This window comes from Paenibacillus sp. FSL P4-0127, from assembly GCF_038007325.1.
In the GTDB taxonomy this organism is placed as follows: domain Bacteria; phylum Bacillota; class Bacilli; order Paenibacillales; family Paenibacillaceae; genus Fontibacillus; species Fontibacillus macerans.
On sequence record NZ_JBBOWY010000001.1, the window covers coordinates 2371886 to 2485286 of the forward strand.

Consider the following 113401-nt stretch of genomic DNA (forward strand, 5'->3'; position numbering starts at 1 on the left):
GAGCCAGCGCACGCTTTACCGGTATTCACAAGCTTACCTTGAAGCAAGCGCTTGGGCGCTCAAACTCGGGAAGCAGGACGGCAAAAACTACGATTATTTAAAGGTCCTGGCGCTATGCCGAAAGCCGAAGGAGACTTTCACGTTTCCGTCGCTCTCCGATGCGATGAAAGCCTGGATCGAAAACCTATGGTTTGACAAACGCTTTGCGGAGAACCAGGGCACAATTGACATGCTATACACCAAGCTGAAGCAAGTAGCCTCGGCCAATGGGTGGGACTATCCTAGTTACCCAACGGTAGCGCGTTACATCGGTTATTTGATGGAAGTCAAACGCTATAAAAACGCGCATTTCCTGGCCGAAAAAGGCGAACGAATGTATCGGAATAAAAAGCTGCGCAAGGCGCTGCAAGATATGCAATCCGTGCCTGTTATGGGCTTGGTGCAAGGCGATGGTCACACGTTTGACGTTTGGGTCGAGTATACGCACCCTAACGGCAAGAAAACCGCGATTAAGCCGATCCTGGTCGCCTGGATTGACACGCGAAGCCGCTGCATCGTCGGCGATATCATTTGTCACACGCCGAGCGCCCAGGCCATTAAGCAGTCCTTGCTCAACATGATTTATAACGAAGTCGGCGGCGTTCCGCAATGGATCAAGATCGACAACGGCAAGGATTTCACTGCCGAGACCCTGACAGGCCGCAAGCGGACCGAGCGGATTAGCCTAGACAGTGAAGCCATCGGCTTCTACCGCAGCATCGGTATCCAGGACGATTTTCGTTCCTTGCCCTATCAACCTTGGGGCAAGGCGGCTATCGAGCGTTTCTTCCTGACACTGGTCAACCGGTTCGAGAAGTGGCTGCTTAGTTACACCGGCACCCTGACCGGATCGCGCACATCCAGCAAGATCAAGAAGGACATTCCGGGAATGCTGGAGCGCGGCGAACTGATCACGATGGATGAACTTTGCACCCTCTGGCGTAAATGGCGCGACGAGGAATATCACACCCGGCAGCACCGGGGCCTGAAGGATCAGGGCGAACAATGGCATACGCCGCTGGAAGTGTTCCAGAACGCCGAGCGGTACTTCACAGCGGTTCCGCCAAGATCGGTCGCCGCCACATGGCTGATGCAGGCTGAAGAAAGGGTCCGCGTCTATCAAGTTGGTATTCGCCGGTTCGGATACGAATATCGCGCGCCTGAACTTGACGCCTATATCGACGATTACGTGAATATCAAATGGGACGCTAACGATGTTACCCGGCTGTATGTGTACGACCGGATCACCGGTGACAAAATTTGCGAGGCCGAAAGCCAAGAGTTGCTCCAGATCGCCCCGCGCGCACCGCAAAAGGCGCTGGAAGAACACAAGCGGGCGCAAAGTCAGCAACTCAAGGCGGACAAACAACGCCTGAAGGAGCTGACCACCCCACTGGAAGAGCGGATCGGGCAGCATATCGACGCCCAGGGAAACCTTGCAGGCATGTTTATTGGTCAACCTACAGGGAAATCGTCCAAAGTGGTGGCACTGCCGCAGGATAAACAATATAAGGAAGAAATTCGCAGCAAAAAGGCTCGTCCCGCTGCTGTAGAGAACGATTTTTACCAAAAACGTGCCGAGAAAGCCTTGGCGAAGCTGAAGGAACTCGGCTGACGGAGGGATTTTAAAATGGCAATGGAAGCCACGAAGCTGTACACGATCAAGACGGACCTTGTTGTCCGCATGAATGAATACATGAGCCAGACCCAAAACACCATCACGGAATTGGCAAAGGCTATGGGCGTATCCAGACCGGCCCTATCCCGCTTTTTATCGGGTAAGTACGATGCCGAAAACACAAAGCTGGAACCGGCGGTTGCCAAGTTTTTGAACGAACATAGTCAGGTAACTGCAAGGTCTGCAATTCCGATGGTCGCCCCTAGGTTTTTTGCTGGTCACGATGCCCGCGATATCCTCGGTTTATGCACCGAATGCCAGGAGTACAGCAAGCTTGGCGTCGTTACGGGTAAAACCGGCTTCGGCAAAAGCCACGTGCTCAAGCATTACGCAAAAATGCAACGTGTCGCTTACATCGAATGCGACGATTCCATGGGTTGCAAGGACCTGATCGATTCCATCGAAGCCGCTCTCGGCATCCCGCCCACCCCCGGCAGCATTTACCGCAAGAAACAGGGAATCATTCAATTTTTTGAAGTCAATAAGGGGTATCTGCTGATTGTGGATGAGGCCGACAAGTTGATCAATAAGTACACGCAGAAAAAAATGGAAATTCTCCGCTCCATTTACGGCGACGCCCGCGTCGGCCTGGTTATCGCCGGGGAGCCAAAGCTGGAGTCGCTGATTAAAGGCTATCTGGAGCGCTTCGCGAACCGGGTGGATGCCCGGACGGCGCTTGTCGGCCTCACAGAAAAAGAAGTCCGCGACTACCTGGAGGGCTTCCCGTTCGAAGCGGACGCCCTGGAAGAAATGGTCGTTCGCGGCACCAACAGCAAAACCGGCTGCTTCCGGCTGCTCGCCCGAACACTCGACAACGTGCTGCGTGTCCATCGAGAGGACGGCGGAGGCACCATTTCGCTGGACACGATTATTAAAGCCAGCAGCATGATGATGCTGTGACCAAGGAGGAATTTCAATGAATAACGCATTACCGATTAGCAGGGTTGCCCGCTTGTATGAAGTCCTCGCACACATCAAGAGCTTCCCGACTCCAATCAAGCCGGTCGCTATCATGGCTGGTATCGACGAGGACGACATACGCGACTTAATCGCCCCCAGTCTATACACCGTGATTGACGACCACATTCAGCACATCAATGCCATGAAACATCTGGAGAGCGTAACCATCGTCGACGCGGACTTCCTCTATCGCACTAATGGCGTAGCGTCATATGTAAAGGACGGGCGACCGGCTTGGTTGTTTGTGGATGGTTACGAGGACAGGAGCAATTTGCGCCTGGACATGTTGGCCTGGTGGCTCGGTGCAGCGCTGGACGGATCGAGTGATCCTTATAAACCGTGGACGAAAGATGATGCTTTAAGGCGCTTTGACAATCAATAAGGTTTCGCGGCATCTAATTCCCGCCGCTTACTATATAGCCCCGGATTGCTCCGGGGCGAGATCACACCAAGGGAGGGGAATGAATGAGCGATCAACTCGAATCCAGTCATCATAAGGTTTTCGGCAACCTGAATGACATGCCAAGTTTTGAGTGGTCCGATCTTGACGGAAAGACGCTGGATATGGCCGTTTCGCGTGATGAATGTGGCATAACTGTTGCTGGGATCGACAAAGGAACGGGCGTGATCTATGTCCTGCATCAGCAGATTTTCCCAGAAGAGCGTTTGAGGCGGTCGGTTGATAAATTGGCCGGGGAACTAGCTGACGCCCTTGAGCGATCCATGAAGTAAAAAGCCGCCGTTCTGCCAAACGACGGCTTCGGGAGCACGGTTATTCTTGTTCCTGCTTCTTCAGCTCTTCGTGGTACTTGATTAGCATGAGCTTCGTTACCTTGGATGACAGGTTCATCATCGAGTTTGCAAGCTTGGCAATACCGGGTTCGACATCCTTCAAGGCGCTGGAAACCTCTTGAAGCGATTCAAGCCTGATTTTCTCAAAATCCAAAGCGTTTCCCCTCCTTTCTCTTCATCAGTCTAACAGGTGCGGAAGCATTTGTTTACCTAGGGAATATCGACGGGGTTTCGCATAATGACAAAAGGAGGAATTTCTGAATGAAAGAATTCAACAAGAAAATCAGCAAAGGCGGCTCCGTCACCCTTCCGGCGGCACTCCGCAGGGAGTACGGCCTGGCAGGCGGCGAGCGGTTCAAGATCATCGTCGATAGCGAGGACGGCTCGATCCTGCTGCAACGCACGGAAGGAAGTTGCCTCTTCTGCCAATCCGACAAGGAACTGGTCGTCTATTACGGTCGCTTCGTCTGTGCGACATGCGCGGAAAACATGGTCGCCCAAGTCTTCGATGCCCGGCTGGCTGGGGCGCTGCAAGGAGGCGCGGCGGAATGACGAATGAACGCCTAGCCGGACTGGCCGAACTGGTGGACGAAGGCATCCAGCTTGATAGGAAAATCAAGGAAGACGAAAAGCGGCTGGACGCGATCAAAGCCGAATTACAGGCGGCAGCGGTCGAAGTCATGGACAACAAAAATTTGAAGTGGCTGCAAATCTTCGGCAACGACGGACATTTCAACGTGGCGCAAAAGGAGAAATTCGAGATCGATGATTATACCACGCTGATCGAAGTCATGGGCGAAAAGGCTAAGTCGAAGATCGTTCGCGAAGAGAAAATCAAATACACAACGGAAACGAGGTTTAAGGCGGCACTGATTGCCCTATTCAAAGATGATTTTTCTACCGACGGCCAAACCCTGGATGATGTGCTGGCAGGATTGGGATTGGATGCGACGACGATTAAGTCCGTGAAAAAGAAGCTTAAAGGCGATTACCTCAAGGACAAAAGAGTTTTGGAGAGTGTGGGCATCACCGGCGAATGCGAGGAAGAGCTTGACGTGATCCGTCAGATCAAAAATACGCAGTTGATTGACCGTTTCTTCTCCAAATTGACACCGGAGCAGCTCGCACGGGTTCGAAAATCCGTGTTTGTTGAAGATCAGATCGGCGTCGGACTGGAGTATGAGCAATGAGCCGGGCGGGCTTGGAGAAGCGGACTCCCGAGCAAAACCGCAAAATATGGGCGCTGGCGGGCGAGTTGGGTTTTGATGAAGGGTTGCTACGCGATGTGGTGGAGCGCCTGACAGGCCAGCGCAGCACGTCTGCCCTGACCGTTGTCCAGGCTAACCGGCTGATCGACGAGCTAAACCGGATCGCCGGAAAGCCGCAGCCACCAACCACTTCCACCCGTCGTCCTGGTATGGCGACACCGGAGCAGCTCCACAAAATTCGAACCCTGGAGCGTGATTTAGGCTGGGCGGACAATCCGAAACGCCTTCAGGCATTCATGAAAAAGTACTGCGGCGTCGCCCGCCTGGAATGGCTGCAATTCGGCCAGGCGACGACGCTGATCGAATCCTTGAAAGGCGTTCTGCGCACGGAGCAGAACCGTCATCATGGATAAAGCGAAATCCAACATCATTGATTACCAGGTTTTATATGAGCGCCTGAAAGACGGATCAGCAGCCACATGGACGCGGGAAATGGAGTTGTTTTCCCGCCTCTATTTTTGGAAAATCAACGACACACGAAAGGAGGAACGCCCAAGTGTCGAACCTACTTGATAGATACACGCCAGCGCAGAAGTTAGTTATTGAAGTGTATTGGGAAACGATACGCTTCACCCGTCGCTCGGGGAAAATCTCCGAGAACATTAAGCAACGCGAATATGAATATTGGGACAAATTCGATGCTGATGTCGTAATCCAATCCCTGTCAACACATATCGAGAAATATCCAACCCACCGGGAGGATTACACTCGGGGTATCATGCGGAACAAGCGGAACCAAAAAGGAGGCGTAGCTCATGGAAGCAATCGGCCAATACCTCCCCGACCTGCTGCAAAGAATCGAGGCGCTGCGAGCCCAGGGCGCGACGCAGACGCCCAAGAAGCCTTCCGTCGAAGACTCTCCGGTCTTTGATTGCCCGAAGTGCCGGGACGAAGGGATCGTCTTCAACGCCGAACGAAACGTCTGGTATCAGTGCGAATGCATGGAACGCAAGAAGCTGCAACGGCTCATGAAGTCAACGAATATGAGTGAGGACGCGCTGTACAAGACATTTGACAACTTTGTCCTGGACGGCGCGGACCCCCGCGTCTTGAATGCCTACGAGTTGGCCCGCGAATATTCGGACGGCCTAGTCGCCCGGATCAAGAAGGGACAGGGCTTGAAAGGTGTCCCTTGGTTTGGGCTGCTGGGAACCTCCGGTAGCGGGAAAACGCACCTGGTAACGGCGATGGTCGCCCCGCTTATTGAACTGGGCGTTCATCCCCTCTTTTTCAATTGGGTGCAAAGCTTCACGGAATGGTTCGCTTATTACAGCAAAGAGGACGAGGCATACATGGTGGAGGACATCCGCCAGAAAATATACAACTGCGATTTGCTCGTCGTGGACGACGTTTGCAAGGAGAGCCAAAAGGACAATTGGATCAGGGAATTTTATGGCATTGTTGATTACCGTTATCGCAAGCAGCTTCCCATCGTGTACACCAGCGAATACTTCCATGAATTGATTGGCTTCCTTTCTGAAGCGACGGCAGGCCGGTTGTTCGAGAAGACGAAAAGCCCGAAGGGCAAGAAGTATCTGGGCAAAATGCTGCTAGCCGAAGGCGAAGACCCGCTGGCGCTGAATTATCGTTTCAAGGAGCTGCTGTCATGATGACCCCCTCGGTGTTGACGGATACGACTGGAGCAGCCCATATCATAGCCGTTAGGCGTCATCATTTATTCAATATTTGCGACCAGTTGAAATTGGAACGTCGGTTGATCCGCTGGAGCTATGACCTGCGATGTTACGTGCTAGTCGTTCGCACTGAAAACAAACGGGCCGTTCTTCGGTTTCTCAAAATAAATGGCAAAGGAGGCGATTTACTTGCGCATGCAACTGGGGATGTATGAAAAATACGAATGTGTAGACTGTGAGGAAACGTTTTATGTAAAGCGTTTTTCTGAACCTCATTATTGCCCTTTCTGTGGAGACCCGAAGATCGAGCATGATGGCGTATTCTTTGCATCAATGGAAGAAACATCCGATTAAAAGGAGGTCTCACTATGCCTTGGGGGAAACAAGAAACGCGCCAACAGAAAAGTGATCCGATTTTATTCGCGCAGCAAAGGGACCCGGACTTATGTTTCGTCCTATTCCCTTCGGCCAACCTTACGGCCTTAAGCGCTGCGGTTAGCCTGGAAAGCCTGCTGCTACAGGTGCGGCAGCAGCCCGCTGCTCGTCAGATCGAGACGATCAGTTATGATCCCCAGGCGCGACGAATCGATATTCACTTCGTGCCAAGTTCTCAAAATAAATGACAAGGGAGTGTTGCAAATAATGGAAGAAACAACTCAAGGGGAGCGGATAAATCGCCCCATCACTCCGCAAGACTGGAAGGACATTGAAAAAAAGCTACATGATTTTTACGACCGGGTTGAGTTGATTTGTGACGGCTATTATGTATCACTCGTTTTGCGAAGGTACGGCCAGTTCCGAAATGTGATTGCCGTTTACGTGAACGGTGTCATAGAAGGCAAATGGTGGATTGAGGATTGCGAGGAACGTCGCCGATTCTTCTGCCCGCGAACCAAGGACATGATGACCAAAAAGGACAAAGCGGATTTGAAGAAAATCTCCAAAAAGATGCTGAAGGAAATGGAGGCTAAGAGCAAATACACCCATTATGAACCCTACTGGTCTTCATTCCGCTTGTTGAAAAGCCATCTTATCAAGAATAACAAGGTGATCGAGATGGTGGTCACCAATGCCAACGAATAAAGGACGGTGAGAAGCATGAACAAAATCTATATCGCATCTTCTTGGAAGAATGCCGAGCAGGTCCAGACACTTGCCGCTCAATTGCGGGAAGTCGGATTTCAAGTAGATGATTTTACCGACGATTCACGCGGGCGATTTGTGTTTCATTATTCCGAGTTTGCAGGCTTGGAAGAACTGGACGCGATTAGTTTCTTGCAGCACGACCAGGCACGTAGGGCGTTTAACGAGGATAAAAAGTGGCTGGATTGGGCGGATGCGGTGGTCCTGCTGCTGCCTGCCGGAAGATCGGCGCACCTTGAAGCGGGATATGCTAAAGGTTGCGGAAAGCGCCTGGTAATCTATCAGCCGGGCCGGTTCCCTACTGGTGAATTTGACGTGATGTATGGTTTTGCAGACCTGATCACGGCATCCTTTGCGGATATGGTCGCCTTTCTCGCCGAACCACGCAAGCCAGAAGGTTCGCCTGTAATCATCGACATGGGCAAGTTGGAAGACTGGCCGATCACACATTTACGCCGGGCTTGCCAGAAAAATAAGGTCAAAGGGTACTCCACCATGAGCCGGTCCGAGCTGGTGCAGGAAGTACGAAACATATTGAATTCAAAAGGCGGTGTTAGCAATGGAACCGATCATCAAGACGAAGTTGGAAGTGGTGCTTAAGCTAAAGGACATTGAAGCGACCTTAAAGGCGCGCGGGATCGCTGTTACCCAGGCCAATATCAAGCGCCTGGTCGGCCTGATCCGGGACACGCCAATCTCCGCAAATTCGGAATTTTTCGAGAGCGTTCCGACAGACCGGCAAATTTTGCTCATGTATGGCTTTACATTCACCAAGGAGGGATCGGAAAGTGGCAAAATTAACGCGAGCTGAATTTATACGTAAACTTGCACCTTTCGCTATTGCGGATATGCATATCAGTGGGGTTCCCGCCTCCCTGACCATTGCCCAAGGGATACTCGAATCCGCCGATGGCAATAGCAGCTTGACTGTCCAAGCGAATAACCTGTTCGGTATCAAGGGTAAAGGAACGGCAGGTAGCGTCACCATGCCGACGAAGGAATTTTCCGGTGGAAAGTGGATTACTGTCAACGCCCCATTTCGTAAATACAACAATTGGGGCGAATCGGTCGCCGACCACTCGGCCCTGATCGTGAACGGCGTGAGCTGGGACAGGAACAAATATCGGAAGGTATTGGGCGCCGATGGACGGACGGCGGCGTGTGAGATCGCCGAAGCCGGTTACGCCACTGATCCGACTTATGCCGATAAGCTGATCCGTCTCATGAACGACTGGAATTTATATCAATACGATATTAAGGAGGAAGATCAACCCATGACAGCAACTGAAAAGAAAGCATTTACGGAACTGCAAGCCACTGTCAAAAAGCAAGCCGAACGCATCGAGGAACTGGAGAAACAACGAGATATTCCCGCCCCGGAATGGGCTAAAGAGGCAGCGAAATATTACGCTGACCACATGGACACCAAGACCGGTAGCATGGATTTTTGGCGCACGTTAGTGATCCAATACCGCAAGGAAAAAGGGATCACCGTTTGAGTTGACATTTTTTCAAATCTGCTATAATGGGGAGGTGAGTACCCTTTGGAGGATTGGGTTAAAGAGCTTACGCCGGACTTGATCCCAGAACGATACCGGCCTATTGCCGATTTAATTGGCCTCGAAAACCTCATTAAGCTAGCGAATTATTCCAAGGGGGACATCCTCTATATTCCATCATCCGACTTCTTTCTAAGACCGATTCGGGATCGGCGGATCAGAGAGGAATATAAGGTCAGCAACTCCCATCATCTCGCCAAAAAGTATAATTTGAGCGAGAAACGTGTTCGGGAAATTTGCGAAGGGTTAACCCCCGAGCCGGAAAGAGATGAAAATCAGTTAGACCTTTTTGAATTACTGTAATGCGGCGGTGAAACTAAGGGGTTCCCCGTCTAAAATGATCATAAGCGTTGTTATAAGCTACCAGTAGGTGAAAACCACTCGGTAGCTTTTTTTATTTCATTCAAGGAGAGGATCGCATGCAAGAAATGGCGCAAGACATATTGTTAAATCTGGCTTTGGCGGTTTTGACGTTGTTGTCGTCCTATGCTCTGTATTACCTCCGTAAGGCGAAGGCCAAGGTTTCTGCCGAAGCGGCGAAAATCGCGAACGACGATCAGCGGGCGCTCGCCCAGGCGGCAATAGCCCGACTTGATGACGTGGCGACGAAAACGGTCAAGACCATCGAGCAGACGACAGCCAAGGAGCTGCGGCGCGCCGTGAAAAACGGCCAGGCAACGAAGGAAGACCTTACCGCTCTCGCCAAGCAAGCCTACGGCGAAATCGTACGCACGATGGAGCCGGACTATCTCAACGCGCTTAAGTCCACGCTCGGCGATTTCGAAAAATACATCAAAACGACAATTGAGGCGAAGGTTTTGGAGCTAAAGCAAAACGCTGTCATATCCGAAGCGCTGGAGATGCGGGAGGTATAAAAGCGTGGAGTTCAATTGGTTGTTGCAATTGGCTACGACACTAGGGATCGGCGTCATAGGTTATTTTTTGAAAACGTCGATGACCGAGATCAAAGGGCAAATCAAAGAAAATGCCCAGCGCGTGGATAACCTTGAAAAAGAGCTGGACGACCTCCGCTCTGATCTTCCCTTTATCTATACAACTAGGGAAGATTTCATCAGGACCATGAACAACGTGGACAAAAAGCTCGACAAAATACACGACAGCATGATCGGAGGTGGCCGCAATGGATGAACAGACTTATCGCGGCGTTCAGCACAACAAAGCGGTTCGCGGATACATCATGCGGAGCCTGGCAAAAGGGCACAACAATTCTTTGTTGTGCCGCCAGCTTGTAAATGTGATGGTGAACGATGGCGTCATTATCAGCCCGGACATATCCAAGCACTTGGATTATCTGGTCGGCAAGGGATACATCGAATTTACAAACGACCGTATCAACAGCTACAACGCCTATGCCAATGATGCTGTGATCCGCTTGACGGTAGAAGGCATTGACCTCCTGGAAGGCTCCGTTCCCGACGATCCGGGAGTGGCGATCTGAGATGGGCGACCAACATAAAAAGCGGCGTGTGCGCTCTAAGGTGGACGAATTACCGATCCATTTAAAGGACCAGGTGGACGCCATGCTGCTGGACACCAAATACACGTATTACGAAATCGCTGAATTCCTGTATGATCAGGGCTTTGAAGTCTCGAAAAGCTCTGTCGGTCGCTATGCCCTCCGTGTGGGCCGGGCGACCCAGCGGCTTCAGGAAGCCCAGGAACAGACCAAGGCGCTGATCGAGCTGATCAAGAAAAACCCGGACGCGGATTACACCGAGGGCGGCTTGCAGATCATGGCCGGAGAGTTGACGAAGAAATTCGCCCAGGCCCAAGAAGAATGGGACGACATGCCACTGGACAAAGCGGCCCGCGTCATGGTTGCCCTGTCTCGCACTAAAATATACAAGGACAAGATCAAGGCCGACTTGGCCGAGAAAACGAAAATAGCGCTGGATGAATTTAAGAAAGAGGTTTACGCAGAGCTGGAGGGCGTCGAGCCAGAGCTGTGCGAACGATTGATCCAGGTTGCCAATCGGGTGGCCGAACGTTTGGAGGCGGATGAAGAATGAACTGGTACGTCCTCCACGTCCTGACCGGCGAAGAGCTGAACGTCCAGAAGAGGCTCGCCCGTACCGCGCCGCATATCCGAACGCTGGTCCCTCGGCGGAAGCTGATGGAACGACGACAAGGCAGTATGAAGGAAGTGTCTCGTCTTTTGTTTCCGGGGTACGTGTTCGCTTACACATTGCTAGACAATGAAAGCTATTACAAAATGATCGGCCCGGACGGCGTGATCGAAGTCCTGGGCAGACCGGACCCCGCCGCTGTGCCGTTCAAGGAAATGGCCCACGTCCTCAAATGGTGCGAGGATAGCCAGCTGATCGGGGTGTCCAAGGTACACGACGGCGACCGGATCACTGTCATCGACGGACCGCTGAAGAGTATGGAAGGACAGATCGTGCGTGTGGATCGGCGCAAGGGCCGGGCGCGGGTGCGGCTGACGTTGTTCGGGGAACCGAAGGAAATTGATTTTGGTATCGAAATGATTGAACAGGCACCGGAATGAAGCGGCACCTTGTTACGGCAGGGCCGGACTGATCGCCGGGAACACATGCAAGCCACAACCAGCGCCCAATAAGGCAGCCGGGTGGCGAAGCATGCCCGCCGGAGGTGACGCATGAGTATTCTAAAGGATTTTGCCAAAAAAACGGATAACGCCGCCCTCCAGGAGACGAAAGCCATTCGGCAGCTCTTGGAGGTGTATTTATATCGGGACGAGTCGCCCGAGCGCCTGGAACTGCGCAAGCAGTTCCGGGACGGCAAGCCGCTGACCGGGAAGCAGGGTTTGCGCCGGAAGCTCGGAGCGCTCGACCTGGAGTATTTCGGCAAGGCGTATTTTGGTCACTACTTTAACCGGGAAACGCCGGAGTTTCACCGCGAGTTAGACGAGCTATGGACGAAAGGCGTCCTGAAGGGCGTTGTCCCTATTGACAGCGAAGCGGCCAAGAAGGTCAACCAGCAACCGGGCAGCAAACAAGCCATCGCCGCCCCGCGTGGTCACGCCAAGTCAACGAACGTCACATTCAAAGACGCTGCCCATGCAACGCTCTATGAATACAAGCGGTATGTGCTGATCCTCTCCGACAGCTCCGATCAGGCCGAGGGATTCTTGGAACTGATCCGCGATGAATTCGAGGAAAACGCCGCGATCCGGGAGGACTTCGGCGACCTCAAGGGCAAAGTTTGGCGGAACGATGTCATCCTGACCAGCACCGGAATCAAGATCGAAGCCATCGGCAGCGGCAAAAAAGTCCGGGGCCGGAAGCATAAGAATTGGCGTCCTGACTTAATTCTGCTCGACGACATTGAGAACGACGAAAACGTCCTGACGCCACAGCAACGGAAAAAGCTGTCAAACTGGTTTTTCAAGGCGGTTAGCAAGTCCGGGGATACATATACGGACGTGTTTTATATCGGCACTATCTTGCACTATGACAGCTTGCTGGCGAACATCCTGCGCAATCCAGGCTATAAGACGCGAAAATATAAGGCTGTCCTCTCCTTCTCGCCTCGCAAAGACTTGTGGGACGCGTGGGAATTGATCCTGACCGACCTGGATAACGAAAGCCGGGAGCAAGACGCTCTTGCCTACTTCCAGGATCACCGGGAGGATATGCTGGCTGGAACACAAGTCCTTTGGGAAGCGAAGCTCTCCTATTACGACCTCATGGTGATGAAGGTCGTCGAGGGCGAAGCGTCGTTCAACTCCGAGGAACAGAACGAACCGATCAACCCGGAGGATTGCCTGTTCAACGAAGAATGGCTCGACTTTTACAACCCGCTGGCCCTGGACTTTACGGTCGGCTTCGAGTTTTTCGGGTTTGTCGATCCGTCCCTGGGCAAGACCAAAAAAAGCGACTTCTCGACGATCCTGACGCTTGCCAAACATACACGGACCGGCTACATGTACGTGCTGGACGCCGACATCGAACGGCGGCACCCCGACGCTATCATAACCGATGTCATGGAAAAGGAGCGCTGGCTGCGCATGAGTTTCGGGCGCGGCTACACCAAGCTGGGTTGTGAGACGAACCAGTTCCAATGGTTTTTGAAAGAGAAGATCGCGGAGAAGTCCGCCGAGCTGGGGCTGTATCTCCCTATCGAGGAAGTGAATCAGAACACCGATAAAACGATGCGCATTCAAACACTCCAGCCGGATGTGAAGAACAAGTACATCAAATTTGATGCACGTCATAAGCGGCTGCTGGAGCAGCTTAAACAATTCCCGATGGGCGCACACGACGACGGGCCGGACGCTTTGGAAGCTTGCCGGACGATTGCGAAAAGCACGGGCGTCCTGGATAACAAGCTGCTTGGCGTGTTTAGGAGGTTGAGAATATGGGGTTAGGCGCATGGTGGCGGCACGCTGTTGGCGAAATCTCCAAGCTGCGCAGCCGGGTTAGCGCAATGGTTGGCCTGGGTTTCTCCAGCTACAAGCTGGATAGTCGCCGGGTCGATTACGCCCTAGCTCGCAGCCTTTACGACAATGATGCCGAGCAGTACAAACTTGGTGCGGGTTTTTGTAGGCCGATCATCAACGTCAAGGCTGGTTTTATGGGGGTCCCCTCTTTCCACTCGGAAGATGGGGAGGCGAAAGAGGTTGTGAACAAATTTTTCTCCGAGCAAACCTCTAAAATGAACCGGACGCACAAAAAGGCGCTGCTTGAAGGTGACTGTTTTGTCTGGATCAGGCGTGAAACGACGGATGCAGCTCTGTATCCCGAAACCGGGTCGCGTCTTGTATATACGATCATTCCGAACGAGGAAGTGAATTCGATTAACCGTAACCCGATGACGGGCCAGATCGAGGAATACGTCCTGGTGTCCAACATGGAATGGACAGACGAAAACGGGAACCGCAGGAACACAAAGGTCACGCAATGGATCAGCGCCGAACGGCGGAGGATTCGCCTGGAAGGCGATACGATCCCTGGCTTTCCTTCAGAACACGAAGAGCCAAATTTACTCGGCTTCATCCCAATCGAACACTTTGCCAATGAAAAGGACGAAACGCGCCTGTTTGGGCAAAGTGAGCTGGAAGCCATCGAGCCATTTTTAAAGGCGTATCACGATGTTATGCTGCATGCGCTGCAAGGAAGCAAGATGCATTCCACGCCGCGCTTGAAATTCAACCTCAAGGACGTGGCCGCGTTCCTTCGAAATAACTTTGGGATCGAAGACCCGGCCAAGTACGCCCAGGAGGGAGGCACCATCTCCCTGGATGGTAAAGAATTTTTGATTATGACCGAGGGCGAGGACGCGGGCTTCATCGAAGTTCGCAGCTCCACCGGCGATGCGGCAAGCCTGCTGAAGCTGATTTATTATTGCATCGTGGCTGTGTCGGAGACACCGGAATTCGTCCTGGGCGTACACACGCCCAGCAGCTTGTCCAGCGTCCAGGAGCAAATGCCGGTATTCGTCCGCAATATCAGCCGCAAGCGAGCTGACTTTGCGAGCAACTGGCAGCGGCTTGCCCGCGTGGTGCTAGCGATGACCAAAGCAGACACCGGCCAGGAATTCGAAACGTTCGCCACGTCGCTTGAATGGGAAGAGATTGACCCACGCGACGAGAAGGAGCTGGCCGACACGATCAACGCCCTGACGCAAGGGCTGAACACGGCCATTCAAGGCCGGTTCTTGAGCGCCGATTCTGCCGCCGAATTCCTGCGGGCCTACATCCCGACCATGCAGGAGTATGATTCCGACGATCCCAAAGCGGATACCGAGCGTCAGCGGATCATCAAGAACCTTGTGGAACGTGAACGCCTGGCCGACGGTGCGCTGGGACTCGGCGAAATCAATGCGATCAAAAAGGAGCTTAAGAAAGGCGGTGCCGCATGAAATACCATCTGATGCAGCCGGTTATGATTATTTCGGACACGCTCAATTACGGTCTGCCTGTCGGATCGCTGGCCTACGTGGTCATGATCGAGCCACGCGGCTTCTTCGGGACGCCCTACTTTATCCGGGTGCCGTCTGAGCAAAAGGAATACTGGTCGCCGGAATGCGACCTTGAGCCTGCCGCTGACTGGATCGCCAAGGAAAGTGACAACGTGATCCGCGACGCCTTGATTGACTTCGCGCTGGTGACCGGCAATAAGGCACTGTTTGAGGCACAGGCCAGGCAGGGAGCGAAACGGGAATGAATCGCAACGAGATCAATCAAATCAAACGAATTACAGGTGAATATGCGCCCGAAGCGCTCAAGGCCCGGCAAGCGTGGCTAGAGCTGCGGCTGCGCCAAGACCCGGAAATTCGCAAGTTGTTCACCCGGCTGGCCGACGCGATTGCCGACACGCTGCGGCAAGGAGGTTCTGGCCCGGCGGACGACTGGCTGCTTGGTGCCATCGAAGGCCAACTCCGTTATCTGATTACCGAACTGCGAGAAAACCTTACGAAGACGCTGCACGGCCATATCGCGGCTGCGGTGGAGATCGGAAGCCGATTCAACAGAGCCGTTACCATCGATTTGATGACGCAAAAAATTTCCATCCCCCGTATCACCAAAAGCGGCCTGGAACAAATGTTTGTACGGGTAAATGAAGCAGCGGTCCGCGCCCACATCGAGCGAACCAGCTACGGCATGAAGCTGTCAGATCGCATATGGGACACGTCAAACGGCGCAGGCGAAGTGATCCGCAACATCATCCAGGACGGCATCGCCAGCGGGCGCGACGCCATCGAAACGGCCCGCGCTCTGGAGGGATATGTTCGGAGTGACGCAAACGTGATGTCCAAATATTACGAAGGCATGCAAGAACGCATGAAAGGCCGGGTGCCGGATGATTTAAGTTACCAGGCGCTTCGAACGGCGCGGACGGAAACAACCGCAGCCTTGGGGCAAGGCAGCATCCGGTCGGCGAGGGCATCACCGAGCTGTACGGGGATCAAATTTTGTTTATCCACCGCTCACCGGATAAGGGATAAATGCGACGAACTGGCGAGGCAGGATTTCGGAATGGGCCCAGGTGTCTACCCACTGGACGATCCCCCTCCCTACCCTGCGCACCCGAATACGCTGTCCTATCTCGTCGAGATACATCAGCAGGTGGACAACTTCGTCCGTCAGCTCCGGTCATGGATCGACGATCCGGCCAGTCAACCGGGGTTAAACGACTGGTACGCTACCGAATATCTGGGGGCGTCCTAAATCACCGTCTGTGCGATTTGTCGGTGTGCCCCGTCCGAATCTATACCGAACAGCTTATACCCCCGTTATAACGCGTTATAACGCCGTTTCCGGGGCTATTGAACAGGTTGACCCTGACAAGGAGGTGAGAAAAGGATGGGAAAAGCGAAAAATAAACTGGTTTTGCTCCCGGCGCTGATTGCTGGCGAGATGCAGCCCCAGGACATTCCGCTCGCCCCTGGCGTTAACCTGGAAGCGATCAAGTCCGGCGACGAGGACCCGCTCGAAGTTGTGGTCGAAGTCCCCGCAGGCAAATCAACCCGAGGCTGGAATTACAAGCCCGAGTCCTTGCAGGCGATTGTCGATCACGTTAACCGATACACCCTTTCAGGCTTTTTGGGACATCAAAAGCCGGAAGAAGTCGCGAACAAATTTGACCCACCCGTCACGCATTGGGTCGGGGCGCGCATGGAAGGAACGCGGGCTTTATTCCGGGGCGTGGTGGATGCCGCAGCCAAGGACCTGAAGCGCTGGATTCGTTCCGGCAGGATTAAACAAGTCAGCATTTACGGATTGCCCAAGCTTCAAACAGTTGCCGGGGAAACCGAGGTAATCGACTACAAACCGCTGTCCATTGACTGGACGCCGCTTGACCGCTCCGGCATGCCGACGCGGATCGTGGCCCTGGGTGAAATGGACGAATTTGACGAAGGAGGAACCGACATGGGTTGGAAAGAATTGCTTGCACAGCTCAAGGTGAAACTGGCCGCTGGCGAGGTGACCCTACAAGACATCATCGCCGCGTTGGATGCGGACACCGCCGCCAAACTGGAGCTGCTCGACAAAGTGAAGCAAGCGCTTGGCGTGACCGAGGACGGGCAATTGCTGGCAAGCGTGGAGCAAGCCGTGAAGGCGCTCAAGGACAACCAGCAGGCCGCGTTGGGTCAAGAAGTGAAAGACGCGGTCCGGGAAAAAGTTTCCGGTGAAATGGCGCAAACCTTGATTGCAAGAATGATCACGCCGAAGCAAGGACAAACGAAAGAAACGATTGTCGGCGAGATCGACAGCCTGCTGGCAGACGATTCTATCAAGGCGATGGTCAGCCAGATGCAAGTCGGGACGCCGTCGTTTATCGGTGGTTCCGCCAAGGATAACCGCCAACAACCTGGCAGCTCGTCCGTGCAAACGGATAGCGTGCCGATCTAAGGAGGGAAAACGCGATGGATACAAGATACCAAGGCAATCCGGCTCCGGTCACGGCTCACGCGCTGGCCCGCTCGAAGGTTAGCGACGGCAAGTCCGTTACAGTGACAGTGCCGCAGAACACGACCGTCACCGCCGGGGAATGGGTTTTGTTGGATGGCTTTTTCGGCCTGGCGATGCAAAATGTCGTAACTGGTGCAGGCGAAACCAAAGAGTTGGTGCTGACGATTGAGCAAGCGGAATTTGAAACCGATCAGATCAGCACCAGTCAGACGTTTGCGAAGGGAGCGGCCCTCTACTGGAACGCCACGACTAAAAAAATCACCGAAACCGCGACGGATAATCGGCTTGTTGGCCGCGTGACCAATGGCAAAGATGCGAACAATGTCATTTGGTTCCTACTCGGTCCGCAGGCATAAGGAGGGTAATCAATCATGTTCAAAGTCATATCGTTTGAGAGTGAAAAGGCGAAGCGTCGGCAGGGAACCATTGAAAGCCGAGTTCCTTTCGTACTGGACGGCCAGCGGTTCGAAGCGATCAAGAAGATCGTCAACGGGGAAATGTCAATCCCCCGCTGGGCCAAGCCGGTGGGCGAAATGCTGTCCTTGGGCAGCGCCGAAAGCTTCAAGGAGCTGCTGGGCAAAGTGGCCCTTGATGTGGAGCTGGGCCGCGAAAAGGTTCCTTTGCTGTACAAGGAAATCTATGAACTGATTTCCGATGCTAACTTGCCGGAGTTGCTGGATGCCAAATGGGCATTGTCCGGCGCGGTCATCTTTGCCGAACATATGGAGGGCCAGGAAGTGAAATTCGGCTCGGTGCGCGCGGAACAAGGTCCGACCGCTCGGATCGTGACGTATAGCGCGGCCTTTGAATACACCAAGCAAATGATCGACTTCAACCGTACATTTGAAATTGACATCATGAACCGGGCGATGGGCGAAGGTTACAATGCCCTGCTAAATCATATCCACCTTTCTCCTATCGTTTCGTTCACGTACAAACCGGCGAACAAAACGGCGTTTCAGGGTAAGGAGGGCGAAGAGCGCTGGGTGTCCATCTGGCGGACGTTGGATGCTGCCACCAGTTCGGCAGGAACCGCAAAGCGTCAAGGCAGCATCCTGCTTGCCAATAGTGCAGACCGGAACGCCATCGAAACGGCGCTGAAGGGCTTCACTTATAACGGGACAACCTACGCAGCAATCAGCGGTATCACGACGGTCATTTACTATGACGGCTATTCGGTCACGGTCGGCAAGAAGGAACATACCTATGCGGGCGTAGCGCCTGGAAAGGCGTACCTGATTCGCGGCAAGCGTGGTTTCAAAGAGCTTTTAAAACGGGATTTACAGATCGAAACGACGCAAGGCGATTTATCCCGCCTGGTGCAAGCTCAAATGATCGGCTACGCTTATCGCGGCGTGTATGCAGCCATCGAAGAAAATGTTCAGGAGATCGCGCTGCAATAGCGCCATTATCAAAAATTATCAAAATAATTGACAAAGGAGCCGGGTTTGCTCGGCTCTCTTTGGCGTGGGGGGTTGCATGTGACACCGTCCAAAGAGGTTCGCGAGGAACTCCGTGAGTTGCTCGATGAGGAAATACCTAAGGGCGGTACCGATAAGGATACCGCCTTTACCGACGCCCGGTTGGACCGGCTGATCCAGTCGGCGTCAAACCTTTATGCCGCAGCCGCTGAAGGATGGCGGCGCAAAGCAGCTAAGATTCAAAAACGGCTTGGTGACATTGCTTCCTATACGACAGGTGCAGAACAATACGAACGGGTCGATCTTTCTAAGGCACTTGCTGCGGCCCTCAAGATGGCCGAGACATTCGATGGTATGGCGCAAGCTCCCCCGTCTAATGCGGCAGGAAGTTTTATGCTATCCGTCAAGCGCCCGGAGGTGTTTTAAATGATCGACGCGGCAGTCAGAAAGGCCCATATCGGCTGGAATATCCGTCAAAACCCAACGGAAGTCACCATTGGCGTTACCCAAAAGGTGAAGTCGGGCGGCGGGTTCGAGGAAATCAAATCACAGATCGGTCCACTAACCGCGCGCATTTTCGTAGAATCGCGGGAACGGGCGGAAATCGTCTCTGAAAAGGCGGGCCGAAAAGAGGTAAGTGATAGCTACTCCCTGCTTGCCGACTACACGGCCAACCTACCGAGCGGGCCAGATGTTACCCAGGAATTCGAAGCCTATCCGCACGGGAAATTTCGGATCACATCTGTTCATCCGCAGATTGTGCAAAACGAAATATGCGGCTATGTATGTGACCTAGAAAGGACGAAGTGATGTCGATCCTGGATGAAGTTCGGGCTAAAATCGAACGCCGTAAGGTGGCGACGCTGCTTGTTGCCAAGCATGTCGGTAAGATCATGGAAGGCGACGCGAAGCAAAAAGCGTCCTGGGAGGATCGCACCGGCCACACCCGGCAAGGAATCCAAGGTGGTGCAGATGTGCGTCAGGTCGGCCAAAAAGACCGAATGGTGGTTGTTTATTTGGCACATACGATGCGTTCCGGCGGGTATCTCGAAACCGGAACCGGCTTATACGGCCCGAAGAAACGTGTGATCAAGCCGAAGAACAAAAAGGCTCTCCGCTTCCCAGTTGGCGGCGGTCAATACGTGATCGCCAGGTCGGTCAAAGGGATGAAACCAAGGCCGATCATTAAACCGACCGTGCAGCGTCATATCGGTACGCTGCGCAAAGCGGTGCGTGATGTCTGGAGGGATACATGATGCGCGGATTGATTCGTCAACAGCTCATTGATCAAATCCCCGTAATCGGTGGCCGCATTTTTGAGACGGATGCGGCAGCGGCGGACGAGGAAAAGCCATATCTGGTCATGACCAAAGGGTCTGAATCGGATGAAAACGACTGGGCGGGAAACAGTACGCTAATCGAGGTTTGGCCGTATGTGGCACACACGCAATTCAAGCATGTGGATAGCCTCGTCTCTGCTGTGATTGACGCCCTCGATCACCGGCTACTAACGGACAGCATCACCGGCGAAGTGATCTTGTGCCGGTTTACCGGCTCGACCAGCGCGGACATGCTGGACGAAAAGTTCGACGCCATAACACGGGGTGTCCAGTTTGAGGTGTTTTCCCTCGGCTGGCTGCTGCATGTTCCGGTGGAGCCAGATCCCGCATCAGCATTATCGGCCTGGACGGCGCAACGGTTTCCGAGCATGCAGACGGACCCGCGAAGTTGGAATCCGTCGGACGAGACGCCCGCCCTGTATTGGAGACTTGATGCAACCCGCAGCGTTCAAACGATGCCCTGGGGGGCGTGGATCGACGCGACCATGCGTGGGCATATGCTCGTGCCCAACGCTCCCGCCCGCAATGGATGGCTGGATCGGACCGTGCGGCAACTCGCGCTTGACGGCCAGGTCACCATGCAGGATCAGTCCCGCATGATGATCCAGCGCGTCAATGCGGACAGTTCCCTGGACCCGTTTCGCGCCGGACAAATCGCGCTCGACGTGCGGTTTGGCATCCTCCGCCCCGCCATGCACGCTGAACGCCTCAACCATATCCATATTGGAGGTGCATAGCATGTCAGATTCCACAAAGGAAAAACAGGATAACAAAGTGCTAAAGAAGAAAGCTGAACCGGCGTACACCAAAACAGAAATTTTAGCCGCGGCCCATGTATTTGGGGTAACCGTGGATGTGATGGCCGGTGCGCTTCGGCGGGTGGACAAAGAACAGCTCACCCGCGCCGAAATCGAAAAGGCTATACAGAACTTTAAAGGGAAGCAGGTGTAACCCATGCCAGGAGCTACTTTTGTATTAGGCGAGCAAAAGGTTCGCCCGGACGTTTACATCCGTTGGCACAACGCTGGCGGTGCCCGTATCGTGACCGGTACAGTCGGCGTAGCCGCTGCGGTGGTCAAGTCAAATTGGGGACCGCTGGGCGAAGTGATCACCATCGAGGCCGGGAATGTCGCGGAAAAACTCGGTAGCGGCTACGGGCCAGATACGGTTAATGAGATGTTTATAGGTGGAGCCAGCACCGTACTGGCGGTACGTGTTGGTACGGGTGGTTCGCAGGCCAAGCTTGAGCTGGAAAACACCGCCGATCCGGGAGTCAAAGTCGTCCGGTTGCTCACCAAGTACCCGACGACAAGGCGGCTTACCGCGACGATTCGCGATACGCTGGAAGACCCGGCATCCCGCGAGTTGCTGCTGCACGAGGAAACCCGACAGCTTGAACGGCTGCTGTTTGCCAAAGGAGCAAACGAGGCGGCTCACCTTGTCGAGGCGGTTAATTCCGGCAGTAAGTTTTTGACGGCCATCAAGCTGGCCGACGGCAGCGAGCTGGACGAACTGCTGGACGTGCCGCTTAAGGACGGCGCTGATCCAACCGTCACCGGCATTGACTATGCGGATGCATTTGTATTACTGGAGCGCAAGTTTTTTGATACGATCACCGTCGATTCAGAGGACGTGGGTGTACATGCCTCCCTCCATTCGTTCGTTAAACGAATGCTTTCCGAGGGCGGAGGGCGTTTAATCGGCGTGGTTGGCGAGCCGACCAGCGTTGCCTTTGAGACGCGGAAGCAGAACGCTAAGGCATTTAACGACTTTGCCATGGTTTATGTTGGAAATGGATTTTCGACCGCAAGCGGCAAATTGGAAGGCGCAAAAGCGGCGGCTCGCGTCGCTGGGGTGATTGCCTCCAGCGCATACAATGCCAGCTTGACCCATGTTCCAATGACCGGTTCGATTGGCGTCATCGGCGAGCTGACAAATGCGCAGTACAAAGAAGCGATTCTATCCGGCATGCTGACCTTCTCGCTCAACCCCGACGGCTTGGCGCAAATTGACTATGGCATTAATACCAAAGTCACGCTGCTGGCCGACGAGGACGAAGGTTGGAAGAAAATCCGCCGGACCCGGACCCGGTACGAACTGATTGACCGGATCATTTTGACGCTCCACCCGTACCTTGGCAATTGGACAAACAATGATGATGGCCGCGCTTTTGTGATCACCATAGCAAACGGGATTATCCAAATGATGATCCGTGAGGGTGGGCTGGAAAGCGGGCAATTGATCGTGGACCCGGACACCCCCCCGCAAGGTGATTCGGCTTGGTTCCGGTTTACGGACCTCGTGGACTTGGACAGCATCGAAAAGCTGTACATGGATTTCGGGTTCCAATTCTCGCCGCAATCGGCATAAGGAGGCTTAAACAGCGATGGCAACTGATGCAAGATATATTTTCCGGGATTGTGTCCCGGACGGGAGTATTGACTTAGCAAATGTACAACCTGGCGAGATCATTCAGCGGTCGTGGTCCTTCCGCGTCAATACACCGCCGGAACTTCAACAGACGCTCGATAACGGCATGTTGGATTTTCGCAACATCCTTCGTGGCTACAGCGGCGAGTTGTATGACGGCGACGGAAACTTTTTGGCGGAGATTAACACCTGGCAGGCGCAGTTTAACATCACCAACAGCGATTATCAGCCCGCCGGGCAAAAGCATACCTGGGCGCTCATGCAAAGCTATACCATGACTCTTACCTTTACAGAGACGGTTATCCGAGATGCTATCTTATTGCAAAAGCTGGTTGATAGCTTGCGGTCGCAAGCACCGGACGCGGTATTCAACTTTACCGGCGTTCTGCGGATTCCCAAATAATAAACCCCGATATTCAACATTAAAAAACGGAGGTAATAACAATGGATAAAGAAAAGCAATTGCAGCCAGAAGAACTGTTGGAGAACGAAACCGACATCTTGCGTGGGCTGCTGGAGGCCGCAAGCGACACGGTCGAAGATCGGAAAACTATTGAAGTTTCCCGCAAAGGCAAGGTCCTTTTCCGCTTTCGTATTCGTCCGTTATCCGAAGAAGAATACAATGCTTGCCGGGACAAGGCCACGAAGTACAAAAAGAATCGTCGCCTGGGCGGAATCAAAATGCCGGAAGACACAGATGCCGCTCGTTATCGGTCTAACCTGATCTATGAAGCAACCGATTCCGAAGACCGCAAAAAGGTCTGGGACAATAAAAAAGCTTGGGAGCAGCTCAATGTCCTTAGCGGGGTGCAACTGATCGACAAAGTTTTGCTACCTGGCGAAAAGGAAGCGATCATCGAACAGATCGACCGGCTCTCCGGGTATGACCTTGATGATGAAGAGGACAACGAGGCTGAAGAAGTTGTAAAAAACTGATTCGGGCAGGAGGAAAAGCAACCCTCCTGCACCACATCTTTCAGCGCCAGGGAAAGCTCCCGAGCGAAATCATGAAGCTGCCCGAAGGTGAGCGGCTTTTTTGTTTTGCCTCCATGTCGATGACCTTGGAAGCCGAAGCCGAAGAACGGCGAGCTATACTGGCGAAACAAAAGGGGTGATCGCATGGCTGAAGAAGTATATCGCATAGAAATACCGGTAACGGTCGAAGATCATTCCGAACCCGGTTTATCTAATGCGGAGAAAAAAGTCAGTCGTTTTGACAAAATTGTTGAGAAAACAAAAAAGCGGCTTGATGGTATGAACCGAAGCCGCTGGCAGCTCGCGATCTATGCCTTGGATCGGGCTTCTAATGTGATCCGGCAAGTTGGATCATATGCCCGGCGCATGGTCGGCGGGACATACCGCATTACTGTACGAGTACTTGACCTTGCCACGCGCCCCTTGCGCGCGATTGTCCGAGGAATGACCTCGACACTTGGTTTACTCGGCCTTGGCGCTAGCGGCGTTGGTGGGATCGTTATACCCATTAGCCTTGCCGATGATTTTTCCCAGGCACAGATTGGCTTTGAAACCATGCTAAAGAGCGTGGGTAAAGCTCAGAAGCTGATGGCGGAAGTGCAGCAATTTGCGAAGGATACGCCATTCGGCCAAAAGGAAGTCATTGAGCAGGCTAAAGGGCTGCTTGTACGCGGATTCGGTGCAGATGAAATTATCCCGATGCTGACGCAGATCGGTAACGTTTCTGCGGCAATGGGTGGGGGTACAGAATCGATAGAGCGGATCGTTTATGCGCTCGGTCAAATGCGTGCCCTTGGTCGGGTTTCTGCCGAGGATATGAATCAACTTACCGACGCGGGCGTGCAAGCGTGGAAGTATATCGCCGAAGGTATGGGGATGTCCATTGCTCAGGTTCGCAAGCTCTCCGAACAAGGCTTACTACCCGCTGATAAGGCTATTCAGCTCATTCTCAAAGGTATGGGCGAATTTGACGGCATGATGAGCAAAACCGCTAATCTGACCGCCCGAGGCTTGGCGGGTCAAATTATGGATGCTTTCAGTATTCAAATCTTGATGCGCTGGGGTAAGGGATTGCAAAGTGCAGTTATCCCCCGACTTCAAAAGGTCAATGAATGGCTGGGTAACAACCAGGACAAGCTCGAACGCTGGGGCGATACTTTGGAGAAAACCGCCAAGGAAGGCGCGGACTGGGTTTTGCGGCGCTTGGAAAATGCCTTCGGCTACATCCAGCGGCGATACTTGGATAACCCGGAATTCAACCGACTGGACTTTGCCGGTAAAATCCGATTCATTTTCAATGACTTGAACAGTCTTTTCATGGAATGGTGGCAAAGCAAGGGCCAGGCTCAAGTTGAAAAGATTTCGGGGAAAATCGGAGCTGCGATTGGCGGCGGGCTTGGCGGGTTTATTATGGCTGCTTTGGGAGTCGCTGATCCTGATAAATTGAATGAATCACCGTTTATCCAAGCGGGCGCGACGGCAGGACACTCTTTTCTTGAAGCGTTCCTCGAAGCGTTTGACGCCGGGAAGATTGCGGAAAAAGCCAAAGAAGCATTCTTGAATATACAACCGACATGGCTAGGCGGCGAAACAAGCAGTCCAATGGGCCAAGCGTTAGCCTTGCTATTTGACGCTTGGATGATATCGAAAATCGGAAAGATACTCAAAGGACCGGCGACAGCTGTTAAAGGGATGTCAAAAGGAGCCCAAACAATTACGCGGTGGTTTAAAGGAGGCTCTTCCGTTGCCGAGACAGCTACCACAGCAGCAGCCACAACCGCAGCGGCCACCCGGACGACCGCCACCGCTGCCGAGACTGCCACGCGCTCACCGTGGTATAAACGTTGGTTCGGTGGCTCTAAAGGCACGACCTCGACACCTTCGACTGTTCCGGCAGGACCGGCGGCAAACCTACCGGAGAACTACCGTCCGGCAGGCAAACAGTTTTGGAATAACATCCCGCTGGATCGCACGTATAGCCGCGACGAAGTTGTAAGCATGGCGAACAGCGGCCAACTTCAACGCTTCAATGAATTGGAAAAGGCGTTCGGTTCTGTCCCAACCCCCAAAACGAGCTGGTGGAAAAGCTTGTTTAAAGGTGGTGGCAAGGGGCTTGGTCTCTTATCCCGAACAGCGGGCAAGCTGGCGCTTCCGTTATCTATCGGCCTGGACGTGGCGAGTATCGCGACCGCTGCCCCTGGGACCGAACGGAATCGTGCCATTGGCGGAGCGGTTGGCGGCTGGGGCGGTTTTGCGGCTGGAGCTGCGGGAGGTGCTGCTGTTGGTTCGGTGGTGCCTGGCCTTGGAACTGCGGTCGGCGGCTTGATCGGCGGCATCATCGGTGGCTTGGGCGGCGGTGCGATTGGCGACTGGATCGGCAGCAAGGGCGAAGAGATTTCAAATTGGTTCAGCTCTACGCTGTGGCCGTCACTGAAAGATGGTGCGAGTGCGACTTGGACTTGGATTTCAGATACTGGTCCGAAATCCATCGCCAAAGGCGTCGGCTTTGCTGTTGGCTATATCGGTGAGACCTTGTTCAATGGTGAATGGTGGAATGAGAAATGGAGCGCGGTGGAAGCCTGGTCCGATGCATCGTGGGAAGGGGCAAAACAAACCTGGAACAATGCTATTTCAGCTATTGAAGCGACAATCTTTTCCGGCGAATGGTGGTCCGAAAAATGGCAAGGCGTGCAGACCTGGGCAGCAAACTCCTGGGAGGGCGCTCAAGAGATTTGGAACAGCGCCCTCAATGCCATAAATAACACGCTGTTCAATGGCGAATGGTGGCAATCGAAATGGGACAACGTCAAAGGCTGGGCCTCCAGCGCCTGGGAGAGTATCAAAGGCGGCTGGGGCAAGTTTTGGGACAAGATCGGCGGTGCCTTTGAGGAAGGTAAGGAAGCCGGTCAGCAAGCCGCCGGAGGCGGTGCGAAAGCCTATGCCCGTGGCGGGTTCGTTACCCGGCCCCATATCGGCCTTGTCGGTGAAGCTGGCCCGGAAGCGATCATTCCCCTTTCGGCAGGCAAGCGCGACCGGGGGCTTGATCTTTGGGAACGTGCCGGGCAAATGCTCGGCGTTCGTCCGTATGCCAACGGTGGGATTGTAGGATCAAGTCTTTCTGGGGCTAAAAACTTCATTGATAAAAATAATGACACCATCGGTTATGGTGCCGGATACGCCGAAGGCATTCATTCATCTTTTAAATCCGTGAGCAATCAACGACAAAAAAGGTACGAAAAGCGGATGACTTCGGCCACATCCGAAGCCGAAAAGATTGCAAGACGTAGCGAAGGCCATGAACTGCGTCGTGCCATTAAGCAAGCTAAGAAATTTACCCGAGTTACCAAGTTGGTGGGCAAATTCGTTCGACCTGTTGGATACGCGATGGATGCCTGGGATATTGTTACCGCCGCGCCAAAGGATCGCGGTCGTCAGATTGCAAAAGTAGCCGGTGGAATTGGTGGTGGTATCGCAGGTGGAGCCGCTGCTGGTGCTTTGCTCGGCACATTCTTAATGCCGGGTGTCGGAACGGCCATCGGCGGCGCGATCGGCGGCCTGATTGGTGCAATGGCAGGCGAAAAACTCGCGACAGGGCTTTATGACAGCATTTTTGGCCGTCGAAACAAGCATAAAAAATATGCGCGTGGCGGCTTTATCACCCAGCCGCATTTCGGACTGGTCGGCGAAGCCGGGCCGGAAGCCATCATCCCCCTTTCGTCTGGAAAGCGGGATCGAGGTCTTGACCTTTGGGAGCGCGCTGGGCGCATGTTGGGCGTTCGTCCATACGCTTTCGGAGGGATCGTTGGCCCTGTAACTGCGCCTGGTGCGCCTGTCTTCGCCCCGGTTGCTCCGATGGCCCCGGGTGGGGCTACGTCGGGGCAGACCATTAACCTGGGTGGCATCCAGTTCTCAATTACAGTGGAGAATGGAAACGGTCAGGGTATTATTGAAGCCATTCGCGAACACGGTGATGAGATCGCCGACGAGATTGCGGAGAAGATCGGCGCACGTCTGGACGAATCGACGAATAACAGCGTGTAGGTGGTGATATCATGGACTTCTATTTGAAAGATGAAACTGGCAAGCGGCTGCATTTCCCAATGAACCCGGAACGCATAACCGCCGCCACCACTGCCCGTATTCAAACGTTTGAAGCCATTGAGCTAGGCGAGTATGCTTTGCCGCGCGGCTCCATGTTGGTGCGTATAACATTTGAGGGTCTTCTGCCCGGTGCGACTCGGAAGGATACGTCACTGGTTAAGTCGTGGCGCGATCCTCGGATCATTGCCGGGGAGTTGTCCGGTTGGCGAAACGCGGGAACGAAGCTGCGGCTGCTAGTGACGGAAACCCCGTTCAATCATGATGTGTACATCCAGACGTTTGAACACACCTGGGCGGGCGGTCATGGGGATATGCGTTATTCGCTGGAGCTGGTGCAGGCAAGGGATATCTTGATCCGTACCGAAGGACAAACCAAATCAAAGTCCATGGCGAAAGCTCTCTCGCCCTCTCGCTCCCTACCTGCATCGGCCAAAACGCATACCGTTGTGGCCGGTGACACACTTTGGGGGATCGCTAAGAAGCATCTCCGTGACGGTGCGCGGTACACGGAAATTTATAATTTGAACAAGGCGTTGATCGGTCCTGATCCTAACAAGATCAAGCCCGGTCAAGTGTTGCGCCTGCCTGGTTAGGGTGGTGCTACATGATCAATATTTCGAAAATCAAGTACGATATTGCCGTTCTTCTACCCCAGGGAGAGCGGCTTTCTTTAACCAACGTCGCTAATGGATTAAGTTGGTCAGAGCAGCCCGGTGAACTGGCAGTAAGCCTGCAATTCCGAATATTAAACCAAAAGCTAGGTGATGGCTGGCTTCACAAAAAGCTCCCCCTTGGAGCTAGGACGCTACTGCGGGCCGATTGGGGCGAGGGCTGGCAAGAGATTAACCAGGGGATCATTTTCGACTGGGAATATGAAAACGATTCAGTCGGCTCTCTTAACGTCAAGTCATACGACATACTGATCTATCTCCTGCGCAGCAAGGATGACCGATACTATCCAAACGGTACGAAGGCCCGTGTTATCGTCGAGGACATCGCCAAAGCCTGGAACATCCCCATCGGGCAGAACGATTTGCCGGACACGGCACTATCGAAACAGGTATTCCGAGGGGATACCCTCGGAGCGATGCTTGATAAGGTGCTGGAGCAAGTAAAGAAGCGCGGCGGACAAAAATACGTCGTTCGCGCAAGCGGCGGTAAAATTAATATCTTGCGTCAGGGACAAAACAAGACGGTATACCGATTTGAGGCAGACATCGTCCGCCGGATGACAGACAAACAGGACATTGAGGACCTCGTTACCCGTGTCAAAATAATTGGCAAAGAAAACAAGGCCGGACGCGCTCCGGTCGTTGCCACCTTGGACGGCAAGACAGAATTCGGCATCCTGCAAGATGTGATCTATCGTGAGCAGTACGATACCGCAGCCGCAGCTAAAGCAGCCGCCCAAGAGGTTATAAAGGAGCGCGGCAATCCGCGAAAACGGCGGACGATTGTCTCCCCTGACCTTCCGTTCCTGCGCCGAGGGGATAAAATCTTTGCCTCGGTCGGGACTATCGAAGGTCATTTTGTTATTGTGGGTATCCAGCACGATGCAGATACCCGCACCATGACCATGGAGGTTGAAGCGATATGAAAGGAAAAGGAGTGAACCGGTTGGCACAAGCGATTGACAACCGGACAGACAAACGGACCGCCGCCCCGCCGTCTATGGATTTAGGCACCATCACAGACGATGGGTTGAAGCTGGACCAGTTCGGGCCAGTCATTCCGCGCAGCGGCTACTTGATTGCAGAATGGATGGTGAACGCTCACTTCCCGACCAAATCCCGAATCTATCGGACGGCCTCGCCTATTGGACCGACCGGCGAGGATACACCGGATACAACCTATTCACAAGAAGCTCGCCTGGACTTTCTTGGAGGCGAAGATGGCGGGCATGTTCCTTCCATGGAGTTGCGGTTTTCCCCTTCTCTTCAGACAGGGGATCGCGTCCTGGTGTTGTGGGTGCGGGACGATCCGGTCGTGGTCAGTAAGGTGGTGCCAGCGGATGACTAACTTGTTTCCGACGTTTGACATGCCTGACCTTGTTGTGGACAACAGCCCCAATACGGTTCAGTATCCAGAAAGTCCGCTATATGACTTTGATGCCGGGGATTATGTCACCGACGGCGCAGGACGGTATGTGATGGCGGACGGCCATACTGCCTGGGCGCAATGGTGTCAAAAGGCAGTGCTAACAGATCGTTTCGCCTGTTTGGCCTACTCAACCGATTACGGTTCAGAGGCGCGTGCTGCCCGACGGCAACCAACGCGGGCAGCGGTGCAATCGGAAATGGAACGATCAATAACAGAAACGCTCCTGGTCGATCCTCGCACCCAAGCGGTGCAGGATTTTGAATTTCGTTTCGAAGGTGATTCCGTATGGGTTGCCTTTACGGTGGTTCCCGTGATCGGGCAGGAGCAACGTTTAGAGGTGAAGATATGACGGAACTCCCTCTTTTTTTACAGGACGAAACCGAAGAGGTTATCCGGGATAGGATGCTTTCGCGGCTTCCAGAAAACTTGGATACATCCGAAGGGTCTTTCTCCTGGGACATACTTGAGCCTGCGGCTATCGAGCTTACATTGGCCGCAGATTGGGCGAAAGAAGTTTTGCGTCGTGTGTTCGTGTCCACCACGTTCGGGGAATATCTGGATGAGAAAGGCGCGGAACGCGGCATCTCTCGCCGTCCCGCCGTTGCCTCACGGTCGTCAGGTGGTGCTGTACAATTTATTGGCGATCCCGGCGCATCTGTCCCAGCGGGATACATTGTAACAACGGAGGCAACGGATTCGAGCCCGGCCATTTTGTACCGGGTGCTAACGGCTATCACCTTGTCCGACAAACGAGAGGGGATTACCGATGTTGAGGCTGTGGAGCCAGGTCGGTCCGGGAACATCCCGGCGGGAGCGATCCGTCACCTGTCTGACCCGCTTCCCGGTATCAAGTCAGTGACCAATTTAAAACCCATCGAAGGCGGCGCAGACATTGAAAGCGACGATTCGTTGCGCGAGCGTTACTTTCTGGATGCACGAACGCCACCAGGCAGCGGTAACCGAACGGATTACGTGCGTTGGGCCTTATCGGTGCCGGGGGTCGGTAACGCGCTATGTATCCCATTATGGGATGGTCCCGGCACCGTCAAGGTGGTGCTGCTTGGTCAGGATGGACAGGCGGCTCCTGCTGTAGTTGTGGAGGCGGTTGCCGAGCATCTGACCACTGTTGCGCCGGACGTAGCCTTGGTTACGGTTATTCCGGCAAAAGAAATACTGATCGATATTTCCGTGACCGTTTTGCTTGCCTCAGACTCCACTGTCGATCAGGTAAGACGGATGATCGAAGACGGTGTACGCAATTATTTAAAGGGGCTAGCGTTTCGCGATCCGATTGTACGGTATGCCCGGATCGCAAACATTATCCTGGACATTCCACTAATCCTAGACTACCAAAATTTTCTTGTATCTGGCGGCCAGGAAAATATTGAGGTTGTCCAGGGCGATGTGGCTGTACTAGGGACGGTGAACGTGCGTGAGGCTTGACGAGATGATAAGCCGACGTGGTCCGATCATGCTCGGGTATTTACAGCGACATTTTTATAGGGACTCAAGACGCATGTTAGAGATTCTGGACACTGTCGGGATCGAACTAGATGGTGTTTGGTTTACCTTCGATGACATCCTAGATCAATGTTTCATTGATCGAGCTACCTGGGGGCTTGATATATGGGAGGAAGAGCTTGCCCTTAAAACTAACCTTACCGATAGCTACGAAGTACGTCGCTCACGGATCAAAGCAAAACTTATTGGCACAGGCACATTTACAAAACAAAATATTCTGAATCTCGCGAACGCATTCAGTAGAAAAAAGAACGCTAAGTATCTGCCATTATATGAGCAATACGCTTTTCAATTAATCTACGAAATCGGCGACCTGATTAGCTACGGTGATCTAAAGGCTGCTTTTGAACTGGTAAAACCAGCCCATCTTGCTTTACTGGTGTATATAGTTGCACACTTCGAAATTCATAATTCCATCCGGCAAGTATCCCGCCTACGCCTCCATTGTCGAGTTCCCTTTTTTGGGGGACGGCCATGGTACTTGGATGGCCTGCAACAACTCGACGGAAGCGTGAGCTTGATAGGCTGGACTGGAGAACGACAGCGGAACCGCCAACGGCTGGAAATCAGGACATCACGACACATTGAGAACAGACAGACTGGAATAGTGAAGGTCCGGCAAAATTACTGGACGCTGGACGGTAGCGTTACGCTGGATGGTAGCCGCCTGTTGAGCTCCCAGGAAAATATACTTGAGGTATAGGAGGTAGAACATGGCAGATCAAGTATGGACCGTCACCACGGCATATGCACGGGAACAAATGGCCCGTGCAAGGGCAGAAGGGACAGCCCTGACGAAGGTGGTTAAAATGGCTTTTGGGAGCGGCGGAGTAGATCAGGCCGGTAATCCCCTGCCAGTGGATGGGACGGAACAAACACTGAAGCACGAACTCCTTGTGAAGGACATCTCCAGCTATGAATTCATTGCTCCCGCAACAATTCGGTACATCTGTTCTCTAGCCGAGAATGAGTTGGCCGGGGCAAAAATTAATGAGCTTGCGCTTGTCGATACTGCTGGCAAATTTACCGCAGTTCGTACGATGACCAACAAGGAAAAGGATGCAGATATGGAGTTCATTTTTGAGATTGACGATATCTATTAAGGAGGGAGAACATGGATATCAAAGAACCACGAAAATTTGTTCCTACGGACCAGGGACATGCGGACGTGCTGAACATCCCGATAACGACATTATATGAGAATGATCAAGAGCTGGCCGCCCAAGTAGAAAGCATCCGTTCAGACCCGGCAGGCAATGGGGTAGTTCCGAAAGAGGCTTTCGATCAGTACAAGCAAGAGACACAGACGCAGATTAACACGGCTTTGCAAACGGCAAAGGATTATACGAAGGACTATGCAGCTCCCAAATCGCACACTCACCCCACATCTGACCTGCCAAGTGCCAGCACGCAAACTCGCGGTATCGTGCAGCTTAATACATCTACGAGCAGCACGGCCACGGACCAAGCTGCTACACCGAGCGCGGTCAAGGCGGCTTATGACGCAGCAAATGCGGCGGCTGCAGCAGCTGCGTCGGCCCAGAGCAAATCGGATGCTGCCAGCAACGCCGTAGGCCCGCTGACATCTTTGCTCACATCACAAAAAGGCAGTGCGGTGGCCGCAATAAATGAGATTTTTCAATCTGGGGTTGACGCAAAAAATCAAATTGTGGGCGCCGTCAACTCCAAGCTGGGTGTGGGAGCGTCCACAAGTGACCCGTGGGCTACAATAGCCCAAAAGATCACAGGCTCGAAAGCGGTACGATCTATCTTCGGTTTTGGATCGTCTGTGGAGTGGGGTATGCAAAGAAATGCTGGATACGCAAGTGCAAATTACCCTCCAAGTTATGATAGGGTTGAGCTAGATTTAGGCTCCGGGGCCGACACTAAAGATTGTTATCTATATACCCTAACACCTATAGACCTTACTGGCGTGACACAAATCTATTGCCTCGGCGTACAGCAAATCAACAGATTGGGTAGCGACATCGCTAGGGTGGTTGTTGACCCGGTGCAGCACGGAAGTTACAGCGGAGGGACTGTCGTCGCTTCAAGTGATATAGAGTTTCATGGTAGTGGATATCAGCTAGATGCTAGTATATATACAAGATTAACTGGTCGGTACTATCTAAGAATACATGCCAGAGGGACGTCGGGAAAATTGTGGCTATATAAGATGTTGCTTGTATAGTTGCTTGATGCTGACGACGAATAGGCGTATTTATCCTTATAACCGTTTGACCTTGACAAAGCAATGGAGCGTTGAAATAATGGTGTAAAGAACCATTAAAGGGTGGTAAATATGAAGAAAAGCCGCTATCTCGATTATGTAAAATTCGACAACTTAATCGTACCAATTCTGTTTATGGATTCCGACGATTATATCAAGTTAGTCGGAGAGTCGGCAGCGGGCCGAGTGGAAATTATCCATAAGCAGAAGCAGCGCCGAGCATAAGAAAAGAGGGACCGCCCCCACGGCCCCCCTCTCTTGCCTAGCTTTTCTTGCGTTGCATCTTGCTGTACGACTCGTAGGCTCGTTGCTCTTCGGTAGTCAATTTAAAAGCTTCGATGATTGCGGCTTCTTCTTTTCGGAACATCTCCCGCGTGATACGCCCCGTTGCCATTCGATCCCGGGCAACTCGTAGGAGATGCTCTTTTTTTTGAAGCTTTCTAAAAGCTTCATACACCAGTTTATCCATCTTGTTCTCACCTCCTTTCGATACTTTAATTATATACGAATATCGTTATATTATCAACGAATATCGTAAATAATGTACGATATTCGTTGATATATTTATGATTAACGGATATAATATGATCAAAGGAGATGATGACATTGCTTCGTTTGAAATTGGATAAACTGTTGTTTGATCGACGATTGAATGCGAACCAACTGTCAAAGTTGACAGGGATTCGTTATCCGACAATTTTGGATATGGAGGCAAATAAGTCAAAAGCCTGGTCGCCTGAAAACTTGAATAGAATTATGATCGCACTGGATTTAGACAGCGTTGAAGAGCTAATCGAATATGTAAAAGAAGAAAGCACAAATAGCCCCGGAAATTAAGTCCGTGGCTATTCTTGTTTTATCCGCTTCGGATACCTAAAAACAATCGTAATTTTTGCCAAAAATCTTGAGAAGTTTTGTCAAAAATTTTGCGCGGCTACAGAAGAGGGCAGTTTAATGGAAGTAAAGAGAATATGGAATTGAGGAACCGGGTGGAGTTGTTCTTATATCATTATTTTGAATCAAGTCACGGACCGTTCAGGAATTTGTCAGGGTTAAGTATGGAAGATGCTGAAGATGTCATGCGAAACCTTAAAGAGAAGGGCGTATTCGCGAGCCAAAGGTCGGAGGATTATTTAACAGTTAGGAGAGATTTAGAGAATAGGGCTCGCAAGATGTTTATTCAGAAAGGCGGAAAACCCAGGAGCCGTTTTCCCCATTATTTGACGTTAGGTCCATGTGAATGGCTTAAAAGTTGGTATAACGAGGCCAAAGAAGTAATAATCCCATTGGATGATATCGATGAGGATACTATTAGTTTCACCTATGGTGATTTGTTTCCAACCATGAGGTTTCTGGATGGGAAGCCATACCGGGAACAAGTATATACGAAACGTGAGATATTTTTGATTATTGAACAGTACGGGTATCCCCAGCAATGGAATAAGGATGGCAGTAAGGGACCGGAAAGGTATATCGAGGTTCAGCTTTGGGATGAAGAAATAATACAAAAGTACATTAAGAAAAACGGTATGTGAAAAGGAGAAATCTATGCCAAATACATTAGAGCAAGACATAATATCAACATCAGAAAGCTTCACCAAAAATTTTGAAGATAAAGGAAATTTCAATTTTAGCATTGAAAGCCTACATGATGTAGATGATCTTCTTGATGAACTATGCGATTTTGAATTGGATGAAGAACATTTGGATTCAGTCTCTTCTATGGTAGGATGTTATATTTTCGAAGTTGCTAGAAGGAACTGCGGCGGGAAGTACTATTGGGTGCAAGATCGAAAACAACCGATTCTAATTACGGGTGAACCGGATTTTTCAATTTCATTATTAGCTTTTGATAAAGTGAGGGGAAGAATTCTAAATGGAACAGAAGATAATATCCCTTTTTACTTTAATGGTTATGTCGAGGCGGTTAAAAAGGGCAAAGAAACAGGATACTGTGCAACGATTGTTTGAACTTGCCGGACTAAAGGGGAAAATAATCGTAGAGGATGAACATTAATGAACGAGTTGGAAAAAGCCATAGAACTCAGGCAAAGCGGAAAATTGGAAGAAGCCAAGTCATTGCTGCTTGATTTGATAGCGCAAGATCCTAAGAATCCGTCCGTTTGGTACCAGTGTGCTTGGGTACATGATGCTGCGGGACAAGAAAGGGAAGCGGTCCCGTTTTACCAGAAAGCCTTGGAGTTGGGACTCCAAGGAGAGGAAAGACAAGGAGCATTATTGGGTTTGGGAAGTACGTATCGAACACTTGGAATGTACCAACAGTCCGAGAAAATATTTGAAGAAGCGATAAAAGAATATCCGGAATCAAAAGAGTATCAAGTCTTCCTGGCAATGGTTAAATACAATCTTAAGGAACACAATGCTGCAATGGAAATTTTATTAAGTTTATTGGCTGAAACAAGCAGCGATAAAGGGATTCAAACCTATAGGAGAGCCATTCAATTTTATTCAAACAAGTTAGATCAGGTGTGGGAATAGGATCATGGCAGCCATTAGGGAATACTTGCAGGACAATGCACCGGAAAAATCATTTGTAGGCTTATTTGCATCCCAAGGTAAAGAGCCATTCTACAATAAATATGGTTTCCATAAACATGACGGAATGACGGGAATGTTCGGCGTTATTCATGAAATTGAAATAAGATGACGTTATTGCATAAATCTAAAAAGAAATAGGGGGACGTTATATATGATAACGGAACATCCTCGGATCATTTTAATTACGGGGATTATGGCGAGCGGAAAATCGACGGTGGCTCAACTGCTTGCTGAACGGTTTGGAAAGTCGGTCCATTTACGCGGGGATATGTTTCGAAAAATGATTGTCAATAACCGCAGTGAGGTAACGCCGAACCCGGAAGAAGGTGAAATAGAACAATTGCTGCTCCGGCATAGGCTAACGGCCCAAGCTGCCGATCTTTATTTTGAAGCAGGGTTTACCGTGATTGTTCAAGATGTTATCATTGGCCCCATGCTGCAAGAGTTTATATCATTTGTCCGTAACCGTCCTTTGGATGTGGTTGTTCTTTGCCCCAATAAATCAGTTGTGGCACAAAGAGAAGCTGCGCGAACGAAGAAAGGATATGGAATTTGGACCGTAGAAGCATTAGATAACGTACTGCGGAAGGAAACTCTGCGAACCGGAATGTGGTTAGATTCCTCTAACTTAACACCCGAAGAAACCGTTGATGAAATTTTGGGAAACCTCATTTGGAAAGAATAAATTGAAAAATAAGTGATTTTGCGAGCATTCTTTAGGAGATGACGAAGTTGTCCAAAGTTGAAATGACAAATATGTGCATGATTTACGATAAAGACAAAGGCAAGGTTTTAGTACAGAATAGAGTTAAGTCATGGAAGGGGATAGCTTTTCCGGGTGGACATATCGAAGACGGCGAAAGTATTATAGATTCTACAATCAGAGAAGTTAAAGAAGAGACAGGGTTATCGATCAGTGATTTGGAGCTATGCGGAATCATTCATTGGTTTAATGATGAAACCGGCGATAAGTATCTGGTTTTTTGTTATCGAACGGAGAAATATAGCGGTGATTTATTGGCTGAAACGGAAGAAGGCCGATTAAGTTGGGTAGATGTTAAGGAGTTACCCTCGCTTCCCCTTGCGGAAGGGTTTAGAGAAAGGCTGCCCATGTTTAATGACAAGAAATATTCCGAGGGATTCGGACTATGGAATAAGGCTGCAAGTGAGATGAAATGGCAATAGAAGGAGGATATTATGGAAGTATCCATTGAAAAACTATCAGATAAATTATCCGCGCCCTATGATTTATTGTTGCTCGCAGATCCCTCTAAAGCTATAGTTGATGATTATTTATCGAGAGGTATTTGCTATACGGCTTCGTTAGAGGATGAGGTAGTTGGTGTATTCGTTATTTTGAGGACTCGGCCGGATACGATTGAAATTGTAAATATAGCAGTGAAAGAGAACTATCAAGGTCAGGGACTAGGTAAAAAAATGTTGTCGCACGCCATACAAATCGCCAAAGAGATGAACATCAAAACGGTTGAGATCGGCACGGGCAATTCAAGTGTTTCACAGCTGGCCTTGTATCAGAAGTACGGTTTTCGAATCGTTGGGGTGGATCGCGATTTTTTTGTAAGACATTATGATGAAGAGATTTATGAAAACGGGATCCAGTGCAGGGATATGATCCGTTTGCGGATGGAGATTTGATACTGGCGCTAAAATGATGTCAATAAACCTTAATGAGGAGACTTAAGATTTGAAGCCAAATGATAAATATCTGATCAAGCTTTGGATACCGGCAATTATTATCGGCTTGTTAGCCATATATAGTATTTTCGCAAGCGGAAATTTTGGTATTATCCTGATCCCCGTTGTTGTCGCGATTGTATTTATGGTACTTAAAATTAGGAGTAAAAATGGTGTGGCCAAAGCGCTTCAACATGAAGATCCATCCAGGTTAATAGACACGATCGTAAAACCATTGAAATCTTCCAATTCTCAAAAGAAAACAGCGGAATGTTTGATGGCTTACAATACGGCTATCTCATATGTATTATACGGAGAATACAAGCAGGCCGAAGACGTGATGAGCAGGGTGGATTGGGCCTCCAAAGAGCCGATGTTTCAATCATTGGACCGGAGTATTAAGAGTTTAATTCACTTGTTTAGCGGCAACATTCATTTAGGGCTGTCCGAAGCCCGTCAAGCGAGAGCTTTAGCCACGACATCAGCGTTTCCGGGGGCTCAAAAAAGTATCGATACCTATGAGGCGTACATACAAATCGGGCAAATCCTTGCCGGGATATGTCATGACGAAATGTTACATAGTTTGGAGGCAAAGCAGCAGAAGCTGCCGCTTATTCCCGCTTTGATTGTCGCATGGGGGTTAGTGAATGGATATCACGAGAGAAATGAACTGGAGCAATACCGCCGTATGGTTGAATTTTGCGAAAATAACGCGCCCCATTGTCATCCATTAAGACGTTTGGTTTCTGTAAATGGGGATTAGGGAGACACTAGTGTGCAGGTGCAACCGTAAAGCGAATCCTAACGGACTCCAGCGCCGCTATTTCGATGAAATCAACAGTTTTCAAAGTGTAACGGACACCACAGACCTTATTCGGCATTTTTGAGCACGTATCCGGCCATTTTCGAGCAAATAGCGCCTCCCCAGTCCGTTAGAAATCAGAGCGGCGATTTTTCAGGCAAATAAGGTCGCTCCTGTCCGTTAGCCTCGCCCATGCGGCCGGATCTGCCGTTTAGAGTAGCCTGTCATCCGCTCCATGGTCCACCGGGGCTAAAATGCCAAAAAACCGGACGAAGGTGTCCGGTTTTTGCATGTTAGGCGATCAAGCAACATCCGCCGCAGTCCAACTGGAGTCCAACCGCAGCCAACCGCGGCCCCACTCTCCCCGAGCCGAAATCCATTAAGCGGATTGCGCAGCAGTACCAGTACCGCTTTTTCTTAGGAGCAGGTAGCACAACGTAAATGACAAGACAATCGCAATGATCATGCCGGAGATGGCATATACGAAATATGGCCCGATGTAAGCCGGAATGCTAAAGATGCTCGAAAGTACGTATCCATACAATCTGACGCCAAAGAAACTGATAAATGCCGAAGCGACGGAACTGGCGATGATTGCTGATAGAAACGCTTTTTTATATTTTGCCAAAACCCCGAACAGGGCGGGCTCCGTGATGCCCAGCAGTCCGGAAATCGCGGCCGAGACGATAATTGACTTCTCTTTTGGCGTATTGACTTTGAAGTACACGGCGAAGGTAGCGCCTACAATGGAGAAGTTGGCCATACACATCATGGGCATCAGCATATCGTAGCCCTGGGTGGCGAAATTTTGCAGAGCGATGGGAGTCATGGCATGGTGCATCCCCGTAAATACGGCCAGCGGACGAATCGCCCCCACAACAACCCCGGCCACAATAGGCGAGATATCAAACAATCCTTGAACGACCCAAGCTAACCCGTTCCCCAAATAGATTCCGATGGGACCGATTACCGACAAGGCCAGAAAACCGGAAATAAACAGCGTCAAAGTAGGCGTAACAACCGTTTTGAGCACTTCCGGGATAAATTTGTTTACGATTTTATGAACATAACTCATCAACCATACCGCAAAAATAATCGGAATGACCGTACCTGTGTAATTAAAAACAGGGATCGGGATGAAGCCCATAAAAAGAAATTGCGATATTTCGCCGGCTTTGGCCGCGTCCACCATCGTTGGGAACATGATGGTGGCGGCGATGGCGATCGCCAAATATTCATTGGTTTTAAAAATTTTAGCTGCCGATGCCGCCAGGAAGAACGGTAAAAAGGTAAACACGCCGCTGGCCATCATGTTGATAATTTGCACGGTTTGGCTTTGATCCGATATGATCCCCAGCGCCGACAATCCGGCAAGCAGCCCTTTGATCATACCGGCCCCGGCGATCGCAGGCACGATCGGACCAAACACTCCCGATACGATATTCATAAATACCGTAACGAAATCTTGTTTCTTTCCGGCTTGTCCGGCTTCGGCGGGGTCCTTGTCGGAAATCTTTAAATCACCGGCCAGAACATTAAAATATTCGCTGACTTTGGGACCCAGCACGATCTGGAATTGATCGTTGTTAAATTGCGCGCCCAAGACGGGATCCAGCTCTTTGATTTTCTCGATGTCCACTTTGCTTTTATCTTTTAAAGTAAACCGGAGCCTGGTCATGCAATGCCAAGCGTTGTCAATATTGCCCTCCCCGCCGACCCTGGAAATGATATCCTGTACGACTTGTTCTTTACTCATGCAAAATTCTCCTGTCTGGAATAAGTTTTGGTTCCGTTTACAACCTGAATAGTAACACAAACATTCTTTGGATAAAAGCAGTCCAAAATTCAATAATTTTTCTAATAAACGTTGATTTGACAAGGTTTTTGTGATGTAAATATTAAAATTGGACTGGTTTATTTTATTTTTGAACGCTTTTTGCCGACCAAATTGATTCCCCGCTTTAAACATGTTTCAATGGACTAAGAAATTACAGAAAAGAGGAATAGCATGATCCCTTCCCTAATTACCGATGTTGAATGTTTTGTGGTTAAACCCGACCGGCATAATCTCGTAGTTGTTAAGGTAACCACGGATAGAAACATAACCGGATATGGCTGCGCGACTTTTCAACAGCGTCCCAAAGCCGTTCAAGTGATGGTAGAAGAGTACCTCAAACCCATACTAGTGGGGAAAGACGCTAATCATATTGAGGATTTATGGCATATGATGATGGTTAACGGGTATTGGCGCAATGGACCGGTCACCAATAATGCCATTTCCGGCGTGGATATGGCCTTGTGGGATATCAAGGGGAAGCTTGCCGGCATGCCTTTATACCAGCTGTTTGGCGGAAAATCCAGGGACGCGATTCCCGCTTATACGCATGCGGTTGCCGATAACATCGAAGACTTGTATATAGAGATCGACGGCCTCTTGGAACAAGGGTATAAACATATCCGCTGCCAGCTTGGCTTCTACGGAGGGAATCCGACACGTCTGCACGTCCCGGAAAATTGCACGGAAGGGTCTTATTTTGATCAAGACGAGTATATGGAAACAACGATAAAGATGTTTTCATTGCTAAGGCAAAAATACGGCAATCAGTTCCACATTTTGCATGATGTGCATGAGCGCCTTTTTCCTAACCAAGCGGTGCAATTTGCCAAAGAAGTTGAGCGGTACAAGCCTTACTTTATCGAGGACCTGTTGCCGCCCGATCAGAACGAATGGCTGAGCCAGATTCGGACGCAAACTTCAACGCCGATTGCCACCGGGGAATTGTTTAACAATCCTTTGGAATGGAAAAGCCTGATTGTCAACCGGCAGATCGATTTTCTTCGCTGCCATGTCTCGCAAATCGGCGGAATTACGCCCGCGCTGAAGCTCGGAGCCTTATGTGAGGCTTTCGGCGTCCGGATCGCTTGGCACACTCCGTCGGATATATCTCCGATTGGCGCCGCTGTCAATACGCATCTTAATATACACCTGCACAGCGCGGCCATCCAGGAAAATATTCCGATCAAGGAGCGTACGCGCAGCCTTTTTTCGCCGATTTTTGATGCCAGAGACGGTTATATCTATCCGATCGATTTGCCGGGTATCGGAGTGGATTTCAATGAACCGATGGTCGGAAAATATCCCGTCGAGTATAGAATGCATGAATGGACGCAGGCGAGAATACCGGACGGGACGATCGTGACACCTTGATGAGCGCCCGTTCTTATTGCGTTCTTCTTTTATGATGCTCATTGTTAAACGCCGTAAAATAGGTGCATCTATAATCGATGGCGACAATTTCGCTGGTTTCAAAAATTTTGCCGTTGCTTAAGATGCCGCGGCTTGAGATTTTCATGGCCGGGCTTTTTCTTTTTTGCTGCAAGAGCATGGCTTGTTCTTTATTTAGCGCGATGGCCTCGTAAGTGTTGAGATAGTGGGAGATGGTATATTTGTGCTTTAACACATACGATTGGATCGATTGTTCGGCATCCTGAGGCGTAAGGGTGGGGAACAGCGCGACCGGCAATCTGGATCTCTCAATTTGCATGGCGCGATAATTCACGATTCTTAACCTGCAGTACACCCATACTTCATCATTGCCGGTAATTCCGAAAATTTGCTGGTCTTCGGGACTGGCCGGTTGTTTTTGCAATTCGATGACTTTGGATTTTATACTAGAGTAGGGGTTTTCGGTCAAAGAATTGTAAATTAACGGACTGGTTTGCAGATTTTTATTCAAAAAAATACCCGAGCCTTGAATGACATTCACCATGCCCATGTCTTTAAGCTTTTTAATCGATTCTTGGATCGTATATCTGGAAACCTTGTATTGTGCCGCCAGTTCCCGCTCGGTTGGCAGTTTCCAATCGGGATAATAGTTCTGGTAGATTTTGCTCAGCAAATCGTTAATGACAAATTCTTTCTTGTTCATGAAGGGCTCCTCCTAAACGCATGAATCAAGGCTGTTGATTTCCCCTCAAGTATAACTCAGATTCATAGATTAGATCAGGAGGTAAAACAGATGTTTTTTAAACGCAAGAAAAAAGAGGAAAACCTGCCGTACCTGGATATTCCATCCCCTCTGCCGGGGAAAATCATACCTTTGGATCAAGTGGAGGATGAAGCTTTTTCCAGCAAAGCGATGGGCGAAGGGTTCGCCATTCTTCCCGATTCGGGCAAGGTTGCCGCTCCATTTGCGGGCAAAATCGCCCATATCATGGAGAAAAGCAAACACGCCGTTTTGCTTGAGCATGAATCCGGAGTTCAACTGTTAATTCATGTCGGCATGAATACCGTGGCGCTGAAAGGAGAGGGATTTAAAGCCCATGTAAAGAGCGGCGATCGGGTGAAAAAAGGACAGCTCCTGCTTGAGTTCGATATCGATTTGATCCGCCGGGAGGGATACTCCGTCATTACGCCCGTTGTCGTTCCCGCGGGACAAGAGGCCGTCAAGAGCATCGAACAGATTGATATCGCTCAAGGTTCGCTGGAGGAAACGGTTCTGCGGATTCATTTCTAAATTAACCCTGGAAGGGATGGGGCGGGATGAACATGGGTGAGGCTGAAAAATACCATGTGTTAGCGAGAGGAATTATCTTATCCCATAATTATTTGCTGGTTGCTCATTGTATCGGGATGGATAATAATTCTTGCCGGGAGGGCATGTTGAATTTAATTTTATTGGATTCCTATCGATGATATGGAATTACATCATCTTTTGCCCGCTCCCATCCGGAAAGTGATTAAAAACTACGCAAATCAAGTCAGAGGCCCCTACTTTGAAAGCACATTTGAAGTATAGCAAGTCAAAACCCACTCCAAGGTTTTCGAACCGAGGGTGGGTTTTTGTATTTATGAGTACAAGGAATCTGCGTAAAATATGCATTTACTTATCCGGATATGTAGCCAAACACTTGCTTAAGTGCAAATCAGTGCATTTCATTTTCTCTAAATTTTCATTCTATAGCGTTCGTGTCTTGGTATCCCTGCATGCTGCTTTGCACGATTATCCCTCTTGTTCAGGGGGGAGAGGGGGCTAATCACGGCCCAATCATTTTTCCCGGTGTCTCGCCCCATTTCTCCCGTCAGGTCTGCTTCACTTCTCCAAACCTCCTTCTCACAAACCTGTCTAACGATCTGGAACTAATGATCTCGAACATGTCTGCTGCTCCCAAACCTATTTTCTTCTCCTGAATTTACCTTCCTATCTGCTTCCGGATCAAACGGGATAATCGTGCAAAGCGTCCGGACAGCAGATATTGATCTGCCGATATTTCTTGCCACGATCGGTTACCGGCCCTCCCTGTCAAGCGGCCTTGCCCGGCTTCCTTGAAAGTACGCCGGTAGACGTTTCTTGCGCGCACATCACCCCCGCTCCGCCGCCGCTTGCAGCTCCGAACCCCGGGGCTTCTTCTTGTACTCATTTGGCGTAACCCCCACTTCTTGCTTAAACAGCTTGGAAAAATACGAGTAGTTGGCGTAGCCCACCTTGTTCGCCACCGCATAAACGGACAGATTGGTCGTTTTGAGCAGCTGCTTGGCTGCCGAAATGCGGACCTGGATGACATAGCTTCCCAGCGAAACGCCCGTTTCTTTCTTGAACAGCCGGGCCAGGTAATCCGGGTTAAGGTAGACGACTTCCGCCAGGTCGCTCCGGGTCAGCTCATCCCCGTAATGGGCGTGAATATACTGCTTGATTTCCTCGGCCACGGTTTTCGGCTCGGCGGCGAAATTGCGGTAGGCCATGGCGGTGTTGACCAAATACTTCACATATTCCTCCATGTCCTCAAGCGAGTGCAGGGATTGCGCCAGCAATTGATCATTGGCCCGCCCGGCGTACAATTTATGCGCTTCGATGCCTTTCATCTTAAGAAAAGCATACACCAGCTGCACGATATCGAGCCGGAACAAACTCAGGCTGGCGGTGTCCAGCTTCCTGTGATTCAGCCGGTCCCGGAGATACCGGGACGTTTCCTCCAGAAACGCGGCGGGATCATTTTGGTCAAGCAGCTGCTCCAAACGCGCTAAATCCGGCGGAGCATATTCCGGCCTGCTTGGCGCATAATCGCGTTCGGCCAGGTAGATTTGATTGCGGGTTTTGGCCAGATTTTCGTTCATCGCCACAAGTTGATGCAGGACCGGGCCGATACCCTCCAACTTCCCGGACAACCCAAGGCAGCAGCAAGCGTCGCATTTCAGATATTGGCCGGCCCGTTGAATCAAGCAAGCGCACAACCGCTCCAGCGCCGCCGTTTCCGGCGGCCGGTTCCATTTCAGGATGGCGATCCAGTTGTAGTCTTTGTATTCCAAAATAGTTTCGACGGAAAAACGCGGATCATCCTGCAGCAGCTCATACAGCACATTAAGCAGGGCGAAATCGAACAGCCCTTTCTCCTCCCGGCCCATGCTGCCGCTAAAGGGAAACAGCTGGATCAACACCGGCTGAAAGAGATCGGTCATACGGTAGGAGAGAGGCTGCTCCTCCATCGCCTGGGCCACGGCCGCCGGCTTGACGGGTGCGGGTACGCTTAAGCTTACCAGCTTGCGCCAGAAATACTCGACGATTTTGGCCTGGTTTTTCTGCCAGAAGTATCCCTCCTGAATCGCTTTTTCCTGGTTCTGCTGCTCCTTCGCCCGGGCCGCCGCCTTCTGAATGATCAGCATCAGCTTGTCGAACTCGATCGGCTTGAGAAAATATTCGAAGCTCTGCAGTTCGATCGCTTTTTGCGCATAGTTGAAATCGGCGTAATTGGTCAGAAAAATGGCCTGAACGGCGTATTGCTCCTCCCGGATCCACGCCAGCAGTTCCAGCCCGCTGCCCTGCGGCATTTCGATGTCGGAAATGAGAATTTGCACCGGGTGCTCTTGCAAAATTTCCCGCGCCTGGGCCACGTTGTTCGCCGTATATACGGTTTCGATGCCCAGCGCCCCCCAGTCGATTTTCTTCTCCAAGGCAGTAACGACATAATAGTCGTCGTCCACAACCAACGCGTTCATAAGGCCACACTCCTGTTCGTTCCCGCCGCCACGTTGGCCGGGAGGGATAAAATTACGCAGGCGCCGCCGTCCTCCTTGTTGAAGAACGATACTGCCGCTTGTTTATCGTAAAGGGAGTCCAGTCTCTGCAGCGTGTTCATGATCCCGATACGGGTGCCCGCCGTTTGTTCCAAGGAAACCCCGCTTTGCAATTTCTCCAGAATATCCGGCGGGAACCCGGGCCCGGTATCGGAGATGCGAATCACGAGGCGCTCTTCCCCGGCGTCCAGCTGCAGGCCGGCCGCAAGCTCGATCCGCGCTTCCGCAACCCGGGACACCGCATATTTGACCGCGTTCTCCACGAATGTCTGCAGAACGAGCGGCGGGATTTCGGTTTCCGCCAAATTTTCCTCCTGTTCGATCCGGTAGGCCAGGGCATTTTGATAACGGTGCTGCTGGATCTCGAGATAAATCCGCACATGCTCGATTTCGTCCCCCAGCTTGACGAAGTCCCCGTCGTTTTGGAAGATGTAGCGGAAATATTTCGCGGTCGACAGCGCCATCCGTTCGATTTCCTCGTGCATTTGCATTTGCGCCATGCTGTAGATGGACGTCAGGCAATTCAAGAAAAAATGCGGCTTGATCTGCAGCTTCATATAATCGAGCTGAATCCGCTGCTTTTCCAGCTCCCGTTCGTACAGGTCGATTTTGAATTTTTTGATCTGCCCGATCAGGTTTAAAAACTGCTTGTTCGCTTTCTCCAGCTCAATGATTTTGCTGCCCTGAAACTCCAGCGGTTCGCCTTCTTCTGTCCAAAACGCCAGGTTATAGGAAAAGTTTTTGATCGGCCGCAGCACCTTGTTCCGGAAATACAGCAAAATGAACCCCAGGCTGCAGGTAATGATCACGGCCAAAAGCAGGATCAACAGCTGGGCGATCATGATTTTTTCAAAGGTTCCGAACTGGATGACCAGCTTGACGTGAAAAGTAGCGTTCGTGAACTGCCCATTCACTGTCGTTCCGGCCTGGAACAGGCCCGGGGAGGAAGAGGCCTGCGGAACATCGTTCAGCACCTGGCCCCTGTTGGAAACCGGACTGGTGATGCTCTGTCCGTTCTCGGCGATCAGGGACACGAAGCCGTTCTCCCCGAGATTTATCTCGCGCAGGGGGCGGATCAGGTTATCCGCGGAAACCAGGCTGATCATGTAGCTGTCGTAATAAGGCACAATGTTCGTAATGTAAAACTTACCGTTGACCCGAACCGGCGTCCATTTGGAATAGAGCTTTTCGTAAACGTTCCGATCCTGCCTGGCGTTGGCGATAATCTGTTCCTTCAGCGCCTGGTAATCCGAATAGGAGATGCTGATCGGAGCGCAATTGAGAAAAAACGACTGCTTCTTTAAATACACGAAAAAATTGTATTCCTGTCCGTAATTTTTTTGCAGCTCGGTAAACCGTTTATGCAGATTTTCGTTCGCCTCGAAAAACTCCCGGCTGTTCATCGGGCTCGTAGTCATCGCCTTCAGGCTTTCGTCGTTGGCCAGCGTCCACCCGGTGTAGTGATTGATGTAGGCAAAGTCATGGTTGATGCGGTCCAGGTACAAGCCGGCCGTATCCTGCAAATACCGCGTGGCCTGCTGTTTGACGATCGAGATCGCGGAAATGCTGATGGCAAAGTCCAGGATAAGAACGATGAAGGAAATCAGAAACATGATGTTCACGTAATGCCGGAGCGGATACTGTTTGTTTTCCGTTGGTTTGGCCATGGCTTCCTAGTCGCCGCATCCTTTCCCGCGCTTAGCTTTTCTATGAATGCGCTTTTACGGAGGTTTAACCCTATTATAAAACCTTTGGCCGAAAAAAGAATACGTGAGTCCATGCGGTTTGCGGGAAAAGTCCGGAAAGTGCAAACGAAGGTCTGAATTGCATTATGATTTTTCCGGCCGTAACCATTTATACTGAAGGTGTCCAAAACTACTTACAACATTTGGATTCACAGGCTAAAATACACTTTCGAGGATGGGAGCAGGCGGCTTTCATTCTGAAACGGGGGATGATGCATGAAAAAGCTGAACGACATGGGGCTGGAAATTGCTGAAGATCCGTACCGAAGCGTACAACCGGTATATAGGTGCGGAATAAAAGGAGATGGTCAAAATGGCAAGACGTTTTAAGGCGTTTACGGCATCCGTAGTGGCGGTGCTTATGGCAGCGGTATTTATGGCGGGCAATTTCGCGTATATTCAGCCCGTCCGCGCGGCGAGCCTAGAGGGCGTAACGCAGGCCGCCGGCCCGGTCCCGGACGGCTCGCTGCGGGTCCACTATCAGCGCGCCGATCAGCAATACGGCCATATGGGCCTGTGGTTGTGGGGCGACGTAAAGACGCCGTCCGAGCAGGCCGGCAACTGGCCGGGCGGGGCGGCCGCTTTTGACGGCAACCAAACCACAAGCTACGGGGCTTATCTCGACATCCCGCTCAAGGATAATGCCGCTCATCTTAATTTCATCGTGGTCGACAAGACGAACGGGGTCAAGGAGGGCGGCGATAAGTACGTCGCGTTGACGGCGTCGGGGCCGAAGGAAGTATGGATCAAGGAAGGTTCGGATGAGGTGTATCTCCAGGAGCCGTCCGGGCCGCCTACCGGCGGGCCGGAAGACAGTCAGGCTAATTTTCCCGCATGGTCGCAGGATTCCGTGATTTACGAAGTCAATGTCCGGCAGTTTACGAAATAAGGCACTTTCGCGGCGTTCGAAGCGCATTTGCCGCGGCTTAAGGAGCTTGGCGCGGAGATTTTGTGGTTGATGCCGATCCACCCGATCTCGCAGGAGAAGCGGGTCGGCACGTTAGGATCGTATTATTCGGTCGCGGACTATAAGGCAGTGAATCCGGAGTTCGGGACGATGGACGATTTCCAGCACCTGGTGGACAAAGCGCACGACATGGGCTTTAAGGTGATGCTGGATTGGGTGGCCAACCACACCGGCTGGGATCACCCGTGGATACAAAATAAATCGTGGTACGTGACCGACGCCGGCGGCAACATCGTCGCTCCGGAAGGCTGGTCGGACGCCGCCGAGCTGAATTACGACAATCGCGACATGCGCGCGGCGATGATCGACGCCATGGTTTATTGGGTAAGGGAAGCGGACATCGACGGCTTCCGGGCCGATTTCGCCTCCGGCGCGCCGCAGGATTTCTGGGAGACGGCGCGGCGGGAACTGGATCGAATCAAGCCGGTTTACATGTTGGCCGAGGACGATACCCAAATTGGATTGCTGCGGCAAGCCTTCAACTCGAACTATAATATGGGGCTGTTCTACAATATCATGAAGCAGATTCCGGGCGGGGGAGTCAGCGCCGCGGATGTCAAAGCTTTTTTGGAGGCCCAGGCGAAAAAATACCCTAGAGGCGCTTACCCGATGAATTACATTACCAACCATGATGCGAACTCGTGGGAAGGCACCGCCTCCGAAATGTTCGGCGGAGCGGAGAACCTGATGGCCGCGCTTAGCTTTACCGTGCCCGGCATGCCGTTGATCTACTCAGGCCAGGAAGCGGGCCTGAACAAACGGCTGCAGTTTTTCGAAAAGGATGAGATCGACTGGAGCGATCTGTCCAAGCAGGATTTTTATAAGCGGCTGATTCAAACCAAACGGGAAAATCCGGCGCTGTGGAACGGCAATGCAGGCGGGCCGATCAAATATTTGGCGGCGGACGACGGGCAGGTGCTGGCGTTTGAGCGGGAGAAAGACGGGAACAAGGTGTTCGTGCTCCTCAACCTGTCGGGGACGGCGCGCACGGCGGCCGTTCGGGCCGGAGCTTCCGCCGGCCGCTATTATGATGTTTTCGGGCAATCTTACACGGATATCGGGGCTGAGCAGAGCTTTACGCTGGCGCCGTGGGGATATCGCATTTTCGCAAAGTCCGAATAGTGACAATAATAGTCCAGTTTACGTTATCGCCCTCTTCCGGCCGGGAGAGGGCGATTTTGTGCGAGCGCATGATCAGGCGAAAAAAAGTCCGGTTAGCGCCTGTTTCCGGTCCGGTAAACGCGCCAGGCGGGGCTTTATACTTAGGTTGTTGGAAGAGTAAGGAGGGGATGTCATGAAATCCGGTTCTCCCGGCCTGGGGCGGACGCTCGGCCGGGTCAAACGCAACGGAGGACTTTATTTGCTGCTGTTGCCCGCGTTTGTGCTTACGCTGCTGTTTGCGTACAAACCGATGTACGGGGTGCTTATCGCCTTCAAGGACTACAGTCCGGCTTTGGGGATCGGGGACAGTCCGTGGGCGGGATTCAAGCATTTCGAGAAATTTTTCAACTCGTATCAATTTTTCACGACGATTAAAAACACAATTGTGATCAGCCTGTACAGCATCGCCACGTTTCCGATTCCGATCGTGCTGGCCTTGATGGTTAACCAGATGCGCCCAAACCGGTTCCGGCGTTTTTTCCAGACGGTCTCGTACATGCCGCATTTCATCTCGACGGTCGTTATGGTCGGGCTGATGCTTATATTGCTCTCCCCAAGCACCGGGCTCGTCGGCAATCTGTACAAATTGTTCGGCGCCGAAGCGCCCGATCTGATAGGCTCGGCCGCCTGGTTCAGCAGCTTGTACGTCTGGTCGGACGTGTGGCAGCATGTCGGGTGGGACAGCATCATTTTTATCGCTGCGCTGTCCACGGTCGATCCGAGCTTGTACGAGGCGGCCACGGTCGACGGGGCCAGCCGCTGGCACAAAATCCGTTACATCGATCTTCCGATGCTGATGCCGACGGCGATTACGCTGCTGATTTTGCGGGTCGGCGGACTGCTTGGGGTCGGGTTTGAAAAGGTGTACCTGATGCAAAACGACCTGAACATTACCGCCAGCGAAATTTTGTCCACGTACATTTACAAAATCGGGCTGCTGAGCAGCCAGTACAGCTTTTCCTCGGCCGTTAACCTGTTCAACACCGTGATCAATTTCTTGCTGCTCATTCTGGTGAACCAGATCTCCAAAAAATACAGCGAGAACAGTCTTTGGTAAAGGAGGGAAAAGAACATGGAATCAGGGCATCCGGAAGCAAGTCCGGCCGCGCAGCCGGTCAACAACCGATCCTCCGACAAGGTGATGGAGGTGGCGCTGTATGTATTCGCGGTCTTGTTTCTGATCATTTTGATGTATCCGCTTTATTTTATCGTCGTCGCCTCCTTCAGCGATCCGTCCGCGGTGGCGAACGGGCAGGTGTGGTTTTATCCCAAGGGCTTCACGCTGGACGGGTACAAGGAGCTGCTGAAGCACGAAAATATTTGGATCGGCTACCGGAACACGATTTTGTATACTGTAGTTGGCACGGCCATCGGCCTGATCGTCAACGTTTCGGCGGCTTATGCGCTGTCGCGCAAAGACCTCGTTGGACGGAAATTTCTCTCTTTGTTTTTTATCTTTACGATGTTTTTCAGCGGCGGGCTGATTCCTACCTTTCTAACGGTCCGCGATTTCCACCTGTACGATACGTTTCTGGTCATGGTTCTGCCGTTTTCCGTCATCGTGTACGACATCATCGTCGCCAGGACCTTTTTTCAGTCGAGCATTCCCGAGGATTTGTGGGAGGCGGCGCAAATCGACGGCTGCGGCAACCTCCGTTATTTCGTCCAAATCGTGCTGCCGCTGTCCAAGGCGATCATCGCGGTGCTGGGACTTTGGATCGCCGTCGGCTACTGGAACTCTTATTTCAATGCCTTGATTTATTTGAAAAATCCCGACCTGCATCCGCTGCAGTTGATCCTGCGGAACATTCTGATCACGAACCAGATGCAGTCCGGCATGGGCACCGGCGAAGCCGCGCAAATCGCGCTCCGGCTGGCCAACCTGATGCGCTATTCCGTCATCATCGTCGCCACCGTGCCGATCATGTGCGTATACCCCTTCCTGCAAAAATACTTCAACCAGGGAGTCATGATCGGCGCGGTAAAAAGTTAGTACAAACCAATGATTAAGGGGGATGCTCTATGAACAAACAAGCCGGTAAATTTGCGGCGAAAAAATGGGTGCCGCTGCTGCTCGCGGCTGCGCTGGCCTTCGGACTCGCCGGCTGCGGCGGCGGCAATGCCGGGAACGCTGGCAGCTCCAAGCCGGACGCGGCGGGCAATTTCAACAAGGAAGGCCTGCCGATCGTAAACGAACCCGTAACACTTAAGGTGCTAACCATGCGCTGGGGCAATATGGGGGATACGTTCACCCAAAACCAGTGGCTCAAGGACCTGGAGACGAACACAAACGTTAAAATCGAATGGCAGGTCGTGTCCTCCAACGACTGGGGCGAACAGAAATCGATCATGCTGGCTAGCGGCTCGCTGCCGGACATCATCCTGGGCGATCAGACCTTTTCCGATTCCGATATCGTCAACAACTTAAGTTACTTCCGCCCGCTCGACGATTACATCGACCAGTACATGCCGAACCTCAAGGCGGCGATGGAGGAGACCCCGGAGCTGAAAAAAATCAGCACATTCCCGGACGGCAAAATCTACTCCCTGCCAACCCGGCTGCCTTCGCGCCCGAAAACGAAAAACCAGCCGGTGATCAACAAAGTCTGGCTCGACAAATTGGGGCTGCAGGTTCCCGATACGGTCGACGATCTTTACAACGTGCTGAAAGCGTTTAAGGAGCGGGACCCGAACGGCAACGGGAAGCAGGATGAGATTCCCTATACCGAAACCGGGCTGGCCCCGGATTTCCTGAATCCGTTCGGCATCACCGACATCAACGCCAACAGCATGCTGGTGAAGGACGGCAAACCCGTCTTTTACCCGGTCAGCGAGGAATACAAGGAAGGCCTCAAATACGCGCATAAACTGTACGCGGAGGGCTTGATCGACAAAGAGCTGTTCACCCAGGACGCCACGATGACATCGGCCAAGCAGCAAAACGCCGATGTTCCGATCGTCGGGTTTACGAACCAGTGGACGCCGGACGCGGTATTCGGCAAATGGAACGGTCAATACGCGGCCATTCCGCCGCTCGCCGGGCCGGACGGGAAACGTTACAATCCGGGCAATCCGAACGGGATGAGCTTTAACCGCAACGAACTGCTGATCACGACGTCGTGCAAATATCCGGAGGTGGCCGCCCGCTGGGCCGACCAGTTCTACACTAACGAAGCGAGCATTCAAAATTTCTGGGGCGCGATCGGCACGGTCATCCGGAAAAACGACGACGGAACCTACACGCTGATGGACCCGCCCGAAGGCACCAGCGCCGATGCCTGGTACTGGGAGCAGTCTTTGCGCGATTTCGGCCCGAAATACGTCAGCCCGTCCTTCGAGAAAAACATCGTCCTGAACCCCGAAGCCGGCGACGGTCTGAAGCTGGAGATCGACAAAATGGGCAGCGAATACGTCACTACGCCGTTCCCGAACGTCATGTATACGGCCGAGGAATTCCAGGAGCTGCCGACCCTGACGACCGATATCGACAGTTATGTGGCGGCGATGCGCGCCCAGTGGGTTACGAAAGGCGGCATCGATGAAGAATGGGAGGCTTACGTGAAGAAGCTGAACGACATGGGCCTGGACAAACTGATGAAAATCCGCACCGCCGCGTACGACCGCTATATGAACGTGAAATAAACGGCGGCGCGGCTGTAAGATTATAACGCCTTGACCTTAGAAGAGAATGATCTAAGGTCAGGGCGTTTTTCCGTGTGATGGTATCGGGAGTACCTCGAATGCTATACTGTTAAATGAAGCCGGATCTGCGGCAGTGACCGGGCGGCAGAATCCCCACGGCTTCAATATTGCGGTCGATGCCGCCAATCTATTGGATTTTTCCAAGCGGGATGGTGCATGAAAGGCTGAAGCTAGGACGGTGGTTTGTTTGCTATCCAGACTCGTTAACCTCATCCCTCGGGATTGGCTCGTTTATATGTATAAATACATGCCGTCAAAAAAATTCAAAAACTGGGTCGTTTACCGGACCCAGCATAAATTTATGGTTGCCGTCGTGGGCGTGATCACCAATGAGAAAGGGCAGGTGCTGCTGCTGAAGCACGCATACCGCGAAGATGAGCCGTGGGGCATACCGGGAGGCTGGATGGAGCTGGAGCAGCCGGAAGCCGCGCTGGTCAGGGAAATTTATGAGGAAACCCGATTCAAGCTGCAAATAACGGGACTAGCCAAGGCTATTTATGACAAGAAGCCGGCAAAAGTCGATCTCGTCTTTAGAGGAAACATCGTTGGCGGAACGTTTACTCCCAGCGTTGAAATCTCGGACTATATGTTCTGTGACCCGGGACGCTGGCCACAAGGTCTGCCGGCGCAACAAAAGAAACTGATTCTGGACATCCTCGCCCGCGATTAAATTCCCCCAAAAACAAGAAACCCCCGCCCTGAGATCAGAGCTCGCGGACGGGGGCCGCTATTGCCTTTTTTTCACTACCTGTGTCAATTGTCTTTCACATTGGCGTCCAATTCCCGCAGCGCCTGTTCCAGCACCTGGATGGTAACCGGGTCCGGAAGCCGGTAATCGCTTGGCACTGAGGATACGACTTGGTCCCAAACCTGACCGTCCACGATCACAAGTTTCTCGGTATCGCCGACCGGGCGTGCAAACCACCGGCTGTATTTGTCGCCGCTGACAAAAGAATGTTTTTTCATCCGCGTGCGCCTCCTCTGCGTTTTTGGATGGCGTATTCGTAAACCGCCAAATAATGATCGACCATCTGATTCAGGTCCCAGTGTCTGGCGGCCCATTGCTTGGCGTTCGCCCCCATGCGGAGTCGAAGCTCGTCGTTTTCCAGCAGCATTTTTAAATGATTGCCTAGAGAGTCTATGTCTCCTACCGGATATGTCAACCCCGTCTGCCCGTGGGACACCATCTCCGGCAAGCCGCCGGAATCGCTGACGATCACCGGCAACCCGGCAAGCTGCGCCTCGATGACCGATAAAGGCTGGTTGTCGAGCAGGCTCGGCTGCACGAAAATATCGGCCTGCTGCAGCATTTGCGGCACGTCCTGGCGTTTTCCCCAGAATACGACGTCGTCCTCCAGGCCCAACGCTTTGATCTGGGCGCGCAGCTTCACCTGCATATCCCCTTCGCCGACGATCCAGCACACCCAGTCGCTCCGCTGCTTCTTCAGTCCGGCGAGCGCACCGGTCAGATGATGCGGCGCCTTCAGCTCGATCAGCCGTCCCGCGAACATAATCACTTTCTTGCCTGCCGGCTTGCGAACGTCGGAGGCTTGCTTCATCCGGTGTGTAAAAGCGGCTTGATCGTAACCGTACGGATACAATCTTAGCTTTTGGGCGGGGACGTTGAAGTCCTGGATCAGCATGTTTTTGAGCCAATTGTTGGCGACGATGGTCGCTTCCGGCGAAGACGCGCCGAAATGTTCAAGCGCATGAAAATACGCTTTGGCGACGGGGGTGGTGGAGGATTTGTGAATGGTGCCGAATTGGCGCTCCACTTCTCGGGCCACGCTGCCGTGCAGCGAAGCGACCAGCGCCGCGCCGCCGGACCGGACCCGCTGGATGCAGCCGGAGGCGATGACGTCCTGGGCGTGAATGACGTCGTAACGCTCTACGTTTAAATATGCGGCAGCTAACTCGAACATGTACCGTTCTAGCTCCGTATATAAAACGAGCTGGTTCCGGTGAATGAAGGGATAAGTTTCTTTGCTCAATTTTTCCGCAAGCAGCGGACGAACTTTGCTTTTATGGAACTTGGCTTTGCCGATGATCGAGACGTTAGGGTCCCCCGGATCGCCGCCATTCCCAAGGAGATCGACTTCGTGGCCGCGGGCCTGCAGTTGTTTCTGCAGCTGCTGCATAAAAGGCCAAACGCCGCCGACGTGAGGAACGGCCCAGTAAGTGGCTAACAGGATTTTCATATTCGCAGCCTCCTCAGTTTAAAAATCCGCCGTTTCTCAGCATCTGTTCGATTTCATCCTTGGTCATCAAGCCGGAAGAGTTCGAAGAATAGGACTTCTCCTGAGCCCGGGGGTGTGCGGCATAATGCCGGGACAACTCCTTGTTGTCCGGGGAGGGGAGGACCACGAAATACCGTTTGCCGTCTTTTTCGTACAAAACCGTGTACTTCACCTCATGATCGGAAATCAAGTGCTCGTGCAGCTTCTCGCCGGGGCGGATGCCGACAACCCTAAGCTCCGTGTCCCGTTTGCCGTATTTCTCCACGATGACTTCCGCCAGGTCGGTAATTTTGCAGGCCGGCATATCCGGAAGGAAGATTTCCCCGCCGAGCCCGTCGGTTAAAGCGTCCAGCATCAGCTCCGAGGTGACGTCGCCGGTGACGAAATAACGGGTCATCGCTTTGTCGGTAATGCCGATCCAGTTGTTCTGGCGGATTTGGTCTTTGAACAGCAGCACCACACTTTCGCTCGTTCCGATCACATTGCCGCTGCGGACGGAGATAAATCTCGTATGAGTGCTGACCGAGTCGGCGTACAGCACCAGCTTTTCCCCGATCGATTTGGTGAGCCCGTAAAAATTGGACGGATTCGCGGCTTTGTCCGACGAGACGTTGATCACTTTTTTGACGTTGCCGCGGATCGCCGCCTCGATCAGGTTTTGGACGCCCAGTACGTTGGTTTTCAGCGCTTCAAGCGGCTGGTTCTGGCAAATGTCGACATGCTTCAGGGCCGCCAGGTGAAACACATAGTCGATCCCGTCGCACGCTTCGATAAGCGCGTCCTTATCGCGAATATCCCCCACTTTGAAGGTTAATGCCGGATGAGCCAATTCGCGGTGCATTTTAACCTGATGGGATTCGTTGCGGGAGTATACGATGATTTGGTCCGGTTCGTACGTCAGAAGCTTTTTCACCAGCCCGTATCCCCATGAACCGGTTCCTCCGGTCACCAAAATTTTGCTGTTTTTAATGATGTCTCTCACTGTTCTCCCCCCTCGTTCAAATTGGATACGTAACGAATTCCGTGTAAAATCTGTTTCCATTGCTGGTCATTGCCGCTCCATTTATCGAGATCGGACAGCTGAATGGCGCAGACTTTCTCGAGCGGCCAGTTGAGTTCTACGATGCCCCTTACCTGTGTGTGATTGACGAGCAGCACCCGGAAATCGTGTTTGACGGCGCGGCGCAGCGTCTTCTCCAGCAGCTTGGCTTCCTCCAAAGTGCCTTCGGTGCGCACGAACAAAATCCGCCGGCTCGTAGAGAGTTTGTGCAAAAACCGCTGGATGCGCCGGTCATATTTGGCCTTCACCTCAGGATAAGCGGCAAGGTCGGCGACCGTATTTTTGCCTGCTTCGAAATCGTGGCTGGAAATGATGGAATTCGCGTCATCCGTCACCCAGATCATCCCGGTTTCCGTTACCCCGCCTACCCGTAAATTTTCCAGCTCCATAAATCCTTTGAACCTGGTGTCGATCAGCCGGCAGACATCGTCAAGATTCGGCGAAGCCACCCAGTCGAATACGCCGGCGTAGGGACGGAGATTGTTTTTCTCGAGCTGCAGCGAAGACAAACATAGGTCTCCCAAGCTGAAAACCGCATCGTAGCCGCCTTTTAAATCTGCCAGTTTCATCTCTTCATCTCCTTTCCTTGTTTCGTGAATTCTGCTCCTGCCAACCTGCTTTTCTATGAATCTGTTTCCCGCTCTATCACGCTCACCTCGCTCTATCGTTTTCTGATACTATGAAATGCAAGATTCTCTGCATCTGCTTGGGTGCTCATATGAACTTTTAAAAAAATTACTAGTTTTTGATTTTCAGAGATAAGCGTACAAGCACGGCAGTTCGATAGAAACATAGATTAATAGAGAACACGGAAAAGAAAGGAGTTGGCGATAGGGATGCCGGTAAAATTACTTGTGATCGGGGTTCCGGAGTCCGGTCTTGGAGAGATGAATTACCTGCTGGCGCAGCTGCTGCCCCTGCGCAAGGGAGAATGGGTGAACCAGTGGGAGGGGGACGTTCAAGAAGAGCTGTTGAAATTGAAATCCGGGGAAATCCGCTCGGGGCACCTCTACCACAGTGAGACGATAAAGCGGTTTTTGGATGCGCAGCGAGTTCGCCGGATATTTATGGTGAGGGATCCGCGCGACATGATCTTGAGCATGCTTCTCTCCATTTTGAGGAACCCCGAACATCCGCATCAATCATATTTCCGCCAGCATTTTAAATCGATGGATGAGCGTCTGCTCCGGATGATTAACGGTTTTATGGAAAGCCGGGCCGTCTCCAAGCAGTACGGAGAGGTGCAGATTGGCTATGGGGACATCAATGAGCATTACAACCGGTATTTGCGGTGGATGGACGATCCCGGTACCTTGACGATTCGTTATGAACAGGCCGCCGGCGATCCCAAGCTGCTGCACGGCGAGCTTGCGCGGGTCGTGGATTATGTGTGGCCCGATCTTCAGGAGGGGGGGCGGAAGTTCACGAAGGAGCAGTATCTCCAGCGGATCAGCCGCTTGAAACTGGTGAAGCCTAAACATCATTTGCCGCCAGGGAGATGGAAAAAGGCGTACACCCCAGAGACGATAGCCGCATTCAAAAAGGTTGCGGGCGAGCTGCTTATTTACTTGGGGTATGAACAGGATTTTGATTGGTGAAAAAAGAAGCGGACCATGAGGTGGCCTTCCTGCAGGCGAGGGGAAGGCCTGTTTTTTAGGACTATATCGATAATTACGGTTATTTAACCGGAAGTGCAGTCGGGCATTTGTTTAAATTGCAAACTGAAATATGCCGTCAAAACCGTAAGACTCTTGTATGGATCCAATGGCCGGCGAGTAGTCTATAAACTTAAGTAAGTATAAAGATGGCTCAAAACCGAGATCAGTGCTTGACAAAATAAATTATGATAGCGTTCGTGTCTTGGTATCCCTGCATGCTGCTTTGCACGATTATCCCTTTTGCTCATGGGGGAGAGTTGGGGCTAGTCACGTCCTTTCATTTTTCCCGGTGTCTTGCCCCCATGCCTCCCGTCAGGTCTGCATCAACTTTCCTAAACCTCCTTCTCACAAACCTGTCTAACGATCTCGAACATATCTGCTTCTCCCAAACCTATTTTCTTCTCTGCTTCCGGATCAAACGGGATAATCGTGCAAAATGTTTAAAAAGAACTAAGAAATGATCCTTTAGCCAATGCTATTTGACAGAGTTGCCGAAAAAATAGGTGGGGAATATAACGCTCATAGAAAGTAGGGTGAATATATGAATAAAGATTTTCTTTACAGTAAGCCATATGTTCCAGGAATAATAGACGATACACCAGTGGATTTGGATATTGAATTGAAGAGATATAACGCTTTTCCTTTTCTTTGAACAGGCCGATTATGATATGGGAATATTTTAAATTGGATTGAACAAAATCCCAAAAATATTCCTAATGCAACAGGCCTGTCGTAGACTACGAGTTTCGGAGAGTCAATTGACCGTATCCAAAAAAAAGCATATAATTGTAATATACATAAAATTCCAATACGAACAATATTGTGGATTTTATCCTCCATTACAAATAGGAAGGAGTGGTTAAATTGAACTCATCTACGATACTTGCAGAAGTTTTGTTATATATGAAACAAAATTATTTAAACACAAGACAGTTTGCTTTGAAACTGGATATTAACGTAGGAACGTGCAGTTATTTGTTAAATGGTGCTCGAACGCTAACCGCCGATCATTTGGATCGGATTACGGAAGTATTGGGATTCCCCAAAGGACACTTTTATGAAAACTATATTCATGAATATCTCCAAGATCTCGATCCCAACTGGCGCAGGATTGGTCCCTTCCTTCGTAAATGTGCGGAAATAGGCAAGTTGGACTGTATCCGGGAAACAGTAAGTTTATTATTAGATGATTTGACGTATACCACCCCGTTATTTGATATGGCGGAAGAGTTGTTCGAAAACGGCAACTATGCGGCAGCGGAAATACTGTATGAAAATGTGGCCATGAGCGAAAAAAGGCAGTATTCAGAACGCTTGGCCTTATGTGAATATCGGCTGTTCAAAATCCGGATCGGGGAAGACCAAGTGCGGAATCTCAAATTTGCCTACCAATTTGAACCCTTCGTTGACCGGCTGGATGAAGTCCGGCAGCTGGATGCCCTGAAGGATTTGGCCAACTTGTATCGTTCCGTTCGCCAATGGGATCGAGTTGAAGCATTAGCCCATGAGATGGAGCATAAAGCAAAAATATTATACTTTAACGAAAAACGATCCGCGGCAAAATTTCAGGAAATGCAGCGCAAATTAAGCAGGCCGCTGTTTGTATACATTGCCTATGCCAAACTGTTATGTGCTGATGTTTGTGAAGGTAGGAATGATTTTGAAAAAGCGCTGCAATATACTTATGAATACGCGGATTTAAGCTGGGTAAGAGAAACGGATGCGGATACCAAGCACTGGTTGGATTTATTTCAAAAGTGGTCGCAGGCCAATACCTATGCCAATAAACTTATGGGAGGCGATATCGGAGTTTTGCCGGAATATGTAGAGTATCTCCGTCAACACCCGGTAGAGATTCTACAGGGATTATTTAATATTTTGTATGCAGCTAACCGACATCAAATGGATGTGGATCATATCCTCCAACAATTTAGTTCGGAAATAGAAGCTTATGAACGTCAGCAAACAAATGATTTTTATATGAGTCAGGTGATACCTGATTACTTTAACAAGTTTTTGTACGATCTTACTTATTATTATGTGCGTAAAGGTGATTACGAAAACGGATTCAAATATATGATGCCGGGTCTGGAAAATTCAGTTATGATTAATAAAGAAGATAGTATTATTAAGTTTATGGTTTTATTTGAACAAGTTAGACACATAGCGTCTGAAGAATTATGTTTAAAGTACAAGAACATAGTTAGTGAGGTGCGTCAGGTCGTATGAAGAATAAAATAGCTATCGCAGCGGCTATGCTTGTATTTTTAGTTTTTGCTATTTCCGACGCAAGTTTTATTCATCAACCTACTGTCATAACCTATGGTCAACACGGTGGTGCGTAGATTTCATTAATCTCGATATATCCGGTTATGAGTTATAAGGCCGTCCCTAAAGTACTTGCTTGAAAAATAAAGAAAAGGCGATGCAGATGATTTTCTGCATCGCCTTTTCCCGTTAATCTATTGCCGCTTACCTGGCCGGAATCCGGTTGTTAATCGGACAAGCCCGCCTTGCTGAGCAGCAGATACAGCGCCGAGGCGGCAGTTTCGCGCGTGGCGGTGACGTTCGGGCGGAAGTAGGTTCCGCCGTCAGCGTCCACACCGCCGATGATACCGGCGGCCGTTAACGCCCCAACGCTGTCTTTGGCGTAATCGGCAATTTCCGCCGCATCGGTGTAAGCGGCGGCCGGCGAATCGGCCTGCGGCAGCTTGGCTCCCGTAAACGTCAAAGCTCTTGCCAGAATCGCCGCCATTTCCTGACGCGTTACGCTTGCGCCGGGAGCAAACACGTTTTGGCTTTTGCCGTGGATGATGCCGGCTTCATTAGCGGCGGCGATATCTTCGGCGAACCAGTCGGTCGTCTTCACGTCGCCGAACCGGGCGGCAGTGCCATGCGCTTTAAGGCCCAGCGCCCGTACAAGCAGGGATGTGAATTCCGCGCGGGTCAAGTTGCCGTTTGGCAAAAACTTGCCGGCGGAAGTTCCTTCAATGATGAACTTGCTTGCCAACGCCTGAATATGCTCCGCTGCAGGCGAACCGCCAATATCATCGAATTGAATCGTACGTGTGACGGCGGCGTACATGGAAAATCCAGGGCGGTTTACCGTGACCAGCGTCGTCTTGTCTTCCCGGGCCGTGAATACTGAAGCGACCGGTCTGACTTCACCGTTCTCTTCATAAAGGACTCCGGCCGTGCCCGGCTCAATTTGCCCCGGTACGGTGAACGCCCGCTTGATGAAGGTGCCGGCCGGCACCTTGAGCGGCGTGCTTCCGGCCTCGGCAACCCAGTTCGCTGCAAAAAGAACCGGCGTTCCGAGGACCGTTGCTCCGGGAGCATGCTCCGTAAAGGCGGCTTTGCCGGCTTCGGACGGTTCGATGATCAGATCGAGCCCGGCGGAAGCCGGAGCTTGCCCCAGCAGGCTAACCGGCAAAGCCAAAGCGGAGCCCTCTGCGCTAAACACGATCACGCTTTGCGGATGCAGGGCGGCCAGCTGCTTGACTTGCCCGGCTGTGAACGACGCCTTGGCGTTTGTCACGTTTGTACCCGGCAAGCTAAGCACGATCGCGGCCGGCGAGCCGGATCCGGCCGAAGCCAGCGCGGCGCTCAGTTCGCTGTCCCCCACCGTGGCTGTCGTGACGCCGCCGTCCGCAGTCGTCTTGGCGGTGAGATTTACCTGCTTATGGCCCGGGGCAATGACAGCTTCCGCTACGGCGCTCAAGCTTGCCGAAGGTGCGGCGGGAGCAGCCGGATTCGTCACGGAACTATTGCCTTTGTCGCGGCCACCGCCGCCACCGCCGCCGCCGTTTCCACCACCGCCACCGCCGTTGCTTCCCGTGGAGTTGTCCACCCGGAAGGAGTTGACGTTGTTGTACATAATTGCCGTGCCATCCTTTCTCACGGCTATTTGATAGTTGCTGTCCAACTGAAGAGCGTAAATCCAAATTTTATAAATGCCGTCCTTCAGGTGCCGGGTGACCGGCTGGCCTTGACCATCGAGGATCAAATTGCCGTTCGCGTCGACGGGGTAATACGCGCTGCCGATTCCTTCGAAGGTATAAACCCCTGGCACAAAACGGTCGTTAATGTCCTCGGTAACCTGATCCCCGATCAGCCCGAGCAGTTCGTCATTCACATTGTACACGCGAATTTGTAAAAAATTCGTATCCGCGGCCGTCAGTTTAAAGCTCAAATCGGTCGATTTTTGCGTGCTGCGGTTCGGGTAAACGATGGAGTTCGTAACCTTGGCCTCCTGAATGCCGAATCCGTTCGCCGGCGGCTGCTTATCGACGTAAACCACAAATGGCAGATGCAGCTCCGGCAAGCCCGGATTTGCCAGGTTGACCTGTCCTTCATAAAATCCGCTTGCGGCATCGGAAGCCGCCGTTAAGGTCAACTGGAACGTAGCGTTCTCCCCGGCGGCGGCGGTCAACGCAGTTAGGTCAAGCGCGGCCTCCACGCCGTCATGACCGCCGTGCCACACAACAGATGCTTCATAACTGACTTCTTGGTTCGACGTATTTTTCAGCTGCAGGACATCGGTTTGGCTCGAGCCGGGAGCAACGACGCCGAGGCTTGCGGATGAGTTATAGTTCACGACATTTTTGCGGTTGAAATTCGGATCAAGGATCGTGATCGGCTCAACGGCCTGCAGCAAAGCGGGCGTCTCGACCGCGTTTGCCACATTGGCGCGCCCGGCCCCTTGCTGATATACCTTATACAAGCCGCCGTCGCCGTTTTCCAATACATCGGCGGTATTAGCTAATGCCGCGCGAACGTCAAAAGGCGTCCAATCCGGATGCTCCTGCAGGAGCAGCAGCGTCAAACCGGCCACATGCGGAGCCGCCATGCTGGTGCCGCTGCTGCGCATATAAGCCTGGTCGTACGCGGCGCCCTCCACGAGTTTGCCGTAGGCCGGATAACTGGACCTAATGTTGACGGCAGGGGCGAGGATGTCCGGTTTGATGCTCAGGTCGCCGTCGGCGTTTGGCCCCCAAGAGCTATAGGCGTACAAGGAGTCTCCCGGAACGATTTCCGACGGATACTCTCCGCTGAAGGTAAAATTCAGGGCGAGTCCGTCATTTTCCGTCAAGGCCCGGGCCATCGCGCGTCCGTCCTGTCCCCTGAGGTCAAAGGTCGGAATATAGCCAAAAGAATCGCCTTGAGGCAGGTTGATATGCCCGTCGTACTCATCCGGGATTGCATCGCTTAACTCGGCATTTTTGCCGCTGGCGTCAGCCGTGCCGTTAAAAATGGCGATAGCGACCGCTCCGTGCTCCTTGGCGTTGGCGATTTTGTAGGCAAAAGGTTGGGCGCCGCGGGAAACCAAAACCACTTTGCCTTTGACATCCAAGTCCGCGTAGTCTTCATCGCTGCCCAGGTTGGCATAGACGACCTCCAGTGGCTTCGTACCCAAAATGTTGCGAAAATCATCCTGCATCGTTTCCCATGCCATGACGTTAAAATTATAGGTTGCATAAGTTGCCGAAGTGGCCGTGGACGAAGCGGAGCCCGGCGAATCAGGCGATTCGGATAAATCGGCAAATTTGGAAGTCAGGGTACCCGAATAATGCAGACTGTCGGTGTCTACGCCGCCGACCGCAATCGCCAGCTGAGCCGTAGCCGGCGAGCCCATGCTGTAATACCCCGGCCCGGCGTTGCCGTTGGCGACGACCGCCACGACGCCCGACAATACGGCGTTGTTGATGGCGACGGCATCCGGCGAATTGACGTCTTTTTCGGAGTCGGAGCCTAACGACAGGTTGATCACATCCATCCCGTCCTTGACCGCCCGTTCAATGCCGTCGATCACCTGCGCGGAGGAGCCGCTGGTTTGGGAAGGATTTTCCTGGCTTCTTCCCAGCACTTTATAGGCGTATAGCTCAGCCTCGTAAGCAACGCCTTTTTGCACGACGTCGCTCTCTGTATTGGCGGCCCGCCCTACGATCGTTCCGGCCACATGGGTGCCGTGCGAGGTCCCTTCAAACCCTGTGCCCAGCGGATCATCTTCTATGGGGATCGGCGGTTCCTCATAAGGGTCGTTGTCGTTGTAAAACGAGTCATAGCCGCCTTTATAAGCGCCTGCGATATCGGGATGCAGGTAGTCGACGCCGGTATCGATCACCCCGACCTTCAGGCCTTTTCCTGTAAGCCCTTTTTCCCATGCAAGGTCGGCTCCGATTTGCTTGATCGGATTGATTTCGAACGGAGCGCCTTCTTCTATTGCAGCCGTTTCCAGCGGAACCGGATACCATGTGCTGTTCTCATGGATCGATTTGATGCCGGGGATGTCCGCCAGCTTCGGGATTTCATTGGCCGGAATCGTAATTTCAAAACCGTTGAGCACGGTGTCGTACTGATAGTTGACGTCTAGATCCAGGCCTTGATCGGCTGCGGTATGTAAAAATTTCTGCTGTTCTTTGTTGACCGTAGCTTCCGTCGTTACTGCAGCCAAGGAACGCATGCCGGCTTTGGCTGCAAATTTTCCGGCCGCGGCAGGTTGGCCGTCAAGCTGAACGATAATTCTGACCGGTTCCTTGGATGACGTATCGATATGAGGCGATATGAGAGGTTCCGAAGCTGTTGCTGTTGCGGACGTTGAAACCTGACCGATTGACGGCAAGGGCGCCGAGCCCGAAGCTGCGGTTGTACCGGGGAAAGCTCCTGTGGCGGTCAGCCCCAGGGCAAGCAAATAGATGAGCCATATACGAAAACGAATTCTGCTTATCAACTCTATCTCCTCCCAGAAACAAAAATTGGTTACTCACGAGCGTTGCGGTTATTACACATGCATGAAGCCGATGGGACCGGGTATAACTCAATGCCCCCCCTTCTTATATGTGAATATAGTAGAAATTCAAGAAGATTCTACCATCTGTAAGCTAAATTAACTATATCACTCTAGGTACGTTTCTGAAAAGATAGAGTAGGCGGAGAATGGTATACTGAAATGGTACAAAGTGTTCCGTGAATCTAGCTTTTAGGGAGGGCAGCGCCCGATGCGAGATTTTTCGACGATAGCATATTTGCTGGAAGGAAACCCAAGGCAGCGAGAGGCTTACAAGATAATGACGGACCTGAAGATTATGGACCTGCTCGCACCCTTCCATCCCGTATTGGCCGGAACGATTCCGCTCGGCATCGACCTGCCGGCCAGCGATCTGGACATCATCTGCGAGGTTTACGACCACGGCAAGTTTCAGAGAGACGTGCAGCTAATGTTTGGCAGGTACGAGGATTTCCGGTGCAAGTCGAAAACTGTCAACGGTATGATGCGGACGGTAGCGAATTTTGCGGCCGGCGGGTTCCCGTTCGAAATTTTTGGCCAGTCCGTGCCGGTCACCGGGCAAAATGCCTATAAACATATGGTGGTTGAGCATCGTATTTTGGAAATGGCCGGACCCGCTGGGCCACGGGAAATTCGCAAGAGAAGGCGGCAGGGCATGAAAACGGAGCCGGCGTTTGCCGATTGGCTTGGGTTGCCCGGTGACCCTTATGCCGCTTTGCTGGAGTTGTACGATTGGGAGGACCGGAGGTTGGCCGAATTTGTAAGTAGGGGTGGTATGCATGATCAGTAAAAGCAACGCGGAGCATTACATCTGGGGGGAACGCTGCGACGGATGGAGACTGGTGGACCGGGAAGAAATGAGCGTCATTCACGAAAAAATGCCCCCAAACACCCGTGAAACCAGGCATTTTCATATCAAAGCAAGCCAGTTTTTCTTCGTATTATCCGGATACATGCACATTGAAGTCGACGGAACGGAACATCTTCTTCAAGCCCATGAAGGGATCGAGGTCCGGCCGGGAACTCCACATCAGGTGTTCAACAAATCAGAGCACCCGCTCGAGTTCCTCGTCTATTCGCAGCCGAATACGCGCAACGACCGGGTGCAGGCTTGATTCATAATTTTTTATGCGGGAGTTAAAAGGAGGAATGGGAAATGTTCAAGCATCACGCCGAGTCCATCGAAAAGCTCAAAGCCAAGCTGGCCGACAGAGAGGACATTTTGGCTTTATTGATATCGGGTTCGATTGCGCATGGATTCGCCAAAGCTTCCTCGGACGTAGACGTAATGATGGTCGTGTCCGACAAGGAATACGCCCGGCGCTTGAGTACCGGCGAGCTCACCTATTGGGAGAATGAAGTGACGGAATATGAATCCGGCTATGTAGATGGAAAATACATCTCCTACGGCTTCCTGCAACAGGTGGTGGAGAAAGGGAGCGAGCCTGCCCGCTTTGCTTTTGAGGGGGCGATCCCTTTTTTTTCGAAGGTGGACGGGCTGGAAGAACTGCTCGCGGAGATTGTCCGGTATCCGGTGGAACGGAAGCAGGAAAACATAGCCCGCTTTTTGGCCCAACTGGAGGCGTGGAAATGGTACTCCGCGGAGGCATTCAAGCATGATAACCTTTATTTGTTGCAGCATTCCGTCAACAATTTGGTGCTGTTCGGCGGACGTTTGATTTTGGCGCATAACGAAATGCTCTACCCTTATCACAAATGGTTCCTGAAAGTACTGGAAAATGCGCCGCATAAACCGCACGATTTGCTGGGGTTAATCGACCGGATGCTTAAAGCGCCGACGGCCGATCATATCGAGGAGTTTTACCAGTCCGTCAAGACGTTTACCGATTGGGGAAGCGACGGACGAAGCTGGCCGTCGCGGTTTATGGAGGACAGCGAATTGAACTGGCTGCACGGCTATACTCCGGTCAACGATATCTAGCTTAGCGAAAAATAAAGGAAAAAAATGTTTCTATTTCGGCGCGATCATATATTTTAAATATAATAGCGGAATTTTATGGCGCTATTTCCCTGAATCGCAGGGACATGGCCCCCGTTTACCCTACCCGTTGGAAAATAAGACCATAAAATTCCGCTAATGGTAACAAGCGTGCGCAAATTCGGAAAATAAGAACATAAAGTTCCGCTATATTCAAACGCTAATCCAGCCCAGGCTATAGTCCAGGCAGAGCTTGTGATCAGAAAAAGGGACGCCAAATTTTTCATCAATAGTATCGACAGCGGCGGTAAATTAGGGTATACATAAAATCATTAATAAAGGAGGCGAAGCGAGGAATGGACTATAGATATCCGATCGGCAAATTTGAATTTACGGGGAAAATTTCCACCGCCCAGCGGGAGCAATGGATCCGGGAAATCGAGACCCTGCCCGCGAGAATGAGGCAGGCGGTCGAAGGGCTTAGCGAGGATCAATTGAACCTGCCATACCGGGAGGGAGGTTGGACGCTGCGGCAGGTCGTGCACCATGTGGCCGACAGCCATATCAACGCTTATACGCGGTTTAAGCTGGCGTTGACGGAAGACAACCCGACGATTCGCCCCTATTTCGAAGACCGGTGGGCGGAGCTGCCGGATTCCATGGCGGATATTGGGGTTTCGCTGGCCCTGCTTGAGGCGTTGCACCAGCGATGGGTGATTTTGCTGAAAGCGCTGAGCGAAGCGGATTACGAGCGGACATTCCAGCATCCCGAATCGGGCACAACAACCAGTCTGGCTTATAATCTCGGCACTTACGCCTGGCACGGCAATCATCATCTGGCTCATATTACGTCATTAAGAACGAGGCTGGTTCTTTAGACACTATAGACAGAACGGGAACGGAGAATCCCGAAGACTTTGGAAGGCGTTGGACAATGAAGACGATCTCTTACCGGAAATCCGTGGCATGGGGCAAAACGCTGGGCAGCTTGCTTTTTGTCCTCGTCTGTCTGTTTTTGCTGTACGCGGCTATATTTATAGATGTTAGCCCGGTCCGCCTGTTTTTTTGCATCACTTCGGCCATAATCGGGTTGCCGTTTTTCGGGGGCTATTTCGTTGCGTGCTTCCCCAGAGCTCTGCGGTCCGATCCGCGCCTGCTCACCTATGATCAGCGAACGATTTCGGATGGAACGCGCACCGTCGCTTGGCCGGACATTTCGGGCATCAGCTACAATGGTCCCTCGATCCGAAAGTGGTTGCTCCCTCAGTTCCCGGAATTGATTTTTCACCTTAAGAACAAGGAAACCTGGACCGTGAGCACTTATTATTTGCTGACCGATACCGAAATCCACGCGGTCATGAAGCTTTTGCGCGGCCTGATCAGCCGAAACGGAAAAGAATAGTCCGCTAAACCGCCTATCTTTGAAATCGGCGCTTGGCCGCCGGCTGCGGGAACGGCCGGCAGGCGGGCCGTCGGCCGTCGGTCTTCGGTCTTCGGCCATCAAAATAGCGGCGTTTAATGTACTTATTATCCGGGCCCTGGCAGATTGATCCTCACTAGCGGCATTTTATGTACTTATTTTCCTATGGATGGTCCAGAACAAGGGCATTTCCTTGCAACCGGGGAAAATAGCGGCATAAAATGCCCCTATTTCTCTCAAATGGTCGGCTTTCGCCGAAATAACGACCATAATTGCACTAGCGTTGCAAGAACACTAACATCAATTTTCAGCAAAACCCACATTTGGATTATTGAAACTATAAATGGATTTTTTTACAGTCATTTTTTAAGCTTAAGACCAAAAAGTCAAGGTTACCTAATGCGTAGGTCGCGATGTCCCATTAAATGTATATAATGGATATTATTACTTGAATTTGCTTGGCTTAATTATCCCAACCATTGTGCGCACCGATAACGCTTTGGGACCTGACCCCGGACGTCTCCCCGGACTACTTCGACTGGGTTTCCGATCCAGTTCGGTTCGAAAGGATCGCCATGAACGGTACAAATACTCGCGGAGAATCCGGAGCACTTGCCAGTTTGTTTTTGCCGTTTGGGTGCTGTGCCGGATGTGCTCCACGAGCAAGGCAGTAATTAAAGCCAAGAATAACTGGTTCCAAATAGCCTGTGGTTTATGACTGTGCAGCTTCTTCAATCGCAAATGTTGCTTCAGCCATTTAAAATACAACTCGATGAGCCAGCGATTTTTGTAGATCTGCGCGATTTCTTCAGCGGTCTTATCCCATACCGATGTAAAAATACGATAAGTCCGTTCCTGCTCGTCATAAAACTCCACCAAACGAACGGAATGTTCCATGGATCGGAAGGAACTGCCCACGCAAACCTTGGCGTCCCGCGTGATGTTCGAGCCTTCCGGAACAGGATACTCCTCAATGACGGTGGCAAGCGCGCGATCTCGCATACGGATCACAAACTGGATGTTGTCCTGGACCCATTGATCCATCCGGGCATAATCATCATAACCGCGATCCATCACATAAATCGCATCCGAGGGGACGACCAGTTCAACGGCCCCCGCACGATCCCCTACATTGAGCGAACTGGGGATCATGGCATCAGGAAATAGCTTGTCGGGAGCTGTAACAACGAGGCGCAGATGCATCTTGACGCCGCTACTCTTATTTGACATCTTGGCCCAACTTCCAAGTTGAAGCGGCAGTCGAATGCTGGAAGAATCAATGATGTGCAATTTCCCGCTCTGGCCCTGGTGGCAAGCACGTTGCTGTGTTTGTGATGCCAGATGCTGAAACATCCACTCCAACAGCTCCGTTGGGATCTGATCGAGTTTTCGGGATAATTGCGAGCCGCTGATACTCTCCAACTGTAGAAGCTGCTGAAGTTTCGGCTCAGCACGAAGTGCAATTTCCATTTCACCGTAAGATGACCATTGTTTCAACTGAGCATTGATGAAGAGCATGATCGCTTTCATCGTGGTAAGTTTCTTGGTGTAATGGTCGAAGAGTAAACGTTGATGCACATCGATGGGCAGTAAGGAAATCAGTTGACGAATGACCGTTTTAGCTTTAACGTTATCCATGGATGGTCTCCTTTTGTAGAGAGTTATGGACAACGTACCTACCTCTTTACAATAGGAGATTTTTTATGCTTTTTCCATGAAAAATGATCATAATTACCCATATTTAACTAATATTTGATTATTCGCGTTAGGTTTTATGCAACGCTAGTGCCATAATTGTTCTTATTTTTTCGCTGGAGTCGCTTCTTTTTCTTCTTAGGCCGGGTCGCCTGTTTTTTGCACATATTTCCCTACTTTACAGCATGTATTCCCTGCATTACAGCATGAACTCCCCAGCTTCACAAACCGTCTCGTTCCGACTTCAGCCAGACAGCCGCCCGCTCCCGCAAGCTCTCCCGGACATCGAGCACCCGCTGATTTTCCGAACCTCTCCATTTTAGTTTGAGATTGCGCCGCTCCAACATAAACCGGCCGTCGATCAGCACATCGCAATAGGCGAGCAGCTCCGTGCGGGAGGCGTCGGCGAGGATCTCCTCAAACGTGTAGCCCGACCAGATCCAGATGTCTTTGCCCGGGCATTCCGCCCGTACCCGCCGCACCAAACCGAGCAGCCCGTCCACGTTCTGAAACGGCTCGCCGCCGAGGATGGACAGGCCCGCCACCCGGATGTCCTCCACCTGTAAATCGGCGATGACCTGATCCTCGAATTCCCGTGTATAGGGGACACCGTAAGCGAAATTCCAGGTGGCCGCGTTGAAGCAGCCTTTGCAATGATGGGTGCAGCCGGAGGTGAACAGGGAATTGCGCAGCCCTTTTCCGTTAAGCACGTCGAATTTCTTATAGTCCGCGATATGCATAGGCGGCCGTCACATATGCTTGACGCGAGCGAGCACTTCCCGCTGCTTGCCCGCGTTAAACGGACGCTGGCTCGGCTCGGACAGGTAGCCGCAGCAGCGCCGGATGACCGAAGAGGTTTTGGGGTTGCGGTTCCCGCAATTCGGGCATTCAAACCCCGTGTTGGTCGCTTCGAATTCCCCTTCGTATCCGCACTCCAGACATTTGTCCGTCGGGGTGTTCGTCCCGAAGTAAGGCACCCGCTCGTAGGCGTAGTCCCACACCGCTTCCAGCGCCTCGGGATTTTGCACCAGCGAGTCGAACTCGCAGTAGGTGATGAAGCCGCCGCTCGCGTGAACGGGATACGCTTTTTCGAATTCGATTTTTTCGAACGGCGTTACCTTTTTGGCCACGTCCAGATGGAACGAGTTGGTGTAATAGCCTTTGTCCGTAATTCCTTCAAGCACGCCGAAACGCTGCTCGTCCAGTTTGCAGAAGCGGTAGCACAGCGATTCCGCCGGCGTGGAGTAGAGGCTGAAGCCGTACCCGGTTTCATTTTTCCATTCGGCGGTCTTCTCACTCAAATACCGCACGATGTCGAGGCCTTTTTGCCTTAGCGCGGCGTCGTCGAAGATGTGATTGCCGTATAGCGCCAAGATCGTCTCATGAATGCCTATATACCCCAGCGAGATGCTGGCCCGCCCGTTTTGCAGCAGATGGTCGATCGTGTCTTCGGGCTGGAGCCGACTGCCGGCCGCGCCTTCCATGTACAAAATGGGCGCGACCTTGGCTTTGACGCCCCGCAACCGCTCGATGCGGTACATCAGGCCTTCCTTGCAGACTTCCAGCAGCTCGTCCAGCAGCTTGTAGAAGGTCCGCTCCGATCCCTTCGCCTGAATCGCCAGCCGCGGCAGATTGGCGGTAACCACGCCCATGTTGAAGCGGCCGTCATGCAGCTCCCGTCCGTTCTCTTCATAAGCGCCGAGGAAGGAGCGGCAGCCCATCGGAAACTTGAACGACCCGGTGATCGCTTTGACTTTCGGCACCGAAATGATGTCCGGGTACATGCGCAGCGTGCTGCATTTAAGCGCGAGCTCCTTGATGTCGTAATTCGGATCGCCCGGCCGCAAGTTCACCCCTTCTTCCAGGGCGAAAATCAGCTTGGGGAACACCGGCGTTTTGCCGTCTTTGCCGAGCCCGCGGATGCGATTCTTCAGAATGGCGATTTGAATCTGCCGTTCCTCCCAGCTTATGCCCCGCCCGAACCCGAATGTGCTGAACGGGGTTTGGCCGTTGGCGCTTACGAGCGTGTTGATTTCGTACTCCAGCGATTGGAACGCGTCGAAGGTTTCTTTTTCCGTCAGCTTTTTGGCATAGTCGAAGCATTTCGGGTAACGTTCGTGCAGCTTCGTATTTTCGTAGGAAATATCGAGCCCGGCGATCGCCGCGCCATCCGGTTCATACAGCCACTCCAGGCCGTTCTTATAATGTTTGGCAAAAGACTTCGCCACATAAGGCGCCAAAATTTTATCGATTTCGTTAATCGTGTTCCCGCCGTAAATGTGGCTGGCCACCTGGGCGATGATCTGCGCCGTGATCGCCGTTGCGGTCGTGATGGAACGGGGCGTTTCGATCTGCGCGTTGCCCAGCTTAAAGCCGTTTTCCAGCATGCCTTTGAGGTCGATCAGCATACAGTTGTAGATCGGAAAATACGGGCTGTAATCCTGGTCGTGAAAATGCAGGCTCCCGCTGTTATGGGCTTCGACCACCCGTTTGGGAATCATGTAGGTCTGGGCGAAGTCCTTGGCCATGATGCCGGCCAGCAGATCCCGCTGCGTCGGAATGGTCGCCCCGTCCTTGTTGGAGTTTTCCTTGAGCACTTCTTCGTTCGTCAGCTCCAGCAATCCCAGCACCTTTTTGTCCAGACTGCTGCGCTCGCGTCTTTTCAGCGTGCGGATTTCGCGGTAGCCGATATACGCTTCGGCCGCGTCTTTTCTGCGGCTGTTCATCAAGGCGGACTGCACTTCGTCCTGAATATGCTCGATATCCACCTTCTCCAGCTTGGAGATTCTGGCGGTCACTTTGTCGGCTACCTTTTGCGCCACGTCCATGTCGATTTTCTTCTCCGTGCTGTTCATGGCGGCGCAAATCGCGTCGATGATTTTTTGCTGGTTAAAGGCCACTTCGGACCCGTCGCGTTTAATGACTATCGTAACGATCACCCTTTGTTCTTTGTTTTGCTCGGTGAGTATAGCACACCCGGCCGGAAAAAACGGTGATGTCACGCACTGTGCATTTATAGTTTAATAATAGTTAGTATCAGGAAAATCAATAAGAAAGGACGTTTTTGGATGGAGCTAGTCAAAATATCCCAGTATACCGCCCTCAGGCTCGAGCACGCCAGAAAAGCGGGCATCAGCGAAAGCCGGCTGCTGGACGCCGTCAACTTTCGCGATCCGGCCGTTTTTCGCGAGGCGGAAACGGAAGATTTCACATACGGCGATATTTTCAATTACGCGGAGGAACATGGGGAACCGCTGCAGCAGGCGCTTCAGCACGGTTACCGGATGACGTTCAACACCCGAAGCGGGCTGAAGATCTGGCTGGAGGAAGCGTTTCGCCTCGATTCCCGGTCCGATTTTACGGTGGGAGAAGGCCGGATTGAAGGGCTGCGGCTCACGGAAGCGCAGCTTGGCCGCTTAAAGCAAGCTTTGGCCGTCAATTGGGTGATCGCTTCGGAACAAGCGGCGGCGGACGGGGTGGAAGTGTCGCTGTGCCTGAGGGCATTGGCGTGAAGTTTTGCCGACGCCCTTCGCCCGAAAAGGGTGCAGGCAATAGCGGTAAAAAGGGCTGAACTTCGAAATCGTGCTTGGCAGCCGGCTATTAAAGCGACCAGCCAACGCCGACCTTCAAAATAGCGGAATTTTATGCCCTTATTATCCGGATTTCAAGCATGCATCCCCATTAGCGGAATTTTATATCCTTATTTTCTGATGAACGGTCCAGAACGCGGGTATTTCCATGCGACGGGGAAAAAATAGGTACATAAATTTCCTCTATTTCTCTAAAATGGACGGATATCGCCGGAATAACGCCATTTTCTGCCTTTATAGCCAAATTGCAAGGGACATGCCGGGCCGAGGCCTGCAGGCATGTCCTTTTGTTTGCCGTTCGCTGCCACTTTGCTTCCGTTACAGCACCAATCCCCCAACGATGCCCGCGGCGATGCCGATCACAACGACCGACGCAAACACGAACATCAGCGCTTTGCGCGGGAACGAACGCGCCACCATCAGCATAGACGGCAGGCTGACCGCCGGCAGCGTCAGCAGCAGGGCGGCCGCAGGTCCGGCGCCAAGGCCCAGCGCGGTAAACGATTGAATGATCGGAATTTCGGCCGCCGTCGGGATGACGAACAGGGTGCCGACGATCGCAAACACGAGGATCGCGAGGAAACCGCCGCCCAGTTCCACCGGGAACAGCGTGTTTTGAAAAGCGCCGAGCACGAGCACGGACAGCAGGTAGGCCGGAACGACGTTCAGGATCATCAGCCCCAGGCTTTTCAGCCAGCGCAGCGCAAACGGCGTTTCGTCCTTGCTTTCGGCGGCTTCGATTGCGGCCGGAGCGGGAACCTCCTTGCCTCTGGCGAACCGGTTTGCCAAGTAGCTGATCCCAAACGTCATCAGGATCCCGAACACGAGCCGGAGCAAAGTGAATTTCCACGACAGCACGAACGTCATAAAAATGAGCGTCGCCGGATTCAGCACCGGATTGCCGATCCAAAAAGCGAGGCTCGCGCCGACCGACACGTTTCTTTTGCGCAGGCCAGCGGCGATCGGGGCGGCGCAGCAGGTGCACATCATCCCCGGAAGGGAAGCGACGCCGCCGAGGAAGGTGCTTTTGAAGCGGCTGCTGCCCAGCACCTTGTACAGCCATTGGGCCGGAAGCAGCACCTGTACGAGCGAGCCGAGCAGGATGCCGAGCACCGCCGCCTTCCATACCGACTTGAAGTAGGCGAGCGCATAATCCGCCGCGGCTCCCAGCGACGGGGCCGCCGCCGTGTCCGAACCCAAAATCGAGGAGCCGATCGAGTGGCTGGTCGCGCTTTTGAGCGCTTTTTCATAATAGGGCCACCACTTGACATAACTTAAGCCGGCGATGGCTACGATGAGAAACAGAATCACGAAAAACACGGTCTTCCGGTTGAAAGAACGCGCCGAATGGAAGTGTTCGCTGTTTGAAGAAGTCATGATGTCCTCCGAGTATCCATAAATTTTGCACAAGCTATAGTATAACACAGTTCCGCTCCGCCGGATGGGCAAGGTCAAAGGGAGTTTGGCCTAGGGCAGGCGGGCAAATAAGATAAGTTGCCTTTTTCCCGGCAGCTGGAGTACGATTTATAAGAGAGAAACGGTTTTCGAAACCAACTCGCAAGGGAAGGATAGTGAGGATCATGTCAACGATGGATTCCGTTAAGTTAACTTCTTTATCCAGCAAAGGCGGCTGCGGCTGCAAAATCGGCCCCGCCGACCTAATGCAGGTTATCCGCAATCTGCCGCCCGCGGAACCGAATCCCGATCTGCTCGTCGGCCTGGACACGAGCGATGATGCCGGCGTATACCGGCTGTCGGATGATTTGGCGCTGGTGCAGACGGTCGATTTTTTCACGCCGATCGTGGACGACCCGTATTCGTTCGGGCAGGTGGCGGCGGCGAACGCGCTCAGCGACATTTACGCGATGGGCGGAAAACCGCTTACCGTGCTTAATATAGTAGCTTTTCCGATTTCCACGCTGGACAAAAGCATTTTGGCCGACATTTTGCGCGGCGCGGCCGACAAAGTCAGGGAAGCTGGGGCCACCCTGGTCGGGGGCCACTCCATCGACGATAAGGAGCCCAAATTCGGCCTGGCCGTCACCGGGCTGGTGCATCCGGACAAGATCAGAACGAATGCCGGCGCGAAGCCGGGGGACAAGCTGATCCTGACGAAACCGATCGGAGTCGGCATTATGACGACTTCGATCAAGAAGGACCAGCTCAGCCAGGAGGAGACGAAACGGGTGACGTCCGTGATGACGACGCTGAACAAAACCGCGGCCGAGGTCATGGAGCCATACGAGGTCCATGCCTGTACCGATGTAACCGGCTTCGGGCTGATGGGACACGCCCTGGAGATGGCCAAAGGCAGCGGCGCCGGGATCACGATCCGCAAAAGCGCGGTACCCGTGCTTCCGCGCGTCAGAGAGCTGGCGGAGCAGGGCTTCGTTCCGGGCGGCACGAAAAATAATTACGCTCATGTGGAAGCCGACATTTCGTTCCCGGAAGCGATGGATCAGACCGACCGCTATATTTTGTGCGATGCGGTAACCTCCGGAGGATTGCTTATCTCGGTGAGCGCGGCGCAGGCGGACAAGCTGCTCGCGGCCTTGGTGGATGCAGGCGTGGAGGCCAGTCTGATCGGCGAAGTGACGGATGGCCCCGCCGGCCGGATCGTTGTCGAAGTCTAATGAAGCGGCCGAGATTAACATCAAGAAGGGGTTTTTGAACATGTTTCAGGATCTGAGCCTGGAGGAATGGGTAGAGCAGCGGCAGAAGGGCCTCTCGCTTATCGACGTCCGCTCGCCTTCGGAATTTGCCCAGTCCACGATTCCGGGCAGCGTCAACATCCCGTTGTTTGATGACCGGGAACGCGCCGAAATCGGGACGTTATATAAACAAGTCAGCGCGGAGGCCGCCAAGCAGCGGGGACTGGAGATCGTCTCGGCCAAGCTGCCGGGATTTATCCGTAAGTTCGCCGAAATTCCCGGCCGGAAAGCCGTATTCTGCTGGCGCGGCGGCATGCGCAGCAAAACAACGGCTACGCTGCTGTCCTTGATGGACATCCATGCCTATCGGCTCGCGGGGGGCTACCGGGCTTACCGGCAGTGGGTCGTCGGCACGCTCGAAAATATGTCCTTCGCCCCGCAAATGATCGTGATCCACGGGAATACGGGCAGCGGAAAAACGCTGCTGCTTCGCACGCTGAAGGAGAAAGGGTACCCGGTGATCGATCTGGAGGAGATGGCCGGGCACCGCGGCTCGGCGTTTGGGCAAATCGGCCTCAAATCGCGCAACCAGAAGATGTTCGATTCCCTGCTGGTCGATGATTTGCTCCGCTACCGGGACGAACCGTATGTACTGATGGAGGCGGAGAGCAAGCGGATCGGCAAAGCGGTGATGCCGGAGTTTCTCGCCGCCAAAAAAGAGCAGGGACGCCATATTCGCCTGGAGCTGCCGTTGGAGGTGCGCGTCAAGATTATTTTGGAAGATTACGAGCCCTGGAAGCACCCGGAGGCTTGTCTGGAATCTTTCCGGAAAATCAAATCGAAGATTCATATCCCGGTGGCCGCGGAAATCGAGTCGTGTCTGACCTCCGGGAAATACGACCGGGCAGTGGAATTGCTGCTGGCGTATTATTATGATCCGCGTTATGCGCATACCGAAGATCAGTACGCCGATGCGGAGTTTACGGTCGTCCGCGCCGCATCGGTCGAGGAGGCCGCGGCCGAGGTGGAGCGGCTTTTGCCCAAACCGGCTCCGCTGGCCGCAAACAAGCCGTAAATGAGAAACGTGCCGGCCCCCGATCGGGCAGGAATAATCGGTTAAAAAGGAGAAGTCCTTAGGGCTTCTCTTTTTTTAATCCCAAATTATGAGGTGCGAATATGGAAGATACCTTAACGTTAAAAGAACGGTTAATAGAAATCCGGAAAAATAACTACCAGGCGCCGTCTTTTGCCCCAGTCTTTGATGTTACTTTGTCAATGATGGATCATATCGGGGCTCCCGATCCTTTTTTGCGCGATGAATTGATCTATACGACCCTCCAGCATTGGGTGACGCAAGGGATGTATACCTCGGACCAGCTTCTTCAATTGCTCCACATCTGCCTCGACAAGCATCACCTTTTCTATAAAATCGGGGAAAAAGGCACCGATTCCGTGTTTACGCGTTCGTTTTCCGTACTGCTCATCCCGTTGATCCTGTTTGCGGACAGGCAAAATCCTTTTTTGCGCGGCGGCGATACGGAAATGATCAAAAACGAGTTGGTGGCCTATCTCCTGATGGAAAACGATCTCCGCGGATACACGGGGGACACGGGCTGGGCCCATGCCATGGCGCATGCCGCCGATGCCTTTGAGGACCTGGCCCGCTCGGAACATATGCGGCAGCCCGCGCTCGTGGAAATATTAAATACGCTTCAAGCGAAAATATGCAACCATCAGTACACCTTTATCAACGAAGAAGATGAGCGCACCGTTGCCGCCGTCGTTACTGTCTTGGACAGAAACATACTTGCCGATGATGAGATCGCGGGGTGGATCGAGCGCTTCGGGACGGCTCCGAAACCTGGCAGGTTTCCCGATGACCACGTCCTTGGCACGAACGTTAAATGTTTTCTGAGAAGCTTGTATTTTCGCGTCTTGAACCATGAGGCACACCATAAATACACGGATATCATTTTAAAAACGCTGCGGCGGTTGGAACCGGCGGGGGAGTGACTTCGCCTGTTCCGCCGTTTTTTCGCTCTTTTCGCGCAAGGGTTTATAACTCGAATCTAACTATTTTTACCATAGAGCCGTTTCGAGCCGTGTCACAAATCGACGCCAGGTGAGGGGGCTGTCTAAAGGGTTCTATCTTGGTGTTCGTGTCTTGGTGTCCCTGCATGCTGCCTGCCTTTGCACGATTATTCCTTTCGCTCAGGGCAGGGGATGGGGGCTAGAGCAAGGATTCCAAAAAAGAGAGAAGAAAAAAACAAAAAAAAGATGGGGAAAAAATGAGGCGGTTCAGGTGAGATTTTTGACTTGATGAGGGAACGTACGTTTGGTATAATGAAATAAATGGAACTTATGTTCGTGTATTCTTGATTTGGGGGCGAGCGGGCATGGAAGTCAATACGGGAACGGAACTTCAACCATTCAGCAGCCGTTTTAACAGCGAGCAGGACTGCATGGAGGCGCTGATCGCGATGAAGTGGCCAAACGGCTTCGTCTGCCCGCGCTGCGCTCACACCCGGTGCAGCCGTCTGACTTCCCGGCATATCCCTTTGTTCGAGTGCGGAAAGTGCAAGCATCAAACGTCGCCTTTGGTCGGCACGATTTTTGAAGGAACGCATCTGCCTCTGGTGAAGTGGTTTCAGGCGCTGGAGTTGTTCCTGCTTGAGGGCGGCATCTCAGCGCTGCGGCTGCGCCAGGTGATCAGGGTCGCCTACAAGACCGCTTGGTCGCTGCTGCACAAAATACGCCATGCCGTGGGGGAGTTTGATGCAGATCAACTTAATGGGTCCTTGATCCCCTGCCTTGATCTCTGTCTTGATTTCCTGTCTGGTCTGTTTCACCTTTCCTAAACCTGATTCCTTTCCTAAGCCCGTCTAAATTGTCTCGAACCGATCTGCTTCTCCACCCAATATTTTTTCTTCTCCCGAGCTTGTCTATTTCTCTGCTACCCTGATCAAACGGGATAATCGTGCAAAGACTCCGGACAGCGAGTGTTGATCTGCAGTAGAAGCTCGTCACACTCGCTTTACCAAACGAAGTAGTGTTTTTCTATTTTGCAAACCGCCTAACTTAATTCTTTGAAAACCTTCAGTTCAAGGACTGGTTTAGAACGAATCAGGGTCGTTGGAGTCCGTTAGACCCTCCTGCGCATCTAAGGTATGGGAGTGCACGACAAAGGACTTCGCCAGCGGCGAGGGTTTTCTTAATGCAATTTATTCTTGAAGGCCGTTGACTCTCCTCTTGGAGGAGGCTTTATGCTGTAAACGAGCCGGCAAATGCAAGATTCGGAAAGGAGGGGAGAATCAAATGCCGTATACCGTCAAAGAAGTTTCGGCCTTATCCGGCGTAACGGTTAAAACACTGCATCATTACCATAAAATCGGCTTGCTCCTGCCGTGTGAGATCAGCGAGGCGGGATACCGGCTGTACGGCATGAAGGAGCTGGAGCGCTTGCAGCAAATTTTGTTCTACCGCGAGCTGGACTTGCCGCTGGCGCGGATCAAGCTGCTGCTGGAGGGAGAGCCGGACCGCGCGGCGATTTTGTCGGAACAAAAAGCGCTGCTGCATGAGCGCAAGCAAAGGCTGGAGACGATGATTCAAACGCTGGAGAAATCGATCCGCGCTGCGGAGAAAGGAGAAACTATGAACGGTCAGGATATGTTCAAAGGGTTTGCGAGCGAGGAAGAATGGAAGGAGGCGCTGCGGGAGCAGGATCGTCATTTGCAGCAAAATTATGGAGTCCGGCTGGTGGACGACGGCCCGATCGATGTCCCGCAAATGAACGAGCAGGCGGCCGAAGCGGCGGCGTTCATGAACCGGATGGCCAAAGGCCTGCGGGAAAACGCAAGCCACCTGGACGATTCGATTCAAAGTTTGATCGCAGGGCATCTGGCTTTTTTAAATGAGCACGGGCATACGGTCACGGCGGCCGATTTCGCGGGCCAGACCAAGTTTTTCCTAAGCGACGAGTTCCACCGGAATATGCTGGAGAACCAGCAGACCGGGCTGGCGTATTATCTGTACGCTGCGGCGGAAGCTTTTGCTTCGCGGCAGTAACGATAGTTTATTCTCAATCTCAATTGCTCTTTGGCCCCTGCCAAAGGGCTTTTTACATTCCGCGGGATTATTTTGCCCGGGACTTATGGTAGAATCAGGGTACTACGGCTTAGAACAGGCCGGTTTGGGAAAGGAGACGAATGTATGCTGAAAATGTTCCATTACAACTGGCAAGTCAGGGACGAGTGGTTTGCCTGGTGCGAAGATCTGCCGGAGGAGGAGCTGCGGCGGAAGCGGGTTGGCGGCGTTGGAAGCATTCTGGAAACGCTGTTTCATATCGCCGACGTGGAATGGAGCTGGATTCGCGTGATTCAGGGGAAGCCGGATTTTCAGGAGCCGCTTGAGCAGTATAATACTTTGGCAAAAGCAAAAGCGTTGTCGGCCGAGTTTCATAAGGAAGTGGCGGACTTTCTCGACACGTGGACGGACGATATGGAGGGGCTCCCGGTCACCGATGGAACCCGCCATTTCACCGCCGGGGAAATCCTCCGGCACGTCATCGCCCACGAAATTCACCATATCGGCCAGCTGTCGGTGTGGTCCCGCGAGTTGGGACGGGCTCCCGTTTCCGCCAACTTTATCGAGCGCGGCATCGTGTAGACGCATTTTTTTGCAAAAAGGGCATTCTATCCTTATATCCCAATTTTGGCTGCCCCAAGGAGGAACGACGTTTGCGACAAAACATTCAGGTGCCCTTTGGATATGAACCTCCGGCCCCCAGCCGGAAAGGTACGGTCATTTTTTACGATTCCTTTATGCGCATTGCGGATGAGGACTTGGAATTTGCGGCCGCGGAGGCGACCCGCCGGGCGTTTGCCAAGCTGGTGCTGTACCCGCTGCATGAGCTCACCGTGAAGCGGATGTCGAATGAGCAGGCCGGCCCGTTTTACCAAAGAGAGGATCGGCTGCACGCGTGGAAGCGGGAGCGCGGCGCCGCGGATGTGGAGGTGCTGGTGGAAGGCTGGGAGGGGAAGCGGAAGAAATATACACCGGCGGATGCCGCGCTTCGGTATTTGACGGAAAAATATCCGGCCCCTTATTTTTTGTACATGACGCCGGACATGGCGAACCGGTTTGCGGGGTTTTCTTCGTTCGAAGAATGGATCGTCAAACTGAGATTATTGTTGTCGGATAACCTTGCCGTCCCGCATCCCAAGCTAGAGAAATACAGGCATCGCTGGGATGTTGCGGGCCAAACCGAAGCGGTGCCGGAGCGGCCGGCGGGCCATGATGGAATAGGAGGGGGAAGAGGATGAAAACGATATGCGTATATGCCGGCTCAAGGTTTGGCAAGGATGAACGGTATCGCGGCGCGGCCGAGCAGCTTGGGCGCTATTTGGCCGAGCACGGCTTCCGCCTCGTTTACGGGGGCTCCAAGCACGGGCTGATGGGCGCCGTGGCCGATGCCGCGCTGGCCGGCGGCGGCGAAGTCATCGGCGTGATGCCTACCGGTTTAATTCACGGCGAAGCGGCCCATCCCGGCTTGACGGAGTTCATTGAAGTCAAGGATATGCACGCCCGCAAAGCGAAGATGAGCGAGCTGGCGGACGGCTTTATCGCCCTGCCGGGCGGCTTCGGCACGCTGGAGGAGCTGTTTGAGGCGCTCTGTTGGCTGCAGATTGGAATCCACCGCAAGCCGATAGGCGTGCTGAACGCGGCCGGTTATTACGATCCGCTGCTTGGGCTGGTGGAATCCTGCATCGATGCGGGCTTTGTCAATGAAGGCCACTTGTCGCTGATCAATATGGCCGAGGACCCGGGCGAGCTGATCACCCGAATGCAAAATTTTGTGCCGGCGATCGCCGAGACCAAGTGGAGGCAGGAATGATGACAGGTTACCGGGGCATGGTCGTAATTTTGCTGCTCGTTCTGATCGTTACCGGGTGCGCCGGCCGTTCGGGGACGCCCGGCGGCGGTTCGCCGTCAGGCGCCGCCGGCGGGACGAACGGGCAATCTTCCGCCGGGGGCGGCGGGGCGGATGTGCAGCCGCCGGCGGACGGATCGGGCGGGGCGGGGAACGCCGCGGGCTCCGGCGAATCCGAACCGGCGCCCGCTGATCCCGTCCGCGATCAGCTCGGCAAGCTGAGCACCGACGAGAAAATCGGCCAGTTGGTGCTTGTCGGCATGGACGGCACCGAGATCGGTCAAAACGCCCGCGACTTGATCGAAAAGGAACATGTCGGCGGATTTATTTTTTACAAGGACAATATCCAGGATAAAGCTCAGGCGCTCGCGTTGTTTAACGCGCTCAAAGCGGCGAACCGGGAGCAGCCTGTCCCGCTGTTTCTGAGCGTCGATGAAGAGGGCGGGCGCGTCAGCCGGATGCCCGGGGAGTTTGCGAAGCTGCCGGCGATGCGCGCGATTGGCGATACCGGCAGCGAGGAGCTGGCCGGGCGAATCGGCGGAGTCATCGGCAAGGAGCTGTCCGGATTCGGCCTGAACCTCGATTTTGCGCCGGTGCTCGACGTCAACAGCAATCCCGACAACCCGGTCATCGGGGACCGCGCGTTTGGCGAGAAGCCGGACATCGTCAGCAAGATGGGCATTGCCGTCATGAACGGGATCCGTGAGCAAGGCGTCATCCCGGTCGTGAAGCATTTCCCCGGCCACGGCGATACGGCGGTTGATTCCCACCTGGGCTTGCCGGTGGTGGAGCATGATCTGAACCGGCTGCGCAAGCTGGAGCTGGTTCCGTTCGCGCGGGCGGTCAAGGAAGGCGCGGACGTCGTCATGATCGCCCATCTGCTGCTGCCGAAGCTGGACCCCGACCATCCGGCTTCTTTCTCCGAAGCGGTGATTCGCGGTTTGCTGCGGGAGGAGCTCCAGTTCGATGGGACGATTATTTCCGACGATATGACGATGGGCGCGATCGTCAAAAACTACGACATCGGCGAGGCGGCGGTGCAGTTCCTGCTGGCCGGCGGCAATATCGTGCTCGTCGGGCACGATTACGATCAAGAGAAAGCGGTGATTCAAGCGATTCGCGAAGCCGTGGCTGCGGGAAAAATATCCGGCGAAGTGCTGGACGACCGCGTATACAACGTGCTGAAGCTGAAAGCGAAATACGCGCTGGACGCAAAGCCGGCATCCGGTCCGGACGTAAAGGCGATCAACCGGGAAATCCGCTCGCTGCTGGAGGAGAACGGGCTTAAATAGCCGCTTGATCCGGGTGATATTGATACCGGGTTAAATCGATCCGGCCGTGCGGCAGTATCTCAACGTCCTCCGCTTCCAGATTCCAGACCTGCTCCTGGAAGGACTCCTCGTCCTGCAAGGCAATCTGCCCTTGCCCATTGACGACGCGGTGCCAGGGAAGCCCGTGCTTGCGGCTCATGCTGTGCAAAATCCGCACGACCTGCCGCGCGGCCCGCGGGCTTCCGGCGCAAGCGGCGATCTGGCCGTACGTCATCACCTTTCCGGGCGGGATGGCGGCGATAACTTCAATCACTTTGGCTGTAAACGGCTGCATGATGCATACTCTCCTTCACATCGTATTCATTGTTTATTTTTTGGAAGGCTTGAGGTGGTTCGTATGGAATCTATTTTATACTCCGAAAGGCTGATCTTGAAAGAGCTTGGCGCGCCGGATGCGGAAGCCGTCCTCGATTATTTGTTCCGGAACAGGGAGGTGCTCGCGCCCTGGGAGAGAACAAAAGAACCCGGATACTACACGCTGGAATACCAGCGCGAACTGCTTCATCAGGAGTCGGTGAAAATACGGAGCGGCGACCTGTGCAAGTGGTGGATTTTTCGGAAAGAGGAGCCGGAGCGGGTCATGGGTTCGGTTGCTTTGAGCAATATTGTGCGAGGCGCTTTCCAATCCTGTCATTTGGGATACGGGCTGGACGGGCAAGAGCACGGGAAAGGGTATATGACGGAAGCGGTGCGCCGGGTGACGGAATACGCTTTTGCCGAGTCGGGGCTTTATCTGCACCGGATCGAAGCCAACATCATTCCGCGCAATCGGGCCTCCCTGCGGGTCGCCGAGAAATGCGGCTTTTACGATGAGGGCTTGGCTTACAAATATTTGTACATCAACGGGGTGTGGGAAGATCACATCCATATGGTGCTCAGAAACGAAGCGATGGAATAGGCGCCCGCCGGCTCCGTCTCCCGGTCCCGCCTCCCGCCAGGCCTCGATACGCCGTAACAATTTGCGCGCCCGCATCGTTTATTGATTATGCAAACCAAGCAGGAGGTGCGTAAATGCGGCAGACTTTCAAAGAGCTGGGATACCCCGTCAAATTGTACTTGTATATCGCCTTATTCGCCGCGAGCGTGATCGGCATGAGATATGTCGTTGACACGCAGCTGCCCGGAGGAGGTCGTCCTCCCTACCTGTTTCTGATCTGGAACACGTTTTTGGCCTGGATTCCGCTGGCGCTGGCGATTGCGCTTGATTTGATCAGCCTGATTCCGTCCCGTCCGGCCAGATGGGGGCTTATGCTGCCGGCCGGTTTGATCTGGCTGTTTTTTTATCCGAACGCGGCTTATTTAATTACCGACATGCTCCATCCCTTCAACCGGTATCCGATCCCGGAAACCGGAAAATTTTGGATTGACATGTCATTTTGGGACCATCTGTTTACCTTGTTTTTTGTCGCGCTGCTCGGTTTGGCGCTCGCTTCCGTTTCCCTCGCCTCGGTCCACCAGTTGGTCCGGAAAGCCTGGGGCGCCGCCGCCGGGTGGATGTTTGCAATCGCGGTACTGCTGCTAAGCAGCTTCGGCATTTATCTGGGCCGTTTTATCCGCTGGAACAGCTGGGATTTGCTGAAATCCCCTATGTATGTGGTGCGGGAGACGGCGGCTTACTTCGCCGATCCGGGAAATGTTTCGCATGCGCTGGCGTTCTGCAAGTGGATATTTATCATAACGTTGTTTTGTTATGTCGTATTGTACGGGGCCGGGGCGATGCGAAAGCGGGTGGGGGAACTTTGAGCGGCATCAGGCAAAGGCTGCGGGAGCGGTTTCCGGTGCTGGAGAGCGACCGGCTTGTCTTGCGCAAGCTGGAGCTCCGTGACGCGGACGCTTTATACGACTGCATCACCGATCCGGCCGTACGCAGGCATGCGGCGATCCGTCCGGACAAGCTGCAGTTTCCGGAGCGCTTGTTCCGTTATTTCGAAGAGTCTTACCGCAGTTTGCGGGATCTTCATTTTGCGGTGGAATACAAACGGGAAGGGCGGTTCATCGGGCTGTGTTCCCTGCAATACTTAAGCTTGGACGGCCAAAAAGCGCGGATCGGCTATATGCTGTCGCCGGCTTATTGGAACCGGGGGCTGGCAACCGAGGCGGCACAGACTGTGCTGGGCTTTGGGTTCGAAACGTTGGGACTGTCCAGCATCGAGGCCCGCTGCAGCAGCGGCAACCCGGCGTCGGCACGCGTGCTGCAAAAATGCGGTATGCGCTGTGAAACGCAGATTCCGCCCGCCGGAGGGCGGGAGGGGCAGGGGGAAGACTTGCTGCTGTATATCGCCGAGCGTAATCCGCTCCTTTAACAAAAGGAACGATATTTGTTACACAATTGAAATATAGCTGTGATCAAACCCTAATAGAAAGAGGGTACACTTATTACATGACCCCCTTTTGAATATATATTTTCTCTTTTGGAATCCGGTGCATGCGGCGCGGATTCTCTTTTTTTTTGTCCGGATAAGTTACAGCGGCACGGACACCTTTTGTTTGTTTTTGAAATACACCCACTCGCGGAAGCCGATGTCCCTAAGACGCGCGGCGACATCGTCCCATTCGTCGGCGACGCGCTGAGGGATGTGGGCATCCGATCCGAATGTGACATCCACGCCAAAATGCAGCGCGCGTTCGAGAATGGCGTCCGCAGGATACCAGCCGCCGCTCAGCTTGGTTTTTCCCGAGGTGTTGATCTCGATGGCCACCCCGCTTTCCGCGATCGTTTTGAGCGTATCGTCGATCGCCTCCGCGGCGGGAATGTCCGAAAACGCCGGATAGTTGCCCTTCATGGCGTCGATATGCCCGAGAATTTGGAACATTCCGCTTTGCGCCGATTGCCGGATCAAAGCGTAATAGGCTTCTTTCGTAGCGATTTTTTCCTGCCGGCTGAGGCCTTTCCAACGGTTTTTGTTGAAAATGCTCACCTCGCCGACGCTGTGCACCGAGCCGATCACATAATCGAACGGATACTGGTTTAGTGTATTCCGATAAACTTCGGCATGTTCCGGGAAAAAATCGGATTCGATCCCGAGCAGAACGTCGATTTTGCCAGCGTATTCCTTTTTCAGCTTCAACACTTCGTCGACGTAGCCGGCGAACTCCTTCTTGCCCATGGAGATCCGGGGGAACGGTCTGTCTTCCGGACTGCCGAAATACGGGGTATGGTCGCTGATGCCGATCACGGCCAAGCCGGCGGCGATGCCGGCCTCGATATAATCCCGGATATTGCCGTCGGCATGTCCGCAGCGGAAATGGTGCGTATGAAGGTCGAACTTCATGATTCTGTCGGCTCCTTTCAGTTAGGGACTGCCGGTTATTCGGAACTGATGAAATGCGTTTCCGGCATGCCCTTCAGGTCTCCGAGAAACTGCTGCATCGCCGAATTGACGTACCGGCTGGATTTATAGATGACCCCGACCGGGTGAGTGACCTCCAGCTCGGGGATCGGGACGATCTTTAGGGAACCCTGCTTCAGCTCCCGCAAAATTGACTGCTTGGAAATAATCGCCGCCCCCAAATTGATCTCCACCATCCGTTTGACTTCTTCGCTGCTGGACAGCTCCATCACGATATGGGGTTCGATGTCATGTCTCTTGAACACCTCGTCGATAAACCGCCGTCCTACAGTGTCGGGAGAGAGCATAATCAGCGGAACCTCCCGAAGCGAATCCAGCGAAGGGTTGGGAAGGCTGGCCAGAGGGTGCAGCGGCGAAACGACCAGCTCGAACGTATCGTAGTAAAGCACCGAAGACAACACCTGCGGGTTGTTTTCGATCAAATAACCGATCCCGATATCGACGAGCCCTTGCTCCACGTTTTGATAAATCAGGCTGGACGGCATGGACTGGATGGTCGTTTTGATCAGGGGAAACTGGTCTTGAAAATAGGACAAAATACGCGGCAGGATCTGGATAGCGATCGACGTCGTGGTCCCGAGTACGATATGGCCTTGCGGCGTGTGCTCCATATCGGACAGCTTCTGCTTGAGCTCCTCGACAATATCCAGTATCCGTTCCGCCTGCTCAAGAAATACCTGCCCCCGGTCGGTCAGCGTAACGGGTTGATTGCGGTCGACCAGCACGGTCCGGAACTCGTCCTCGAGGCTTTTGATCTGTGCGGACACGGCGGGTTGGGTCAGGTTTAGCAGTTCGCCGGCTTTGCGGAAGCTTTTGGTTTTGGAAATGGTGATCAACGTTTCCAACTGGCTGATATTCAACAGCATACCTCCTTTCCCGTAGGTTTGTTTTCCCTATAGAGGCTTCCTTTTGATTTTATTAATTATAGGTGATTTTCCCGAAGTAAATCAATGATCGGCCGCCTTGGGACCTGAAGCATCCTCCGTTATTATGTGCTATTCGACGCAAATCTTCGATTTTTAATGACTTATGAATAGGAATAAAGTATAATTAGCAATAACTAAAAGCTGGGTCTTTTGTATTGAATAAGTTATTCTCCTAGTGAAAAGGGGCGCATAATTTTGAAAGCAGAAGTGATAAATCCTTTTCTTGAATCAGCGCGTTCGGTCATTGAACAGGTCGTTCAAGTTTCTCCTTCAACTGGGAGCATGGGCGTCAAAGATGTGGTCCCCGTACAGGACCATATCTGGATTCAAATTGGCATGACCGGCCATTTCAGCGGTATGGTTGTGTTCGGCCTGCAGGAAAATGTCGCCCTCCGGATCGTATCGGCGATGATGGGCGGATTTGTGCTTACGGAAATGGACGAGATGGGACAAAGCGCGATTTCGGAGCTGGGAAATATGATCAGCGGAAATGCCAGCACGCTGTTGTCCAACCAGGGTTTTGCGGTAGATATTACGCCCCCGCAGGTGATCAAGACGGAAACGGCAGGCGGTTTCCTGCCGCGCAAAGCGCTGTGCATACCGCTGCTGATGGACGGCATCGGCGAACTGGACATTCAGGTGATGATCTCTTAAGATAGGATCATCCTGGTTTGAAGGGATGAATGACCATGTCTTTGAACAATCGGATCGTTGTCGTTACCGGCGCATCCAGCGGCATCGGCGCGCTGTCGGCGCAAATGCTGTCGGAGCGGGGAGCCGTCGTCGTGCTTGCGGCACGTTCGCCGGACAAGCTGAAACAGGTCGGATCGCGCATGAAGGGGCCGTATCGGCTGCTTGAAATGGATGTGGGCGACGATGCTTCGACGCGATCGGGATTTGAGCGGGTGTTATCCGAGTACGGGCGGGTGGACGTCCTGGTGAACAATGCCGGGTACGGCAAGTTCGAATACTTCGATCAAATGCCTTTGCCCGAATTTGCGGAAATGATGAACGTAAATTACATAGGAATGGTTCGTTGCGCCAAAGCCGTTTTGCCGTACATGAAATCGGCGCGCTCCGGCACGATCGTGAACGTGGCATCGCTGGCGGGCAAAATCGGCACCGCCAAATCGACGGCTTACACCGCCAGCAAACACGCCGTGGTCGGCTTCAGCAGCGCGTTGCGCCAGGAGCTTCGGCCGTACGGCATCAAGGTATCGACAATTAACCCGGGGCCGATCGATACGCCGTTTTTTGACCTTGCCGATCCGAACGGGGACTACGTACGCAACGTCAAATGGTTCATGCTGAAACCGGAGAAAGTGGCGAAAGCGATCGTCTCCGCCGCGGAGAAGGGCCGCACGGAAATCAACCTTCCCTGGATCGCCGGGGTGGGGACGAAATGGTACCAGATGTTCCCCGGCTTGGCCGATCGGATCAGCTACCGGCTGCTGAATAAGAAGTGACCATAACCTGCCTGTGAGGGCGGGTTTTTGTGTATATGAAAAGCGTCCGATTAAGCGGTTATGATTTGCCGTGGCGCGGAAGGCGCGGAAGCTGCGGAGATTGCCGGAAACTGCAGAAACTGTGCAAGATACGGAAGGCGTGGAAGGCGCAGAAACTGTGGAAGTTGCAGAAACTGCCGGAAACTGCTGAAACTGTGGAAGTTGCAGAAGTGTTGCAGAAACTGCAGAAGTTGCGGAGGTTACGGAAGCTGCGGACTGTGGACGCTACCGAAGACGCAGCCATAGCGGTAAAAAAGGGCGTTATTTTTGGCGAGCAAGATAGCTGGGGCAAAATAAAGGATTTTTTTACCGCTATTCTTAGCCAAAGGAGAGGAAAAGGTGACTTTCCGAAGGATTGCTGCAAAATAGGAGCAAAAATTTCCGCTATTTGGCGAACAACAAGGTGAATTTACAAAATAAGGCCATAATTTACCGCTATTTTTCCGGGACATCATCTAAGACGCATAAAAAAACATTGAAAAACAAGAAATATTTGGTACAATCTAACTACAGTTCCTTACATAAATAAACATATTTAGGGTTAATCCATTTTGAATACGCTTACACCAACTTTGTTTTAAGGAACTGTATATTCTGTTATGGAGGTGAGTAAAGCACGCCCCAAAATTCAAACGTTTGCACAAGGTGTTTGGCGCTTAAATGAGGCTAGGGATCAATATCGCTCGAAATTCAAACGTTTGCACAAAGTGGAAATACATCAGGATAAGCCAAAATCGATGCTTGCGAACCTAAATTATGAAGGAGGATCTTGCAGTGAATAAGAGAGTTCGGAAAATAACGGCCCTGTTCGTTGCCGCCATGTTTTTTGCGACATCTTTTTTTATCCATCCGCTGCCTTCCGCACAAGCTGATTCGGCTGCTTCAACAACAATATCCGCCGGACAACCGGCTTCCCTCTTCAATCCGGCAAACCCGGAGCTGATTGCCGGCGGCGCGGGTACGGTCGGCGTTCCGGAAGATTCCGGCAAAAACCCGACGTTCAATTGGGATAACGCCAACGTGTATTTTGTCTTAACCGACCGCTTCAAGGACGGGAATCCAAGCAACAATAATTCGTACGGAAGACCTTCCCGGGATGCGACCGGCAAAAATATTGGAACTTTTCGTGGCGGAGATTTGAAAGGGCTTACACAAAAGCTGAAAGAGGGGTACTTTACGGACTTAGGCGTCAATGCTCTCTGGATTACGGCTCCGTATGAGCAGATTCACGGGTTTGTTGGCGGAGGAAATGGGGGCGATTTTGCCCATTACGGTTATCATGGCTATTACGCCCTCGATTTCACGATGATGGATCGCAACATGGGGACTATCGAGGATATGCGTGAATTTGTGGACACGGCGCATGCCCAAGGCATCCGGGTTGTGCTTGACGTGGTGATGAACCATCCCGGCTACAACACGCTAAAGGATATGGAGGAGTACGGCTTCGGCAGTAAAACGGTCGGCGCAGACTGGGCTCCGGGCAATGGGCAAACCTGGCACAGCTATCACGATTACATTAACTATAACGACGCTTCCGCCTGGTCAAAATGGTGGAATACCTGGGTACGGGCCGGCATTGCCGGTTATGAGCCTGGTGGTTCGAACGATCTTACGCAACTTGTCGGCAACTTGCCGGACTTCCGCACGAATGTGACAAACAACATCGGGCTGGCTCCGCTTTTGCAAGCGAAATGGGCTAAGGAAACGGCGGGCTACGAGCAGTGGATCGTTCCGGCGGCGGTACCTTTAAGAAAAGATCTTGGCGTCGCTCCGGCGGATTACCTCGTCAAATGGCTTGCCGCCTGGGTTGAAGAGTTCGGGATCGATGGATTTCGGGCCGACACGGCCAAGCATGTGGAACTAAACCGCTGGAAGCAACTGAAAACCGAGGCCAGCGCGGCTTTGCACAGATGGAGGCAGAACAATCCTGACAAACCGGGCGCGGCTTGGACCGAAGATTTCTGGATGACCGGGGAAGTCTGGGGACACGGCGTCGGCAAAAGCGAGTATTTCAACTACGGATTCGATTCGGTCATCAACTTCAGCTTCCAGGATTCCAACATCAATTCCCTCGAGAGCATCTATGCCGATTACGCCGCAAAGTTAAATGCAAATCCGAACTTCAACGTGCTCAGCTACATTTCTTCGCACGACACCCGGCTGTATGACCGGGGACGGCTGACCCAGGCCGGAACGGCGCTGCTTCTGCTGCCGGGCGGCGTGCAAATTTTCTATGGCGACGAAACCGCCAGACCTTTTGGGGAGACCGGCTCCGACCCGCAGCAGGGGACGCGTTCAGCGATGAATTGGGACAATATCAACCAGAACGTATTGTCCCATTGGCAAAAAGTCGGCCAATTCCGGAACAAACATATGGCGGTCGGAGCGGGCCGGCACGTCAAAATCGCCGACAGCCCGTATACGTTCAGCCGGACGTACGCCAAGAACGGGATCGAGGACAAGGTTGTCGTGGCTATGAACGCCTCCGGTTCTACTGCGGTCAACGTATCGCCCGTGTTCCCGGACGGAACGCTCGTTCGAGACGCTTACACCGGAAACGAGGCGGTCGTCAGCGGCGGTACAGCGACTTTCACGGCAGGAGCCAACGGACTGATCCTAATCGAACAGATCGGGGAATCCCCGCTGCCGCTGTTGTTCGCCGATCCTGCGGGAGGAAACTTTAAGACGGACACGCTCACGATTAAGCTGCAAGTGAGGAAGGCGGACAGCGGAAAATACACGCTGGACGGCAGCGATCCGCAGGGAGGGATCGCCTTCACCGACGAGACGGAGATCGCAATTGGCGAAAATATGGAGTTCAACGATAAGCTAACCTTGAGAATGCATGCCGTAAATGAAGATGGTGTTTCCACACAGCAGTATATTTTTACGAAAAAGGATCCGCATGCCGGGTTGAGCGTTCATTTCAAAAAGCCCGCTGACTGGGGAACGCCTCGCCTCTATTTCTATGAAACTTCGCCTAAGGTGGCCGAGCCTGCTTGGGCGGAAGCTCCGGTCATGACGAGGGGGACGGGAGACTGGTATTCCTATACGATTAATGGCGTGGATGGCGCTACGGTTATATTCAGGGATGACAAAGGACGACAAAATCCAGGACAGAACCAACCCGGCTTCCCGTTGGCCGCAGACGGCTGGTATGATGGACGGTGGCATGATTCGAATCCGGACGGTCAGGGGGATACGGAAGCGCCGACGGCTCCGACCGGCCTCCGCGCGATCGCGGTAACGGATCGGACGGTAAGCCTCGCCTGGACCGCTGCAACCGATAATGTCGGTGTGACCGCCTATGATATTTTCCGGGGAACAGAGAAAATCGGAAGCACGGAGGCAACCGCGTATACGGATACGGCCCTCTCGTCTGAAACCGCTTACGTTTATTCTGTCAAGGCGCGTGATGCCGCGGGCAATGTATCCGCGCCAAGCGATCCGCTGGAAGTAACGACCGAACCGGCGGGAACCGGCGGCAATCAGGTCACTGTATATTACAAGCGCGGCTTCAATACGCCGTACATGCACTATCGCCCGGAAGGCGGCGAATGGACAGCCGTACCGGGCGTACGAATGGAATCGTCCGAAGCAGCGGGCTACAGCAAGCTGACGGTCGATATCGGAACGGCGCAAAGGCTGGAGGCCGCCTTCAACAACGGCAATAATCAGTGGGACAGCAACAATCAGCGGAACTACTTCTTCGGGGTAGGCACCTGGACGTATTCCGGGAATGGCAAGATAACCGCGGGCGCGCCAAACCCGAGTGCTAGCAATCAAGTGACCGTTTACTATAAGGAAGGCTTCAACACGCCGTACATGCACTACCGTCCGGAAGGCGGCGAATGGACAGCCGTACCGGGCGTGCGAATGGAATCGTCCGAAGCAGCGGGCTATAGCAAGCTGACGGTTGACATCGGAACGGCGCAAAGGCTGGAAGCTTGCTTTAGCAATGGCAGCGGGCACTGGGACAGCAATAACGGTAAAAATTACTTTTTTGAGATAGGGACATGGACTTTCAGCAGCTATGGCAATATACGGGAGGGTGCGCCGACCGTCCCTGCGTCTGCCGAGGAAGCGGCGGGTTCCGCCGGCTTGGAGCCCAATCAAAATCAGACCGGGCCGGAATCACCGCCTCCGGATATTTTACCGGATTCGGAGCCAGCGTCCGAAATCGAGCCGGCGCCGGTCGTTCCCGAGCCGCCCGCTTTTGAAGCGGGGCCGGAAACATTGTCAATCTTAAGTGATGCCAAGCCCGGCGGTGTACTCCATGCTGGCGTAATTCATGTCGGCGACCCATGGGTAAGCCGTTTGTCCGCCTAGACAACCGAAGACCGAGTGAAAAATGCCCCTTTGCCATGAGCCGATCATGGCGAAGGGGTTTTCTTGGAATGGCGGGGGCGAATTAGCTGAATCAAATGCAAAAGTGCATTTCATTTTTCGTAAATCACCATTTTCATGCGAATGAAATGCACTACCATTTCGGGAGGTTTTGACAAAATTCGCCTGCACTTTTGCATTTCATAGAAATTAGCTTAGGACGCAGACCCGGATTTGGCATAATCCCTGGTTTGGTGGAACCGGGATTTTACACAATGGCGGGTTCACTCACAATGTCCGATTCCACGAAATTTCAGATTTCACATAATCCCGGAGCACCAGCATCCTTATATCGAAAGAAAAACCGCCGCCTAACGCGCTCTGTCCACCTGAAATGCACCGCGATCGACGTTTTTCATACGTTATTTATTTGTTGTGACCGCCGCATATCGCATATAATGAAAATATTAACATTCTAAGCAATGATCAAGAGTGGTTAACGATAAATGAAAAAGGATGAATGGATATGACAAATACGACGTTTGCCGGGCTTGGAATCGGAGAACTGTTGTCCGCGAAGCTGATGGACTACGGCATTACGGAACCATCGCCGGTACAGGCGGAATGCATTCCCGCGGCGCTGGAAGGACGCGATGTGCTTGCGCAGTCGCAGACGGGCACCGGCAAAACGCTGGCTTATTTGCTGCCGATCCTGCAGTCCAGCGATCCGGGGGCAAAAACGCTGCAGGCCCTGATCCTTGCGCCAACGCAGGAACTGGCCATGCAGATTTTGCGGGAGGCGGAGAAATACGGGGAAGCGCTCGGGATTTTGTCCCAGGCGCTGATCGGCGGAGCCTCCGTGAAAAGACAGCTGGAGCGGCTGAAGCAGCATCCCCAGCTAGTGGTCGGAACGCCAGGGCGGATCCGGGAGATCCTGGCCCTTCGCAAACTGAAGCTGCACGCGCTTAAAACCGTGGTTGTGGACGAAGCCGACCAAATGTTCAAGCTCGGGGGCGCCGCCGATGTGGAACATATTTTGCGCGCGACCCTGCGCGACCGGCAGCTGATGTTCCTGTCCGCGACGATCACCCCGGACATCCGGGCCCTGGCGGCCAAAGAGATGAACAACCCGGTGGAAATCGGAATCGAACCGGAACAGCGGACATCCAAAAGCCTGGAGCATATTTATTTCGTCTGCGAACCGCGCGACAAAATCGACACGCTGCGTCGGATCGTCAGGCATTTCGATCCGGCCCGGGCGATCGTGTTCATCAACCACACCGACCAGATCGCCGAAGTGGAAGGCAAAATGAACTACGTCGGCCTTAGCGCCGGCGCTTTGTACGGCGATGCCGACAAAGCGGCGCGCAGCCTTACGCTGAGGCGATTCCGCGAAGGCAAAATCCGCCTGCTTGTGGCCAGTGACGTAGCCGCCAGGGGTCTGGACATCGAGGATCTCGCCCTGGTCGTGAATCTGGACCCGCCGATCGACGCCGAACATTATGTGCACCGCGCCGGACGCACGGGGCGGATGGGCAAGCGCGGCCTGGCCGTCTCGATCGTCTCGCCGCAGGAAGAGTTCATCATGCGCAAGTTTTCCCGCGAGCTGGGCATTGAAATCGAGCCGAAGACGCTGTATCAGGGCGAAGTGCTGGGGCTGGAGGAGCAGCCGCCGGCCGGGAGACGCCGCCATCCGTCCGCGGGCAAAAAGGCGGGGGTGAGCGCTGTCCGCCGCCACGCGGCGGAAGGGCCCGGCGCTGCGTCCGGCGCCCGCTATCCCGCCGAAGGAGGGCGCAGGGGCAAAACCGCCGGGCGGGCGCTGCCGGAACGAGACGATCGCGGAAGCGCGGAGCGTTCGTCAGCGGGGAAATCCGGCTTCGGCAGCCTGCCCGTATCCGGGCGCAAGGCCGCAGCCCCCGCTTTGGGCGGGTCGGCCGGCGGGGGAGCGCGCAAGATGAATCCGGCGGGCGAGCGGAAGAAAGAGCGCCAGGAGGACCGTAAGAACAAAGGCGCGCCGCGGTGGCTGAAAAACAAAAAGCCGCACGGTTAAAGCGAATTTTATGAACCGATGAGTAAGATAGCGCAGTGAGCTTATCCAAGCTCCGCGTTTCTTTGTTGGGAGGAGTTCTGAATTGAGTGAAATGCCCATACTGCAAGTCGAGGAACTGAGCGGGGGATACAGCCTGGGCCGCCCGGTGCTTCATGAGGTGAGCTTTGAGGTGGGGCCGGGCGAAATGGTGGGGCTGATCGGCCTGAACGGAGCCGGCAAAAGCACGACAATGAAGCATATTCTCGGGCTGATGGCGCCGCAACGGGGCGGCATTTACGTCGCCGGCAAGACGCGGGAAGAGGCGCCTGAAGCGTACCAATCCTCGCTCGCGTTTGTCCCGGAATCCCCGCTGCTGTATGAAGAATTGACCGTGAGAGAGCACCTGGAATTCACCGCCAGGGCTTACGGGGTCGGCCCCGAGGATTACCAAGACAGGGCGGAACGGCTGCTGAAGCTGTTCCGCATGGAGGAGAAGGCGGACAGCCTGTCGATGCATCTCTCCAAAGGCATGAAGCAGAAGGTGATGATTATGTGTGCCTTCGTCGCCCGGCCGCCGCTGTATATCATCGATGAGCCTTTTCTCGGGCTGGACCCGCTGGGAATCCGCTCGCTGCTCGACTTCATGCTGGAGATGAAGGAGAGCGGGTCGTCGATTTTGCTGAGCTCGCACATCCTGTCGACCATCGAGAATTATTGCGACCGTTTTATCGTTTTGCATCGCGGGAAGGTGATCGCGCAAGGAACGCTGGCCGAAATCGGGGAGCAGGCCCAAATGCCGGGAGCCGCGCTGGAATCGATTTTTTACGCTTTAGTGAAGGACGGAGCGTAGCCTATGGAACTTCGAGCGCTGCGGAGCCGGCGCAAAGCGGCGTTTTGGGGCAAGGTGCTCCCGTATTTGCCTTATGTGTTCCAAAGCGGTGTCGCCGTGCTGCTGCTCCTGCTGATCATTGCTTTTTCCGCCTGGTATACGGCTTTTTTGCAAAATCTTCCCCCCGGTCTGCCGGTTTCCTGGATCATGCTGCTTTTGCTTGGCCCGCTGACGGCTTATTCCGGGTTCCGGACCTATGTTGAGCCGGCGGACGTAATTTTCCTGCTGCCGCAGGAGACGCGGATGAAGGAATATTTGTCCCCCGCCTTTCGCAGCGGTATTATTTATAAGCTGATCGGGTTGTATATCGTGCTGCTGCTCGTTTGGCCGCTTTACATACGGAGCTCCGCAATCGTACAGCCGCTGTGGCTGATGATGCTCATCCTGCTGCTGCTTAAAGCGCTAAGCGCTTATGGCGCATGGCAGGAGCTGCGCATTACGACGGCGCGGGCCCGAACGGGCTACCGCCTGCTGCGCTGGTGCTTCATCCTGCTGATGGTCGCGGCTTGGCTGTGGCAGCCCGCCTGGAAAAGCGCGTTGTTTACGCTGCTCGTCGGCCTGAACTATGTGCTCGTGCTGCGTTTTCCGCTGAAGCATGCCGTGCCCTGGGACAACCTGATCGCGGCGGAAAAATCGAACGAAGCCAAGGTGCTGCTGCTGCTCGGCTGGTTCGTGGACGTTCCGGCGGAAGGGCAAAAGGTAATCCGGCGCCGCTGGTTGTCCGCGGCCGGCAACCGCACGCCCTGGACGCCTGCGGCCGCTTACCGCTACCTGCTGATCAAAACCTTCGTCCGCAGCGAGCTGCTGGGCATGTTGATCCGGCTGACGCTGCTCGGCCTCTTGCTTGTCGGCTGGAACGGGCGGACCTGGCTGGGCACGGTTTTGTACCTGCTGTTCGTATTTCTGACGGGAACCCAGCTGGCTTCCCTGCGCCATGCGCACCGCGATTCCCCGGCGGCTTCCTTTTATCCGCTCCCGCCCGGGGCCAGAAAGGCTGCCGCACTGCGCATCACCTCGCGCCTGCTGTTCGCGCTGGCCGTGCTGCTTTGGCTGCCGATGATCCTGACTCCCGGGGGAGAAGCGGCGCTTACGTTCGGCAGCCTCGCCGCCGGCCTGGCGTTTGCTTGGGCGCTCCGCAGCGTTTGGTCCCGCAAATGGCGGGAAGAAGAGCTGGACGAATAAAGTTTGAAGCAAAATGGCCCGCACTCCTGCCGAGCAGGAATACGGGCCATGATTCATAAGATGATCTAAACGTAAAAATGACTATTTCGATTGCAGGTCCTGAACGCCTTGGTAGATCAAATCAAACAGTTCCTCCAGATTTTCCTCGGCGATGCAGGAGAACGCAATGCGCAGGTCGGTTCCGCCGAGCGCGATCGTGCCGACGCCGTATTGGTGAATCAAATGCTGGCGCAGCGCCTCCGCCGAAACGGTCTTCAGCTTCAGGCACATGAAATAGCCGGAGTTAAACGGGTAATATTCCCAAACGTCCCCGTACTTGCCGCTGTCCAGCAACGCTTTGACCTTGTTGGCGCGGCCTTTCATCGTCTTGAATTTCTCCGCCTTCTGCGCTTCGAACTCCGGCGACTGCAGCGCCTTCAGCACGAATGTCTGCGACGGATGCGGCCCGCTGGAAATGGTGGCGCGGATGATGCCGAGCGCCTTTTGCTCCAGGGCGGCGAGCAGCGCTTCGTCGTCCGCCGCGAATGTGATGAACCCGACGCGGAAGCCCCACACATATTCCTCTTTGGTCGCCCCGTCGATCTTCACCGGCAAAATCCGCGGATGCAGGCCGGCCAGCTTGCCGAACAGCGATTCCGTAAGCGAGTCCTCGAAGAACAAGCCGAAATAAGCGTCATCGGTGACGACGACCACGTTAATCCCGGCTTCCGCGGCGGCCTGAATCGCGTCCACAATCTCCCCGCCTTCCTTTGCGCCCGGCGTATATCCGGTCGGGTTGTTCGGGAAGTTCAGGATGACGACCGCTTTACCCTTGTCCTTTTGGGCGAGCAGGGCTTCTTTCAAGCCGGCGCTGTTAAACGTCATCTCATCGGTAAACAAGGGGAAGTTGACGATCCGGGCATGACGGCGGATGCCGAAAGTCAGCTCGTAGTTCTCCCAGTTTTTATCCGGAAAAATAACCGCGTCGCCCTCGTCCGCGAACAGGTCGGCGACGATGCTGAGCCCGTGGGTCAGCGCGTTCGTCGCGATCGGATTGCCGAAGCTTTTGCCCGCAAGCGACGGGTTCTCCTGCAGCATTTTGGCCCGCCAAACTTTGCGCAGCTCCGGTTTGCCCGCCGGCGGCGCGTAAGGGTACAAATCCTGCGGCTTATAAGCGGACAACGTATCCTGGATCGCCGCGAGGTGCATCGGTCCCCCGTTTTCCGTAGCGATGCCGATCGTGGCGTTATATTTTTTAGCTTGGGCTGAAGCTTCGGCGGACTGGCTCAAAATGCCTTCCTTCGGAAAATAAATTTCCTTGCCCAGCCCCGACAGCATGTCGTACACGTGGCTGTTCCCCGATTTGATGTTCTCGTTTAACTGCTCCGCAAGTGGGTTCATCACATTCATCCTTCCGATCCGTTTAATAATTTAGGGCAGTACCGTCTTAAACTGCCTAACATTATATCATTTCGGTCAGAACGAGTCACGATCTAAAACCGCCGCACCGGTCTATTTTTCGCGGTGAAACGGGCAGTATTTTTTCATATGCTCGATCGTTTCCGCGTCCAGTTCGCCGCCCCGCTGCCGCAGCCCTTCGACCACGGCGTCAAACTTCGCTTCGCTCTGATTTTGCCCGAATTTGAATTTAGCGGTCATCGTCTCCGGGACGATCCGGCATAGCGCCACCGCCTTGAGTTGGCCCGCATATTTGGGGTCGGCCGGATCGATCGGGTTATAGCCGCCTTCGGGCTGGAGCTTTTCCATAAACAAAGTGAACGCATCCGCTTTTTCCTGAAGGTTTTCGACCTTTTCCACCCTTCCGCGGACCATCACGCTTTTGAAAAAGGCCGAAGCCGGACAAGCCAGCAGCGGATCGGTAAAATAGGACGGAATAATCGCATACTCCTTCGCCACGGTGAAGCTGACCCGGGGATCGCGGGCTAGCTGCTTCATTTTTTCCCCGGCCAGACTGCCGTGAAAATAAAAGAACCGTCCGTCGTATACAAAATTCAGCGGAGTCACCCGGCTCCAGCCGTCTTCGCCGACGGTGCCGAGAAAGCCGTAGCTCATCTCCCGCAAAAACTCTTGGACTTCCGTTTCATCCTGCATCGTAAATTCTTTTCTGCGCATATGGTTCGCTCCCTGTTTGTTTTGATATTCAGCATACGCCGCAAATTGACATAAAAAAAGAACCAATTTACATTTAAATTAGTAGGCCAATTTAAGCGTAAGGGAACCAGTAGACTGCTCCTGAATGAAATAAGGCGAACGTTGGTGACGTCAGCTTCGACTTGTATGGAGGACAACGGACATGAGCGCCCTTATTTGCCTGAAAAAACGCCGGTTTGATTTCTAACGGACAGGAGAGTCGCTATTTGCTCGAAAAAGGCCGGATATGTGCACAGAAATGCCGAATAAGGCCTGTGGTGTCCGTTACATTTTGAAAACTGTTGATTTCATCGAAATAGCGGCGCTGGTGTCCGTTAGGATTGGCGAGTGTTAAGCGACCGGGAGGAGACTTTGGAGATGCCTGATTTTACGATAGCTTTGCAGTCGTTCAGCGATAAATACCGCTATAAATATTTAGCCTTGTACCATGCACTCCGTGACGCTATTCATAACGGGACGCTTGCGGAAGGAACGCGGCTGCCGGCCACCCGCGAGCTGGCGGCGATGTACGGCCTGTCGCGCGGGAGCGTCTCCCAGGCTTACGATATGCTGCACGCGGAAGGCTACGTCCGCACGATCGTGGGCAGCGGGACGTTCGTTACCGGGATGCTCGCGCCTCGGCAGGAGACCTCGGATCGCAAGGCGCAGGTTGTTTTGTCGCCATGGGGGCGGCGGGTGGTGTCAGTGATGGACAGGACCGGGAACCAAAGGGACGCCAGGCTTGACGGCGGGACGGCGGGGGACGGCGACGGCGACGGCCGTTTCCCGGGCGCGGCGGCCGCAGCCGTGGCTTCGCCGGAGCCGGCCGGCGTGATCTCTTACCGCGACGGCGGGCCGTGGGAAGCGCTGTTCCCGGCCGCCGAGTGGAAAAGCGCGCTCGCCTGGGCGGCGCGCGGCAAGTCCGGCGGCGCGGGCGGCGACGGCGGCAGCGACGCGGGCGTGAGCGGGGCGTACGGAGCGTACGGGGCGTGCGGGTCCGGCGCGGCCGGAGCTGGCGGAAGCCGCGCCGACACAAAGCGTGCGGGCCTGGACCGCGCTGATCCGGGCGGCGCGGCCGGGGAGAGCGCTGATCCCGGCCGCACTGGCGCGGACCCGCTCGGCGAGCTGGAGCTGCGCCAGGCGATCGCCGCACATTTGCGGCGCAGCCGGGGCATCTCGGCAGATGCGGAGCAAATCTGCCTGTTCAACGGCTCGATGCAGGCGATAACGCTGCTGACCCAGCTGCTGCTGGGGGAAGGCGAACCGGCGGTGCTGGAAGATCCGTGTTACTACGGGATTGCCCGGGCGGTCGCCGCCTGCGGAGGCGTGGCCGTCCCGGCGCAGCTGGACGGCCACGGCATCGTGCCGCGCGATTGGGACGCGCGGCTGCTGTTTGTGACGCCGGGGCGGCAGTTCCCGACCGGCGCCGTGCTCTCCCACGCCCGGCGGCGCGAGCTGCTGAAATGGGCGTCGCGGCGGAACGCGGTCATCGTCGAGGACGACTATGACAGCGAGTTCCGCTGGGGCGGCCGCCCGCTGGAGCCGCTGAAGGCGCTGGACCAGGAGGAGCGCGTCATTTACATCGGCTCCTTCTCCAAGACGATGTTCGCCGCTCTGCGGATCGGCTATGCGGTGCTCCCGCGCAGCCTGGTGCGGGCGCTGGCGAGCGCCAAGGCGCTCTACGAGCCGGCGCCCCCGGCGCGGCTGGAGCAGCGGGCGCTGGCCCGGTTCGTGCGAACGGGCGGCTATGACCGCCATCTGCGCCGGATGCGGCGTTATTACGGCGCCAAGCAGGAAGTGTTCCGCACCCGGCTGGAAAGCGAACTGGGCGGCCTGTTCCGGCTCCAGCCGGCCGACGCCGGGCTGCTGATGTACGCGCTTTGGCGGAAGTCGCCGGAGGAATACCGCGCTTTTCAGGCCGCGGCGACCCGGCGGGGCGTGTTGTTCCGCGACGCCGCCATCTACCGGTTGACCCCGGGCGAGCCGGCCGCTTGCTTTTGTTTTGCCCATTTGGACGAGGAAGCGCTGCTCGAAGGGGTGAACCGCATGAAAGCGGCGTGGATAGATATTCAAGTGAACGGGAATTAAGGGTATAATAAGAGAATAAACATTCATTTTGAAGGATTTTTTTTCGGGAGGGAAGGACATGCTTCACGTTTCACCGTCTTCGTTTATATTGAAGCCGGCTTTTGCCAAAATCGTATGCGAGCCCGGTTGGAAATGGCACAAGCGGGAAAAACCGCTGGATAATTACGACCTGTTTTACGTTTGGAGCGGCGAAGGAACGGTTGTCCTGAACGACCAGCCGATTCCCGTCAGCAAAGGAAGCTGCTTCCTGTTCCGGAAAGGGGATCATACGAGCGCCACGCATAATCCGCAGCGTCCGCTTGTCCTCACGTATATCCATTTCGACGTCAGTGAACCGGTGACCGAAGTGCCGGGACCTTACCGCGTGCTAGAAGATACCCTCGATTTTGAATACATGCTGTCACGTTATGTCCGCCTGTTTCTGGTAAAGGCTTACGCCGCCGAAGAGGAGGCGCGGCTCATCCTTAAACAGCTGCTCATTCAGTTGCTGCGCGAGGAGCGCCAGGTGCCGATGGAGAAAAAAGTCAGCAACCAGCTGCATGAGGTGATCCACGAGGTCGCCAACTACGTGCTCCAGCATCCTGGCTTGCCCCACAAAGTGCAGGACCTGGCGGCGCGCGCCGGGTTGTCCCCGCGTTATTTTTCGATCAAGTTCAAGGAAATCATCGGGATGTCCGTTCAATCGTACATCATCAAATCGCGGATCGACCGCGCCCAGCACCTGCTGCTGCATGCCGGCATGAACGTCACGGAGGTGGCCGACGCTCTCGGATACCGGGACATTTTCTTTTTCAGCCGCCAATTCAAGCAGTATACCGGCAAAAGTCCGTCGGAAATCAGATAATGAAAGCGACCCGGTTGCCTTAAGGATTTTTAAGGTATGCCGGGTTCTTTGCTATTTTTGCCGGATAATGCCGCCATTCGCTTTGAAGGCCTTGTCCGGTCTCTTGTCCGCGAACCTTCTTAAGATTAATTTAAGGTTGGCGACAGGGGGATGTAAGGATAGTCAGGTATGCTATAAAAGAACTAGTAGAATGATCCGGAAATAGTATGGCTTATCTGCGGACAGGGGCCATGGATCACTTTGTTCTATATTAGTCTTGTGCTCAGGAGATGGCGTCCCCATAAAATAGAGGAACTTTAGGGTCTTATTTTCCGAAGTTGAGCCTATTTATCACCATAGGGGAACTTTTGGGTCTTATTTTTCGATGAATAGGTCGAAAGGCGGCCTTTCGCCACTAAATCATGAAAATAGCGCCATAAAATTCCTCTAATTCACGCAACATGGGGGACATCGGCTGAAATAGCGCCCTTTTTTTTCTTTATGTTGTCACCCGAGATCTTCAATAGATTATTTTGTCGTTTTCTCAAGTCTTCACTTGCCATTATGCTGACGTTATTTCCAGAATCGTCTACTAGAAAGAACGTGACCTTTATTCATAAAAGGAATGACATGATCATATGAAATCGCTTTGGAAGTTTGCCCTGCAATTTTTGCTGGCCCATATCGTTAGCGATTTAACCTATAGGCAGCTCGCTTTTTTTCGGCATCCACTCAATAATACATCCATACCCGGGTTCATATTTAAAACCACGCTCGATATGATATTATTTGTGATCGTTGCTGCCGTTGTTTTTATCGGGACCGAGAAAATCCGGCAGATGATCAAATGTCTCAATTAACCAATGAGCCTCAAACTGGAACAGTTATCGAAACAATACGGCTCAAAGCAGGTATTGGCCATCTCGCCTTTATCCTGTGCGTGCTGTGGTTATGCATCGGCTTAGTCAAAATCATCCTCTTTGTACGCTGCCTGCAGCATTAATCCGCGTCCTTGGGAGGCGTCTTCACCTTGGCGCCCGCGGCTGCAAAGCTTCCGAGCGGCTCGCCCATCCGGATCTTCCGTCCCGGTGCGAGCCCCGGCAGCGGGGCAAATGTGCCGTTTTGGGTCAGCAGCACCACGGTGGAGCCGAATTCGAAATAGGCGAGATCGTCTCCCTGGTTCCAGCTTTTCGCCCGTTCGTCGGTATATTTGATGCTGCTGACGTTCATCGCCCCGACTTTGACGAGCGCCACCTCTCCATGCTCATGGGAAATATACGTAATCAGCCGCTCGTTCCGGCATAACACCTTTTTTATATGGCGCATGCCGAAGTCGTTAACCGGATATACCCGGCCTTTGATATGCTCGCTTTCCAGCTTTTTGCCGGTGACGGGGGCATGGATGCGATGATAATCGGTCGGGCTCAAATATAGCACAAAAGCATAGCCATGCTTATACGATTCGATGCGCGGGGAACGGTTGAGCAGTTCCTCAACGGAGTAATCCTGGCCTTTCACGTTTAGAATCGTGCCGGAGCGGATTTCCCCCATAAACGTAATCAGCGCGTCCACGGGGCTGACCATGCCGCCCTGCTCCGCATGAACCGGACGCATGCCCGGCTTTAATTTGCGGGTGAAAAATTCGTTGAGCGTCCGGTATTCCCGCAGTTCTTTTTCCGCTTCATGCAGTGGAATTGCGTACGATTTTGCGAACAAAGGGATCATCATCCGGCTGATTTCCGAATGGGAAAACTTTCCCATCAGCCTGCAAACCGATTTGCGGGAGGACAATTCCGTCATCCACTTCATCCATGCTGCCGCCAAGAAAGCAACCTCCTACTCTTGATGTGCCACTTCCGCTTATCTTGACACAGAACGGGGACGAAATCAACATGAAAGCGGTTTCTCCCGCGCATTGAAACTTGAATGTTTAAAATTTGTTCTTGATGCTTGAAAACGGTTGGTGTATGTTAAAGACAATCGCATACGATACGGGGGCTTGAGTGAATCAGGCTGAGATGGCAGCATATTCCGCTGCGGACCGTTAATCTGATCTGGATAATGCCAGCGTAGAGAATCGAATGTCCGGGATATACCCTGCGTCCATACCCGTGACCTGAGCGCCGCCTGAGCTTATTCTGGCGGTTTTTTGTCGTTTGCGAAAAAAATATATTTTTTGAAAAGGGGAGAAAAACATGCAAGAGGCAGCAACAAAACAAAGCGGCCGCGGGCTGAAGCTGAGCGATCTGCTGGTAACCGTGCTCGTGTCGGTCGTGCTTGGCGTAGTTTATCATTTCTGGAGCTCGGTGTATAACTTATTCTCGCCGCTGTTTCCGCAGGCCGATGAAATCGTCTACGGAATGTGGTTTCTGGCTCCGACGCTCGTATTTTTGCTGATCCGTAAGCCGGGGGTGGCGCTGATCGCGGAAGTGGCCGCAGCTCATGTGGAAATTTTGTTCGGCAGCGAATGGGGCGTTCAGCTTGTGCTGTACAGTGTGCTGCAAGGCTTGGGGGCGGAGCTCGTATTCGCGGCTTTCCGGTACCGCAAATTTTCCGGTTCCGTCGCCGCTTTGGCCGGCATCGGGGCCGCGGTCGGCTCCATCATTCCGGATATTTATTACGGATATGTGCAGGACTATGAAACCTGGCTGCTGATCGCCAAATACGCGATGCGGGCCGTCAGCTCCGCGCTGATCGCCGGCTACTTCGCTTACGGGCTGGCCAAAGCCGTGGAGGCCACGGGCGTGACCACCCTGCTGCGCCCCGTCGATCCCAAAGATTATGCGGCGCTGGATGATTAACCATGGAAACGGCCGTTGAAGTTTGCGATCTTAGGCTGAAATTTCCGGGGGAGACGCGGTTTGTGTTTAAGGATTTGAGCTTTCGGGCTTTTCGCGGGGAAAAAGTGCTCCTGCTCGGCCCCAGCGGGAGCGGGAAATCCACGCTTCTCCAGGTGCTGTCGGGGATTATCCCGCGGCTTGTAGAGGTTCCGATGCGCTGTGCGTCGCAGCGTTTGCCCCGCTCCTGGGGCTATGTGTTTCAGGATCCCGATACCCAGTTTTGCATGCCTTTCGTGGATGAGGAGCTGGCTTTTACGCTGGAAAACCTGGGGGTCCCCAAGCCGGAAATGACCGCCCGGATGGAGGCGGTGCTGGAGGACGTCGGGCTGCGTTTGCCCGAGCTGCACATGCCGATCCAGGCCCTGTCGCAAGGGATGAAGCAGCGGCTCGCTTTGGCTTCGGTGCTGCTCGGCGATCCGGAGGTTTTGCTGCTCGACGAGCCTTCCGCGCTGCTCGATCCCGAAGGGCGCGAGCAGATTTGGCAGTCCGTCAGCCGCATTGCCGAGGGCCGCACGCTGATCATCGTCGAACACCGGATCGAGGAAATTCTGGCGCTCGGACTCGTCGACCGGGTCGCGTTGTTCGGACCGGACGGCCGCCTGCTGGGCCAGGGATCGCCGGAGACGATTTTTGCGGAGTTCCGGCGGGAGTTAAAGGAGTTCGGCATCTGGTATCCCGGAGTTTGGACGGAGTTTCTGGCCGCGCCGGAGGGGCGGCGCCTGCTGGAGCCGGTGCCGGCTCCGGCGCGGAGCGGGGATGGCGGCGGTTCCTCCGCCGGGACGCCGGGCTTTCCCTTGGGCGCTCCCTCGAGCGCTCCGTTCTCGGCGGCTGCGTGCTCCGGCCCAATCCCCGGCCCCGCGCCGCTTGTCGAACTTAAAGGATTTCGCGGGCTGAGGATGGGGAGGCCGGTTATAGAAGTCGAACATGCCGCGGTGATGCCCGGCGATTTTATCGCCGTCACAGGACCGAACGGCGCGGGAAAAAGCTCGCTGCTGCTCAGCCTGATGGGACTTCTGAAAACGGAGGGCGAATACTTTCTGCGGGGCGTCCCGCTGCAGGGGGGCAAGGTCGGCCGCCGCGTCCGCCGGCGTCAGATGGAGCGGGCGGCGCAGGAAATCGGCTTTGTTTTTCAAAACCCGGAATTTCAATTTGTCGCCGACCGGGTGGACGAGGAAGTGACCTTTTCCCTCAGGGAAGATGGGCTTTCCGCAGAAGGGATTCACGAGCGTACGGCGCGGATTTTGCGGCAATTCGGCCTGGAAGGGTACGAGGGGCGGCATCCCTACCAGTTGTCGCTGGGGCAAAAACGGCGGCTCAGCGTCGCCAGCGCGGCCGTGCGCGAGCAGCCGCTGCTGCTGCTCGACGAACCGACCTTTGGCCAGGATGCGGCAAACGCGTTTGCGATCCTTTCGTTATGCGAAGAGCTGCGGCGGCGCGGGACGGCGATCGTGATGGTCACGCACGAGGAGTGGATTGCCGCCACGGCAGCGACCCAGCGCTGGGAAGTGCGGGAAGGGCGGCTGGTCTCCCGCTTCTGCACGGAACGCGGGGCGGCAATGGCCGGGATTGCGGCGGAGCGGGGAGGAACGGGCCTGTCCGAATTGGCCGGCTCCTTCGCTTCTTCCGCCCCCGGCAGAGCAGCCTCCGGCTCTGCCCCAAAGGCGGTGACCCTGCGATGAAGCCGCTATTGGCCCCCAAAATGAAAGGCTGGCTGCACCGGGCCAACCCGGCCTGCAAGCTGGCGCTGTTCGTTTTGCTGTTTCTGGTGACCTTGTTTACGCACCGTCCCGATTTCATGTTTTATCAAGCCGTATTGTTTACGCTGCTCCTGTTTCTGCTGAGCGGATACGAGCCGTGGAAAATCGCGCTGCTTGTCCTGCCCTTTCTGCTCATCTTCATTTCGTCTTCCTCTACGATGATTTTGTTCGGCAAAGGCGAGCACGAATGGTGGTCCTGGGGCCTCATTCGCATTTCGGAGGAGAGTTTTTACCGCGGCGTTCACATCGGGCTTAAGTCGGTAACCTTTGCGGCGGAAGGCTTGCTTTTCGTGCTGACCACCTCGTCCGTCGCCCTGTTTTACTCGCTGATGCAGCAGGTTAAGCTTGCGCCCAAATATGCTTACAGCTTTATGGCTTCCGTGCGGCTGCTCCCGATGGTCTGGGAGGAGCTGCAGATCCGCCGGAGCGCCCTGCGCATCCGCGGCGTGCGCACGCCGCGGGGACCGCGGGGCTGGGCCAAGCTGGCCCGGCTTTACGCGGTGCCGCTGCTCTCGCAAAGCATCCGCCGGGCGCACCGCGTGGCCGTGGCCATGGAGGCCAAAGATTTCGACGGCAGCCGGCCGCGCACTTATTATTACCGCTTCGCTTATTCGCGGTATGACCTGCTGGCGCTGCTCGTCATAGGCGCTGCCGTGGCGGCCGCCTTCGCGCTTTCACGGACGTATCCGCTGTTCGGCATTGCCGATGTCAGGTGAGCAAGGACGATCATAAGGCTTTTTCCTGCGGCAGCTTTGGCGCGGCCGGCCGCCCTTGCGGATGATCGAGCAGGTATCTTGCGTAAGACATCGGCTGACGGTACGTGTTTTTCCATATCTCGGTCAACCCGGCTTTGCGGAATCCGTAACGTTGGTCGCGTCCGTTGCATTCAATAAAGTAGGGACGCCCGCTCATGGTGAGGCCGATGTCGAGACCCAGATCGGCAAGCAGGGGCAACTGCTTGCCGAGATAACGGCTGATCGCCAGCGCCAGCGCCTCTGCATGGGCGAGGGCCGCGGAGGCTGAATGCGGGGACAAAACATGGACCAGCAGCTCTGCCGCCGGAATCACTTCCCCTCCCTTGGCGATGTTGCACAGAAAACTGCCTTTGCGGGCCACCTTGGCGAACAGCCCCGTGACGGCCCATTCGCCGAGCCCGCCGCGTTGGACGGTAACGCGCAAATCTATCGGACGGGAGTCGTATTCCGCCAGCGGAATGCGCTCCTGAACGAGGTAAGGGGTCTGCTGCAGCAAGCGCCGCGTCCAGAGCGGCAAGTCTCCTTGGGGAAGCTTGGCGGTTCGCCATTCATTTTTTTTGTCTTTGGACGCATAGATCAGTTCCCAGCTTTGCTCATTGCGGCGCAGCCGCATGATTCCGTATCCGACGGAACCGCGTATCGGCTTAAGCATCAGGTCGGAATATCTGGACATCATGGCGCGCAGTGCGGCCGGCTTGGCCGGAGCGGCCTCGGGCAAATAGCCGCGCAGATGCGGAGCGTTCCACAGCAGCCGGTGGATGACATCTTTGCCATAACGGTTGTTGACGTTGAAAATCGCGATGCCCCGGGAGATCAGGTTGCGGATCTGTTGGTGCGCTGCAGGCTCGGGATACAAGGCCCGGTTATGAATGACCGGCGGCAGGGGAAGGTCGGTGATCACGTATTCTTTGCCATTCGATACGTAGCCGGAGCAGGTTCCCCGGAACAGGTCGATATCGCCCAAGCGGAGAAAGCAGGGAATCAGGCCGTGTTCCCGGGCCGCCTCTTCATAATTGGAGATCGACTCCTGGCCGGTTTTTCGCTGCGGAATTCCCCGGAACATCCCGGAGTTCAGCAGTATTCCTACATAGTCCTGCTTCAAAGGTAGTTCCTCCTCCCTTGCTTCTTCCTCTAATCTATGTTGTCCCGTTCAAAAAGAGTGGACGACTGTTCTGCGTCAGCCGCCTGTTTTCGGGCAGGCTTCCCGAAACCCCGCTTTCTGGCCGGCAGTCACATTTACCGGGCGGGTATCGTATATTTAGGGTAGCGAAAGGAAGGAGGGGATCGTTCATGGAACGGGAAAAGACAGCGGTGATCACGCCCGGATCGTTCGCCGCGCCTTCAGGCAAAAGCAGTTCGGTGGAACGGATGATTGAAAAAATGGTCCCGCTCGCGGCGGAACATGTAAAAATCCGCATTTTTGGCATGGCGGACGGACATTTGCCTTCCCAGGGCTGGATCGGAAACGTTCCGATTTACCGTTTGCCCGGCGGGCGGCTCTATCTGGAGTCGATTTTGCGCCATTTGCGAAAATGGCGGCCCGGAACCGTTGACGTTCACAATCGGCCGCTGTTTGCTTTTCAGTTAAAAAGCCGCCTGCCGCTGGCCCGGGTGCTGCTTACCCTTCATTCCACCGCGTTTATTTCCCCTTCCTGCCACCCCAAACCCCGCATGCAGCAAATGCTCGAAAGCGTAGACGGGATTGTCGTGGGCAGCGAGTATTTGAAGCAGGAGCTGCTATTCCGCTTCCCCGGTCTTTTCACGCCGATTTGGGTCAATCCGCCGGGCGTCAGCCCGGAGGATTTCGTTCCGCGCTGGACGCCGGACGGAGAAGCGCTGCGCAGGGCGCGGCTGGCCGAAGGCGGGTGGGAAAACCGGAAGGTGGTCCTGTTCGTCGGCCGTCTGCTTCCGGCCAAAGGCGCGCACCATTTGCTGGCCGCGTTTCCGGGCGTGCTGCGTCAGGTGCCCGAAGCCATGCTGATCATCGTGGGCGGCAGTTGTTACGGCGCCAACCGGGAAACGGACTATGTCTGCAAGCTCCAAGCGATGGCGGAGCCCTTTAAGGACCGGGTTGTTTTTTTGCCGTTTACGCCTTATCCCAAAATCGCCGACTGGTACAATACCGCCGATTGCCTGGTCGTTCCGCCTAGCGAAGAAGAAGCGTTCGGCCTGGTCAACATCGAGGCGATGGCCTCGGCCGTGCCGGTCGTAGCGGCCCGTACGGGCGGAAATCCCGAAATCGTCGCGGACGGTTATTCCGGGTTTCTGGTGCCCGCGGCAGGGAGGGTTGGCGAGTTGGCGGACCGGATCATCCGGCTGCTGCAGGATGAAGCGCTGTGCAAAACGATGGGTCTGGCCGGATACGAGCTTGCCCGCAGCCGCTTCCGCTGGCAGCATACGGCCGAGCGGTGGGTCGAGATGATCTGCGCCGGCAGGGTCATTCCGGCAAACGCCCCGCAATGGAAACAGCAGCCTTAGCGGGAAAAAGCTTGATGCAGGTGAACTAGAAAAGACCTGGCCGCCGGCCAGGCTTTTTCTATGATATCGCGTACGTACCGCCGAATAATCGCAAAAGATACAGCTATTGTTCGCAAATGGAGCGGGGCGCTTGTTTAAATGCAAATCCTGCATTTAAACAAGCACGGTTCGCAGGGTCCGGCAATAATGTATGGTAGTAGTTGCCGGAAATGCAATAAAACGTGCTGATGCGCTTGTTCGCGGTAATCTAGTTGTACGTTTTGCTTTTGAGCGGAAATGCAATGTACAAATGTGCGTAAACCCGTATTTTGAAATAGCTCCCTAACCTGTTCTATCTCTGTATCAACGTAGGGGCAACATATAAGGACCCGGCCGCCGGCCGGGGTTTTTCTTGTCTGAAGAGCCGTGATAGCGGCGGAAGCGGCAGGGGCGGAGTGGCAAGTTCGGTCCGGAGGACAGCTGTACGTTTGCCGTTACAACGCCGACAGCATCACATACACTGTTGTATATGCTCCGGTATATCACGATCTGGGAGGAAAGAGACATGGTCAATAAACGCAAAATTCAAGGCCGCCTGAACCGTAAAAAGATTCAGAGCAAGCCGGCGATGCCGCGTTTGGTCAATCATCAGGACCCGATTGTTTCGATCATCATCCCGGCGATGAACGAAAGAGCCACGCTGCGGGACGTTCTGCGCGAAGCCGGACGATTGCATCCCCGCAGCGAAACGATCGTCGTCGCAAACGGCTCGACGGACGGAACGGCGGAGCTGGCCAAAAAAAGCGGAGCCCGCGTGATCCGATCGGCAAAGCCGCTTGGGCACGATGTCGGCAGACGCGTCGGTGCGGAGGCGGCCCGCGGGTCGGTGCTCCTGTTCATCGACGCCGACATGGTCATCCCGGTAAAGGAGCTGCGCCCTTTTGCGGAGGCGGTGTTATCCGGGGTGGACGTGGCGCTGAACGGATATTCCGGTCCGGTTGCCAGCAAAAAGACCCACCCGGTCGTGCTGGCGAAGCATGTACTGAACGGCATGCTGTCGCGAACCGATCTGAAAGGAGCATCATTAACCGCCGTTCCGCATGCTTTAAGCAGGCGGGGGGCGGAACTCATTGGACTTCAAACGCTGGAGATCCCTCCGCTGGCCCAGGCCAAGGCGGTGCTTCTCGGCTTAAACGTGCAGGCCGTCCACACCGTGCCCGTGGGCAGATTAAATCCGGTCAGGGCCCGGCGGCGAGCTGGAGGAAGACGTGAGGATCCGCTGACCTCTCTGGTTGTCGGCGATCATTTGGCGGCCGTGCATTGGCTGACCCTCCAAAAAGGGCCGCGCGGCGGTTACGGCGATCTCGGCCGTATGCGCGGCAGGGTGAGGTGGATGGAATGAATGCGAGAAAACAGGTAAAGCGCCGCCGCAGCCGCACATGGCCCCTGCCGGGACGGACGCGCAAAAGACGCCGCCCTAAGCAGGCGCAGCCGGGCCGCGCAGCCGGACGGCCTTCAAGCGGCTATCGCTTTGGCCGCCGCCCTGGCGTTCGGCGGGACGGCCCAGGCCACGCCCAAACCGGCGGGGCGGCCCCTATGGCCGGCGAGAACCACCGGCTGGAGCTGGCGGCAGCGGAAGCGGGGACCCGTGCCGCCATATTGGACGGGGCCCAGGGCCCCGCGAATCCGGAGCGGATGCAGCAGGGCTTTCAAAGCTGGTATCTTGATCATGCCCCGGCAGGTTTGTCCTATCGTGAAATACTGCCGATCGCCCTCGCTTTCCGCAAGGGTTACGCAGACGCATCCGGGCTCGCGGACCCGTGGATTCCACTGCCGATAAAGGAGGGCGCAGCCGCGATCGTCACCGCAAGCAACGAAGAACGAACGCTGCCCGCCGTGTTAGCGGAGCTGCGCAAGCTGCCGCTTAAGGAAATCATCGTCGTGCTTAACGGCTGCAGCGATGGCAGCTTTGCCGCGGTGGAACGGGATCCCCGGGTGACGAAGCTGAATTTTCCGGAGCGGCTGGGTCATGATATTGGACGGGCGATAGGCGCTGCGGCAGCCTCGGAGCCTATTTTGCTGTTTACCGACGGAGATATGGTTTTGCCTGCGGAGGATTTGGCGGCTTTTCTGATCGCCGTCGACCAGGGAATGGACCTCGCGCTGAACAATCTGTCGCCGTATTTGCCTCCGTTTCCGCAGCAGGATGAGGTGACGCGCTGCAAAACGTTCCTGAACCACGCCTTGGGGCGGCCCGATTTGCAAGCCAACTCGCTAACGGCGGTACCGCATGCGATTTCTCGCCGGACGCTGCAGACGGTGGGAGCCGGGGCGTTGATCGTCCCTCCGAAGGCCCAGGCGCTGGCGCTCGCCCGCGGCCTCACGGTCGGCGCTCCGCATTCCGTCGACGTCGTGCGGAAAAACCGGATTCGCAGGGGCAATACCGGGGCCGGAAACGACGTTGCCCAAATGATCATCGGCGACCATATCGAAGCGCTGGGCGCGGTGATGCAGACGGAAGGCGTACGCCTGCGCCATACTACGCTGCCCAGGAACGAGCTGGCGAAAGCGAGGAATGCGCTGTGAGCGGAGGCGGATTAACCAGCATTATCATACCGACCTACAACGGGCTGCATTTGCTTCGGCCCTGCGTGGAAGCGATTCGTAGGCATACGGAGGTACCGTATGAAATTATCGTTGTGGATAACGGTTCAGATGACGAAACCGCGCAATT

118 protein-coding genes, 2 pseudogenes and 1 riboswitch (2 of these 121 cut by a window edge) are annotated in these 113401 nt (G+C 53.6%); of the genes and pseudogenes, 98 read left to right on the forward strand and 22 right to left on the reverse strand.

The features are described 5' to 3' along the window. The 4 genes from NYE74_RS10560 to NYE74_RS10575 form a co-directional block, all read left to right on the forward strand. Positions 1-1654: the 3' portion of a Mu transposase C-terminal domain-containing protein gene (locus NYE74_RS10560; RefSeq protein ID WP_082207936.1), read on the forward strand. It extends 413 nt beyond the left edge of the window; only the last 1654 of its 2067 coding nucleotides appear in the window; its start codon lies off the left edge, out of view; it ends in the stop codon at positions 1652-1654. Between the two features lie 15 nt (positions 1655-1669). Continuing rightward, positions 1670-2617 (forward strand): AAA family ATPase, encoded by a 948-nt coding sequence (locus tag NYE74_RS10565; protein WP_036626021.1) that lies wholly within the window; start codon positions 1670-1672, stop codon positions 2615-2617. 16 nt (positions 2618-2633) lie between these two features. After that, on the forward strand, positions 2634-3059 hold the full coding sequence (locus tag NYE74_RS10570; protein WP_036626019.1) for a hypothetical protein: 426 nt from the start codon (positions 2634-2636) through the stop codon (positions 3057-3059). Between the two features lie 83 nt (positions 3060-3142). After that, positions 3143-3409, forward strand: a complete 267-nt coding sequence (locus NYE74_RS10575; RefSeq protein WP_036626017.1) for a hypothetical protein — start codon at positions 3143-3145, stop codon at positions 3407-3409. A gap of 40 nt (positions 3410-3449) precedes the next feature. Here the strand turns inward: NYE74_RS10575 and NYE74_RS10580 are convergent, their stop codons facing one another. Next, positions 3450-3623, reverse strand: coding sequence for a hypothetical protein (locus tag NYE74_RS10580; protein WP_164815237.1), 174 nt, complete (start codon positions 3621-3623; stop codon positions 3450-3452). A 107-nt stretch (positions 3624-3730) separates the two neighbouring features. Here NYE74_RS10580 and NYE74_RS10585 point away from each other — a divergent pair, with 107 nt between their 5' ends. The 41 genes from NYE74_RS10585 to NYE74_RS10785 all read left to right on the forward strand — a co-directional run bounded on the left by NYE74_RS10585 (position 3731) and on the right by NYE74_RS10785 (position 33568). Beyond that, entirely contained in the window at positions 3731-4021 is a 291-nt protein-coding gene (locus tag NYE74_RS10585; RefSeq protein WP_036626015.1) for an AbrB/MazE/SpoVT family DNA-binding domain-containing protein, read from the forward strand. Further along, the gene (locus tag NYE74_RS10590) at positions 4018-4659 is read left to right on the forward strand and encodes a hypothetical protein (RefSeq protein ID WP_036626014.1); all 642 of its coding nucleotides are present in this window, start codon (positions 4018-4020) and stop codon (positions 4657-4659) included. The genes NYE74_RS10585 and NYE74_RS10590 overlap by 4 nt, the downstream gene beginning before the upstream one ends. Further along, a complete protein-coding gene (locus tag NYE74_RS10595; protein WP_036626011.1) occupies positions 4656-5090 on the forward strand; it encodes a regulatory protein GemA in 435 nt (144 codons plus the stop codon). Before NYE74_RS10590 ends, NYE74_RS10595 begins: the two co-directional genes overlap by 4 nt. Then, positions 5083-5250: a hypothetical protein gene (locus tag NYE74_RS10600; protein ID WP_164815236.1), complete on the forward strand. Its 168-nt coding sequence runs from the start codon at positions 5083-5085 to the stop codon at positions 5248-5250. Before NYE74_RS10595 ends, NYE74_RS10600 begins: the two co-directional genes overlap by 8 nt. Positions 5251-5492: 242 nt before the next feature. Then, positions 5493-6347, forward strand: a complete 855-nt coding sequence (locus tag NYE74_RS10605; RefSeq protein ID WP_036626009.1) for an ATP-binding protein — start codon at positions 5493-5495, stop codon at positions 6345-6347. Positions 6348-6560: 213 nt separating this feature from the next. Further along, a complete protein-coding gene (locus NYE74_RS10610; RefSeq protein WP_164815235.1) occupies positions 6561-6725 on the forward strand; it encodes a hypothetical protein in 165 nt (54 codons plus the stop codon). A gap of 14 nt (positions 6726-6739) precedes the next feature. Then, a complete protein-coding gene (locus NYE74_RS10615; RefSeq protein ID WP_036626007.1) occupies positions 6740-6994 on the forward strand; it encodes a hypothetical protein in 255 nt (84 codons plus the stop codon). 19 nt (positions 6995-7013) lie between these two features. After that, complete coding sequence (locus tag NYE74_RS10620; RefSeq protein WP_051985699.1) at positions 7014-7454, forward strand: hypothetical protein; 441 nt, start codon at positions 7014-7016, stop codon at positions 7452-7454. 15 nt (positions 7455-7469) lie between these two features. Then, on the forward strand, positions 7470-8114 hold the full coding sequence (locus NYE74_RS10625) for a hypothetical protein (RefSeq protein ID WP_063836331.1): 645 nt from the start codon (positions 7470-7472) through the stop codon (positions 8112-8114). Further along, the gene (locus NYE74_RS10630) at positions 8074-8325 is read left to right on the forward strand and encodes a hypothetical protein (RefSeq protein ID WP_036626003.1); all 252 of its coding nucleotides are present in this window, start codon (positions 8074-8076) and stop codon (positions 8323-8325) included. Before NYE74_RS10625 ends, NYE74_RS10630 begins: the two co-directional genes overlap by 41 nt. Then, on the forward strand, positions 8303-9013 hold the full coding sequence (locus NYE74_RS10635) for a glycoside hydrolase family 73 protein (RefSeq protein WP_036626001.1): 711 nt from the start codon (positions 8303-8305) through the stop codon (positions 9011-9013). Before NYE74_RS10630 ends, NYE74_RS10635 begins: the two co-directional genes overlap by 23 nt. 45 nt (positions 9014-9058) lie before the next feature. Next, positions 9059-9376 carry a Mor transcription activator family protein gene (locus NYE74_RS10640; protein ID WP_036626000.1) on the forward strand — a complete coding sequence of 106 codons (318 nt, stop codon included), beginning with the start codon at positions 9059-9061 and terminating at the stop codon, positions 9374-9376. A 116-nt stretch (positions 9377-9492) separates the two neighbouring features. Beyond that, complete coding sequence (locus NYE74_RS10645) at positions 9493-9948, forward strand: hypothetical protein (RefSeq protein WP_036625998.1); 456 nt, start codon at positions 9493-9495, stop codon at positions 9946-9948. Positions 9949-9952: 4 nt separating this feature from the next. Next, a complete protein-coding gene (locus NYE74_RS10650) occupies positions 9953-10222 on the forward strand; it encodes an ATP synthase subunit D (RefSeq protein ID WP_036625995.1) in 270 nt (89 codons plus the stop codon). Next, entirely contained in the window at positions 10215-10532 is a 318-nt protein-coding gene (locus tag NYE74_RS10655; protein WP_036625994.1) for a hypothetical protein, read from the forward strand. The genes NYE74_RS10650 and NYE74_RS10655 overlap by 8 nt, the downstream gene beginning before the upstream one ends. A 1-nt stretch (position 10533) precedes the next feature. After that, the gene (locus NYE74_RS10660) at positions 10534-11103 is read left to right on the forward strand and encodes a phage protein Gp27 family protein (RefSeq protein WP_036625992.1); all 570 of its coding nucleotides are present in this window, start codon (positions 10534-10536) and stop codon (positions 11101-11103) included. Beyond that, positions 11100-11600, forward strand: coding sequence for an antiterminator LoaP (gene loaP, locus NYE74_RS10665; protein WP_036625990.1), 501 nt, complete (start codon positions 11100-11102; stop codon positions 11598-11600). The genes NYE74_RS10660 and loaP overlap by 4 nt, the downstream gene beginning before the upstream one ends. Before the next feature lie 111 nt (positions 11601-11711). After that, complete coding sequence (terL, locus tag NYE74_RS10670) at positions 11712-13442, forward strand: phage terminase large subunit (RefSeq protein WP_036625987.1); 1731 nt, start codon at positions 11712-11714, stop codon at positions 13440-13442. Then, the gene (locus NYE74_RS10675) at positions 13433-14935 is read left to right on the forward strand and encodes a phage portal protein (RefSeq protein ID WP_036625985.1); all 1503 of its coding nucleotides are present in this window, start codon (positions 13433-13435) and stop codon (positions 14933-14935) included. Before terL ends, NYE74_RS10675 begins: the two co-directional genes overlap by 10 nt. Beyond that, positions 14932-15240, forward strand: coding sequence for a hypothetical protein (locus NYE74_RS10680; RefSeq protein ID WP_036625984.1), 309 nt, complete (start codon positions 14932-14934; stop codon positions 15238-15240). The genes NYE74_RS10675 and NYE74_RS10680 overlap by 4 nt, the downstream gene beginning before the upstream one ends. Continuing rightward, the gene (locus NYE74_RS10685; RefSeq protein WP_036625981.1) at positions 15237-16244 is read left to right on the forward strand and encodes a hypothetical protein; all 1008 of its coding nucleotides are present in this window, start codon (positions 15237-15239) and stop codon (positions 16242-16244) included. Before NYE74_RS10680 ends, NYE74_RS10685 begins: the two co-directional genes overlap by 4 nt. Before the next feature lie 135 nt (positions 16245-16379). Further along, positions 16380-17429, forward strand: a complete 1050-nt coding sequence (locus NYE74_RS10690) for a hypothetical protein (RefSeq protein ID WP_036625979.1) — start codon at positions 16380-16382, stop codon at positions 17427-17429. Between the two features lie 14 nt (positions 17430-17443). Next, positions 17444-17845 (forward strand): DUF2190 family protein, encoded by a 402-nt coding sequence (locus tag NYE74_RS10695; protein WP_051985698.1) that lies wholly within the window; start codon positions 17444-17446, stop codon positions 17843-17845. Between the two features lie 15 nt (positions 17846-17860). After that, complete coding sequence (locus tag NYE74_RS10700; protein WP_036625977.1) at positions 17861-18892, forward strand: phage major capsid protein; 1032 nt, start codon at positions 17861-17863, stop codon at positions 18890-18892. Positions 18893-18970: 78 nt separating this feature from the next. Next, positions 18971-19336: a hypothetical protein gene (locus NYE74_RS10705; RefSeq protein WP_036625974.1), complete on the forward strand. Its 366-nt coding sequence runs from the start codon at positions 18971-18973 to the stop codon at positions 19334-19336. Then, complete coding sequence (locus NYE74_RS10710; protein WP_036625973.1) at positions 19337-19720, forward strand: hypothetical protein; 384 nt, start codon at positions 19337-19339, stop codon at positions 19718-19720. Beyond that, entirely contained in the window at positions 19720-20166 is a 447-nt protein-coding gene (locus NYE74_RS10715; protein WP_036625971.1) for a hypothetical protein, read from the forward strand. Before NYE74_RS10710 ends, NYE74_RS10715 begins: the two co-directional genes overlap by 1 nt. Beyond that, on the forward strand, positions 20166-20987 hold the full coding sequence (locus NYE74_RS10720) for a 3'-phosphoadenosine 5'-phosphosulfate sulfotransferase (protein ID WP_036625970.1): 822 nt from the start codon (positions 20166-20168) through the stop codon (positions 20985-20987). Before NYE74_RS10715 ends, NYE74_RS10720 begins: the two co-directional genes overlap by 1 nt. Before the next feature lies 1 nt (position 20988). Next, positions 20989-21201 (forward strand): hypothetical protein, encoded by a 213-nt coding sequence (locus NYE74_RS10725; RefSeq protein ID WP_036625968.1) that lies wholly within the window; start codon positions 20989-20991, stop codon positions 21199-21201. Between the two features lie 3 nt (positions 21202-21204). Further along, positions 21205-22620, forward strand: a complete 1416-nt coding sequence (locus tag NYE74_RS10730) for a phage tail sheath subtilisin-like domain-containing protein (protein ID WP_036625967.1) — start codon at positions 21205-21207, stop codon at positions 22618-22620. A 16-nt stretch (positions 22621-22636) separates the two neighbouring features. After that, on the forward strand, positions 22637-23083 hold the full coding sequence (locus NYE74_RS10735) for a hypothetical protein (RefSeq protein WP_036625965.1): 447 nt from the start codon (positions 22637-22639) through the stop codon (positions 23081-23083). A 41-nt stretch (positions 23084-23124) separates the two neighbouring features. Next, positions 23125-23616 carry a phage tail assembly chaperone gene (locus tag NYE74_RS10740; RefSeq protein ID WP_036625964.1) on the forward strand — a complete coding sequence of 164 codons (492 nt, stop codon included), beginning with the start codon at positions 23125-23127 and terminating at the stop codon, positions 23614-23616. Between the two features lie 183 nt (positions 23617-23799). Next, entirely contained in the window at positions 23800-27696 is a 3897-nt protein-coding gene (locus tag NYE74_RS10745) for a tape measure protein (RefSeq protein WP_036625962.1), read from the forward strand. An 11-nt stretch (positions 27697-27707) separates the two neighbouring features. Beyond that, entirely contained in the window at positions 27708-28349 is a 642-nt protein-coding gene (locus NYE74_RS10750; protein ID WP_036625959.1) for a LysM peptidoglycan-binding domain-containing protein, read from the forward strand. An 11-nt stretch (positions 28350-28360) separates the two neighbouring features. After that, positions 28361-29353 (forward strand): XkdQ/YqbQ family protein, encoded by a 993-nt coding sequence (locus tag NYE74_RS10755; protein ID WP_036625957.1) that lies wholly within the window; start codon positions 28361-28363, stop codon positions 29351-29353. Beyond that, complete coding sequence (locus NYE74_RS10760) at positions 29350-29775, forward strand: hypothetical protein (protein WP_036625954.1); 426 nt, start codon at positions 29350-29352, stop codon at positions 29773-29775. The genes NYE74_RS10755 and NYE74_RS10760 overlap by 4 nt, the downstream gene beginning before the upstream one ends. Further along, positions 29768-30205 carry a DUF2634 domain-containing protein gene (locus NYE74_RS10765; RefSeq protein ID WP_036625951.1) on the forward strand — a complete coding sequence of 146 codons (438 nt, stop codon included), beginning with the start codon at positions 29768-29770 and terminating at the stop codon, positions 30203-30205. The genes NYE74_RS10760 and NYE74_RS10765 overlap by 8 nt, the downstream gene beginning before the upstream one ends. Beyond that, the gene (locus tag NYE74_RS10770) at positions 30202-31299 is read left to right on the forward strand and encodes a baseplate J/gp47 family protein (protein WP_036625948.1); all 1098 of its coding nucleotides are present in this window, start codon (positions 30202-30204) and stop codon (positions 31297-31299) included. Before NYE74_RS10765 ends, NYE74_RS10770 begins: the two co-directional genes overlap by 4 nt. A 28-nt stretch (positions 31300-31327) precedes the next feature. After that, positions 31328-32080 (forward strand): putative phage tail protein, encoded by a 753-nt coding sequence (locus NYE74_RS10775; protein WP_255310073.1) that lies wholly within the window; start codon positions 31328-31330, stop codon positions 32078-32080. Between the two features lie 10 nt (positions 32081-32090). Further along, positions 32091-32480, forward strand: a complete 390-nt coding sequence (locus NYE74_RS10780) for a phage tail-collar fiber domain-containing protein (RefSeq protein ID WP_036625945.1) — start codon at positions 32091-32093, stop codon at positions 32478-32480. An 11-nt stretch (positions 32481-32491) separates the two neighbouring features. Continuing rightward, the gene (locus NYE74_RS10785; protein ID WP_051985696.1) at positions 32492-33568 is read left to right on the forward strand and encodes a phage tail protein; all 1077 of its coding nucleotides are present in this window, start codon (positions 32492-32494) and stop codon (positions 33566-33568) included. A gap of 301 nt (positions 33569-33869) precedes the next feature. On the opposite strand, the gene NYE74_RS10790 is transcribed toward NYE74_RS10785, so the two are convergent. Continuing rightward, positions 33870-34076: a hypothetical protein gene (locus NYE74_RS10790; RefSeq protein ID WP_036625944.1), complete on the reverse strand. Its 207-nt coding sequence runs from the start codon at positions 34074-34076 to the stop codon at positions 33870-33872. Between the two features lie 137 nt (positions 34077-34213). Between NYE74_RS10790 and NYE74_RS10795 the strand changes: the two genes are divergently transcribed. The 9 genes and pseudogenes from NYE74_RS10795 to NYE74_RS10835 all read left to right on the forward strand — a co-directional run bounded on the left by NYE74_RS10795 (position 34214) and on the right by NYE74_RS10835 (position 38624). After that, positions 34214-34444, forward strand: coding sequence for a helix-turn-helix domain-containing protein (locus tag NYE74_RS10795; protein WP_036625942.1), 231 nt, complete (start codon positions 34214-34216; stop codon positions 34442-34444). A 134-nt stretch (positions 34445-34578) separates the two neighbouring features. Continuing rightward, positions 34579-35142, forward strand: a complete 564-nt coding sequence (locus NYE74_RS10800) for a hypothetical protein (protein WP_155619621.1) — start codon at positions 34579-34581, stop codon at positions 35140-35142. Between the two features lie 13 nt (positions 35143-35155). Beyond that, positions 35156-35578: a hypothetical protein gene (locus NYE74_RS10805; RefSeq protein WP_036620201.1), complete on the forward strand. Its 423-nt coding sequence runs from the start codon at positions 35156-35158 to the stop codon at positions 35576-35578. Positions 35579-35623: 45 nt separating this feature from the next. Continuing rightward, the gene (locus tag NYE74_RS10810) at positions 35624-36106 is read left to right on the forward strand and encodes a tetratricopeptide repeat protein (protein WP_036620204.1); all 483 of its coding nucleotides are present in this window, start codon (positions 35624-35626) and stop codon (positions 36104-36106) included. Continuing rightward, a pseudogene (locus NYE74_RS10815) lies at positions 36099-36275 on the forward strand (GNAT family N-acetyltransferase); the annotation flags it as partial. The gene NYE74_RS10810 and the pseudogene NYE74_RS10815, both read left to right, overlap by 8 nt. 42 nt (positions 36276-36317) lie before the next feature. Further along, positions 36318-36851, forward strand: coding sequence for an AAA family ATPase (locus NYE74_RS10820; protein ID WP_036620206.1), 534 nt, complete (start codon positions 36318-36320; stop codon positions 36849-36851). Positions 36852-36889: 38 nt separating this feature from the next. Beyond that, positions 36890-37351, forward strand: a complete 462-nt coding sequence (locus NYE74_RS10825; protein ID WP_036620208.1) for an 8-oxo-dGTP diphosphatase — start codon at positions 36890-36892, stop codon at positions 37349-37351. A gap of 9 nt (positions 37352-37360) precedes the next feature. After that, positions 37361-37822, forward strand: a complete 462-nt coding sequence (locus NYE74_RS10830; protein WP_082207692.1) for a GNAT family N-acetyltransferase — start codon at positions 37361-37363, stop codon at positions 37820-37822. A 49-nt stretch (positions 37823-37871) separates the two neighbouring features. Then, on the forward strand, positions 37872-38624 hold the full coding sequence (locus NYE74_RS10835; protein WP_036620210.1) for a hypothetical protein: 753 nt from the start codon (positions 37872-37874) through the stop codon (positions 38622-38624). Between the two features lie 418 nt (positions 38625-39042). On the opposite strand, the gene NYE74_RS10840 is transcribed toward NYE74_RS10835, so the two are convergent. Beyond that, the gene (locus tag NYE74_RS10840; protein WP_036620212.1) at positions 39043-40419 is read right to left on the reverse strand and encodes a PTS transporter subunit EIIC; all 1377 of its coding nucleotides are present in this window, start codon (positions 40417-40419) and stop codon (positions 39043-39045) included. Positions 40420-40671: 252 nt separating this feature from the next. Between NYE74_RS10840 and NYE74_RS10845 the strand changes: the two genes are divergently transcribed. Continuing rightward, positions 40672-41871, forward strand: a complete 1200-nt coding sequence (locus tag NYE74_RS10845; protein WP_036620214.1) for an enolase C-terminal domain-like protein — start codon at positions 40672-40674, stop codon at positions 41869-41871. Between the two features lie 13 nt (positions 41872-41884). Here NYE74_RS10845 and NYE74_RS10850 read toward each other — a convergent pair whose 3' ends face one another. After that, on the reverse strand, positions 41885-42592 hold the full coding sequence (locus tag NYE74_RS10850; protein ID WP_036620216.1) for a GntR family transcriptional regulator: 708 nt from the start codon (positions 42590-42592) through the stop codon (positions 41885-41887). A 90-nt stretch (positions 42593-42682) separates the two neighbouring features. Between NYE74_RS10850 and NYE74_RS10855 the strand changes: the two genes are divergently transcribed. Then, a complete protein-coding gene (locus NYE74_RS10855) occupies positions 42683-43180 on the forward strand; it encodes a PTS sugar transporter subunit IIA (protein WP_036620218.1) in 498 nt (165 codons plus the stop codon). An 845-nt stretch (positions 43181-44025) separates the two neighbouring features. On the opposite strand, the gene NYE74_RS10860 is transcribed toward NYE74_RS10855, so the two are convergent. Together NYE74_RS10860 and NYE74_RS10865 are read right to left on the reverse strand one after the other, a co-directional pair. Beyond that, a complete protein-coding gene (locus NYE74_RS10860; protein WP_036620219.1) occupies positions 44026-45657 on the reverse strand; it encodes a response regulator transcription factor in 1632 nt (543 codons plus the stop codon). Further along, positions 45654-47402, reverse strand: coding sequence for a sensor histidine kinase (locus NYE74_RS10865; RefSeq protein WP_036620222.1), 1749 nt, complete (start codon positions 47400-47402; stop codon positions 45654-45656). Before NYE74_RS10865 ends, NYE74_RS10860 begins: the two co-directional genes overlap by 4 nt. A 391-nt stretch (positions 47403-47793) precedes the next feature. On the opposite strand from NYE74_RS10865, the gene NYE74_RS10870 reads away from it, so the two are divergent. The 6 genes from NYE74_RS10870 (at position 47794) to NYE74_RS10895 (ending at position 53980) form a co-directional block, all read left to right on the forward strand. Next, the gene (locus NYE74_RS10870) at positions 47794-48369 is read left to right on the forward strand and encodes a pullulanase-associated domain-containing protein (RefSeq protein ID WP_316561324.1); all 576 of its coding nucleotides are present in this window, start codon (positions 47794-47796) and stop codon (positions 48367-48369) included. Between the two features lie 27 nt (positions 48370-48396). After that, on the forward strand, positions 48397-49569 hold the full coding sequence (locus tag NYE74_RS10875; protein ID WP_316561325.1) for an alpha-amylase family glycosyl hydrolase: 1173 nt from the start codon (positions 48397-48399) through the stop codon (positions 49567-49569). 172 nt (positions 49570-49741) lie between these two features. Beyond that, entirely contained in the window at positions 49742-50665 is a 924-nt protein-coding gene (locus tag NYE74_RS10880; RefSeq protein ID WP_036620224.1) for an ABC transporter permease, read from the forward strand. Positions 50666-50680: 15 nt separating this feature from the next. Beyond that, positions 50681-51601 (forward strand): carbohydrate ABC transporter permease, encoded by a 921-nt coding sequence (locus tag NYE74_RS10885; RefSeq protein WP_036620226.1) that lies wholly within the window; start codon positions 50681-50683, stop codon positions 51599-51601. Between the two features lie 29 nt (positions 51602-51630). Further along, positions 51631-53250, forward strand: coding sequence for an extracellular solute-binding protein (locus tag NYE74_RS10890; protein WP_036620227.1), 1620 nt, complete (start codon positions 51631-51633; stop codon positions 53248-53250). A gap of 295 nt (positions 53251-53545) precedes the next feature. Further along, the gene (locus NYE74_RS10895; protein WP_227872926.1) at positions 53546-53980 is read left to right on the forward strand and encodes an NUDIX hydrolase; all 435 of its coding nucleotides are present in this window, start codon (positions 53546-53548) and stop codon (positions 53978-53980) included. A gap of 83 nt (positions 53981-54063) precedes the next feature. On the opposite strand, the gene NYE74_RS10900 is transcribed toward NYE74_RS10895, so the two are convergent. The 4 genes from NYE74_RS10900 to NYE74_RS10915 are packed head-to-tail and all read right to left on the reverse strand — an operon-like array spanning position 54064 to position 57176. Beyond that, entirely contained in the window at positions 54064-54276 is a 213-nt protein-coding gene (locus NYE74_RS10900; RefSeq protein ID WP_036620231.1) for a hypothetical protein, read from the reverse strand. Beyond that, positions 54273-55508 carry a glycosyltransferase family 4 protein gene (locus tag NYE74_RS10905; RefSeq protein WP_341004789.1) on the reverse strand — a complete coding sequence of 412 codons (1236 nt, stop codon included), beginning with the start codon at positions 55506-55508 and terminating at the stop codon, positions 54273-54275. Before NYE74_RS10905 ends, NYE74_RS10900 begins: the two co-directional genes overlap by 4 nt. 13 nt (positions 55509-55521) lie before the next feature. Further along, positions 55522-56520: a polysaccharide biosynthesis protein gene (locus NYE74_RS10910; protein ID WP_124333136.1), complete on the reverse strand. Its 999-nt coding sequence runs from the start codon at positions 56518-56520 to the stop codon at positions 55522-55524. A 5-nt stretch (positions 56521-56525) separates the two neighbouring features. Then, on the reverse strand, positions 56526-57176 hold the full coding sequence (locus NYE74_RS10915; RefSeq protein WP_036620237.1) for a DUF1796 family putative cysteine peptidase: 651 nt from the start codon (positions 57174-57176) through the stop codon (positions 56526-56528). Positions 57177-57443: 267 nt separating this feature from the next. Between NYE74_RS10915 and NYE74_RS10920 the strand changes: the two genes are divergently transcribed. Together NYE74_RS10920 and NYE74_RS10925 are read left to right on the forward strand one after the other, a co-directional pair. Then, positions 57444-58205 carry a sulfotransferase domain-containing protein gene (locus NYE74_RS10920; RefSeq protein WP_036620240.1) on the forward strand — a complete coding sequence of 254 codons (762 nt, stop codon included), beginning with the start codon at positions 57444-57446 and terminating at the stop codon, positions 58203-58205. Positions 58206-59120: 915 nt separating this feature from the next. Beyond that, positions 59121-60494, forward strand: a complete 1374-nt coding sequence (locus NYE74_RS10925) for a transcriptional regulator (protein ID WP_227872927.1) — start codon at positions 59121-59123, stop codon at positions 60492-60494. A gap of 265 nt (positions 60495-60759) precedes the next feature. On the opposite strand, the gene NYE74_RS10930 is transcribed toward NYE74_RS10925, so the two are convergent. Then, positions 60760-64995, reverse strand: coding sequence for a S8 family serine peptidase (locus NYE74_RS10930; protein WP_270619763.1), 4236 nt, complete (start codon positions 64993-64995; stop codon positions 60760-60762). Between the two features lie 268 nt (positions 64996-65263). On the opposite strand from NYE74_RS10930, the gene NYE74_RS10935 reads away from it, so the two are divergent. From NYE74_RS10935 to NYE74_RS10955, 5 genes are all read left to right on the forward strand, one after another. Continuing rightward, positions 65264-65842: a DUF4269 domain-containing protein gene (locus NYE74_RS10935; RefSeq protein ID WP_124333086.1), complete on the forward strand. Its 579-nt coding sequence runs from the start codon at positions 65264-65266 to the stop codon at positions 65840-65842. Beyond that, positions 65832-66167 (forward strand): cupin domain-containing protein, encoded by a 336-nt coding sequence (locus NYE74_RS10940; protein WP_036620250.1) that lies wholly within the window; start codon positions 65832-65834, stop codon positions 66165-66167. Before NYE74_RS10935 ends, NYE74_RS10940 begins: the two co-directional genes overlap by 11 nt. A 41-nt stretch (positions 66168-66208) precedes the next feature. Then, complete coding sequence (locus NYE74_RS10945) at positions 66209-66994, forward strand: nucleotidyltransferase domain-containing protein (protein ID WP_036620252.1); 786 nt, start codon at positions 66209-66211, stop codon at positions 66992-66994. Positions 66995-67347: 353 nt separating this feature from the next. Beyond that, entirely contained in the window at positions 67348-67869 is a 522-nt protein-coding gene (locus tag NYE74_RS10950; RefSeq protein ID WP_036620253.1) for a YfiT family bacillithiol transferase, read from the forward strand. A gap of 56 nt (positions 67870-67925) precedes the next feature. Next, positions 67926-68393, forward strand: coding sequence for a DUF5381 family protein (locus tag NYE74_RS10955; protein ID WP_036620255.1), 468 nt, complete (start codon positions 67926-67928; stop codon positions 68391-68393). A gap of 462 nt (positions 68394-68855) precedes the next feature. On the opposite strand, the gene NYE74_RS10960 is transcribed toward NYE74_RS10955, so the two are convergent. The 3 genes from NYE74_RS10960 to nrdD form a co-directional block, all read right to left on the reverse strand. Then, on the reverse strand, positions 68856-70049 hold the full coding sequence (locus NYE74_RS10960) for an IS4 family transposase (protein WP_036618208.1): 1194 nt from the start codon (positions 70047-70049) through the stop codon (positions 68856-68858). A gap of 278 nt (positions 70050-70327) precedes the next feature. Further along, positions 70328-70846: an anaerobic ribonucleoside-triphosphate reductase activating protein gene (gene nrdG, locus NYE74_RS10965; protein ID WP_036620256.1), complete on the reverse strand. Its 519-nt coding sequence runs from the start codon at positions 70844-70846 to the stop codon at positions 70328-70330. A 9-nt stretch (positions 70847-70855) separates the two neighbouring features. Next, positions 70856-73045, reverse strand: a complete 2190-nt coding sequence (nrdD, locus tag NYE74_RS10970) for an anaerobic ribonucleoside-triphosphate reductase (RefSeq protein ID WP_316561694.1) — start codon at positions 73043-73045, stop codon at positions 70856-70858. A 129-nt stretch (positions 73046-73174) separates the two neighbouring features. Here nrdD and NYE74_RS10975 point away from each other — a divergent pair, with 129 nt between their 5' ends. Further along, positions 73175-73618 (forward strand): hypothetical protein, encoded by a 444-nt coding sequence (locus NYE74_RS10975; RefSeq protein WP_036620257.1) that lies wholly within the window; start codon positions 73175-73177, stop codon positions 73616-73618. Between the two features lie 396 nt (positions 73619-74014). On the opposite strand, the gene NYE74_RS10980 is transcribed toward NYE74_RS10975, so the two are convergent. Next, positions 74015-75073: a permease gene (locus NYE74_RS10980; protein WP_124333087.1), complete on the reverse strand. Its 1059-nt coding sequence runs from the start codon at positions 75071-75073 to the stop codon at positions 74015-74017. 212 nt (positions 75074-75285) lie between these two features. Here NYE74_RS10980 and selD point away from each other — a divergent pair, with 212 nt between their 5' ends. The 9 genes and pseudogenes from selD to nagZ all read left to right on the forward strand — a co-directional run bounded on the left by selD (position 75286) and on the right by nagZ (position 83568). After that, the gene (selD, locus tag NYE74_RS10985) at positions 75286-76329 is read left to right on the forward strand and encodes a selenide, water dikinase SelD (protein WP_371861058.1); all 1044 of its coding nucleotides are present in this window, start codon (positions 75286-75288) and stop codon (positions 76327-76329) included. Positions 76330-76369: 40 nt separating this feature from the next. Next, a complete protein-coding gene (gene mnmH / locus NYE74_RS10990; RefSeq protein ID WP_036627656.1) occupies positions 76370-77422 on the forward strand; it encodes a tRNA 2-selenouridine(34) synthase MnmH in 1053 nt (350 codons plus the stop codon). 101 nt (positions 77423-77523) lie between these two features. Continuing rightward, positions 77524-78360 (forward strand): DUF2785 domain-containing protein, encoded by an 837-nt coding sequence (locus NYE74_RS10995; RefSeq protein ID WP_036620265.1) that lies wholly within the window; start codon positions 77524-77526, stop codon positions 78358-78360. A gap of 383 nt (positions 78361-78743) precedes the next feature. Further along, a pseudogene (locus tag NYE74_RS11000) lies at positions 78744-79136 on the forward strand (transposase); the annotation flags it as partial. 526 nt (positions 79137-79662) lie between these two features. Continuing rightward, entirely contained in the window at positions 79663-80412 is a 750-nt protein-coding gene (locus tag NYE74_RS11005) for a MerR family transcriptional regulator (protein WP_124333089.1), read from the forward strand. 144 nt (positions 80413-80556) lie between these two features. Next, positions 80557-81012, forward strand: a complete 456-nt coding sequence (locus NYE74_RS11010; RefSeq protein ID WP_124333090.1) for a DinB family protein — start codon at positions 80557-80559, stop codon at positions 81010-81012. A 71-nt stretch (positions 81013-81083) separates the two neighbouring features. Continuing rightward, the gene (locus NYE74_RS11015; protein WP_051985301.1) at positions 81084-81668 is read left to right on the forward strand and encodes a hypothetical protein; all 585 of its coding nucleotides are present in this window, start codon (positions 81084-81086) and stop codon (positions 81666-81668) included. Beyond that, positions 81665-82240 (forward strand): LOG family protein, encoded by a 576-nt coding sequence (locus tag NYE74_RS11020; RefSeq protein ID WP_036620270.1) that lies wholly within the window; start codon positions 81665-81667, stop codon positions 82238-82240. The genes NYE74_RS11015 and NYE74_RS11020 overlap by 4 nt, the downstream gene beginning before the upstream one ends. Further along, the gene (gene nagZ, locus NYE74_RS11025; RefSeq protein WP_306308156.1) at positions 82240-83568 is read left to right on the forward strand and encodes a beta-N-acetylhexosaminidase; all 1329 of its coding nucleotides are present in this window, start codon (positions 82240-82242) and stop codon (positions 83566-83568) included. Before NYE74_RS11020 ends, nagZ begins: the two co-directional genes overlap by 1 nt. Here nagZ and NYE74_RS11030 read toward each other — a convergent pair. After that, positions 83561-83881, reverse strand: a complete 321-nt coding sequence (locus tag NYE74_RS11030; protein ID WP_036620274.1) for an MGMT family protein — start codon at positions 83879-83881, stop codon at positions 83561-83563. The two genes, nagZ and NYE74_RS11030, sit on opposite strands and share 8 nt — an antisense overlap. 63 nt (positions 83882-83944) lie before the next feature. Here NYE74_RS11030 and NYE74_RS11035 point away from each other — a divergent pair, with 63 nt between their 5' ends. From NYE74_RS11035 to NYE74_RS11045, 3 genes are all read left to right on the forward strand, one after another. After that, positions 83945-84505, forward strand: a complete 561-nt coding sequence (locus NYE74_RS11035) for a GNAT family N-acetyltransferase (protein WP_036620275.1) — start codon at positions 83945-83947, stop codon at positions 84503-84505. 113 nt (positions 84506-84618) lie between these two features. Continuing rightward, the gene (locus tag NYE74_RS11040; RefSeq protein ID WP_036620278.1) at positions 84619-85350 is read left to right on the forward strand and encodes a DUF1361 domain-containing protein; all 732 of its coding nucleotides are present in this window, start codon (positions 84619-84621) and stop codon (positions 85348-85350) included. Then, entirely contained in the window at positions 85347-85910 is a 564-nt protein-coding gene (locus NYE74_RS11045; RefSeq protein ID WP_036620280.1) for a GNAT family N-acetyltransferase, read from the forward strand. Before NYE74_RS11040 ends, NYE74_RS11045 begins: the two co-directional genes overlap by 4 nt. A 159-nt stretch (positions 85911-86069) precedes the next feature. On the opposite strand, the gene NYE74_RS11050 is transcribed toward NYE74_RS11045, so the two are convergent. Beyond that, entirely contained in the window at positions 86070-86879 is an 810-nt protein-coding gene (locus NYE74_RS11050) for a histidinol-phosphatase (protein ID WP_036620282.1), read from the reverse strand. A 35-nt stretch (positions 86880-86914) separates the two neighbouring features. Continuing rightward, positions 86915-87817, reverse strand: coding sequence for a LysR family transcriptional regulator (locus tag NYE74_RS11055; protein ID WP_036620284.1), 903 nt, complete (start codon positions 87815-87817; stop codon positions 86915-86917). Between the two features lie 261 nt (positions 87818-88078). Here NYE74_RS11055 and NYE74_RS11060 point away from each other — a divergent pair, with 261 nt between their 5' ends. From NYE74_RS11060 to NYE74_RS11095, 7 genes are all read left to right on the forward strand, one after another. Then, entirely contained in the window at positions 88079-88537 is a 459-nt protein-coding gene (locus NYE74_RS11060) for a chemotaxis protein CheX (protein ID WP_036620285.1), read from the forward strand. Between the two features lie 35 nt (positions 88538-88572). Then, the gene (locus NYE74_RS11065; RefSeq protein ID WP_051985302.1) at positions 88573-89349 is read left to right on the forward strand and encodes an SDR family NAD(P)-dependent oxidoreductase; all 777 of its coding nucleotides are present in this window, start codon (positions 88573-88575) and stop codon (positions 89347-89349) included. Positions 89350-89384: 35 nt separating this feature from the next. After that, positions 89385-89795 carry a hypothetical protein gene (locus NYE74_RS11070; protein ID WP_036620292.1) on the forward strand — a complete coding sequence of 137 codons (411 nt, stop codon included), beginning with the start codon at positions 89385-89387 and terminating at the stop codon, positions 89793-89795. Positions 89796-90162: 367 nt separating this feature from the next. After that, positions 90163-93720: a carbohydrate binding domain-containing protein gene (locus NYE74_RS33320; protein WP_394373474.1), complete on the forward strand. Its 3558-nt coding sequence runs from the start codon at positions 90163-90165 to the stop codon at positions 93718-93720. A 523-nt stretch (positions 93721-94243) separates the two neighbouring features. Next, positions 94244-95767: a DEAD/DEAH box helicase gene (locus tag NYE74_RS11085; protein ID WP_036620295.1), complete on the forward strand. Its 1524-nt coding sequence runs from the start codon at positions 94244-94246 to the stop codon at positions 95765-95767. A gap of 91 nt (positions 95768-95858) precedes the next feature. Beyond that, entirely contained in the window at positions 95859-96596 is a 738-nt protein-coding gene (locus tag NYE74_RS11090; RefSeq protein WP_445323420.1) for an ABC transporter ATP-binding protein, read from the forward strand. Between the two features lie 3 nt (positions 96597-96599). Then, a complete protein-coding gene (locus NYE74_RS11095; RefSeq protein WP_155619636.1) occupies positions 96600-97817 on the forward strand; it encodes an ABC transporter permease in 1218 nt (405 codons plus the stop codon). Between the two features lie 81 nt (positions 97818-97898). On the opposite strand, the gene NYE74_RS11100 is transcribed toward NYE74_RS11095, so the two are convergent. Together NYE74_RS11100 and NYE74_RS11105 are read right to left on the reverse strand one after the other, a co-directional pair. After that, positions 97899-99197: an aminotransferase class I/II-fold pyridoxal phosphate-dependent enzyme gene (locus NYE74_RS11100; protein ID WP_036620301.1), complete on the reverse strand. Its 1299-nt coding sequence runs from the start codon at positions 99195-99197 to the stop codon at positions 97899-97901. Positions 99198-99308: 111 nt separating this feature from the next. Beyond that, positions 99309-99929: a pyridoxamine 5'-phosphate oxidase family protein gene (locus tag NYE74_RS11105; protein ID WP_036620310.1), complete on the reverse strand. Its 621-nt coding sequence runs from the start codon at positions 99927-99929 to the stop codon at positions 99309-99311. 396 nt (positions 99930-100325) lie between these two features. Between NYE74_RS11105 and NYE74_RS11110 the strand changes: the two genes are divergently transcribed. After that, complete coding sequence (locus NYE74_RS11110; protein WP_341004792.1) at positions 100326-102035, forward strand: aminotransferase-like domain-containing protein; 1710 nt, start codon at positions 100326-100328, stop codon at positions 102033-102035. Between the two features lie 58 nt (positions 102036-102093). Further along, a complete protein-coding gene (locus tag NYE74_RS11115) occupies positions 102094-102879 on the forward strand; it encodes an AraC family transcriptional regulator (protein ID WP_036620314.1) in 786 nt (261 codons plus the stop codon). A 978-nt stretch (positions 102880-103857) separates the two neighbouring features. Here the strand turns inward: NYE74_RS11115 and asd are convergent. Then, positions 103858-104682, reverse strand: a complete 825-nt coding sequence (gene asd / locus NYE74_RS11120; RefSeq protein WP_316561467.1) for an archaetidylserine decarboxylase — start codon at positions 104680-104682, stop codon at positions 103858-103860. A gap of 157 nt (positions 104683-104839) precedes the next feature. After that, positions 104840-104951, forward strand: a riboswitch (TPP riboswitch). Positions 104952-105053: 102 nt separating this feature from the next. Here asd and NYE74_RS11125 point away from each other — a divergent pair. The 3 genes from NYE74_RS11125 to NYE74_RS11135 are packed head-to-tail and all read left to right on the forward strand — an operon-like array spanning position 105054 to position 108171. After that, the gene (locus NYE74_RS11125; RefSeq protein ID WP_036620318.1) at positions 105054-105659 is read left to right on the forward strand and encodes an ECF transporter S component; all 606 of its coding nucleotides are present in this window, start codon (positions 105054-105056) and stop codon (positions 105657-105659) included. A 2-nt stretch (positions 105660-105661) separates the two neighbouring features. Then, positions 105662-107377: an ABC transporter ATP-binding protein gene (locus NYE74_RS11130; protein ID WP_316561468.1), complete on the forward strand. Its 1716-nt coding sequence runs from the start codon at positions 105662-105664 to the stop codon at positions 107375-107377. Continuing rightward, the gene (locus NYE74_RS11135) at positions 107374-108171 is read left to right on the forward strand and encodes an energy-coupling factor transporter transmembrane component T family protein (protein WP_316561469.1); all 798 of its coding nucleotides are present in this window, start codon (positions 107374-107376) and stop codon (positions 108169-108171) included. The genes NYE74_RS11130 and NYE74_RS11135 overlap by 4 nt, the downstream gene beginning before the upstream one ends. 10 nt (positions 108172-108181) lie before the next feature. On the opposite strand, the gene NYE74_RS11140 is transcribed toward NYE74_RS11135, so the two are convergent. Then, positions 108182-109312 (reverse strand): YheC/YheD family endospore coat-associated protein, encoded by a 1131-nt coding sequence (locus tag NYE74_RS11140; RefSeq protein ID WP_051985305.1) that lies wholly within the window; start codon positions 109310-109312, stop codon positions 108182-108184. A gap of 188 nt (positions 109313-109500) precedes the next feature. On the opposite strand from NYE74_RS11140, the gene NYE74_RS11145 reads away from it, so the two are divergent. The 4 genes from NYE74_RS11145 to NYE74_RS11160 form a co-directional block, all read left to right on the forward strand. After that, a complete protein-coding gene (locus NYE74_RS11145; RefSeq protein WP_124333096.1) occupies positions 109501-110688 on the forward strand; it encodes a glycosyltransferase family 4 protein in 1188 nt (395 codons plus the stop codon). Between the two features lie 544 nt (positions 110689-111232). Continuing rightward, positions 111233-112069, forward strand: a complete 837-nt coding sequence (locus tag NYE74_RS11150) for a glycosyltransferase family 2 protein (RefSeq protein ID WP_115311356.1) — start codon at positions 111233-111235, stop codon at positions 112067-112069. Beyond that, positions 112066-113253, forward strand: coding sequence for a glycosyltransferase (locus tag NYE74_RS11155; protein WP_082207694.1), 1188 nt, complete (start codon positions 112066-112068; stop codon positions 113251-113253). The genes NYE74_RS11150 and NYE74_RS11155 overlap by 4 nt, the downstream gene beginning before the upstream one ends. After that, positions 113250-113401, forward strand: partial view of a glycosyltransferase family 2 protein gene (locus NYE74_RS11160; RefSeq protein ID WP_240752033.1) — the beginning only. 595 nt of this gene lie beyond the right edge of the window; the window shows 152 of its 747 coding nt (coding positions 1-152); its start codon is at positions 113250-113252; the stop codon falls past the right edge of the window. The genes NYE74_RS11155 and NYE74_RS11160 overlap by 4 nt, the downstream gene beginning before the upstream one ends.

What these genes read in the sequence shown, in the direction of transcription:
- NYE74_RS10615 (WP_036626007.1), top strand. Translation starts at nt 6,740, where the DNA reads ATGCCTTGGGGGAAACAAGAAACGCGCCAACAGAAAAGTGATCCGATT.
- NYE74_RS10695 (WP_051985698.1), top strand. Translation starts at nt 17,444, where the DNA reads ATGGATACAAGATACCAAGGCAATCCGGCTCCGGTCACGGCTCACGCG.
- NYE74_RS10825 (WP_036620208.1), top strand. Translation starts at nt 36,890, where the DNA reads ATGACGAAGTTGTCCAAAGTTGAAATGACAAATATGTGCATGATTTAC.
- NYE74_RS10690 (WP_036625979.1), top strand. Translation starts at nt 16,380, where the DNA reads ATGGGAAAAGCGAAAAATAAACTGGTTTTGCTCCCGGCGCTGATTGCT.
- NYE74_RS10850 (WP_036620216.1), bottom strand. Translation starts at nt 42,592, where the DNA reads ATGAACAAGAAAGAATTTGTCATTAACGATTTGCTGAGCAAAATCTAC.
- NYE74_RS10890 (WP_036620227.1), top strand. Translation starts at nt 51,631, where the DNA reads ATGAACAAACAAGCCGGTAAATTTGCGGCGAAAAAATGGGTGCCGCTG.
- NYE74_RS10700 (WP_036625977.1), top strand. Translation starts at nt 17,861, where the DNA reads ATGTTCAAAGTCATATCGTTTGAGAGTGAAAAGGCGAAGCGTCGGCAG.
- NYE74_RS10935 (WP_124333086.1), top strand. Translation starts at nt 65,264, where the DNA reads ATGCGAGATTTTTCGACGATAGCATATTTGCTGGAAGGAAACCCAAGG.
- NYE74_RS10630 (WP_036626003.1), top strand. Translation starts at nt 8,074, where the DNA reads ATGGAACCGATCATCAAGACGAAGTTGGAAGTGGTGCTTAAGCTAAAG.
- NYE74_RS10605 (WP_036626009.1), top strand. Translation starts at nt 5,493, where the DNA reads ATGGAAGCAATCGGCCAATACCTCCCCGACCTGCTGCAAAGAATCGAG.
- NYE74_RS10900 (WP_036620231.1), bottom strand. Translation starts at nt 54,276, where the DNA reads ATGAAAAAACATTCTTTTGTCAGCGGCGACAAATACAGCCGGTGGTTT.
- NYE74_RS11150 (WP_115311356.1), top strand. Translation starts at nt 111,233, where the DNA reads ATGGTCAATAAACGCAAAATTCAAGGCCGCCTGAACCGTAAAAAGATT.
- NYE74_RS10685 (WP_036625981.1), top strand. Translation starts at nt 15,237, where the DNA reads ATGAATCGCAACGAGATCAATCAAATCAAACGAATTACAGGTGAATAT.
- NYE74_RS11085 (WP_036620295.1), top strand. Translation starts at nt 94,244, where the DNA reads ATGACAAATACGACGTTTGCCGGGCTTGGAATCGGAGAACTGTTGTCC.
- NYE74_RS10950 (WP_036620253.1), top strand. Translation starts at nt 67,348, where the DNA reads ATGGACTATAGATATCCGATCGGCAAATTTGAATTTACGGGGAAAATT.
- NYE74_RS10760 (WP_036625954.1), top strand. Translation starts at nt 29,350, where the DNA reads ATGAAAGGAAAAGGAGTGAACCGGTTGGCACAAGCGATTGACAACCGG.
- NYE74_RS10585 (WP_036626015.1), top strand. Translation starts at nt 3,731, where the DNA reads ATGAAAGAATTCAACAAGAAAATCAGCAAAGGCGGCTCCGTCACCCTT.
- NYE74_RS11110 (WP_341004792.1), top strand. Translation starts at nt 100,326, where the DNA reads ATGCCTGATTTTACGATAGCTTTGCAGTCGTTCAGCGATAAATACCGC.
- NYE74_RS11135 (WP_316561469.1), top strand. Translation starts at nt 107,374, where the DNA reads ATGAAGCCGCTATTGGCCCCCAAAATGAAAGGCTGGCTGCACCGGGCC.
- NYE74_RS10730 (WP_036625967.1), top strand. Translation starts at nt 21,205, where the DNA reads ATGCCAGGAGCTACTTTTGTATTAGGCGAGCAAAAGGTTCGCCCGGAC.
- NYE74_RS10980 (WP_124333087.1), bottom strand. Translation starts at nt 75,073, where the DNA reads ATGACTTCTTCAAACAGCGAACACTTCCATTCGGCGCGTTCTTTCAAC.
- NYE74_RS10780 (WP_036625945.1), top strand. Translation starts at nt 32,091, where the DNA reads ATGGCAGATCAAGTATGGACCGTCACCACGGCATATGCACGGGAACAA.
- NYE74_RS11035 (WP_036620275.1), top strand. Translation starts at nt 83,945, where the DNA reads ATGGAATCTATTTTATACTCCGAAAGGCTGATCTTGAAAGAGCTTGGC.
- NYE74_RS11010 (WP_124333090.1), top strand. Translation starts at nt 80,557, where the DNA reads ATGCTGAAAATGTTCCATTACAACTGGCAAGTCAGGGACGAGTGGTTT.
- NYE74_RS10570 (WP_036626019.1), top strand. Translation starts at nt 2,634, where the DNA reads ATGAATAACGCATTACCGATTAGCAGGGTTGCCCGCTTGTATGAAGTC.
- NYE74_RS10715 (WP_036625971.1), top strand. Translation starts at nt 19,720, where the DNA reads ATGTCGATCCTGGATGAAGTTCGGGCTAAAATCGAACGCCGTAAGGTG.
- NYE74_RS10920 (WP_036620240.1), top strand. Translation starts at nt 57,444, where the DNA reads ATGCCGGTAAAATTACTTGTGATCGGGGTTCCGGAGTCCGGTCTTGGA.
- NYE74_RS10940 (WP_036620250.1), top strand. Translation starts at nt 65,832, where the DNA reads ATGATCAGTAAAAGCAACGCGGAGCATTACATCTGGGGGGAACGCTGC.
- NYE74_RS11100 (WP_036620301.1), bottom strand. Translation starts at nt 99,197, where the DNA reads ATGAACCCACTTGCGGAGCAGTTAAACGAGAACATCAAATCGGGGAAC.
- NYE74_RS11125 (WP_036620318.1), top strand. Translation starts at nt 105,054, where the DNA reads ATGCAAGAGGCAGCAACAAAACAAAGCGGCCGCGGGCTGAAGCTGAGC.
- NYE74_RS10870 (WP_316561324.1), top strand. Translation starts at nt 47,794, where the DNA reads ATGGCAAGACGTTTTAAGGCGTTTACGGCATCCGTAGTGGCGGTGCTT.
- NYE74_RS10955 (WP_036620255.1), top strand. Translation starts at nt 67,926, where the DNA reads ATGAAGACGATCTCTTACCGGAAATCCGTGGCATGGGGCAAAACGCTG.
- NYE74_RS10845 (WP_036620214.1), top strand. Translation starts at nt 40,672, where the DNA reads ATGATCCCTTCCCTAATTACCGATGTTGAATGTTTTGTGGTTAAACCC.
- nrdG (WP_036620256.1), bottom strand. Translation starts at nt 70,846, where the DNA reads ATGCATATCGCGGACTATAAGAAATTCGACGTGCTTAACGGAAAAGGG.
- mnmH (WP_036627656.1), top strand. Translation starts at nt 76,370, where the DNA reads ATGTTTCAGGATCTGAGCCTGGAGGAATGGGTAGAGCAGCGGCAGAAG.
- loaP (WP_036625990.1), top strand. Translation starts at nt 11,100, where the DNA reads ATGAACTGGTACGTCCTCCACGTCCTGACCGGCGAAGAGCTGAACGTC.
- NYE74_RS10710 (WP_036625973.1), top strand. Translation starts at nt 19,337, where the DNA reads ATGATCGACGCGGCAGTCAGAAAGGCCCATATCGGCTGGAATATCCGT.
- NYE74_RS10565 (WP_036626021.1), top strand. Translation starts at nt 1,670, where the DNA reads ATGGCAATGGAAGCCACGAAGCTGTACACGATCAAGACGGACCTTGTT.
- NYE74_RS10675 (WP_036625985.1), top strand. Translation starts at nt 13,433, where the DNA reads ATGGGGTTAGGCGCATGGTGGCGGCACGCTGTTGGCGAAATCTCCAAG.
- NYE74_RS10600 (WP_164815236.1), top strand. Translation starts at nt 5,083, where the DNA reads ATGGATAAAGCGAAATCCAACATCATTGATTACCAGGTTTTATATGAG.
- NYE74_RS10645 (WP_036625998.1), top strand. Translation starts at nt 9,493, where the DNA reads ATGCAAGAAATGGCGCAAGACATATTGTTAAATCTGGCTTTGGCGGTT.
- NYE74_RS10770 (WP_036625948.1), top strand. Translation starts at nt 30,202, where the DNA reads ATGACGGAACTCCCTCTTTTTTTACAGGACGAAACCGAAGAGGTTATC.
- NYE74_RS10895 (WP_227872926.1), top strand. Translation starts at nt 53,546, where the DNA reads ATGTATAAATACATGCCGTCAAAAAAATTCAAAAACTGGGTCGTTTAC.
- NYE74_RS10660 (WP_036625992.1), top strand. Translation starts at nt 10,534, where the DNA reads ATGGGCGACCAACATAAAAAGCGGCGTGTGCGCTCTAAGGTGGACGAA.
- NYE74_RS10820 (WP_036620206.1), top strand. Translation starts at nt 36,318, where the DNA reads ATGATAACGGAACATCCTCGGATCATTTTAATTACGGGGATTATGGCG.
- NYE74_RS10800 (WP_155619621.1), top strand. Translation starts at nt 34,579, where the DNA reads ATGGAATTGAGGAACCGGGTGGAGTTGTTCTTATATCATTATTTTGAA.
- NYE74_RS10945 (WP_036620252.1), top strand. Translation starts at nt 66,209, where the DNA reads ATGTTCAAGCATCACGCCGAGTCCATCGAAAAGCTCAAAGCCAAGCTG.
- NYE74_RS10915 (WP_036620237.1), bottom strand. Translation starts at nt 57,176, where the DNA reads ATGAAACTGGCAGATTTAAAAGGCGGCTACGATGCGGTTTTCAGCTTG.
- NYE74_RS10975 (WP_036620257.1), top strand. Translation starts at nt 73,175, where the DNA reads ATGGAGCTAGTCAAAATATCCCAGTATACCGCCCTCAGGCTCGAGCAC.
- NYE74_RS10620 (WP_051985699.1), top strand. Translation starts at nt 7,014, where the DNA reads ATGGAAGAAACAACTCAAGGGGAGCGGATAAATCGCCCCATCACTCCG.
- NYE74_RS10625 (WP_063836331.1), top strand. Translation starts at nt 7,470, where the DNA reads ATGAACAAAATCTATATCGCATCTTCTTGGAAGAATGCCGAGCAGGTC.
- NYE74_RS10860 (WP_036620219.1), bottom strand. Translation starts at nt 45,657, where the DNA reads ATGAACGCGTTGGTTGTGGACGACGACTATTATGTCGTTACTGCCTTG.
- NYE74_RS10880 (WP_036620224.1), top strand. Translation starts at nt 49,742, where the DNA reads ATGAAATCCGGTTCTCCCGGCCTGGGGCGGACGCTCGGCCGGGTCAAA.
- NYE74_RS10595 (WP_036626011.1), top strand. Translation starts at nt 4,656, where the DNA reads ATGAGCCGGGCGGGCTTGGAGAAGCGGACTCCCGAGCAAAACCGCAAA.
- NYE74_RS11105 (WP_036620310.1), bottom strand. Translation starts at nt 99,929, where the DNA reads ATGCGCAGAAAAGAATTTACGATGCAGGATGAAACGGAAGTCCAAGAG.
- NYE74_RS10840 (WP_036620212.1), bottom strand. Translation starts at nt 40,419, where the DNA reads ATGAGTAAAGAACAAGTCGTACAGGATATCATTTCCAGGGTCGGCGGG.
- NYE74_RS11145 (WP_124333096.1), top strand. Translation starts at nt 109,501, where the DNA reads ATGGAACGGGAAAAGACAGCGGTGATCACGCCCGGATCGTTCGCCGCG.
- NYE74_RS11115 (WP_036620314.1), top strand. Translation starts at nt 102,094, where the DNA reads ATGCTTCACGTTTCACCGTCTTCGTTTATATTGAAGCCGGCTTTTGCC.
- NYE74_RS10865 (WP_036620222.1), bottom strand. Translation starts at nt 47,402, where the DNA reads ATGGCCAAACCAACGGAAAACAAACAGTATCCGCTCCGGCATTACGTG.
- NYE74_RS10855 (WP_036620218.1), top strand. Translation starts at nt 42,683, where the DNA reads ATGTTTTTTAAACGCAAGAAAAAAGAGGAAAACCTGCCGTACCTGGAT.
- nagZ (WP_306308156.1), top strand. Translation starts at nt 82,240, where the DNA reads ATGACAGGTTACCGGGGCATGGTCGTAATTTTGCTGCTCGTTCTGATC.
- NYE74_RS11130 (WP_316561468.1), top strand. Translation starts at nt 105,662, where the DNA reads ATGGAAACGGCCGTTGAAGTTTGCGATCTTAGGCTGAAATTTCCGGGG.
- NYE74_RS10745 (WP_036625962.1), top strand. Translation starts at nt 23,800, where the DNA reads ATGGCTGAAGAAGTATATCGCATAGAAATACCGGTAACGGTCGAAGAT.
- NYE74_RS10590 (WP_036626014.1), top strand. Translation starts at nt 4,018, where the DNA reads ATGACGAATGAACGCCTAGCCGGACTGGCCGAACTGGTGGACGAAGGC.
- NYE74_RS11090 (WP_445323420.1), top strand. Translation starts at nt 95,859, where the DNA reads ATGCCCATACTGCAAGTCGAGGAACTGAGCGGGGGATACAGCCTGGGC.
- terL (WP_036625987.1), top strand. Translation starts at nt 11,712, where the DNA reads ATGAGTATTCTAAAGGATTTTGCCAAAAAAACGGATAACGCCGCCCTC.
- NYE74_RS10805 (WP_036620201.1), top strand. Translation starts at nt 35,156, where the DNA reads ATGCCAAATACATTAGAGCAAGACATAATATCAACATCAGAAAGCTTC.
- NYE74_RS11095 (WP_155619636.1), top strand. Translation starts at nt 96,600, where the DNA reads ATGGAACTTCGAGCGCTGCGGAGCCGGCGCAAAGCGGCGTTTTGGGGC.
- NYE74_RS11070 (WP_036620292.1), top strand. Translation starts at nt 89,385, where the DNA reads ATGAAAAGCGTCCGATTAAGCGGTTATGATTTGCCGTGGCGCGGAAGG.
- NYE74_RS11005 (WP_124333089.1), top strand. Translation starts at nt 79,663, where the DNA reads ATGCCGTATACCGTCAAAGAAGTTTCGGCCTTATCCGGCGTAACGGTT.
- NYE74_RS10905 (WP_341004789.1), bottom strand. Translation starts at nt 55,508, where the DNA reads ATGAAAATCCTGTTAGCCACTTACTGGGCCGTTCCTCACGTCGGCGGC.
- NYE74_RS11040 (WP_036620278.1), top strand. Translation starts at nt 84,619, where the DNA reads ATGCGGCAGACTTTCAAAGAGCTGGGATACCCCGTCAAATTGTACTTG.
- NYE74_RS11030 (WP_036620274.1), bottom strand. Translation starts at nt 83,881, where the DNA reads ATGCAGCCGTTTACAGCCAAAGTGATTGAAGTTATCGCCGCCATCCCG.
- NYE74_RS11065 (WP_051985302.1), top strand. Translation starts at nt 88,573, where the DNA reads ATGTCTTTGAACAATCGGATCGTTGTCGTTACCGGCGCATCCAGCGGC.
- NYE74_RS11155 (WP_082207694.1), top strand. Translation starts at nt 112,066, where the DNA reads ATGAATGCGAGAAAACAGGTAAAGCGCCGCCGCAGCCGCACATGGCCC.
- NYE74_RS10885 (WP_036620226.1), top strand. Translation starts at nt 50,681, where the DNA reads ATGGAATCAGGGCATCCGGAAGCAAGTCCGGCCGCGCAGCCGGTCAAC.
- NYE74_RS11050 (WP_036620282.1), bottom strand. Translation starts at nt 86,879, where the DNA reads ATGAAGTTCGACCTTCATACGCACCATTTCCGCTGCGGACATGCCGAC.
- NYE74_RS10810 (WP_036620204.1), top strand. Translation starts at nt 35,624, where the DNA reads ATGAACGAGTTGGAAAAAGCCATAGAACTCAGGCAAAGCGGAAAATTG.
- NYE74_RS10680 (WP_036625984.1), top strand. Translation starts at nt 14,932, where the DNA reads ATGAAATACCATCTGATGCAGCCGGTTATGATTATTTCGGACACGCTC.
- NYE74_RS10755 (WP_036625957.1), top strand. Translation starts at nt 28,361, where the DNA reads ATGATCAATATTTCGAAAATCAAGTACGATATTGCCGTTCTTCTACCC.
- NYE74_RS10720 (WP_036625970.1), top strand. Translation starts at nt 20,166, where the DNA reads ATGCGCGGATTGATTCGTCAACAGCTCATTGATCAAATCCCCGTAATC.
- NYE74_RS10750 (WP_036625959.1), top strand. Translation starts at nt 27,708, where the DNA reads ATGGACTTCTATTTGAAAGATGAAACTGGCAAGCGGCTGCATTTCCCA.
- NYE74_RS10775 (WP_255310073.1), top strand. Translation starts at nt 31,328, where the DNA reads ATGCTCGGGTATTTACAGCGACATTTTTATAGGGACTCAAGACGCATG.
- NYE74_RS10765 (WP_036625951.1), top strand. Translation starts at nt 29,768, where the DNA reads ATGACTAACTTGTTTCCGACGTTTGACATGCCTGACCTTGTTGTGGAC.
- NYE74_RS10960 (WP_036618208.1), bottom strand. Translation starts at nt 70,049, where the DNA reads ATGGATAACGTTAAAGCTAAAACGGTCATTCGTCAACTGATTTCCTTA.
- NYE74_RS10785 (WP_051985696.1), top strand. Translation starts at nt 32,492, where the DNA reads ATGGATATCAAAGAACCACGAAAATTTGTTCCTACGGACCAGGGACAT.
- selD (WP_371861058.1), top strand. Translation starts at nt 75,286, where the DNA reads ATGGATTCCGTTAAGTTAACTTCTTTATCCAGCAAAGGCGGCTGCGGC.
- NYE74_RS10740 (WP_036625964.1), top strand. Translation starts at nt 23,125, where the DNA reads ATGGATAAAGAAAAGCAATTGCAGCCAGAAGAACTGTTGGAGAACGAA.
- NYE74_RS10735 (WP_036625965.1), top strand. Translation starts at nt 22,637, where the DNA reads ATGGCAACTGATGCAAGATATATTTTCCGGGATTGTGTCCCGGACGGG.
- NYE74_RS10725 (WP_036625968.1), top strand. Translation starts at nt 20,989, where the DNA reads ATGTCAGATTCCACAAAGGAAAAACAGGATAACAAAGTGCTAAAGAAG.
- NYE74_RS10655 (WP_036625994.1), top strand. Translation starts at nt 10,215, where the DNA reads ATGGATGAACAGACTTATCGCGGCGTTCAGCACAACAAAGCGGTTCGC.
- NYE74_RS10575 (WP_036626017.1), top strand. Translation starts at nt 3,143, where the DNA reads ATGAGCGATCAACTCGAATCCAGTCATCATAAGGTTTTCGGCAACCTG.
- NYE74_RS11020 (WP_036620270.1), top strand. Translation starts at nt 81,665, where the DNA reads ATGAAAACGATATGCGTATATGCCGGCTCAAGGTTTGGCAAGGATGAA.
- NYE74_RS10790 (WP_036625944.1), bottom strand. Translation starts at nt 34,076, where the DNA reads ATGGATAAACTGGTGTATGAAGCTTTTAGAAAGCTTCAAAAAAAAGAG.
- NYE74_RS10995 (WP_036620265.1), top strand. Translation starts at nt 77,524, where the DNA reads ATGGAAGATACCTTAACGTTAAAAGAACGGTTAATAGAAATCCGGAAA.